67 protein-coding genes, 8 pseudogenes and 2 riboswitches are annotated in these 80,826 nt (G+C 66.4%); of the genes and pseudogenes, 47 read left to right on the top strand and 28 right to left on the bottom strand.

Annotated elements, in window-relative coordinates; all coding sequences use genetic code 11:
• Nucleotides 1–108: 108 nt before the first annotated feature.
• Nucleotides 109–1,011 carry a metal ABC transporter substrate-binding protein gene (locus QM789_RS08230; RefSeq protein ID WP_420351435.1) on the bottom strand — a complete coding sequence of 301 codons (903 nt, stop codon included), beginning with the start codon at nucleotides 1,009–1,011 and terminating at the stop codon, nucleotides 109–111.
• A gap of 196 nt (nucleotides 1,012–1,207) precedes the next feature.
• Here QM789_RS08230 and QM789_RS08235 point away from each other — a divergent pair, with 196 nt between their 5' ends.
• The 9 genes and pseudogenes from QM789_RS08235 (at nucleotide 1,208) to QM789_RS08275 (ending at nucleotide 6,482) form a co-directional block, all read left to right on the top strand.
• Nucleotides 1,208–1,657, top strand: coding sequence for a Fur family transcriptional regulator (locus QM789_RS08235; protein WP_420351436.1), 450 nt, complete (start codon nucleotides 1,208–1,210; stop codon nucleotides 1,655–1,657).
• Between the two features lie 30 nt (nucleotides 1,658–1,687).
• Nucleotides 1,688–2,155, top strand: a complete 468-nt coding sequence (locus QM789_RS08240; RefSeq protein WP_420351437.1) for a Fur family transcriptional regulator — start codon at nucleotides 1,688–1,690, stop codon at nucleotides 2,153–2,155.
• Nucleotides 2,152–2,862 carry a hypothetical protein gene (locus tag QM789_RS08245; RefSeq protein ID WP_420351438.1) on the top strand — a complete coding sequence of 237 codons (711 nt, stop codon included), beginning with the start codon at nucleotides 2,152–2,154 and terminating at the stop codon, nucleotides 2,860–2,862. The genes QM789_RS08240 and QM789_RS08245 overlap by 4 nt, the downstream gene beginning before the upstream one ends.
• A gap of 90 nt (nucleotides 2,863–2,952) precedes the next feature.
• Nucleotides 2,953–3,507 carry a hypothetical protein gene (locus QM789_RS08250; protein WP_420351439.1) on the top strand — a complete coding sequence of 185 codons (555 nt, stop codon included), beginning with the start codon at nucleotides 2,953–2,955 and terminating at the stop codon, nucleotides 3,505–3,507.
• An 11-nt stretch (nucleotides 3,508–3,518) separates the two neighbouring features.
• Nucleotides 3,519–3,983: a pyridoxamine 5'-phosphate oxidase family protein gene (locus QM789_RS08255; protein WP_420351440.1), complete on the top strand. Its 465-nt coding sequence runs from the start codon at nucleotides 3,519–3,521 to the stop codon at nucleotides 3,981–3,983.
• 64 nt (nucleotides 3,984–4,047) lie between these two features.
• The gene (locus tag QM789_RS08260) at nucleotides 4,048–4,281 is read left to right on the top strand and encodes a winged helix-turn-helix transcriptional regulator (RefSeq protein WP_420351441.1); all 234 of its coding nucleotides are present in this window, start codon (nucleotides 4,048–4,050) and stop codon (nucleotides 4,279–4,281) included.
• A 98-nt stretch (nucleotides 4,282–4,379) separates the two neighbouring features.
• Complete coding sequence (gene ahpC, locus QM789_RS08265) at nucleotides 4,380–4,943, top strand: alkyl hydroperoxide reductase subunit C (RefSeq protein ID WP_420351442.1); 564 nt, start codon at nucleotides 4,380–4,382, stop codon at nucleotides 4,941–4,943.
• 73 nt (nucleotides 4,944–5,016) lie between these two features.
• Nucleotides 5,017–5,187, top strand: a pseudogene (locus tag QM789_RS08270) (3-dehydroquinate synthase); the annotation flags it as partial.
• A 131-nt stretch (nucleotides 5,188–5,318) separates the two neighbouring features.
• Nucleotides 5,319–6,482 (top strand): annotated as a pseudogene (locus QM789_RS08275) (IS5 family transposase).
• A gap of 182 nt (nucleotides 6,483–6,664) precedes the next feature.
• Here the strand turns inward: QM789_RS08275 and QM789_RS08280 are convergent.
• The 9 genes and pseudogenes from QM789_RS08280 to QM789_RS08320 form a co-directional block, all read right to left on the bottom strand.
• Nucleotides 6,665–6,895 carry a hypothetical protein gene (locus QM789_RS08280; RefSeq protein ID WP_420351512.1) on the bottom strand — a complete coding sequence of 77 codons (231 nt, stop codon included), beginning with the start codon at nucleotides 6,893–6,895 and terminating at the stop codon, nucleotides 6,665–6,667.
• Between the two features lie 204 nt (nucleotides 6,896–7,099).
• Nucleotides 7,100–7,531: pseudogene (locus QM789_RS08285) on the bottom strand (hypothetical protein); the annotation flags it as partial.
• Between the two features lie 928 nt (nucleotides 7,532–8,459).
• A pseudogene (locus QM789_RS08290) lies at nucleotides 8,460–9,389 on the bottom strand (polysaccharide pyruvyl transferase family protein); the annotation flags it as partial.
• A 391-nt stretch (nucleotides 9,390–9,780) separates the two neighbouring features.
• Nucleotides 9,781–10,108, bottom strand: a pseudogene (locus tag QM789_RS08295) (integrase catalytic domain-containing protein); the annotation flags it as partial.
• Nucleotides 10,077–10,541, bottom strand: a pseudogene (locus QM789_RS08300) (integrase core domain-containing protein); the annotation flags it as partial. The pseudogenes QM789_RS08300 and QM789_RS08295, both read right to left, overlap by 32 nt.
• On the bottom strand, nucleotides 10,528–12,822 hold the full coding sequence (locus QM789_RS08305; RefSeq protein ID WP_420351443.1) for a putative bifunctional diguanylate cyclase/phosphodiesterase: 2,295 nt from the start codon (nucleotides 12,820–12,822) through the stop codon (nucleotides 10,528–10,530). The gene QM789_RS08305 and the pseudogene QM789_RS08300, both read right to left, overlap by 14 nt.
• 222 nt (nucleotides 12,823–13,044) lie before the next feature.
• Nucleotides 13,045–14,046, bottom strand: coding sequence for a hypothetical protein (locus QM789_RS08310; protein WP_420351444.1), 1,002 nt, complete (start codon nucleotides 14,044–14,046; stop codon nucleotides 13,045–13,047).
• 31 nt (nucleotides 14,047–14,077) lie between these two features.
• Entirely contained in the window at nucleotides 14,078–15,793 is a 1,716-nt protein-coding gene (locus tag QM789_RS08315) for a sulfite reductase subunit alpha (RefSeq protein ID WP_420351445.1), read from the bottom strand.
• A 3-nt stretch (nucleotides 15,794–15,796) separates the two neighbouring features.
• The gene (locus QM789_RS08320; protein WP_420351446.1) at nucleotides 15,797–21,238 is read right to left on the bottom strand and encodes a glutamate synthase-related protein; all 5,442 of its coding nucleotides are present in this window, start codon (nucleotides 21,236–21,238) and stop codon (nucleotides 15,797–15,799) included.
• A gap of 493 nt (nucleotides 21,239–21,731) precedes the next feature.
• Between QM789_RS08320 and QM789_RS08325 the strand changes: the two genes are divergently transcribed.
• Nucleotides 21,732–21,911: a hypothetical protein gene (locus tag QM789_RS08325; protein ID WP_420351447.1), complete on the top strand. Its 180-nt coding sequence runs from the start codon at nucleotides 21,732–21,734 to the stop codon at nucleotides 21,909–21,911.
• On the opposite strand, the gene QM789_RS08330 is transcribed toward QM789_RS08325, so the two are convergent.
• From QM789_RS08330 to QM789_RS08340, 3 genes are read right to left on the bottom strand one after another with little or no spacing between them, the layout of a single operon-like run.
• Complete coding sequence (locus QM789_RS08330; protein WP_420351448.1) at nucleotides 21,881–22,834, bottom strand: siderophore-interacting protein; 954 nt, start codon at nucleotides 22,832–22,834, stop codon at nucleotides 21,881–21,883. The two genes, QM789_RS08325 and QM789_RS08330, sit on opposite strands and share 31 nt — an antisense overlap.
• Nucleotides 22,831–23,931 carry an ABC transporter substrate-binding protein gene (locus tag QM789_RS08335; RefSeq protein ID WP_420351449.1) on the bottom strand — a complete coding sequence of 367 codons (1,101 nt, stop codon included), beginning with the start codon at nucleotides 23,929–23,931 and terminating at the stop codon, nucleotides 22,831–22,833. The genes QM789_RS08330 and QM789_RS08335 overlap by 4 nt, the downstream gene beginning before the upstream one ends.
• The gene (locus QM789_RS08340; RefSeq protein WP_420351450.1) at nucleotides 23,925–26,180 is read right to left on the bottom strand and encodes a TonB-dependent siderophore receptor; all 2,256 of its coding nucleotides are present in this window, start codon (nucleotides 26,178–26,180) and stop codon (nucleotides 23,925–23,927) included. The genes QM789_RS08335 and QM789_RS08340 overlap by 7 nt, the downstream gene beginning before the upstream one ends.
• 143 nt (nucleotides 26,181–26,323) lie before the next feature.
• Between QM789_RS08340 and QM789_RS08345 the strand changes: the two genes are divergently transcribed.
• A complete protein-coding gene (locus tag QM789_RS08345; RefSeq protein WP_420351503.1) occupies nucleotides 26,324–27,310 on the top strand; it encodes a helix-turn-helix transcriptional regulator in 987 nt (328 codons plus the stop codon).
• Nucleotides 27,311–27,399: 89 nt separating this feature from the next.
• Here the strand turns inward: QM789_RS08345 and purU are convergent, their stop codons facing one another.
• From purU to QM789_RS08375, 6 genes and pseudogenes are all read right to left on the bottom strand, one after another.
• Complete coding sequence (gene purU, locus QM789_RS08350) at nucleotides 27,400–28,284, bottom strand: formyltetrahydrofolate deformylase (RefSeq protein ID WP_420351009.1); 885 nt, start codon at nucleotides 28,282–28,284, stop codon at nucleotides 27,400–27,402.
• Nucleotides 28,285–28,362: 78 nt separating this feature from the next.
• Nucleotides 28,363–29,239 (bottom strand): annotated as a pseudogene (folD, locus tag QM789_RS08355) (bifunctional methylenetetrahydrofolate dehydrogenase/methenyltetrahydrofolate cyclohydrolase FolD).
• Nucleotides 29,236–29,778, bottom strand: coding sequence for a sarcosine oxidase subunit gamma (locus tag QM789_RS08360; RefSeq protein WP_420351451.1), 543 nt, complete (start codon nucleotides 29,776–29,778; stop codon nucleotides 29,236–29,238). Before QM789_RS08360 ends, folD begins: the two are co-directional and overlap by 4 nt.
• A complete protein-coding gene (locus QM789_RS08365; RefSeq protein WP_420351452.1) occupies nucleotides 29,771–32,683 on the bottom strand; it encodes a sarcosine oxidase subunit alpha family protein in 2,913 nt (970 codons plus the stop codon). The genes QM789_RS08360 and QM789_RS08365 overlap by 8 nt, the downstream gene beginning before the upstream one ends.
• The gene (locus tag QM789_RS08370) at nucleotides 32,680–32,934 is read right to left on the bottom strand and encodes a sarcosine oxidase subunit delta (RefSeq protein WP_420351453.1); all 255 of its coding nucleotides are present in this window, start codon (nucleotides 32,932–32,934) and stop codon (nucleotides 32,680–32,682) included. The genes QM789_RS08365 and QM789_RS08370 overlap by 4 nt, the downstream gene beginning before the upstream one ends.
• Before the next feature lie 8 nt (nucleotides 32,935–32,942).
• Nucleotides 32,943–34,193 (bottom strand): sarcosine oxidase subunit beta family protein, encoded by a 1,251-nt coding sequence (locus QM789_RS08375; protein ID WP_420351454.1) that lies wholly within the window; start codon nucleotides 34,191–34,193, stop codon nucleotides 32,943–32,945.
• 117 nt (nucleotides 34,194–34,310) lie between these two features.
• Between QM789_RS08375 and QM789_RS08380 the strand changes: the two genes are divergently transcribed.
• The 5 genes from QM789_RS08380 (at nucleotide 34,311) to QM789_RS08400 (ending at nucleotide 37,135) form a co-directional block, all read left to right on the top strand.
• A complete protein-coding gene (locus QM789_RS08380; protein WP_420351455.1) occupies nucleotides 34,311–35,258 on the top strand; it encodes a GlxA family transcriptional regulator in 948 nt (315 codons plus the stop codon).
• A 9-nt stretch (nucleotides 35,259–35,267) separates the two neighbouring features.
• Nucleotides 35,268–35,528, top strand: coding sequence for a WGR domain-containing protein (locus tag QM789_RS08385; RefSeq protein ID WP_420351456.1), 261 nt, complete (start codon nucleotides 35,268–35,270; stop codon nucleotides 35,526–35,528).
• Nucleotides 35,492–35,632: riboswitch (cobalamin riboswitch) on the top strand. It overlaps the preceding gene by 37 nt.
• Nucleotides 35,633–35,663: 31 nt before the next feature.
• Entirely contained in the window at nucleotides 35,664–35,870 is a 207-nt protein-coding gene (locus QM789_RS08390; RefSeq protein WP_420351457.1) for a CbtB domain-containing protein, read from the top strand.
• Nucleotides 35,871–35,879: 9 nt separating this feature from the next.
• Nucleotides 35,880–36,596 carry a CbtA family protein gene (locus tag QM789_RS08395; protein ID WP_420351458.1) on the top strand — a complete coding sequence of 239 codons (717 nt, stop codon included), beginning with the start codon at nucleotides 35,880–35,882 and terminating at the stop codon, nucleotides 36,594–36,596.
• Entirely contained in the window at nucleotides 36,593–37,135 is a 543-nt protein-coding gene (locus tag QM789_RS08400; RefSeq protein ID WP_420351459.1) for a hypothetical protein, read from the top strand. Before QM789_RS08395 ends, QM789_RS08400 begins: the two co-directional genes overlap by 4 nt.
• 68 nt (nucleotides 37,136–37,203) lie before the next feature.
• Here QM789_RS08400 and QM789_RS08405 read toward each other — a convergent pair whose 3' ends face one another.
• On the bottom strand, nucleotides 37,204–37,971 hold the full coding sequence (locus QM789_RS08405) for an IclR family transcriptional regulator (RefSeq protein ID WP_420351460.1): 768 nt from the start codon (nucleotides 37,969–37,971) through the stop codon (nucleotides 37,204–37,206).
• Between the two features lie 106 nt (nucleotides 37,972–38,077).
• Here QM789_RS08405 and QM789_RS08410 point away from each other — a divergent pair, with 106 nt between their 5' ends.
• The 17 genes from QM789_RS08410 to QM789_RS08490 all read left to right on the top strand — a co-directional run bounded on the left by QM789_RS08410 (nucleotide 38,078) and on the right by QM789_RS08490 (nucleotide 56,420).
• Entirely contained in the window at nucleotides 38,078–39,358 is a 1,281-nt protein-coding gene (locus QM789_RS08410; RefSeq protein ID WP_420351461.1) for an ArgE/DapE family deacylase, read from the top strand.
• Between the two features lie 300 nt (nucleotides 39,359–39,658).
• Entirely contained in the window at nucleotides 39,659–40,444 is a 786-nt protein-coding gene (locus QM789_RS08415) for an ABC transporter substrate-binding protein (protein ID WP_420351462.1), read from the top strand.
• A complete protein-coding gene (locus tag QM789_RS08420; protein ID WP_420351463.1) occupies nucleotides 40,395–41,249 on the top strand; it encodes an ABC transporter substrate-binding protein in 855 nt (284 codons plus the stop codon). Before QM789_RS08415 ends, QM789_RS08420 begins: the two co-directional genes overlap by 50 nt.
• Entirely contained in the window at nucleotides 41,249–42,190 is a 942-nt protein-coding gene (locus QM789_RS08425) for an ABC transporter permease (protein WP_420351464.1), read from the top strand. Before QM789_RS08420 ends, QM789_RS08425 begins: the two co-directional genes overlap by 1 nt.
• A 10-nt stretch (nucleotides 42,191–42,200) precedes the next feature.
• Nucleotides 42,201–43,067: an ABC transporter permease gene (locus QM789_RS08430; RefSeq protein WP_420351465.1), complete on the top strand. Its 867-nt coding sequence runs from the start codon at nucleotides 42,201–42,203 to the stop codon at nucleotides 43,065–43,067.
• Nucleotides 43,068–43,078: 11 nt separating this feature from the next.
• Nucleotides 43,079–44,701: a dipeptide ABC transporter ATP-binding protein gene (locus QM789_RS08435; protein ID WP_420351466.1), complete on the top strand. Its 1,623-nt coding sequence runs from the start codon at nucleotides 43,079–43,081 to the stop codon at nucleotides 44,699–44,701.
• A 1-nt stretch (nucleotide 44,702) separates the two neighbouring features.
• A complete protein-coding gene (locus tag QM789_RS08440) occupies nucleotides 44,703–46,178 on the top strand; it encodes a M81 family metallopeptidase (RefSeq protein ID WP_420351467.1) in 1,476 nt (491 codons plus the stop codon).
• Nucleotides 46,175–47,737: a gamma-glutamyltransferase gene (locus tag QM789_RS08445; RefSeq protein WP_420351468.1), complete on the top strand. Its 1,563-nt coding sequence runs from the start codon at nucleotides 46,175–46,177 to the stop codon at nucleotides 47,735–47,737. Before QM789_RS08440 ends, QM789_RS08445 begins: the two co-directional genes overlap by 4 nt.
• 1 nt (nucleotide 47,738) lies before the next feature.
• On the top strand, nucleotides 47,739–49,127 hold the full coding sequence (locus tag QM789_RS08450; RefSeq protein WP_420351469.1) for an amidase family protein: 1,389 nt from the start codon (nucleotides 47,739–47,741) through the stop codon (nucleotides 49,125–49,127).
• Complete coding sequence (locus QM789_RS08455) at nucleotides 49,127–49,804, top strand: GntR family transcriptional regulator (RefSeq protein ID WP_420351470.1); 678 nt, start codon at nucleotides 49,127–49,129, stop codon at nucleotides 49,802–49,804. Before QM789_RS08450 ends, QM789_RS08455 begins: the two co-directional genes overlap by 1 nt.
• 114 nt (nucleotides 49,805–49,918) lie before the next feature.
• Nucleotides 49,919–50,653, top strand: coding sequence for an amidohydrolase (locus QM789_RS08460; protein ID WP_420351471.1), 735 nt, complete (start codon nucleotides 49,919–49,921; stop codon nucleotides 50,651–50,653).
• A 34-nt stretch (nucleotides 50,654–50,687) separates the two neighbouring features.
• On the top strand, nucleotides 50,688–51,068 hold the full coding sequence (locus QM789_RS08465) for a M20/M25/M40 family metallo-hydrolase (protein ID WP_420351504.1): 381 nt from the start codon (nucleotides 50,688–50,690) through the stop codon (nucleotides 51,066–51,068).
• On the top strand, nucleotides 51,068–52,204 hold the full coding sequence (locus QM789_RS08470) for a M20/M25/M40 family metallo-hydrolase (RefSeq protein ID WP_420351472.1): 1,137 nt from the start codon (nucleotides 51,068–51,070) through the stop codon (nucleotides 52,202–52,204). The genes QM789_RS08465 and QM789_RS08470 overlap by 1 nt, the downstream gene beginning before the upstream one ends.
• A complete protein-coding gene (locus tag QM789_RS08475) occupies nucleotides 52,201–53,217 on the top strand; it encodes a phosphotransferase (protein WP_420351473.1) in 1,017 nt (338 codons plus the stop codon). The genes QM789_RS08470 and QM789_RS08475 overlap by 4 nt, the downstream gene beginning before the upstream one ends.
• 11 nt (nucleotides 53,218–53,228) lie before the next feature.
• On the top strand, nucleotides 53,229–54,557 hold the full coding sequence (locus QM789_RS08480) for an aspartate aminotransferase family protein (protein ID WP_420351474.1): 1,329 nt from the start codon (nucleotides 53,229–53,231) through the stop codon (nucleotides 54,555–54,557).
• A gap of 144 nt (nucleotides 54,558–54,701) precedes the next feature.
• Nucleotides 54,702–56,012 (top strand): D-amino acid dehydrogenase, encoded by a 1,311-nt coding sequence (locus tag QM789_RS08485; RefSeq protein ID WP_420351505.1) that lies wholly within the window; start codon nucleotides 54,702–54,704, stop codon nucleotides 56,010–56,012.
• A 69-nt stretch (nucleotides 56,013–56,081) separates the two neighbouring features.
• The gene (locus QM789_RS08490) at nucleotides 56,082–56,420 is read left to right on the top strand and encodes a hypothetical protein (RefSeq protein WP_420351475.1); all 339 of its coding nucleotides are present in this window, start codon (nucleotides 56,082–56,084) and stop codon (nucleotides 56,418–56,420) included.
• A gap of 170 nt (nucleotides 56,421–56,590) precedes the next feature.
• Here QM789_RS08490 and QM789_RS08495 read toward each other — a convergent pair whose 3' ends face one another.
• Nucleotides 56,591–56,926, bottom strand: a complete 336-nt coding sequence (locus QM789_RS08495; protein ID WP_420351476.1) for a hypothetical protein — start codon at nucleotides 56,924–56,926, stop codon at nucleotides 56,591–56,593.
• A gap of 412 nt (nucleotides 56,927–57,338) precedes the next feature.
• Here QM789_RS08495 and QM789_RS08500 point away from each other — a divergent pair.
• Nucleotides 57,339–58,031: pseudogene (locus QM789_RS08500) on the top strand (IS5 family transposase); the annotation flags it as partial.
• Between the two features lie 50 nt (nucleotides 58,032–58,081).
• On the opposite strand, the gene QM789_RS08505 reads toward QM789_RS08500, so the two are convergent.
• Nucleotides 58,082–62,350, bottom strand: a complete 4,269-nt coding sequence (locus QM789_RS08505) for a hypothetical protein (RefSeq protein WP_420351477.1) — start codon at nucleotides 62,348–62,350, stop codon at nucleotides 58,082–58,084.
• Nucleotides 62,351–62,695: 345 nt separating this feature from the next.
• Here QM789_RS08505 and QM789_RS08510 point away from each other — a divergent pair, with 345 nt between their 5' ends.
• On the top strand, nucleotides 62,696–63,226 hold the full coding sequence (locus QM789_RS08510) for a hypothetical protein (RefSeq protein ID WP_420351478.1): 531 nt from the start codon (nucleotides 62,696–62,698) through the stop codon (nucleotides 63,224–63,226).
• A 19-nt stretch (nucleotides 63,227–63,245) separates the two neighbouring features.
• Here QM789_RS08510 and QM789_RS08515 read toward each other — a convergent pair whose 3' ends face one another.
• From QM789_RS08515 to QM789_RS08530, 4 genes are all read right to left on the bottom strand, one after another.
• Entirely contained in the window at nucleotides 63,246–64,592 is a 1,347-nt protein-coding gene (locus QM789_RS08515; RefSeq protein WP_420351479.1) for an IS5 family transposase, read from the bottom strand.
• A 190-nt stretch (nucleotides 64,593–64,782) separates the two neighbouring features.
• On the bottom strand, nucleotides 64,783–66,138 hold the full coding sequence (locus QM789_RS08520) for a HipA domain-containing protein (protein WP_420351480.1): 1,356 nt from the start codon (nucleotides 66,136–66,138) through the stop codon (nucleotides 64,783–64,785).
• Complete coding sequence (locus QM789_RS08525; protein WP_420351481.1) at nucleotides 66,135–66,395, bottom strand: helix-turn-helix domain-containing protein; 261 nt, start codon at nucleotides 66,393–66,395, stop codon at nucleotides 66,135–66,137. Before QM789_RS08525 ends, QM789_RS08520 begins: the two co-directional genes overlap by 4 nt.
• A gap of 297 nt (nucleotides 66,396–66,692) precedes the next feature.
• On the bottom strand, nucleotides 66,693–68,855 hold the full coding sequence (locus tag QM789_RS08530) for a hypothetical protein (RefSeq protein WP_420351482.1): 2,163 nt from the start codon (nucleotides 68,853–68,855) through the stop codon (nucleotides 66,693–66,695).
• A gap of 552 nt (nucleotides 68,856–69,407) precedes the next feature.
• Nucleotides 69,408–69,508: riboswitch (TPP riboswitch) on the top strand.
• A gap of 52 nt (nucleotides 69,509–69,560) precedes the next feature.
• Here QM789_RS08530 and thiD point away from each other — a divergent pair.
• The 12 genes from thiD to QM789_RS08590 all read left to right on the top strand — a co-directional run bounded on the left by thiD (nucleotide 69,561) and on the right by QM789_RS08590 (nucleotide 79,864).
• Nucleotides 69,561–70,370 carry a bifunctional hydroxymethylpyrimidine kinase/phosphomethylpyrimidine kinase gene (gene thiD, locus QM789_RS08535; protein WP_420351483.1) on the top strand — a complete coding sequence of 270 codons (810 nt, stop codon included), beginning with the start codon at nucleotides 69,561–69,563 and terminating at the stop codon, nucleotides 70,368–70,370.
• A complete protein-coding gene (locus QM789_RS08540; protein WP_420351484.1) occupies nucleotides 70,367–71,308 on the top strand; it encodes an FAD-dependent oxidoreductase in 942 nt (313 codons plus the stop codon). The genes thiD and QM789_RS08540 overlap by 4 nt, the downstream gene beginning before the upstream one ends.
• On the top strand, nucleotides 71,305–71,499 hold the full coding sequence (thiS, locus tag QM789_RS08545) for a sulfur carrier protein ThiS (RefSeq protein WP_420351485.1): 195 nt from the start codon (nucleotides 71,305–71,307) through the stop codon (nucleotides 71,497–71,499). Before QM789_RS08540 ends, thiS begins: the two co-directional genes overlap by 4 nt.
• 1 nt (nucleotide 71,500) lies before the next feature.
• Nucleotides 71,501–72,268: a thiazole synthase gene (locus QM789_RS08550; protein WP_420351486.1), complete on the top strand. Its 768-nt coding sequence runs from the start codon at nucleotides 71,501–71,503 to the stop codon at nucleotides 72,266–72,268.
• Nucleotides 72,268–72,852: a thiamine phosphate synthase gene (locus QM789_RS08555; protein ID WP_420351487.1), complete on the top strand. Its 585-nt coding sequence runs from the start codon at nucleotides 72,268–72,270 to the stop codon at nucleotides 72,850–72,852. The genes QM789_RS08550 and QM789_RS08555 overlap by 1 nt, the downstream gene beginning before the upstream one ends.
• Nucleotides 72,831–73,796, top strand: a complete 966-nt coding sequence (locus tag QM789_RS08560; protein WP_420351488.1) for a HesA/MoeB/ThiF family protein — start codon at nucleotides 72,831–72,833, stop codon at nucleotides 73,794–73,796. Before QM789_RS08555 ends, QM789_RS08560 begins: the two co-directional genes overlap by 22 nt.
• Nucleotides 73,793–74,719, top strand: a complete 927-nt coding sequence (locus QM789_RS08565) for an ABC transporter substrate-binding protein (protein WP_420351489.1) — start codon at nucleotides 73,793–73,795, stop codon at nucleotides 74,717–74,719. Before QM789_RS08560 ends, QM789_RS08565 begins: the two co-directional genes overlap by 4 nt.
• Entirely contained in the window at nucleotides 74,716–75,363 is a 648-nt protein-coding gene (locus QM789_RS08570) for a TenA family protein (protein WP_420351490.1), read from the top strand. The genes QM789_RS08565 and QM789_RS08570 overlap by 4 nt, the downstream gene beginning before the upstream one ends.
• Nucleotides 75,364–75,516: 153 nt before the next feature.
• The gene (locus QM789_RS08575; protein ID WP_420351506.1) at nucleotides 75,517–76,218 is read left to right on the top strand and encodes an ABC transporter ATP-binding protein; all 702 of its coding nucleotides are present in this window, start codon (nucleotides 75,517–75,519) and stop codon (nucleotides 76,216–76,218) included.
• Nucleotides 76,219–76,366: 148 nt separating this feature from the next.
• Nucleotides 76,367–77,092, top strand: coding sequence for an ABC transporter permease (locus QM789_RS08580; protein ID WP_420351491.1), 726 nt, complete (start codon nucleotides 76,367–76,369; stop codon nucleotides 77,090–77,092).
• 190 nt (nucleotides 77,093–77,282) lie between these two features.
• Complete coding sequence (locus QM789_RS08585) at nucleotides 77,283–78,941, top strand: hypothetical protein (protein ID WP_420351492.1); 1,659 nt, start codon at nucleotides 77,283–77,285, stop codon at nucleotides 78,939–78,941.
• Nucleotides 78,942–79,006: 65 nt separating this feature from the next.
• Nucleotides 79,007–79,864 carry an urea carboxylase-associated family protein gene (locus QM789_RS08590; RefSeq protein ID WP_420351493.1) on the top strand — a complete coding sequence of 286 codons (858 nt, stop codon included), beginning with the start codon at nucleotides 79,007–79,009 and terminating at the stop codon, nucleotides 79,862–79,864.
• Here the strand turns inward: QM789_RS08590 and QM789_RS08595 are convergent.
• Both QM789_RS08595 and QM789_RS08600 read right to left on the bottom strand, forming a co-directional pair.
• Nucleotides 79,861–80,466, bottom strand: a complete 606-nt coding sequence (locus tag QM789_RS08595; RefSeq protein ID WP_420351494.1) for a DUF1190 domain-containing protein — start codon at nucleotides 80,464–80,466, stop codon at nucleotides 79,861–79,863. The two genes, QM789_RS08590 and QM789_RS08595, sit on opposite strands and share 4 nt — an antisense overlap.
• Nucleotides 80,467–80,469: 3 nt before the next feature.
• Nucleotides 80,470–80,826 (bottom strand): glutathionylspermidine synthase family protein (locus QM789_RS08600; protein WP_420351495.1); only part of this gene is annotated, 357 nt, incomplete at its 5' end.

Below are 80,826 nucleotides of genomic sequence, written 5' to 3' on the forward strand. Positions count from 1 at the left end.
TTTCTGCCGGATGGGTCGGTCGCCCTAGGGAGGTTCGAACGAAGTGCCAAAACACCAAACCTGCCGCGCAAAAACTCGCGCGGCAGGTCAGTATTTCAGCCGGAAATGTCAGTTGACCGCTTCGGTCACGCCTTTTGCCACGGTCTGCGTCGTGACCTTGAGCAGGTCGAGATAGGTCGGCGTCGGGCCGTCCGGCTCGGACAGGCTGTCGACATAAAGAACGCCGCCGTAATGCGCCCCGGTCTCACGCGCGACCTGCTCGGTCGGCGCGGTGTTCACCGTGCTTTCGCAGAAGACGACCGGAATATCGTTCGCCTTCACCCCGTCGATCACAGCGCGCACCTGCTGGGGCGTCCCCATCTGGTCGGCGTTCATCGGCCAGAGGTACAACTCCTTCATGCCGAGATCGCGGGCGAGATAGGGGAAGGCGCCTTCGCAGGTCACCAGCCAGCGCCTGTCCTCGGGGATCGCGCCGATCTCGGCCTTCAGCGGCTCGAGCATGGCACGGATCTCCTTCTTGTAGGCCATGGCGTTCTTCACATAGATCGCCGCATTCTCCGGGTCATGCTCCGAAAAGGCCGTGGTGATGTTGTCGATATAGATCAGCGCGTTGTCGAGACCCATCCAGGCGTGCGGGTTCGGTTTGCCGTCATATTCCCCGCCCGAGATCGAGATCGGGTCGATGCCGTCAGTTAGCGTCACCGAAGGCACATCGCCCAGATTGGTCAGGAACTGCTCGAACCAGAATTCTAAGTTCATGCCGTTCCACAGGATCAGATCGGCATCCTGAGCGCGGACAATATCCTGAGACGTGGGTTCGTAGCCGTGGATCTCGGCCCCGGGCTTGGTGATCGAAACCACCTCGGCCGCATCCCCCGCCACATTCTGCGTAATGTCGGCCAGAACGGTGAAGGTCGTGACCACCTTCATCTTGTCATCTGCAAAAGCCGTGCCCGCCATCAGGGCGGTTGCCGTTACAGCGCCGAGAAGACGCGCCAGCGTCGAAGACATGGGAAATCCTTTCCCTGTTTCCATGGACCGGATCACCGCTGCCGGTTTGCCGTCGAAATAGTTGCGAGTTAGTCGCAATATGAATAGCGAACCTCAAATAAGTTACAACTGCAAATCAGTCGCAATATTGACTTGACCTTTCCAACCCGCCCGATGCATCCTTCTTGCGAATCGCTCGCAATACAGGGTGCCACCGATGACGATGAGCCGGGACAACGGGCTTGCCCCCGACGAAGCACGCCGCATTCTGACGGAAGCCGGGCTGCGTGCGACGCGGCAGCGGCTGGCGATGATCGACATCCTGTTCGGCCAGCCTCCGGCGCATGTCTCGGCAGAGGGGCTGTATGACGAGGTGTGTCGGCGGGGTGCCCCGGGTTCCCTGAGCCAGGTCTATGGCAGCCTCAAGCATTTCTGCGCCTCGGGTCTCATGCGTAGGGTTCCGATCTACGGCAATACCGCCTGGTATGAGCTGCGCGGCGAGGATCATCATCATTTCTACGTCGAGGACGAAGACCGCCTGCTCGACATCCCGCCAGACCTGATCCGCTTGGGCGATTTGCCGCCCCCGCCGCCCGGCTATGTCCTTTCCGGCGTCGATATTCTCTGCCGCATCCGGCGGGATGACGCTCCCGATCAAAGATCCTGACCCCGAAACGCCAGCAACAAGTCAGCTCCCATGCAACAGGAAGCCATTCTCCAGACCGATCCATGTCGCCCGGCCACGGCAGGCGCAAAGCTGCTGGACGGCGCAGGGTTGCGCAGCACCCGCCCGCGCCGCGCCATCGCGGACATCCTGTTCGGCCGAAGCTACTACCATTTTACGGCCGACGAGATCTTTGCCGTGGCAGCGGAGACCGGCCAGCGCCTGTCGATGGCGACGATCTACAATACGCTGAACGAGTTCGCCGCGCATGGTCTGATCCGCCGTCTCGCCACGGCCGGCGGTCCGGCACAGTTCGACATCGGCACCGGCGACCATCACCATTTCCATGTCGAGGCCGACAACCGGGTGATCGACATCGAACCGGAAGAGATCGCCTTCGCGCGGCTGCCCGAGCCGCCCCAGGGCTACCGGATCGCCAATATCGACGTGATGATCCGCCTCGAACCCGTGGGACCGCAAAGCACAGGAGAAATCGCATGAACCGTCGGCAGCATCTGCGTCAGATCGCGCGTCAGTCGCTGACCGCCGGGTCTCCCGGCCAGCCGCCGCTGCGCCCTCTCGCCGCCCTCTGCGCAACCTTGCCCACATGGGCGGAAACAGCAGGATCCCGGCTCTGCCTTGATCTCGGCCAGGACTCGGGATTGCTGAGCGAGGACCGGAAATGGGGCTCTGCCATCGCAGCAGTCATTGCCACCGGAAACCCAGAACTGATCCAGGCCGTGCTGCGGGACGCGGAAGGACGGATCACCCACCAGACCCGGGACCTGGCGCGGCGCGTGACCGTGGCGACCCTGCTGGCGGGGCGGCCCGCTCTGAACCCCGCTGCGGGCAGAGACCGGCAATCTGATACCCTTTCCGGAAATTCGGCAGGAATCGTCGAACCCGCGACCATCCCGGCCCAGGATCATGATGGCACGACAGTCGCACTCTACGCGCTTGCGGCCGCTGCGGCCTGGGCCGGTCAGGTCGATCTTCAGCCCCGGATAGACGCCGCGCAGGGGGTCGGCGTTCCAAATGAGGCGATCAGCGCCGTTCTCGGGATCGCCCATGCGCTTGCCATCATCGCCACCCTCCTGAACGGCGGCCCAAGACGGAATGCCGCCCAGAGTCTAAGGAGAGCCTGCGTGCCAGTTGAGAAACCCGATCCACGACCAACCGACTCGGCCCGTTTCCCCAAGGGACCCTGAGACGAGACAGCCCTCTTCCGCCTGACGGGGATGCGTGCAGGTCACGCAACAGTCCCGTCATGTCCAATCGAACTTCACCGGAGACGCCCCATGAACGCCCGCACCATGCCCGAAAACCTCTCCATCGCATCCGCCACCCCGATCCTGCGAGACCATCGTTGGCTCGAACTGACCTCAGCGGCCAATCAGGCGTTCAGGGATGGCGCGGTGGAACCGGCCCGGAAACTCTACACGCGGGGCCTTGAGGAAGCCGAGCGGCTGTTCGCTACGATGAACCCCGACAATACGGCCGTTCCGCTGCCCGCGATCATGAACATCGCCTGCCACAATCTGGCGCAGCTTTCCGCTCAGGACGGCAACGAGGCTGAATGTCGCCGTCTGCTGATCCTCGCCTTCGACAGGCTGATCGGGGCCGCACGCCAGCCCGCGACGCCGCTGGACCTGCGGATCGCCTGTATTCAGCACCTGAAATACACCCTCTCCGAACTGGCCGAGCATCTTGCGGGGCAGGACGCCCCCGATCCACCGATCGGTCACTATGTCGTCTGCCTGCGCGAAGCGGCTGCTGCTGTCAGCCATGCCGTCGCTCATATGGAGCGCGCGGGCGATCTGCGGAGCTGCGGGCATTGCGGTCTCACGAACTGAACCAAACCGCCATGCTGCCCGGCGGAACACGCGGCGGCACCCTCTCCCGACAAGAAAGACGGACCATGAAGACCCTGACTCCCGCAATGAAAGACATGCTCGCCACGCAGACACCGATCCAGGCGACGGTGACCGAAGGCGCGATCCCCAATCTCGGCCCCAAGCGCAGCCTGCGCGTCTATGACGACAGCACGCTGATCTTCAACGAAAATACCGGCGGACAGACGCTGACCAACATGCAGAACGGCTCGAAGATCGCCGTCGCCGTGATCGACCGCGAAAAGCTCGACGGATACCGTTTCCTCGGCACGCCGGAGCTGTTCACCGAGGGCGCCCCCTTCGACAATGCGGTCGAGTTTGCGGGCAAAAACGGCATGAAGACGCCGAAGTTTGCGGTCCTCGTCCATATCGACGAGATCTGGTCGCTGCGCTCCGGTCCCGATGCCGGGAAGAAGATGGATCAGTTGAGCGCATAGAGGCGCCACAGGATCGGTCCCATCCCCAGCGGGACCGGCGAGCAGGTGTCGGGCGGGAACAAGAATGCACAATCAGACCCCGGAAAACCTTGGCCGACGAAATGCCGGGGCCACCGCCCGACGCCAGTTCGTTCTCGATCAACTGCGCCGCCCCCGGACCCAGAGCGAGTTGCAGGACCGGCTGGGCATGAGCCGCAGCGGCACACTCCACCTCCTGCGCCGCATGGCGCGGGACGGGCTGATCCGCCCGGCCGAGAAGATCGGCGTGACCCGCGTCTGGGAACGCGAACCTCCCTGAGGCGCCCCGTGCCTCGGGGGGAAACAGCTTCAGCCTGACCGATCCCTGCGAGGTCTGCCCTCGCGGCAGCCGGTCACCATCAGAACAAGAGAGACGATATGGCACTCATCAACACGAAAATCCGCGCGTTCAAGGCGTCGGCCTTCAAGGACGGCAAGTTCATCGAGATCACCGAGACGGACGTTCTCGGCAAATGGGCGGTGTTCTTCTTTTACCCGGCAGATTTCACCTTCGTCTGCCCGACCGAACTGGGCGACGTGGCCGACCACTATGACGAGTTGCAAAAGCTCGGTGTCGAGGTCTTCTCGGTCTCGACCGACACGCATTTCACCCACAAGGCATGGCACGATGCCTCCGAGACCATCGGCAAGATCCGCTACACGATGATCGGCGACCCCGTGGGCATCATCACCCGCAACTTCGACGCCATGCGCGAGGAACAGGGTCTGGCCGACCGCGCCACCTTCATCATCGACCCCGACGGCGTGATCCAGGCGCTGGAAATCACCGCCGAGGGCATCGGCCGTGATGCTGCGGACCTGATCCGCAAGATCAAGGCCGCGCAATATGTCCGTGCGCATCCCAGCGAGGTTTGCCCGGCGAAGTGGCAAGAGGGCGAACAGACTCTCGCACCCTCGCTCGATCTGGTCGGCAAGATCTGAGAACGCTTGTGGACCGGCGTCATGAAGCCGGTCCGCCACTCCCTCCATGAAATACGACATGCCGCCCGGCCCGATGAGCGCCTCCCCGATCTCTGGAACTATTCGTGTTCACCTTGCATCCCGCAGCTATGATGTTCGTATTGGCGGCGGGCTGATTGATCGAGCGGGGCACGAAATCGCACCGCTCCTCGCCCGGCCGCGCGTTGCCATCGTCACCGATAAAACCGTTGCCGCAATCGGCCTTTAGCGCCTGACCGCTGCGTTGCAGGATGAGGGGATCGCTTCTTCCGCCCTAGCAGGCTGCTGAAATAGTCGGGCCTCGACGCCGATTGCAGAACATGGTTCACCCGCTGGGGATCAACGGCGGAGCCAGGCATGCGCGGTACAGACGAGACGAGCGGATCGCTGTTCAGTTATGTTGATCTCGAAGAGCGGATCCCCGCCCGGCATCCGCTGCGCACGATCCGGCGGGTCGTCCATGACGCCTTGGCGAGCCTCGACGGCGAGTTCGATCGGCTCTATGCCGATTTCGGTCGCCCCTCCATCGCGCCGGAACGGCTGATCCGTGCGAGCCTGCTGCAAATCCTGTTCTCGGTCCGCTCTGAGCGGCACCTGATGGAGCAGCTGGACTACAACCTGCTGTTCCGCTGGTTTGTGGGGCTTGGCGTCGACGACCAGGTCCGGGTCCCGACCGTGTTCAGCAAGAACCGCGACCGCCTTCTCACCACGGACATGTCGCGCAAGGTGATGGCCGCCATTCTCGCGCATCGCGAGGTCGCTGAACTCCTGTCGGACGACCACTTCTCGGTCGACGGCATATTGGTGAAGGCCTGGGCTTCCATGAAGAGCATCCGGCCAAAAGTGGACGGCGATCCCGGCGATCCCGGCGATCCTCCGGTACAGGATGCCGCCCCGCAAGCCCCATCTCCGCAGCCCGATCCGGAAACCCGCCCGATGTCCCGCCCCGCCAGCCGCAGCCGGAATGCCGAAGTGGATTTCAGGGGCCAGAAGCGCACGAACGCGACGCATGCCTCCACGACAGATGCCGATGCGCGGCTTTACCGGAAATCCCCGGGTACCGGCGCGATGCCATGCTTCATCGGGCACGCGGTCATGGAGAACCGCAGCGGGCTGGCCGTCCAGGGCGACTTGACCCGCGCGGACGGTCGTGCCGAGCGCAAAGCGGCGCTCGACATGATGCACCGGCATTCGCCGGGATCGACCAGGCGGCTGACCCTGGGCGCCGACAAGGCCTACGACGCTGCCGGGTTCGTGGCTGATTGCAGGCGAGCCTGCATCACCCCGCATGTCGCGCAGAAGCCGCGGTTCTCGGCGATCGACGGACGGACAACGCGGCACAAGGGTTATGCCCTGTCTCAGAAGCACCGGAAGCGAGTCGAGGAGCTCTTCGGCTAGTCCAAGACCGTCGGCGGCGCGGCGCAGACCCTCTATCGCGGCGTGGAGCGCGTGCGGTCCCGCTTCCTCCTCACGCTGGCGGCGGCAAACCTTGCCCGGCTGCCGAGGCTGCTGGCGATTTGAGGCCAGGAAACACCGCGCCACCCATGCCGAGAGGCCAGGAAAGGCCGGAAAATCAAGCCGCCCGCCAAGCGCAGCGGAAACCGTTCCGCTCACCAGACTATTTCGGCGGCCTGCTAGGGGGTGCCGCTGGCCTTGCCGCCGTTCATTCGCTCTTATCCTTTTTCAGATGGCGACGCCTGGGGTCAGGCGCGCGCCTTGCCGTGCCGGACAAGAACCTCATCCACTCCGATCCGCTTGGATCGCGGCACCATGACGGCCGGATCGTAATGGCCCACGGCAACGAAGGAGATGAAGACCTCGGACTCGGGGATGCTCAGGATCCGGCGGGCCGCCTCTTCACGCTCATGGCTCATCGCGGTGTTCAGGCTGCAGGATCCAAGCCCGACCTCCTCAAGACCCAGAAGCAGCAGCATCATGAACAGGCCGCCGTCGATATAGGCCTGGTTGCGCTCGACCGCGGCCACGAAGGCCGAGAGGTCGCTGGTCACCAGCAGCAGTTTCGGCGGAAGCTTGTAGCCGCGAAAGCCCCCTTGCAGATCCAGCACCGCCCGGATCATGTCGGTATCCTCGAACTGGTGGATGCGCACCGGCTGTCGGTTGCAGACCGAGGGCGCCTGCATGGCGATGGTCACGGCGCGGCGGATATCCTCGTCCGCGACCGGATCGGCGGTGAATTCCCGCACGCTGCGCCGGGAAAACACCACCTCCCCGAAGGCGCGCGGGGGCAGGCCATCGACCTCGGCCTCGCGCTCTAGATTGGCCGGCAGCGCCCCGCCCAAGGCGCCGTCGGCCCGGGTGATCCGGGCCTGGACCGGGGCATCGAACAGCGTCCAGAAATGCGAGACATCCACACCCAAGGCCCGATGACGCTCGAAATAGACATGCATGACCGCGGCGGCGATGCGGAAGAAAGAATCCTCTGGGTCGCGCCCCTTGGCGATCCACTTGTTCATCTCGGCGGCCAGCAGGGGCATCGAAGCCTGGCCGAAGCCGGGGCGGAAGGCACTCGTGCGGCTCAACCCCTTTTCGAAGCCGTGGGCGTAATACATCAGCAGCGACCGGGCATTCTTGATGCTGCGCGAAACGCGGTGCTGGGCATAGGCATCGATGAAGCGGGTGTCGTCGCCCCGGCTCAGCTCTCTCGACGGCGGTGGCGGCGTCCTTCTTCAGTCGGGATGCCGGGACCGGGGCCGCATTCGGCACCACCGCCTCGGGTAGGATCGAACGCAGCGTGATCCACGAGATATCGGCCCCGCCGTCAGGGCCGCCGAAATGCAGCGCGCCGAACATCACCTGCGAGAAGCCGGCCTCGGTCACTGTAAAGCTGATCCGGTCGGTGCGGGGCTTGTCGCGCTTCCCGCCGGTCTCAATGCTGCCCACGACCTTGAACCGGCCGGTTTCGGGGTTGCGCAGATGCACATTGATCAGCCGGGAGATGCTGCGCGGCGTCCATTCCAGCACCAACTCATAGGCGGTGCCTTCGCGCAGGGCCGAGGGCAGGTCGGTCCAGACCAGATTGCCGCGCTGTCCGGCGAATTCAGGGCCAGCGACGCGCAGCCGGGTCACCCCCTGCCCCGTTTCGATCTTCCAAGCCTGATTATTGGCGGTGAAGGCGGGGGCATTGATCCGGAAGTGCTGCCTGCCGATCCTGAACTTCACCAGCCTCGCGGCCTTTTCGGCAGCCTTCGTGATCCGGCGCAGCTCGGGCCGTGCGGTCCAGTGCGGCTTGAGGGCCTTGGCCTCGCTGTTGGCGATGGTGTCGCGGACGGGCTTTTTCAGCGCGGCTTGCAGCCACGCCTTCGACTCGCGGACATGCTTGTCCAGCGCGGCGCGGATATCGGCATAATCCAGCGGCGCCAGGAAATCCGCATCCCGGGTCACGATTTCTTCGGGCTGCATCGTGAAACGGTCGCGATGCCCGATCAGCCGGAACATCGAATCGAAGCGCACCACGCCCCGGCGCCGGTTCCCGATCGAAGCGAAGGGCTTTTCGAATTTCAGCGCGAAGGCCGTACCGTGGAAGGAATCGGTCACCACATAGGAGCAGTTTTCGTAAAGCTTCAGGAAACCATAGGCGTCGATATCGTCCTCGACGGCCCCCTCGATATTCATCTTGGCCTTGTTTTCCTTGATCAGATGCGGCCAGGCATCCAGGATGATGCGGATCCGCAGCCCCAGTTTCGCAGCGACATGTTCGATCGCGGCCTTTTTCTCGGGGGTGGGGTCCAGGATATAGGCCAGCAGATAGGGGCCGGACACGTCGCGGGACGATTGCGCGGCCAGTTCCCGGTAATGCTGCACATCGGTCAGGAAGATCGGCTCGGCCACCTGGGTCGCGGGAACGTGATAGACATCCCGCGCGATCCTGACGCCGGAATCCTCACGCACCGAGATCGCGTTGAACCGCTTCATCAGCGCCGAGATCTTCGGAACCTCATCGACCGGCGACAGATCCTTGCCATGGCCGAAGGAGGCCGCATAGGAGATCTTGCGTTTGCCGTCATCGGCAAAGTCCAGATAGAACGCCTTTCCGAAATGCTGCGAGATGCCATAGTTCCAGACCTGATCCGAGCCGATCACGAATGTATCGGCAAGTTGGTTCAGTTCCCCGACCGTCTGCTGGCTGTAGATCCTGCTGAGGTTATAGTGCTTGCGGGCGAAGCGGATGGCATGCGTATTCTGGATTTCGGGATCATTGGCACTGGCGCCGATCTTCGAGACCATCAGCACCGTTTTTCCCAGGGATTCGATCGTCTTGTAAAGACTGTAATAGGTCAGGACCGACCCGTAATTGGCACCGATGCCGACACCGACGATGCCGACATCATAATGGTCTTTTGTCTGTGCAGCCATTCCCTGAATGTCCTTGCTTGCTTGATCGCCCTGGCCTAGCGCAGGCATCTGCATGGGGCCGGAATATTACACTGCGAGAGTGTCAAGGTTTCCGGATCCTGCCGGTCAGACGGGCTGCCCAACCGCACGGCCCTGTCCGCATGGCTCTTGCAAGGCAGGTGGCAACCTGTTCTCCAAACCATCATGACATGTCCTTGCAGCAAGGTCTCGACCCTTCATCAGCCCCGGGGTGGCAGGACAGCTCTCAGGCTCTCCGTTAAACGCAAGCGGGGAGGCAGACAAGCCAAAAGCCCGTGTTGAAGCCCGCAAAGGTCGAAGCCGAAACTGCCCAGGTGCCACAGCATCCCCCCTTTTGCCCCCCCCCCCCCCCCGCCTTCCGCAGGACCGAAAGGAGCCTGCCGCCCCTTTGAAACCCGGCCTCTGGCCCGTCTAAGGGCTTCGCGCTCGTGCTGGCCGAAGCCCGCGAAAAGCGAGGCGATCCCTTGGCGTAGGCCCAGAGATCGAGGTCGCGCGAGATGAATTCTCTGCCATTATCAACCCGGATCGTTTTCGGGTAGCCGACCTTGTGGCAGATCCGTTCCAACGTCCTCGCCGCGATACTGGAAGCGCACATCCGTCGCCGGACAATAGCGGGAATGGGTGTCGACAATAGTCAGGATCCGCAGCGTTTTGCCCAAGGCCAGTTGGTCATGGACAAAATCCATGGCCCAGACATCGTTCGGCCCGACGGCTTCCGCACGGTCATCCCACAGCTTGGCCTTCACCCGCCGTTTGAGCAATCGCCCGTCGCGCGGAGCTATCATCTCGCACAGCGGGGCGATTGCGGTGGTCAGGGTGCACGCATAGTGCCAAGGCCGAATGCGGGTGTTCGGTGTTGTAGTCGGTCACCCACGCCGCGATTATGACGCGAGCGTGAGCCAGATTGCGGAACATGGTCTCATTAAGCAACTCGTCCCGCCTTCGCCCGTTGAAACTTTCCACGACGCCATTCTGCATGGGTTTGCCTGGCGCGATGCAGTGCCACTCGATCCCGTGCTCGGCACACCACTTCTAAATGGCATTAGCTCTGTTCCGTTGCCGGATACGATCATACCGGGTCGACCGCGCCGTTCGATCGGCGGGTCAGTTCCCGTGCCACCCTTCGGCCTGAAATCGACGTGTCGGGGTTGCTGCCAAACGTCCCCGGGTCGCGTCATCGACGATGTTGGATCCGGGCCATTGTTTCGTTCAATCTGGCGACCGCCGCCGCATCGCGTTCGCTTGGGGCCGGGCGGCCGTAGAAATAGCCCTGCACCTCGACGCAGCCTTCTTCGAGGACGCGGGCGAGGTGGACCGCCGTCTCCACCCCTTCGGCCACGGTGGTCACGCCCAGACGTTTGCCTAGATCGGCAAGCGCCCGGACGACGGCCGCCGCTTCGGGGCGGTCCACCGCATCCTGGACGAAGGAGCCGTCGATCTTGATCTTGTCGAAGGGGAAAGCCCGCAGGTGGGTCAGCGAAGAATAACCGGTGCCGAAATCGTCGAGCGCCACCCGCACGCCCAGATCGCGGATCCGGTGCAGATCGCCGACGCCCCTGTGTTCATCGTTGAACATGGCGGTTTCCGTCACCTCGATCTCCAACCGGTTGGGCGGAAGGCCGGAACTGGCCAGTGCGGCCTGCACGGCGGGCACGATCATGCCCTTGCCAAGCTGCGCCGCCGAGACATTCACCGCGACCCGCGCGCCATCCCCCCATTCCATCGCATCCCGACAGGCCGTGTCCAGCACGAATTCCCCCAGCAGGTCGATCAGCCCGTTCTGCTCCGCGATCGGGATGAACTCCCCGGGCGAGATCCAGCCATGTTGCGGGTGATGCCAGCGCACAAGGGCCTCGCGCGCGGTGACCTGCTTTGTAAGGGCGTCGATGATCGGCTGATAGAAGACGAACAGGCCCTTCCGGGCCTGCAAGGCGGCAAGCAGCTTGGTCTGGAGCCGCGCGCGCTCCCGTGTCCGGTCCTCGATGTCGCTGGTAAACACCCGATGCACGCCTTTGCCGGTGTTCTTCGCGGCATAAAGGGCGATATCGGCGCGCGACAGCAGGGCATCGCCGGTATCGGCATGGTCGGGCGCGATGGCAATGCCGACGGAGGCGCCGATCTTCACCTGATGGCTCTGCCTTTCCTGTTCCAGTTCAAAAACGGTCGAAAGTGCGGCGATGATCCGGGCGGCGAGCCGTTCCAGCACCGCGGAACTGGTATCCGGAACGAGGACGGCGAATTCGTCGCCGCCCAGCCGACCGATGACCATGCCCTTGGCGTTGCAAACCTCGCGCAGCCGGTCGGCGACCTGCATCAGCAACCCGTCGCCGATGCGGTGGCCGTTGGTGTCGTTGACCAGCTTGAAGCCGTCGAGGTCGATGAACAGCAGCCCGATGGCGGCTTCGTTGCCGCGCAGGGCGGCGTCCAGCTTGTCGCGGAAGTTCGTGCGGTTGGCGAGGCCCGTCAGCGTATCGTAATGGGCAAGCTGGCGGATCCGCTTTTCCGCTTCGACCTCCTTGGTGACGATGGCCCAGGTCAGCATCGGGCCGATATAGCTGCCGTCATCATCCGTCACCGCCGTGACCTTGAGGTCCAGCACCTCGGGACCGAGCTGGATCCGGGCGCTGTGCGGCAGGTTCGCCGGATCGGCCAGCAGGCGGCGCTGATGTTCGGGGTGCCGGTGGAAGACGTCGATGCAGGTTCCCTCCAGTTGATCGCCCGAAATCGGCAGCAGATGCTCGATCGACCGGATCAGCTTGCGGGAGGTTTCATTGGCATAGTTGATGACGAGCGTGTCCGGCTCCACCGTCATCACCGCCACCGGCATGTCGTCGATCATCCGCAGCAGGCGGTTCTGCGCGATCTCCTTGCGCCGCGCCGCCATTTGCGCCGTTACCAGATAGGCGAGGTCGCGATAGCTGATGGTCAGGATCGCCAGCGTTCCGGCAGAGATGATCACGACATTGACCACCGTCGCGATAAAGGACGGTTGCCCATTGGCCGCGAAGATGAACAGGAAGATCCCGTTGATGATCCCGGCTGCGGCGATCGCGGCGGCCCGCAGGGGCATCAGCGAAAAGAGGCAGGAAATCACCGTGATCGTCGCATAGAAGGCCAGATACGCATCGGCATAAGCGTCCGCCCCATAGGGGTAGAGCAGGAACGACCAGCCCGCGCAGGCAATGGCAACGGCGAAAGCGAAGCGATGGGTCAGCCGCAACGCGCGCGCGGCGGCCTGCTCCGTCGGTTCGGCCTGGTGCGTCTGCGACCAGCAGAATACGCGCGTGGCACAGGCGGCGGTGAACGCCAGCGGCACGCCGATCGTCAGCCAATGCGGCGCGGTGGGCATATACGTCGCGGCGATCCCCCATGTGCTGAGGATGAAAACGAGATACAGCATGGGCATTTGCCGGGAGAACGCGCGATACCGCGCCTTCAGAAGTTCCGGATTGTCGGTCAATGCCGTCATGAACCGATTAACCTTATAAATATATTGATAAAATCATCTTGGATGGGTGGGGATCGCCTTGTGCCGCGACGTCACCTGTCTGCTCAGACAGTCACACTGTTTCGATTTTGGCAACAACGAATCCTCCGGACCTGTGTTTTTCATCCGGAGTGTGGGAAAGGCGTTGATCTTCCCCGATATTTCTTGTCGCTGGCCGCCCCCGGGGAGGGGAGGCTTTCCGGGCTACGGCAGGGGTGGAATGCGGGCCAGCAGCGCGTTCCAATCGTCCCGGGCGGCGGGCCGGGCGGGATCCGCGGACACCACCGCCACGCTCTGATTGCGCGCGTCATACAGTTCCAGCACCAGCCCCGCCGTGGTCCAGTGCGTGCGCCAGCAGCGCTCCACCCCGGCAAGGTCCAGCGCCATCAGGCCCTTGCGCGCATGCAGCAGCCGCATCGGGCCGGAAACCCGCAGATCCGTCACCGCGCCGCCCTGCGCCTGTACGCATCCCTTGCGCAGCACATGGCGCAGGAAGGGCAGGCGCAGATGCGCCAGCAGGTCCAGCAATCCCGGCAGGCAGGCGGGATCCAGCCGCTGCGCTCTGTCGGCGCCCAGATGCGGCAACAGCGCGGCCCGGCTATGGCCGCCATCCAGTGCCAGTTCGTCCAGATGCGTGTCCGGCGTCCGCCGGTCCCAGTCGCGCCGCGCGGCGAGGATCGCGCCGATCCGGTCGACCGGTTCCCGGTGCGGCGGGGCAGGCCGGAGGGGCAGCGGCGCGAAGGGCAGGCCCATCTGCGCGCCGATGGCGTCCAGCGCCAGCAGATCCGCCGGATCGGAAAGCTCGGCCCGGTGCAGCACCTCGCCGTCGGCATCGAAAAGATGCAGTGCGGCGGGCAGGCGCCGACCACGATCCGACGGGCTCAGCACCAGTTGCTCGTCCCGCCCGCTGGCCAGCGCCAGCCGCACCCGCCCCGCGGGCTGATCGCGCCGACAGCCCAGAAGCCGCGGCACGGCATAGCCGCCCCGCTGATGCAGCAGCGCATGTGTCCCGATGGTGGTGGCAGAGGCGCGTTCGAACAGCGGCAGGATCAGCGCCAGCAGTTCGGCCTCCCCCTCGATCCGCAGCAGCGGCAGGCCCAGCCCGGCCAGCGTCTCCAGCTGGCGCGGAAAACCCCGTGTCGCTGTGCGGGTGGAGGCGGCCTGCCGTGCGCAATAGGCCGGGCGGGTGTCGGAAGTTCCCTTCAAGACGCATCCCTGTCTTTCGGGGCCTTGCGTCCTAGTAGACGTCGCGCAGATACCGCTTGTCGCGCTTCAGGCCGTTGACATATTCGGTCGCGGCCTCGGGGCTCAGCCCCGCCTGGGTGGCGATGATCTCGTGCAGGGCCTCGTCCACGTCGCGCGCCATCCGGGTCGCATCGCCGCAGACATAGAAATACCCGCCCTCTTCCAGCCAAGCGAACAGCGCCTTGCCGTTTTCGCGCATCCGCGTCTGGACATAGACCTTTTCGGCCTGATCGCGGGAAAAGGCAAGGTCCAGTCGGCTCAGAACCCCGGCTTCGCTGAACTGCGCCAGTTCGTCTTCATAGATGAAATCGCTGGCGCGGCGTTGGTCTCCGAAGAACAGCCAGTTCCGCCCGGTGGCACCGCGGGCCTGCCGCTCCTGAAGGAAGGCGCGGAAGGGGGCGATGCCGGTGCCGGGGCCGACCATGATCATCGGCAGGCTGTCGTCGGCGGGAACGCGGAACGCCTTGTTCGGCTGAACGAAGATGCCCGCGCCGCCCTCCGCCCGATCGGCGAGGAAGGTCGAGCAGACCCCGCCATGCCTGCGCCCTCCGGCCTCCCACCGCACCGAGCCCACGGTCAGATGCACCGAAGCGGGGTCGGGGCGCGGGCTGGAGGAAATCGAATAGGCCCGGTGTTGCAGCGGCTTCAGCAGCCCGAGCAGCGTGCCCGCATCCATCCCCCCCACCGGCAGCATCGCCAGCAGGTCGAGCAGGTCGCGCCCCCAGAGCCAGGCGTCCAGCGCCTCGCGGTCGCCCCCGGCCAGCACATGGGACAGGTCGTCGTCACCCGCCCGCGCGCCGATCTCCGCGATCAGCTCGCGCGAGGGGGTGACGATTTCGAACGCATCGGTGAGCAGCGCGCCCAGAGGCCGGTCCCGCCCGGCGACCAGCGTCTCCGGCCCGGCCCCCACCTGCGCGAGGATGGCGCCGACCAGCGCCGGATCGTTCACCGGCATCACCCCGAGCGCATCGCCCGCCTCATAGCTCAGCCCGGATTCGGCGAGGTCGAATTCGTAATGCCGGATTTCCTTGGCCGAACCGGCCCCGGAGAGCAGCCGGTTTGCCCGCAGCCGCGCGGGATAGGGGTTCTTGCGGCCATATCCGGCCTTGGCGGGTTCGACAGGCGCCGGAACCGTCCCGCTCCCCCCGGCCAGCGGCAGGGTCGCGCCGATCCATTCGGCGGCGGCGGCCTCATAATCCACATCGCAGTCGATGCGCGGGGCCAGCCGATGCGCGCCAAGCTGCCCCAGACGGGTATCGAGCAGCTTCCCCGCCTGACAGAACCCGTCATAACCGCTGTCGCCCAGGGCCAGCACGGCATAGCTCAGCCGCTCCAGCCGGGGCGCGGTATTGGCCGACAGCGCATGCCAGAAAAGCTGTGCGGAATCGGGCATCTCGCCCTCGCCATAGGTCGAGCAGACGAAGATCGCCCGGTGCATATCGGCCAGCGCCTCGGGCGTCACCGCGTCCATCGGCTGCACCCGCGCCTCCATCCCGAGGGCGCGGGCGGCCTTGGCGGCATCCTCGGCCAGCATCTCGGAATTGCCGGTCTGGGTGCCGTAAAGCACATGCAGCACCGGCGCCGTGGGCGCGGCGGCCGTGGGCGCCGCCATCGCCTGCCGCGAATGCAGCCCGGCGAGAAAACCCGCAAGCCAGGCGCGCTGATCGCCGCTGAAGGGGGCGTCCTCGGGGATATAGGGGATGCGCATGGCTCAGGCTCCGGTCAGGCTGTCGGCAAGGGAGGCGCGGGCGAACAGCGCCTCGAAGGAGGGGATTTCGCCCAGAACCGCCCGGTTCCGGCGGTCCTGATCCAGGATCCAGCCATAGGTGCCGGGGCTGTCCATCGACAGGATGTTGCGCAGCGACAGCGCGCGTTTGTAATCGCCCAGCCGTTTCGCGGCGACGAGCGCGGCAAGCTCCGGGTCCGAATACCCGGCCACCGCCTCCCGCCCCTGTTTCAGCAGCCGCGCCATCAGGCTGAAATCCTCGGTCAGGATCAGGTTGCGGGCGGCCTTGCGCGCCTGAGGCGTGTCGCTCGCGCCGGTGCGCTGGCGCGCGAGGGCCTGCGCCGCCTCCAGCACCGTCCACTGGTTCAGCAGCGCGAACATCTCCTCGGTGTCCGTCTGGCCGTAATCCGGCACCCGGCCGCCCAGAACGGGGGCCCCGCTGCGCCATGCCGTCTTCAGCTTGCGGATCTGATGGGCGACGAGACCCTGTGCCAGTTCCTCGACCAGATCCTTGCGCGGCCGGGCCTTCAGGATTTCCCCCGCATCCTGATATTGCAGCAGCGCGCGGGGCAGAACCCAGGCGAAATGCGCCTCCTCCTGCGCCCAGTGCGCCAGCAGCCATTCCGCCTTGGCCGAACCCGTCGCGTTCTGATGCCATTCCAGCAACTGCCGCACCGCCTGCGCATGGATCCGCCCGGCCTCAGACCCGTCCAGCCGCCCCACGATCACCGAGTCATGGCTCGCCTTGGCGGCAAGTTCGCCATAGGGATCATACTGATAGGCGAAGCCGCCCGACATGCCGTTGGCAAAGCCCTTGCCGAAGGCGCCGAGGTTCAGCACCGCGCCATTGGTCATGTATTCGACGCAGAAATCGCCCACACCCTCGACCACCGCGCTCGCGCCCGAATTGCGCACCGCGAAACGGTCCCCGGCCTGACCTTCGACGAAGAGCCGCCCGCCCGTCGCGCCGAACAGGGCGAAGTTCCCGATCAGCACGTTGCCGCCCGCCGTATCCGATCCGCCGCCGGGGCTGCGCACCACGATCTCGCCGCCGCATTGGCTCTTGCCAACGCCATCGTTGCAGGTGCCGGTGTGGGTCATCACCATGCCGTCGTTGCAAAAGGCGCCGTAGCTTTGCCCGGCCGACCCCTGGGTGACGATCCGCACCGTGCCGGGCCGCAGGAAGCGCCGGCCCCGGTCATCGACAAGGCTCGCCGCCGGGGCGAAACCCTCGTGGTTCAGCATCCGCTCGATATCCACGGCCAGTTGCCCGCCCACCGTCTTGTTGCGGTTGTTCAGGTGCAGGTTCCCGCCCAGATCGACCCGCATCGCGCCGGAGGCCAGCGCCGGGCGCAGCAGATCGACAAAGGCATCGTCCAGCGCGAAATCACGCGGCATATAGACCGGATCGGTGACATGGACCTCCGGCACTTCGGCCAGCATGGCGCGCAGGTCAAGCTGGCCGACGCTGGCCGGATGGTCCAGCAGGTGCAGCATCTCCGCCCGCCCCCGCGCCTCGCGCAGGCTGCGCAGGCCGAGCCCCGCGAGGATCTCCCGCACCTCATGCGCGATGTTCAGCAGATATTGCGCCAGCGCGCGCGGGTCGCCGTCGAACACCTCCGGGTTGGTGGTCAGCCCGGCGGGGCATTTCACGTTGCAGTTCTTCGCCATCACGCATTTCAGCATCATCAGCGCCGTGGTGCCGAATTCAAAACTGTCGCCGCCCAGAAGCGCGGATTTCACCACGTCCGAACCGGTCTGATGCGCGCCGGAGCAGCGCAGGATCACCTTCTCCCGCAGGCCGTTCATCGCCAGCGCCTGATGCACCTCGGCGATGCCGATCTCCGCCGCCCGCCCGGTATATTTCAGCGAGGTGACCGAGGCCGCCCCTGTGCCGCCGGTATTGCCCGCGACGTTGATCACATCCGCCCCGGCCTTGGCGACGCCCACCGCAATCGTGCCGATGCCTTCCGAGGACACCAGCTTCACCACCACCCGCACCCGCGCGGCCTTCGCGTCATGGATCAGTTGCGCCAGATCCTCGATCGAATAGGTGTCGTGATGCGGCGGCGGGGAAACCAGTTCCACCCCCGGCGTGCCGCCCCGCGCCGCCGCGATCTCGACCGTGACCTTGGGCGCGGGAAGCTGGCCACCCTCGCCGGGCTTCGCGCCCTGACCGATCTTGATCTCGATCTCCTCAAGCTGCGGATCGGCCAGATAGCCCGCCCAGACGCCGAAGCGGCCGGAGGCGAACTGCTTGATGCGGCTGCCCCGGATGGTGCCGTAGCGGCTGATATGCTCGCCGCCCTCGCCGCAGTTCGACATGCCGCCGACCATGTTGGTGCCATGCGCCACCGCCTCATGCGCATTGGCGACCAGCGCGCCGTGCGACATCGCGCCCGAGGCCAGCATCGGCGTGATCTCATGCGCGGGCGCGACCTGATCCAGCGCGATGCCCTCGGGTGCCGCGCGCAGGCGGGAAAGCCAGTCCCGCGCCTGCCCCACCGCCTCGATCATCAGCGCGCCGCCTTCCAGCCAGTGGCCCGTGACCTCCGCCCCGAACCGCTCGACGAGGCTTTGCGAAAGCGCGTCCAGCCGCTTGAAATCCGAGGCCAGCGGCCCGGTCAGCCGCAGCCGGAAGCGTTCGCCCAGATCCTCGCAAGCGACCCCGCGCACGAGGAAGCTGTTGTTGCCCTTCCGGTTGAACCGCTTCATCTCGCGCCGGAAATCCTCCGGGCTGGTGGCGCGGGTCACGTCGGCGGGCAGCGCCAGCACGTCACGCAGCGCGGCGGGGCGGCGGGCGCGTTCCTCCGCCATCATCCGCGAAAAGGCGCGGTAGCCGGGCGTGATGCGGAACCGGTCAATGGCCTCCGGCGTCAGCCTGTCAAAGCTGGTATGGGCATAGCCCTCGTCCGAAATGCCGAAGGCATCCTCCAGCCGGTTCAGCGTCAGAAGCCGCAGCGGGTCCGCATCCTCGCCCTTCCCGGAGAAGCCGATCGCCTCCTCCGTCATGTCCACGAAGCCGCGCACGGCGGTGGTGCCGTAGCTGTGGCCCGCCCCCTCCGCGCGTTCCTTGAACAGGCCGAGCAGCGGGATGTCCGCCTCCTCCTTCACCTCCAGCGCGCGCCGGTGCCAGTCCGCCACCGCCTGCGCCACCACCTCGAAGGTCACGCCGCCCACCGGGGTTTTCACGTTCGGGAAGTAGCGGCGGAACACCGGGTCATTGGTGTCGAGGAAGTTCGGCTCGAAGAACTCGCCGCCGGAGTAGCTTTCAACCGTGCAGAGGCCGACCTTGCCCATGGTCTTCATCAGCGCCTTTTCGGCGGCCTTGGCGAATTTGCGGAACGCCTTGTCGGCGTCGGCCCCGTATTTTTCCTCCGCCCGGAACTGCACGCCCAGCGGATAGACCGCCGCCGCGCCAAAGCCCAAGGCACAGGCGATGTGGTGCGAGGACGAGATCTGCCCCGATTCCACGATCAGAGAGACGCGCAGCCGCAGCCCCTCCTCGATCAGCTTCTGGTTCGCGGCCGAAACCATCAGCGTCATCGGGATCGCCGCCCGCGCCGCGCTGACATGGCGGTCCGACAGCACGGCGATGCCGCCCCGCGTGCCGGCGAAGGCCGCGATCTCCGCCGCGATCCGGTCGATGGCCCCGGTCAGTGCCGCGCGGTTCGCCGCTGGATCGTCGAAGACCGGCTCGTAAAGCGTCTCGAACCGGGCGACGGGGGTTTCCTGCTGCTCCCGGATCTTCAGCATGTCGAGATGGGTCAGGATCGGGCTTTCCACCACGATCTGCCGGGCGGCGGGCGCACCGATGTTCGGCTTCGCGCCGAGCGCCACGCGCAGGGTCATGCCATCGGCCTCACGGATCGAATCCAGTGGCGGGTTCGTCACCTGCGCGAAGCGCTGGCTGAAATATTTGGCCACGCCGCCTTCGGCGTCCGACAGCGCGTTGATCGCATTGCCGTAGCCCATGGCGGAGACCTTCTCCGCCCCCGTCGCCAGCATCGGATCCATCAGGAAGCGAAAGCTCTCCTGATTGTGGCTATAGGCGACGTAACGGGCATGGCGGTTCAGGTCGCCCGAATAGCGCAGCGGCGAGCCCTGCCGCTCCGCCGGGATCTCCGGCAGATCGGTAATCCGCACCCGCGCCTCCGCCAGCAGCGCCGGATAATCCCGCCGCGCGGCCAGCATCTCCAGCGCCTCATCGGTGCCGAAGGCACGCCGCGCGGCGTGGTCGTAATACAGCATCCCGCCCGCCTCGATCCGCCCGCGATGCAGCACCGTTTCCGGCGGAAAGGCGATCTGCCCGGCCTCCGACATCACCGCCAGATACTCCGCCGTTTCCACTGTGCGCAGCGGGCGCAGGCCCAGCCGGTCCAGCCGCGCGCCGATGATCTGGCCATCGCCAAAGATCAGCGCGGCGGGGCCGTCGTTCTTCTCCTCATAGAGGCTGAAATATTCCAGCATCGCCCGGACCTGCGGCGACAGCCGGTCGTCATTCTCCCATGCGGGCGGCATCATCGACACCACGGCGGTGACCAGATCCAGCCCGTCCTCCACCACCCGCGCCTGGAGCGTCTGGTCCAGCCGGCAACTGTCGGACTGCCCGCGCGGGCGGGTGATGGCCTTGTTGCGTGCCCGCGCGATGGCCGCCTCGGACAGGCGGTTCTTCTTGTCCGTGTTCAGCTCGCCGTTATGCGCCATGAAGCGGAACGGCTGTGCCATCGACGGATGCGGATCGGTATTGGTGGAAAACCGGGTGTGGAAATACATGGTGTGGACGCCATGCGCGGGGTCCATCAGGTCGCGGAAATAGGGCACGATCTCATCCGAGTTCAGCCGCCCCTTCAGCACCTGCATCCGCGCCGAAAGCGACAGCGGATAAAGCCCCGTCAGCGCCGGATCGGTATAGGCCAGCGCCTCGATCGCCATCAGCGCGCGGTGGATCCGCAGATCCAGCGCGGCGCCGCGCAGCCCCTCGGGCGCGGCGAAGACCCATTGCCGGATCGGTTTCTGCGCGCGCACCGCCGCCGGGCGCAGCACCGAATTGTCCACCGGCACATCGCGGCACAGCAGCACCGCCAGCCCCTGCGCCGCCAGCGCCTGTTCCACGATCTCCCCCGCGCGGGCTTCCTGCGCCGGATCGTCGGGCAGGAAGAAATTGCCGACGCCAAAGCCCCTCGTCTGCAACGCGCGCCCCGTCAGCGCGGAGAAAAAGCCCAGCGACAGGTCGATGGAGACGCCCGCGCCATCGCCCACCCCCTCCGCCGACATGCCGCCGCGATGCGGCACCGCGCAGAGCGCCTCGTGCCCCAGCGTCAGGATCTCATGCACCTGCCGCCCGTCCTTTCGGGTCAGCAGGCCGACGCCGCAACTGCTCCTGTCCTCGGCCGGGTCGTAGAGCGCGCCGGTGTTGCGATCCATCCTTGGTCTCCTTCGTGCATGGCGCGGCGGGAACGGCGCCCCTGGCGGGATAGTGGCGGATTTTCGGAAATGCTGGATCGCTGGAACGTCGCGCTGTTCCTGGCTGTCGATTCCACCGGGCCGGACCTGTGCCCGCCGATGGTATGGAATGTTTACTGACCTTGTTTTTGCCGCGCAAGACTGTAACTGCGTTCCCGTCGCGAAATTAACGATGTTTTGAGTCCGGATCGGACTAATATGATTGCAACATGTTGAAATTGCATATCTGGAAAATCTGCGGGAAGGTGGATTTTTCGGTGTTGATAGGCGCAGACCCTGCGCAGATGCGCCTTCAGGCGAGCGGCAACCCGCCCGGAAGGTCGATGTGGAGCCATCCGGCGAAACATATCGCCCCGTTTCCCGCAAGCGGATGCGCGTCTGACCGGCGCAGGCGCCGGGCGCAAAAGCGAAGAGGGTCAGGATCTCCTGCCCCGCGCTGCCCTCATGGGTACAGATGTTTGCCGTGAACACCGGCGGTCCGGGGGCCTGCCGCGAATTCGTGGATCACGGCGTCCCGCTGAACGTGACGGAACTGCCGAGGGGCGCACCCTTCACCATCCATGACCTGCGCCGCAAGCAGCCCGCCGCAGGCAACAGCCGGGGTCAGCTCTGCGGCACGCCGCAGCGCCAGTAGCTGACGATCAGATGTTCGTCGGGGGCGAGGCCCCGGCCCCGCAGATCGGCCCGAATCGCGCGGAAGGGCGCGTATTCGCATCCGGCCCAGACGTAGCGCCGCCCCGTGGCCGGGATCTCCACCGCGCGCACCGCGTCCGGCAGGCCGCCGCGCAGCCAGCGGATCGCCACCCCCGGCGGAGCGCAAAGCGCCACCGGTTCCGCCGCGAGCAGCGCCACCCCGCGCGCCACCCCGGGCAGCGCCTCCAGCATCCGCGCGATGGCGGGCAGCGCGGTGTCATCCCCGGCGAAGAGATACCAGTCGGCCCGCGCCAGCCCGCCACCGCCGGGGCCGATCACATCGACCGCATCGCCGATCCGCGCGCGGCGCGCGAACTCCGCCCCCGGCCCGGCGTCCCGATGCAGCACGAAGTCGATCGCCAGCCTGCCCGCCGCGACATCGACCGCCCGCACGGTATATTTACGCAGCACCGTTTCGCCCGGACGCGCCGGATCCGGCAGCAGCATCTTCAGGTGCAGCGCATCCAGCCGCGCGAACCGCGCCGCATCCCCCGTGGAAAAGGTCAGCCGCCGCAGCGTCGGGCTCACCTCCTGCGCCGCTGCGAGCCGCAGGGTCCGCAGCCCCGGCATCTGTTCGCCTTGCGACCAGTGGACCGGCACCCCGCTGACCTGTAGCACGCTGGCGCTCACCGCCTGCCGCAGGGCGTCGAAGGCGCGGGTGTCGTGGGCGGTGATGCACAGCCGCAGCCCGGCGCGCAGGCGCGACAGCCGCACCTCCGCCCCCGGGAAATGCGGGAAGGTCAGGCGGGTCTCGCCACCCGCATCCGCGCGCCCGATGCCATGGGCGACGAGGTGATCGCACAGCGCCTCGATCCGCGGGTCAGAGGGATCGAGGCCGATTGCCGCTTCGATGGTCAGGGTCATGGCGCCCCCATGGGGCAATCGGTCCAGAACGTGCCTTCGAGCGGCAGGGCCGAGAACCGGGTGCTGAACTCCCGTAAGGTGGCCTCGGGCGCGAGATCGGCGAAAGCTTCGGGGTGGACGGTCTTCGCCAGCACCTCCAGCAGGACGATATGCGCGGGGCTGTCGTTGAACATGTGCCAGACGGCGCGGGCGCGGCCGTCCTCGACCGCGCGCAGCCCGGCGATGACGGGTTCGCGCCGGATCAGGGCACAGAACCCGTCGCGGGCCTGCTCCCGGCTGACGCCCAGCCCGAGCGGCACGCCGCCGGTTTGCGCCACATGCGCGCCGCCGGTGGCGATATAGACGTCCGGGTCGCTCGCCATCATCCCCTCCGCCGAAATCCGCCGCGTGGCGGGGGTCAGCAGGCCCGCATGGGTCGTGCCACCCGCGGCGGCGGCCATGTCGGCGAACACGCCCTTTGCCACTATGGCGCAGCAGGGGATGCCCCCGGCGTGGACCTGAATCATCACCTCGGGGCGGGACAGGCCCGCGATACCCTCGGCGATCCGGGCGCGATGGGCGGCGTAGAAGGCGATGACCTCCTCGGCGCGCGCCTCCGCCCCCGTCGCACGGCCAAGGAGGCGCAGGCTGGGTTCGGTATTCTCCAGCGGGCTCGCGAAGAAGTCGATGACGATGACCGGGATCCCCGCCGCCTCAAGCTGCGAGATGATCCGCGAACTGCCGGTCCAGGACGACAGCCCCGCAGTGTAGAAGCTCAGGATCACCAGATCCGGTTCGAGCGCGATCGCGGTTTCAACCGAAAAGCTCGCATCTGCATCCGCCCCCACCAGCGGCAGATCCCGCAGCCGGGGGAAGCGCGCGGCCCAGGCGTCCCATGTGCCCGGATCGCGGGTCATGTCGGCCTTGATCCCCACCAGCAAGGACACCGGATCGTCATGCAGCAGCCCAAGCGCCGGCAGATGCCCGCCCTGCCCCAGCACGATCCGCCGCGCCGGAGCCGGAAGCGTGACCTCCCGCCCGGCAATATCGGTGAGCGTGACCGGCTGCGCCCCGGCGGGCATCGCAAGGGCCAGCAGAAGCAGGAAGGCCCTTACCATCGGTAGTTCAGCGCGGCGGTGATCCGGCGGCCCTCGCCCTGGAAGCAATAGCCGGTCAGCCCCGCCACGGTCGATGTGCCCACCGCCGCGCAGGAGGCGACATATTCCTTGTCGAACAGGTTGCTGATGCCCAGATTCAGCTTCAACCCGCTCAGCCGCGCGTCCTGTGCTCCGAAATCATAGCCAAGCGACAGATCGACCAGCGTGAAGTCCGGCACCCTGTGCTGATTGGCGCTGTCGCCCCAGCTGGAGCCGACATAGCGCAGCCCGGCGCCCATCGACAGGCCGGTCGCAAAGGTCCTGTGCCCCCACAGCCCGAACTGGTGCATCGGCACCCCGGCGGGCGTCTTGCCCACGGCCAGCACGGCGGCGGGGCTGGATTTGATCGTTTCGATGTCGGTATAGGCATAGGAGGCGATCAGGTCGAAATCCTCCGTCACCTCGGCCTTGGCTTCGAGTTCCAGCCCGCGCGAACGGACCTCCCCGGCCTGCGTCTGGCAGTTCATCGGCGTCGAGCAGAGCGGATTCGCAACCCCCGAAGCCACCGCCACATTCCGCTGCCGGATGTCGAACAGCGCCGCCGAGATCATGCCGCGGAAGGATTGCGGTTCGTAGCGCAGGCCCAGTTCCCATTGCTGCCCGGTGGTCGGATTGAAACCGACCGGCTTGCCGGAGCCGTCCACCCCGGTGATGGAACTGGCCTGCGGCTCGAACGAGGTCGCATAGCTGAGATAGGGCAGCACCCCGTTGCCCATGTCATAGACCGCACCGATCCGGCCCGTGGTCTTGCTGTGCCGGACCTCTCCGCGCCGACCCAGCCCGCTGGCCAGATCGGTGGTGTCGATGGTCGATCTGTAATGGTCGTGCCGCAGCCCGGCCACCACGCGCCACGGGCCGAAGGCCATCTGGTCCTGAAGATAAAGGCCGGTCTGGCGCCGGTCCTCGTCCACCCGCCGGACATAGGGCAGGTCGAGCTTCACGCCATAGACCGGGTTCAGATAGTCGATCGGCGGCGCCAGCGTTTCGGCCGAATTGTGGCGGGTAAAGTCCAGAAGCTGATAGTCCAGCCCCGCCAGCATCCTGTGCTCCACCGCGCCCGTCTCAAAGCCGAATTCCAGGCGGGTATCGGTGGTTAGCGCCCGACTTTCATCCAACACATGAAGCGCGGTGCGGCGCAGCATGCTGCCATCCGGCGTGACCCAGGCCATCGGTGCCTGCGGCAGCGGCGTCATCCCGTGCTGTTCGCTGTCCACATCCATCCATCGCAGGCTGTGGGTCAGCTTCACATCCGGCGAAAAGGCGTGGCTGATTTCATAGCCGAGCCATGTCTGCGTCCGGTCGAATCCGGCAAAATCGGGGTCTTCGACGTTGAAATCATAGGGAATCTTCTTCCCCGCCGGATGTTTGACCAGCGTCCCCACCGAGGGCAGATAAACCGCATAGAAACTTGCGGGATCATGGATCACCCCGGCCTGAAGCGTGACCTCGGTGCTGTCCGTGGGCCGCCAGGTAAAGGACGGCGCCAGCATATAGCGTTCGCTTTTCGTATGCCTGACGTTGCCGTCCATGCTGCTCGCCAGTCCGACGACGCGGTAAAGATAACGGCTGTCTCCCGCCACCGGGCCGGTGACGTCGAAGGCCAGCGCCGCGCCCTTCGGATCGGCCAGCCGGAATTCCACCTCGCGCGCCGCTTCGTCGCGCGGGCGTTTCGTCACCTGATTGACGATGCCGCCCGGCATGCCGCCGCCATACAGAACCGAGGCCGGGCCGCGCAGAACCTCGATCCGCTCGATGTTCCAGGCATCCATCACCGGCGCGTTGTAGCCGCCCCGCAGCATCCGCGTGCCGTCGAGATAGTCGAACCAGCTCTGCCCGCCCTGCGTCCCGAACCCCCGGATCCCGCCAAGGTCATAGCGCGTCGCGGGCCGGGCCGAGGTCAGCACCCCCGGCGTATAGCGCAGCGCCTCGGTCACGGTGGTGGCGCCCCGCTCGGCCATTTCCTTGCGCCCGACGACAGAGACGGATTGCGGCGTCTCGGCCAGCGGCGTCGCGGATTTCGCCGCCGTGCCGGTCATCTTCGCCACCACGCCGGGCACCGGGCCGGAGCCGTTCGCGTCCTCCTGCGCGCCCCAGATCACGATGGGCGCCAGAACGACGGGCTCCTCCGCCCGCACTGGCACCGCGAACGCCGTGCCCAGCAAAAGCGCGCCAATGCCCCGCCGGGCGCCGTGAGAAGTGAAGACAGCCATGATCCGCCCCAAGTTGCCAAAAACAGTCGGGTATTCTATGCTGATGGGTAGATGCAGGCAGGGCCACAGGCAACACACCCACCTTTGCACACGAACGGATTATCTTTGCGGTCGATGCGATTCCGGGGGCGGATATGGGCGTGATGGAATGGAGCGCGGCGCATGGGGCGGCGGTATCCCCCGCCGACTGGACCGGGCAGCAGGTGCGGATCCGGCTGCGCGATCTGGCCCGCGCGCCCGAACTCGCCGCGATCGGCATCCATTCGGCCCCGCGCGGGATGCAGGCCGATGACGTGCTGATCGAGGGGCGGTTCCTGAACCTGCACCTGCGCCCCGGGCTGCATCTGCATGTGTCGGATATGGAGGAACGCCACGCGATGCCCACCCGCACCGTGCAGGCGCCGGGGCTTTACTGCATCTTCCTGCTGCGCGGCATGCTCGACCTGCATTTCGGCGCGCGGGCGTTTCGGGTCGGGCGCGGGCCGGCGGGGCAGATCCGCGGCTTTTCCGTCATCCACACCCGGCCCGCGGAATTCGAGCGCATCCCGCCCGGGCCGCAGCGGGTGCAGAAGGTGGTGATCTCGGCCACGCCGGAGTGGCTGGCGAGCCACGCGCGCGATCTGGGCGAGGGGGTGTGCAACTGGCAGGTGTCCGAGACCCTTGCCGGGCTGCTCGGCCAGGTGATCCGGCCCCGCCCGGTGACGCCGGGCCTGAACCGGCTGTATTTCGAGAGCCGGACGATCGACATCATCGCGCAATCGCTCGCCACGATGTGGGATGGCGATCGGCCCGGGGTGTCCGCGCGGGGGCGGCAGAGCCTCGATCGCGCGCGGGCGTTCATCCGCACCGCCGGGCCGGAGCCGCTGAGCGTCGCCCGCATCGCCCGCGCCGCCGGAGCCAGCGCCACGGTCCTGCAACGGCTGTTCCGTCTGGAGGAAGGCGTGGGCATCGCCGAATATGTCCGCAACCACCGGCTGGACCACGCCCGCGCCGCGCTCGCCCGGGGCGAGGACATCAGCAGCGTGGCCCATGCGGCGGGCTACGCCACGCCCGGGAATTTCGCCACGGCCTTCCGGCGCCGGTTCGGCGTTTCACCGCGCAACATCAGACACCGCGATGGCGCCTTTTAGGCCCGGACCCCGGGCGGATGTTGGGGTCCGCGCGCTACGCTGTGGGGCCCGCATGGCGTTGGGGGCGCCCTGCGCTGTGTTAGGGGGGGTCACCCCATTCTTTCTGACGCGTATGATCCTGGGGATGCTGGGAAGACGACGGTTTTGTTTCCGTTGAGGAAGACGCGTCTGTGGATGTGGGCGTGGATGGCGCGGGCGAGGACCTGGGCTTCGACGTCTCGTCCGAGGGAGACGTAGTCTTCGGGGGATTGGGCGTGGGTGACGCGGATGGTGTCCTGTTCGATGATCGGGCCTTCGTCGAGGTCGGCGGTGACGTAATGCGAGGTTGCGCCGATCAGTTTCACGCCGCGCTCATAGGCCTGTTTGTAGGGGTTCGCGCCTTTGAACGAGGGCAGGAAGGAGTGGTGGATGTTGATGATCCGGCCCGACATTTCGCGGCACATCTCGTCCGACAGAACCTGCATGTAGCGCGCGAGCACGATCAGTTCGGCGCCGGTTTCGTGGACGATGCGCATCTGTTCGGCCTCGGCGGCGGCCTTGTTTTCCTTCGTCACCCGGATGCAGTGGAAGGGGATGTCGTGGTTTACCACCACTTTCTGGTAGTCCATGTGGTTCGAGATCACCGCCACGATGTCGATCGGCAGGGCGCCGATGCGCCAGCGGTAGAGCAGGTCGTTGAGGCAGTGGCCGAAGCGGGAGACCATGATGACGACCTTCATCTTTTCCGCTTCGCCGTGGAATTGCGCTGTCATGTCAAAGGTTTCCGCGGTGGCGGCGAAGTCCTGCCGCAACTGTGCGAGGCCGAGGCCCTGTTCCGAGGCGAAGCTGACGCGCATGAAGAAGCGGCCGGTGAGGGTGTCGTCGAACTGCGAGCTGTCGGTGATGTTGCAGCCCTTGTCGGCGAGGTAGGTGGAGATCGCCGCGACGATGCCGCGCTTTGTCGGGCAGGTCACGGTCAGGCAATAGTCGGTCATCAGGGGCTCCTGTCGATGGGGGGTGGGCGCCGCGATGCCCCGTCGAGGGGCATGCGCGGCGCGAGGGGCCGGGGCCCCTCAGGCCGTCAGGCCCTCGGGTTCGGGCAGGTGGTGGGCGCGGCAGCAGGCGGTGAGGGTATTGGCCAGCAGGCAGGCGATGGTCATCGGGCCGACGCCGCCGGGGACGGGGGTGATGGCGCCGGCGATTTGGGCGGCGCCGGCGAAGTCCACATCGCCGACGAGGCGGGATTTGCCGTCCCGGATGATGCGGTTGATGCCGACGTCGATCACCGTGGCGCCCGGTTTGATCCAGTCCGCCTTGACCATTTCCGGCCGGCCGACGGCGGCGACGAGGATATCGGCGCGGCGGCAGACGTCGGGCAGGTTGCGGGTGCGGCTGTGGGCGATGGTCACCGTGCAGCTTCTCGGCCAGCAGCAGCTGCGCCATCGGTTTGCCGACGATGTTGGAGCGCCCGATCACCACCGCGTCGAGGCCCGCGAGCGAGCCGAGCCGGTCGCGCAGCAGCATCAGGCAGCCGAGGGGCGTGCAGGGCACCATCGCCTTTTGCCCGGTGCCGAGCCGCCCGACGTTGAGGATATGGAAGCCGTCGACGTCCTTGGAGGGGTCGATGGCGTTGATCACCAGGTCGGCGTTGAGATGCGCGGGCAGCGGCAGTTGCACCAGGATGCCGTGCACCGCCGGGTCGGCGTTCAGCCGGTGGATCAGCCCGAGCAGGGCGGATTCGGACGTGTCCGCGGGCAGCCGGTGCTCAAAGCTGTTCATCCCGGCTTCGCGCGTCTGGATCCCCTTGTTGCGGACGTAAACCGCCGAAGCCGGATCGTCCCCAACCAGCACCACCGCCAAACCGGGGACCACGCCCAGACCCGAAACATACCCCGCAACCCGGGCCCGAAGTGTCGCAGCGAAGCCCTTCCCGTCAATCATAACGCTCATGTCAGTTCCCCCTGCCGCTCCATCGCGGTTTCCAGCGCATGCCAGAGCGAGCCCGCCGCCGAACGCATGCCCAGCACCGCCAGCCGCTCCTCTGCGCGACGGATAACGAAAACCGACATATGTTCCAAGGCCGTGCGGGTGGCGCAACCGGGGCCGAAGGCGGCGGTGTCGATGTTGACGAGCTTTGCCATCAGCGCGGGGATGCCCGGTCCTTCGATCTCGAAACAGACCCAACCGTCGGTCTGCTCGGTCACCGAACAGCCGGGTGCGTGCTGGGCGAGGTCGCGGGCGAAATCCGTCTCGGCGCGGTCCGTGGCCTCGATGAACCATTGGCCGGGGCCGGTCCAGAAGGCGGCGAGGCCCTGCCCCGCGCAGCACAGGCCGGGGCCGGGCAGGCGCAGGCCGAAGGGCACGGGTTCCGCCGCGCCGCGCCGCAGCGCAAGCGACGCCAGCGCCAGCCCGGCGTTTTCGGTCAGGCTCAGCGCACCGTGGCGCGCCACACGCCCGCCAAGCGCGCAAAGGGGAGAGAGATCAGTCACGGAGGCGGCCTCCTTCAGGGTCGACGAAATGGGGCGAAACGACGCGCAGCGCGATCTGCTGGCCCTGCAACGGGTTGGCGGCGGTGATCACCTCGCCCATCCGCGCGGCGCCATCGGCGAGGAAACCGAGCCCGATCGCACAGCCCAGATGCGGGCTGTGGCAGGCCGAGGTGATCCAGCCCTGATCGCTCCAGGTGTCCTGCTTCGCGCCCTGCGCGAAGAGATGCGCGCCCGCCACCACCGGATCCTTGGCGTCCACCGGTTGCAGCCCGACCAGAACGCGGGTTTCCGCGGTGAGCGCCTCGCGCCGGCTCATCACCGCGCCGATCGAGTCCTTCTTCGTGCTGACGAACTTGCCAAGGCCCAGCATCTGCGCCGTGGTCTGGCCGTTCAGCTCATTGCCCGCCGGATGGCCCTTTTCGATCCGCAGCACGCCAAGCGCCTCGGTCCCGTAGGGCGTCGCGCCCAGTTCCACCAGCCGCGCGAAGAGCGCATTGCCGTAGCGCGCCGGGACCGCGATTTCATAGGCCAGTTCGCCCGAGAAGCTGATCCGGAACAGCCGCGCGCGCAGCCCCTTGCAGATCGTCAGTTCCGCGCAGGCCATGAACGGGAAGGCGGCATTCGACAGGTCGAACCCGTCCACCACCTGTTCCAGCAGATGCCGCGCCTGCGGCCCCGCGACGGAAAACTGCGCCCAGGCATCGGTGGTGGAAATCAGCTGCACATCCAGATCCGGCCACAGGCATTGGCGGCAGAATTCCATGTGCCGGTAGATCGTGCCCGCATTGGCCGTGGTCGTGGTCACGACATAATGGGTTTCGCCCAGCCGCGCGCAGGTGCCATCGTCCCAGGCAAAGCCATCCTCGCGCAGCATCAGGCCATAGCGCACCATGCCGACCTTCAGCGTGCCCATCATGTTGGCATAGACCCGGTTCAGGAATTCGCCCGCATCGGCGCCCTGCACATCGACCTTGCCCAGCGTGGTGACATCGCAGATGCCGACGCTCTGACGGGTGGCCAGAACCTCGCGGTCGACCGACTGACGCCATTCGGTTTCGCCCGCCTGCGGGAAATACTGCGCCCGCATCCACTGGCCGACCTCGACGAAGACGGCGCCCCGCGCCTGCGCCCATTCATGCGAGGGCGTCAGCCGCCGGGGCCGGAAGTTCGGCCCGCTGTCGCCGCCGCCAAGCGCCGCGATCGGCACGCCGGTATAGGGCGGGCGGAAGATCGTGGTGCCGGTTTCGGGGATCGTCCTGCCGGTCAGTTCGGCCATCACGGCCAGCGCGGTGACATTCGCGGTCTTGCCCTGATCCGTCGCCATGCCAAGGGTGGTCCAGCGTTTCAGATGCTCGACCGGACGCATGTTTTCCTGATGCGCCAGACGGATGTCCTTGACCGTCACGTCATTCTGGAAATCGACCCAGGCGCGATGGGTGCCGGGCACATGCCACAGCGGATGCAGGTTCTGAGCCGCATCCTCCGCCCGGGGCATCGGCGCCGGTTGCGCCGCGATGCCGAGGTCCGCGAGCGCCGCCGCCGCCACCCGCGCGCCAGAGGCCAGCGCCGCCGCGGTCGACCCCTCGCCCGCCGCGCCACCCGCCGCCGTCAGGCCGGGCGGCCCCCCGGCGGGGACGAAGGCCTGCAACGTCTCGTCCCACACCGGCCGCGCCCGGTGATGCGAGGCCAGATGCACATTCGGGTTCCAGCCGCCCGACACGCCAAGCGCGCCGACCTCAAGCCAGGTCGTATGGCCGTTGCGCGTCACCGCGATCCGGCTCAGCCCCAGCCGCCCCTTGGCATCGGTGACCATGGCGCCGGGGAACAGCGGATAGTTGCCCTGCGCCTTCGCCCCTTCGCGGCTGTCGATCACCGTGACCTCGACCCCCTTCGCCAGAAGGTCGAGCGCGGTGCGGTGGCCGTCGTCATTGTTGGTGAACACCGCCACCCGCGCCGCCGGACAGGCCGCCCAGCGGTTGGCATAGGCCCTGAGCGCGCCCGCCAGCATGATCCCCGGCCGGTCGTTGTTGGCAAAGGGGATGTGCCGCTCCGTCGCGCCCGCCGCCAGAACGATCCGCTTCGCGGTGATCCGCCACAGCGTCTGACGCACCGATTTCGGGGTCAGAAGATGGTCCCCCACCCGCTCCAGCGCGCCATAGACCCCGTGGTCAAACGCGCCCCAGACCGTGGTCCGGGTCATGATCCGCACATTCGGCAGCGCGGACAGTTCCGCCTGCGCCGCCGCGACCCAATCGACCGCCGGAGCATCGTCGAGCGTGTGGGTCTCCGCCAGCAACCGCCCGCCAAGGCGGAAATCCTCATCCGCGAGGATCACCCGCGCCCCCGCGCGCCCCGCCGTCAGCGCCGCCGCAAGCCCCGCCGCACCGCCGCCGATCACCAGCAGGTCGCAATGCAGGAAGCCCTTGTCATAGATGTCCGGATCCGCCAGCCCGCTCAGGCTGCCCAGCCCCGCCGCCGCGCGGATCGCCGGTTCATAGAGCTTTTCCCAGAACGCCTTCGGCCACATGAAGGTCTTGTAATAGAACCCCGCCGCGAAGAACGGCGACAGCAGGTCGTTCACCGCCATCACGTCGAAGGACAGCGGCCCCTTGTGGTTCTGGCTTTTCGCGACCAGCCCGTCATAAAGCTCGGCCACCGTGGCGCGGGTATTCGGCTCCTGCCGGTTGCCGGAGCGCAGTTCGACCAGCGCGTTGGGTTCCTCGGACCCGGCCGAAAACACGCCGCGCGGGCGGTGGTATTTGAACGACCGCCCCACCAGCCGCACGCCGTTCGCCATGAGCCCCGAGGCCAGCGTATCGCCCGCGTGGCCGGTATAGCCCTTGCCGTCGAACGAGAAACTCAGGGTCTTCGTGCGGTCCACCAGACCGCCGGACAGCCGGGTCATCGCGCCGCCTCCTTCGCCAGTTCCGCGCCGAGGATTTCATGCGTGGTGGTGTCGCGCGTCACGATCAGCCACGAGCGGTCGCCATATTCGTGGAACCACAGCTCCCGATGCACACCCGCCGGGTTGTTCCGCAGATAGACATATTCATAGAACGCCGCCGGGTCCGTTGGCCGGTTCAGCAAAGACGCATCGCCCAGATAGGTGAATTCCTGTGCGTCGCGCAGGCCCAGAAGAGGATGGGGGATCAGCATGACAGACCTCAGTGCAGGTTCGGGGTGGCGCCGACACCCTTTTCGTCGATGACATGGCCGGTGCGGAACCGGTCGAGCCGCATCAGCCGCGCGGTTTCATGCGGCGTGTCGGTGGCCAGCAGATGGGCGAAGGCATAGCCGCTGGCCGGGGTGGCCTTGAACCCGCCATAGCACCAGCCCGCGTTCAGATAGAGCCCCTCGATCGGCGTCTTGTCGATGATCGGCGTGCCATCCATCGACATGTCCATGATGCCGCCCCAGGTCCGCAACAGCCGCGCCCGCCCGATCATCGGCATCAGCGCCATGCCGCCCTCGGCCACATCCTCGATCACCGGCAGGTTGCCGCGTTGGGCGTAGCTGTTATACCCGTCGATGTCGCCGCCGAAGACCAGCCCGCCCTTGTCCGACTGGCTGACGTAGAAATGCCCGGCGCCAAAGGTGATGACGCCCGGGATGATCGGCTTCAGCCCCTCGGACACGAAGGCCTGCAACACATGGCTTTCGATCGGCAGGCGCAGCCCCGCCATGCCCATCACCTTGCCCGACATGCCCGCAACGGCCACGCCCACCTTCTTCGCGCCGATATAGCCGCGCGAGGTTTCCACCCCCAGCACCCGGCCGTTTTCGATGCGGAAGCCCGTGACCTCGCAGTTCTGGATCAGGTCGACGCCCTTCTGGTCCGCGCCGCGGGCATAGCCCCAGGCCACGCCGTCATGCCGCGCCGTGCCCGCCCGGGCCTGCATGAGGCCACCCTTGATCGGAAAGCGCGCATTGTCGAAGTTCAGGAACGGGCACATCTCGCGCACCTCGTCGCGCGACAGCAGCCGCGCGTCCGCCCCCGCCAGCAGCATCGCATTGCCCCGGCGCCGATAGGCATCGCGCTGCCCGTCGGTATGGATCAGGTTGAGGATGCCGCGCTGGCTGACCATGGCGTTGAAGTTGAACGCCTGCTCCATCCCCTCCCACAGCTTCATCGAGAATTCGTAGAACGGTTCGTTCCCCGGCAGCAGGTAGTTCGAGCGGATGATCGTGGTGTTGCGCCCGATGTTGCCCTGCCCGAGCCAGCCCCGTTCCAGCACCGCGATCCGCGCCTGTTTGAACGTGTTCGACAGGTAATAGGCCGTAGACAGCCCATGCCCGCCGCCGCCGATGATGATATAGTCATAGTCGGGCTTCGGTTCGGGGTTGCGCCACAGCGGCCCCCAGCCCTTGTGCCCGGTCAGGGCCTCGGCGATGACGCGCAGTCCAGAGAAGCGCACGGGTTGCATCCTTCCTCAGATCCAGTGCCCCACCTTAGCGCTGCGCCGCGCGGGGTTTTTGTCCGGCACAGACGTATTCTTGCCCTTTTGCGCCATCGTGATATTTATTTTCCTGTCATGAAACACGCTCGCGAAATCGCCTTCGTCCTGACGCCCGGTTATGCGCTGATGTCGCTGGCCTCGGCGGTCGAGCCGCTGCGCGCGGCGAATCTGCTGGCGGGGCGGGCGCTGTATCACACGCGGTTCCTTTCGGTGCCGGGCGGGTTCGAGGCATCGACGGCGGGCGGCGGGTTCGCCTGCGAGCGGCTGGCGGAGGCCGGTGCGCCGGACCTGGCCTTTGTCGTCGCAGGCGGGAACCCGATGCTGTATGAGGACGCGGCGCTGCTGCGCGGCCTGCGCGCGCTGGATCAGCGGCGGGTGCCGCTTGGCGGGATTTCGGGCGGGGCGGCGATCCTTGCGCGGCACGGGCTGATGGAGGGGCGGCGCTTCACGCTGCACTGGCAGCATGCCGATGCGCTGGCGGAGCAGGATCCCCATCTGCTGATCGAACGCGCGCTCTATGTCATCGACCGGGATCGGTTCACCTGCGCGGGCGGGGTCGCGGCCTTTGACATGATGTGTGCGATCATCGCCGCCGAACATGGCGCGGATTTCGCCCGTACGGTGAGCGACTGGTTCATCCACCCTCGCCTGCGCGAGGCCAGCGAACAGCAAAGCCGCCATGGCGCGCTGCGCCATCCGGTGCTTGAGGCGGTGGTGCGGTTGATGGGCTCGCATCTCGCCGATCCGCTCTCGCCCGAGCAGTTGGCGGCGCTCTCGGGCACCAGCGCACGGCAGTTGCAGCGGCTGTTCCGCGATCATCTGAACCGGCCGATGATGCAGTTCTACCGCGACCTGCGGCTCGACAAGGCCGATGAACTGCTGGTGCAATCAAGCCTGCCGGTGCTGGACATCGCGCTTGCCACCGGGTTTTCGGGTGCCGCGCATTTCACCCGCTGCTTTACCGCGAAATTCGGCGCCCCGCCCGCGCGGCGGCGGCGTGACGCGCGGCGCGTTTCGGGGTAGCATGTCGCCATGAACACGCCCCCTCCCCCCGCCGTGGTCCTGACCCGCCGTGACGCGCAGCGGAACATGGCGCGGTTCTACGCGGTGGAGGTGCAGGAGGATCTGTTCGGCGGCGGCGTTCTGGTGCGCCGCTGGGGCCGGATCGGCACGCAGGGGCGCGAGTGCCGCCAGTGGTTCGCCCTGCGCGGCGCGGCCGAGGCGGAATGCGCCCTGTGGCTGCATCGCAAGGCCCGGCGCGGCTACATTGACTCGGGTCCGCCCGAGGCATAGGATTAACCAACGGAATGTCGGAGAAGCCGGTGAAATTCCGGCGCGGTCGCGCCACTGTAACCGAAATCCTCGGGAGTCAGACCTCCGGCACCGTCCATGAAACCTCAGTGGGACGCGGAATCCCGGGAGAGTATTATGTCCGACATCACCTTTGCGCCTGCGCGCCCGGTTCCCCTGCCGGTGCAGGACGTTCTGCCCTGGGCGGTTTTCGCCGGGCTGATCCTGGTCCTCGCGGTCTATTTCGTCGGCGCCGAAGAGGGCGCGACCTCGCTGATCCGGGGCGAATATGTGCATGAATATGTGCATGACGCGCGCCATCTCCTCGGCTTTCCCTGCCACTGAGGACGCATCATGACCGGATCCCTTTTGCTGCGCGGCATGATTGCCGGGCTGATCGCTGCCATCATCGCCTTTGGCTTCGCCTCCGTCTTCGGCGAACCCGAGGTGGACTATGCCATTGCCCTCGAAGGACAGAAGGCCGCTGCGGCGGGTGAGCCCGAGGAACCCGAACTCGTCTCCCGCGCGGTGCAGTCGACGACGGGCCTTGCCACCGGCCTGCTGGTCTACGGCGCGGCGGCGGGCGGCCTCTTCGCGCTGATCTTCGCCTTTGCCTATGGCCGGATCGGCGCGCTGAGTGCGCGGGCGACTTCGCTCCTGCTTGCCGTGGCGGCCTTTGTCGCCGTGGTGGTGGTGCCGCAGGTGAAATACCCCGCCAATCCGCCCGCCGTCGGCAGCCCCGAAACCATCGGTGCGCGAACCGGGCTGTTCTTCGTCATGGTGGCGGTTTCGATCCTGGCGATCGTGCTCGCGGTGATGCTGGCGCGGCGGCTCTGGGCGCAACTGGGCGGCTGGAACGCGGGCATTGTGGCCGGGGCGGTCTGGCTGATCGCGGTCGCGCTGATCCAGATCGCGATGCCCACGGTGAACGAAATCCCGCCCGATTTCGCGGCGGATGTGCTGTGGCGGTTCCGGGCGACGACGATCGGCATCCATGCGATCCTGTGGACCGTGATCGGGCTGCTCTTCGGCGCGCTGGCGGCGCCCCGGCTCGATTATCGCCGCGCGTGAGGTGGCTGGTTCTGGCGCTGCTCCTCGCGACCAGCGCCGAGGCCCACCGCGCCCGGCCGCTCGCGCCCGATGACGGTGTTCGCATCGCCAGCCTGACGCATGGCCAGATGGCGGTGATCGCGCGGTATCGGGGGGAGATCCTCGCGCTCGCCGATCGCCGCTATCCGCCCGATGACACGCTGCGCCGGCTGGTGAACTACGCCCGGTTGCAGCGGGCCTATTGCCTGTGGGGGCTGATGCCGGGCACGATTTCGGATGAAAACAGCCCCTTCAACAGTTGCGCGCACGCCTATCTCGCGGCGACGCGGGCGGTGCTGCTGCGGCTGGATCCGACACCGCAGGCCACCGCGCTGCGGCAGCGGATCGACGATGAGATGCTGCTGAACGGCGCGTCCCTCGTGCTCTGTGCCTATAGCGCGGAGGAGTTCAGTACGGCGGTGATGGTGCGCCCCGACTGGCGCTGGCACTGGCCGAGCGTGGCGGTTTTCGCGATGCTGGCGCTGTTCGCGGGCGGGGTGATGCGGGCGCTGCGGACCTGATCTTTTCGGTCTTTTGGGCGGCGTGATCGGCGCCATGGCCCGCAGAAATTGCACTTTTCCAACATCTGCTATCCCAGCCGCACGCCAACCTCCGCCGCGACCCGGCGCAGCACCGCGAGCGGGCGTTGCGTATCATCGCGCAGCACATGCGTTGGTGCGGTGACCGAAATCGCCCCCGCGAAGGCCCCCTGCCGGTCGAACACCGGCACGCCCAGACCAGCGAGCCCGACGACCAGATCATCCGCCACGAAGGCATGGCCCTCGGCGCGGATCTGCTCCGCCACGCGCCGTAGCGCCACGGGGTCGGTTTCGGATTGCTGCGTCACCCGGGGCTGTTCACGCGCGAGCCATTCCGCCTGCGCTTCCACCGACAGATGCGCGAGGATCACCCGTGGCCCCGCCGCCACGTTCAAGGGCAGCACCGTCCCCGGCGAAGACCAATGCGCCGCCGCGAACAGCCCCCGCTGCGCCCGCGCGCGCTCGACACAAACGGCCCCCATCGGATCGGGCAGCCAGGCGAAGGAGGTCATCCCCAGGGCCTGCGTCAGTTCATGCAGCCAGGACGCCGATGCCTCGCGCAGCGCACGCGGCGCCGCCACCGCCGGCTGCATCCGCAGCACCGCCGGGCCGAGGCCGTAGCCCTCCCCCACCCGCACGATCAGCCCCGGCCCGCACAGCGCGAGCAACAACCGCCGGACGGTGTTCTTGTCGAGCCCCGCCTCCCGCGTCACCTCGCTCAGCGTCAGCACCGGGCGGGTCGCACTGAAGCTGCCCAGAATTGCGGCAATCCGCTCCACAGCGCGCATCTGCGGGGCCTGCCCCTCGGGTTCCGTCATGAAATGCCCCAAAACCGTATCAATGGATGATACTTTAAACCCAACCGTTGACACGTCCATATCGAATTGCGTGATCTGTCAAAAACAAGATCCAACGGGGAAACATATGGCACGCGACGCGGCGCTGCGCGCGGCGATCCTGCAATCCGTCGAGGACGGGTTTGCCGAGCAGGTCGCCTATACGCAAAAACTGGTCTCCTTCGCCTCGCAGCGGGGCGAGGAATTCGCGGTTCAGGATTTCATCTTCAACGACCTGAAGGCGCGCGGCATGGCGATGGACCGCTTCGCGATGGATGAAGCGGCGCTCACCGCGCACGAAGGCGGTGCGCCGTTTTCCGCCACGCATTCGCGCGCGCCGATCGTGGTGGGCATCCACCATCCGCGGCAGGAAACCGGGCGTTCGCTGATCTTGCAGCATCATCTGGACGTGGTGCCGGTCGGCCCGCGCGACATGTGGGAGCATGACCCCTACGGTGGCGAGATCGTCGGCGACTGGATGTATGGCCGGGGCGCGGGCGACATGAAGGCGGGCGCGGCGGCCAATGTCTACGCGCTTGCGGCGCTGAAACGGATCGGGCTGCAACCGGCGGGGACGGTCTATCTGCAATCGGTGGTCGAGGAGGAATTGACCGGCAACGGCGCGCTGCAAACCTTTCTGCGCGGCTATACGGCGCAGGCCGCGCTGATCCCGGAGCCCGAGGATGAAAAGCTGGTGCGGTCCTGTGTCGGCGTGCTGTGGTTCAGCGTCGAGGTGCGCGGCATTCCCGTCCATGTCCGCGAGATGGGCGCGGGCGCGAATGCGATCGACGCGGCCTGGCGGCTGATCGGCGCGCTGCGCGAGGTCGAGGCCCGCTGGAACGCCGAAGCGCCGCAGCATCCCGAATGCGCGGGAGTCGAGAAGCCGATCAACATGAACATCGGCCTGATCGAGGGCGGCGACTGGGGATCCTCCGTCCCCGCATGGTGCCGGTTCCAGGTCCGGGTGTCGATCTATCCCGGCCAGAAGGCGAAGGAGAAGTTCCAGGAGCTGGTGGATCACGCCATGGCCTTTGCGCGCACCGACGGGTTTCTTGCGCAGAATCCGCCGGTGCTGATGCAGAACGGCTTCAACGCGGAGGGCTATATCCTTGCGCCGTCCGAGGCCGAGGACGTGCTGGCCGGGGCGCATGAGGCGGCCTTTGCCGCGCCGCTCGAATCGTTCTGCACGGCGGCCTATCTCGATGCCCGGGTCTATGCGCTTTACAACCGGATCCCGACGCTCTGCTATGGCCCGAAATCGAAGGGCATCCACGGTTTCGACGAGGCCGTCAGCCTGAGTTCGGTGAAGCGCGTGACCCAGACGATGGCGCTGTTCATCGCGGAGTGGTGCGGTACCGAACCGATCTGAGCACCCGCGCCGCACTGAGGGCGAACCCCCGGGGCCGTGGCCTCCGGTGCCGCCGTGTTGCGCCAATTACATACGTCTTTTCAACGGGTTGCGAAAGTTGCACAAGAATCGGACAATTGCCGTTAACCTTCTGAAATCGGCCCGGAATACGGGCTCCTTCGCGCACCGGAACCCGGCGGCGGAGAAAATTCCGGCCCCGGATCGGCATTGAATATTGCGCGGCTGGAAAAACTGAACGACGCTCGACCCAGATTGACGACAATCGTCACCCGTCCATCCACCCATTCCAGGAGACACCGAATGCTCGACCACTGCCTCCGTCCCGGTATCGTCCGGACCGCGCTTCTGTCCCTCTGCCTTGGCACGGCCGCGTTTTCGGTGCAGGCCGAAACCACGGTCACGGCGGTGATGCACGCGCCGCTGCGTGCGGTCGATCCGGTGATCTCGACCGCCTATATCCTGCGCAACTACGGCTATATGGTCTATGACACGCTGCTCGCACGCGACAGCGCGGGCAAGCCGCAGCCGCAGATGGCAAGCTGGACCGTTTCCGACGACGGCAAGAGCTATACGCTGACCCTGCGCGACGGGCTGAAATGGCATGACGGCAGCGATGTCACCGCCGAGGATTGCGTGGCTTCGCTCAAACGCTGGAGCCAGGTAGACAAGACCGGGCAGGTGATGGCCTCGCTGCTCGACAGCTACGAGGTCAAGGACGCGAAGACCTTCGTGATGACCTTCAAGGAGCCGACGGGGATTGCGCTGGTCGCGCTGTCGAAACCCTCGGGCCTTGCGCCGTTCATGATGCAGAAGACGGTGGCGGAAACCCCGGTCAGCCAGCCGATCACCACCACCATCGGTTCCGGCCCGTTCAAATTCGTCGATGCGGACTACAAACCCGGCGTCAGCGCGAGTTTCGTCAAGAACACCGATTACGTCCCGCGCAGCGAACCCGCCGATGGCCTTGCGGGCGGCAAGGTGGTGAAGGTCGACAAGGTGGTCTGGACCACGATGCCGGATTCGATGACGGCGGTGAATGCGATGCTTCTCGGGCGAGGTCGATTTCTACGAACAGGTTCCGCATGACATGCTGCCGCTGCTCGACGGCAATCCGGATTTCACCGTGGACATCTACAAGAAGCAGGGCAACCAGAACCTGATGCGGATGAATTTCGTCCAGCCGCCCTTCGACAATCCGAAGATCCGGGAGGCCGCGCTTCTGGCCGTTGGGCAGCAGGCGATGCTGGATGCGCAGGTCGGCGCCGGGTCGCAATATGCGCGGACCTGTGCTGCGGTCTTTGGCTGCGACAGCCCCTATGCCACCGACTACCGCGCCGATGACATCATCGCGCCGCATCCGGACAAGGCGAAGGATCTGCTGAAGGAGGCGGGCTATGACGGCACGCCGGTGCTGCTCATGCACGCGACGGATCTGAACAGCCTCGTGCCGCAGGGGCCGGTGATCGCACAGCAGTTGCGCGATGGCGGCTTTACCGTCGACATGGTGTCGATGGACTGGGCGAGCGTGGTGGCGCGGCGGGCATCGAAGGCGCCGATCGCGGAGGGCGGCTGGAACATCTTCTCCACCACCAACGTGCTGCCCGATGTGGGCGACCCGATCGGCTTCATCGGCGTGGCGGCGGGCGGGCCTTCGGCCTGGTTCGGCTGGCCCGACGTGCCGGAAATCGAAGCCCTGCGCCAGAAGCTGGCCAGCACCGCAGACGCGGCCGAACAGGCGACGATCGGGCAGGAGATCGACAAGCTGGTGATCGACAACGAAGTCATGATCCCGATGGGCGAGTTCTACAACATCACGGTGAAATCGGCGAAACTGACCGGACAGCTCGACGCCGAGGCGCCGGTGTTCTGGAACATGGAAAAGGCCGACTGATGCTCGGCTTCGTCGTCAAGCGGGTGCTTTCGGCGGTGCCGGTGCTGTTCATGGTGGCGATCATCGTCTTCCTTGTGCTGCGCCTGTCGCCCGGCGATCCGGCGGTGATGATCGCCGGGCCCACCGCCACCTCGGAACAGCTCGACGCGCTGCGCGAGAGCATGGGGCTGAACCGGCCGCTGCTGGAACAGTTGTTCATCTGGATGAACGCCATCGCGCATGGCGATTTCGGGGTGTCGCTGGTGTCGGGCAAGCCGGTGACGGAACTGGTCCTCGACCGGTTCGGGCCGACGCTGGCGCTCAGCCTGTGCACCATCGTGCTGGCGGTGGTGGTGGCGATCCCGCTTGGGGTCGTCGCGGCGTGGCAGCAGGGCAAATGGCTCGACCGGCTGGTGATGGCGGGTTCGGTGATGGGCTTTTCGGTGCCGGTGTTCATCATCGGCTATGTGCTGATCCTGATCTTCGCGCGCGGCCTCGGCTGGTTCCCGGTGCAGGGGTACAAGCCGATTTCGGCGGGGTTCGGCGAATTCGCGATCCGGCTGGTGCTGCCTTCGGTCGCGCTCAGCTTTCCCTATATCGCGCTGATCGCCCGGATCGTGCGCACCAATGTGATCGAGGTGATGAACGAGGATTATATCCGCACCGCCCGCGCCAAGGGCATGACGGAACGTTCCGTCCTGATGGACCATGCGCTCGGCAATGCGGCGGTGCCGATCGTCACCATCATCGGCGTGTCGATCGCGATGCTGATCGGCGGCGTGGTGGTGACGGAATCGGTGTTCAACATCCCGGGCCTTGGGCGGCTGGTGCTGGAGGCGGTTCTGGCGCGCGACTACACCGTGATCCAGACGGTGATCCTGCTGTTCTCGACGATCTACGTCTTCATCAACCTCGCGGTCGACCTGCTTTATGGCCTGTTCGACCCGCGCATCCGGTATTGAGGGGGGAGCGATGACCCTGAGCCTGCCCGAAATGGAAGGCACCCGCCGCCGCATCCTGCGCGATGTGCTCTCTAGCTGGCCCGCGCGGATCGCTGCCGTGGTGCTGGTTCTGATCGTGCTGATGGCGGTGCTGGCGCATTGGCTCGGCACGGTGGATCCGGTGAAGCTCGACCCCTCGTTGCGGCTGAAGGGGTCGAGCGCGGCGCATTGGCTCGGCACCGACAGCTATGGCCGCGATGTCTGGTCCCGCATCGCCTATGGCGCGCGGATCTCGCTTGCCGTGGGGGCGGGAACGGTGGTGGTGGCGGTGCTGTTCGGCGTGTTCTTCGGCGTCATCACCGGCTATTTCCGCTGGGCCGACCTGATCGTGATGCGGTTCATGGATGGGCTGATGGCGATCCCCGGCATTCTTCTGGCGATCGCGCTGGTGGCGATTTCGGGGGCGACGCTGACCACCGTGCTGATCGCGATCGCGGTGCCGGAAATCCCGCGCGTGGCGCGGATGGTGCGTTCGGTCATCATGGGCGTGAAGAACGAACCCTATGTCGAGGCGGCCTCGGTCCTTGGCACCGGGGTCTGGCCGATGGTCTGGCGCCACATGCTGCCCAATACTGTTGCGCCGCTTCTGGTGCAGGGGACGTATATCTTCGCCTCGGCGATCATGACGGAATCCATCCTGAGCTTCCTTGGCGCCGGGATTCCGCCCGAAACGCCAAGCTGGGGCAACATGATGGCAGATGGCCGGACGTTCTTCCTGCTGAAGCCGGAACTGATCCTCTATCCCGGGCTGATGGTCTCGCTCACGGTGCTGAGCGTGAACATGCTGGGCGACGTGCTGCGCGACCGGCTGGACCCGCGCATGGCGAAACGGCTGTGAAGGAGCAAGCGATGACTCCCGTGGTTCTGTCGGTCGAGGATGTGACCATCGACACACGCCCGAATGGGGCAAAGCCCATCGTGCGCAACATTTCCTTCGACGTGCGCGAGGGGGAAACCGTCTGCGTCGTCGGTGAATCCGGGTCCGGGAAATCGGTGACCTCGATGGCGGTGATGGGGCTTCTGCCCAAGGATTCGCTTCAGGTCACCGGCGGGCGGATCCTGCTCGATGGCGAGGATGTGCTGACCGTAACGCCTGCCCGGATGCGGGCGCTGCGCGCGTCCAAGGTGGCGATGGTGTTTCAGGAGCCGATGACCGCGCTCAACCCGGTGAAGACCGTGGGCGACCAGATCGACGAGGTGCTGCGCCTGCATACCCGGCTTTCCGCCGCCGAGCGCCGCAAGAAGGTGCTCGACATGATGGAGCGCGTGCATCTGCCCGATGTCGAGCGGATCTACAAAAGCCATCCGCATCAGCTTTCGGGCGGGCAGCGGCAGCGGATCGTCATCGCGATGGCGCTGATCCTGCGGCCTCGGTTGCTGCTCGCGGATGAACCGACCACCGCGCTCGACGTCACCACGCAAAAACAGATCCTGCATCTGATCAAGGAGTTGCAGGAGCAGGAGAAAACCGCCGTCGTCTTCGTCACCCATGATTTCGGCGTGGTGTCCGAAATCGCCGACCGGATCGTGGTGATGAACCGGGGCGATCTGGTCGAGACCGGCACGCGGGACGAAATCCTCACCGCGCCGAAGCAGGAGTACACCCGGATGCTGGTGTCCTCGGTGCCCAGCCTGATCCCGCGCTGCGATCCGGTGCCGCACAACCCGAAGGTGCTGGAGGTGATCGGCCTTGCCAAGCGCTACGGCAGCAAGGGGCTGATGCACGACCATTCCTTCATGGCGGCGCAGGGGATTTCCTTCACCGTGCGGAAGGGCGAGATCACCGGCATCATCGGCGAATCCGGGTCCGGCAAATCCACCGTGGCGCGCTGTGTCATGCGGCTGACCGATCCGTCGGAGGGGGCCGTGGTGCTGAACGGGCAGGACATCGTGCCGCTCGCCAATCTGCGCCCGGTGCGCAAGCATGTGCAGTATATCTTTCAGGATCCCTACCGCTCGCTGAACCCGCGCCGGACCATCGGCCAGTCGCTGATGGAGGGGCTGGTGAATTACGGCGTGCCGGAGGCCGAGGCCCGGCGCAAGGCGGGCGAGACGCTGGAGATGGTGAACATGCCCGCTTCGGTGATGAGCCGCTATCCGCATCAGTTTTCGGGCGGGCAGCGCCAGCGCATCGCCATTGCCCGCGCGGTGGTGATGGAGCCCGATCTGCTGATCGCGGACGAAGCCGTTTCCGCGCTGGATGTGACGGTTCAGGCGCAGGTGCTGAAGCTGCTCGAAGACATCCGCACCAACACCGGGATTTCGATCCTGTTCATCACCCATGACCTGCGCGTCGCGGCGCAGATCTGCAACACGATCGTGGTGATGCAGCGGGGCCGGATCGTCGAACAGGGCCCCGCGCGCGATGTTCTGGCCTGGCCGGTGCATGGCTATACCAAGGCCCTGATCGACGCGGCCCCCGCGCCGGATTGGGATTTCCAGAACTTCCGCCCTGCCGAAAAGGCCGTCTGACATGCGCATCATCTTCGCCGGGTTTCAGCATGAAACCAACACCTTCGCCCCCGATCTGGCGGATGACGCGGCCTTTGCCCATGGCGGCGGTTTTCCGGGGTTGTGCCGCGGTGCCGATGTGGTCCGCGCGCTGGTGCCCACGGCGAACATCCCCGGCGCCGGGTTCCTTGCCGCCGCGCGGGAGGCGGGGGCCGAGGTGGTGCCGCTCCTGTGGTGCGCGGCCTGCCCCTCGGGCTTTGTCGCGCGCGAGACCTATGAGAAGATCGCCGGGGAAATCGTCGAGGGGATCCGCGCCAACCTGCCCGCCGATGCGATCTATCTGGACCTGCACGGCGCGATGGTGGCCGAACATGTCCCCGATGGCGAGGGCGAGTTGCTGGCCCGGATCCGCGCGGTGACGGATATTCCAGTGATCGTCAGCCTCGACCTCCATGCCAATGTCACGGCGCGGATGGTGGATCTGGCCGATGCGCTGGTGGCCTTCCGGACCTATCCGCATGTGGACATGGCGCTGACCGGGCGGCGGGCGTTCGATCTGCTCGAACGCCGCCTGACCGGGCCGTTTTGCAAGGCGATGCGCCGCATCCCCTTCCTGATCCCGATCTGCTGGCAGGCGACGGAAGAGGAACCGGCCCGGCATCTGTATCAGCGGCTTGAGGAGATCGGGGCCGTCAGCCTGTCCTGGGCGATGGGCTTCCCCGCCGCCGATTTCCCCGAATGCGGCCCCGTCGTCTGGGCCTATGGCGCGACGCAGGCCGAGGCCGATGCGGCGGCGGATGCGCTCACCGCCGACATTCTCGCCGCCGAAAGCGCGTTCTCCGGCCCGCTTTACGATCCGCAGGCGGCGGTGGCCAAGGCATTGGCGCTGAATGCCGAAGGCATCCGCCCGGTGGTGATCGCCGATGCGCAGGACAATCCCGGCGCGGGCGGCAGTTCGGACACCACGGGCCTGTTGCGCGCGCTGGTGGCGGCGGGCGTGCCGAACGGGGCGGTGGGGGTGATCCACGACCCTGCCGCCGTGATCGCGGCGCAGCAGGCGGGGGTGGGCGCGCAGGTCACGCTGGCCCTGGGCGGCAGCACGGGGGATGGGCCGTTTCCCGCCACCTTCACCGTCGCCGCGCTGTCGGACGGGCATCTGCGCACCTTCGGCCCCTATTACGGCGAACGGGACATGGACCTCGGCCCCTCGGCCTGTCTGGCGGTTGGGGGCGTGCGGGTGCTGGTCGCCTCGCAAAAGGCGCAACTGGCGGATCGGGAGATGTTCCGCTACCTCGGCGTCGAACCCACGGAAGCCGATATTCTCGTGGTGAAAAGCGCGATCCATTTCCGCGCCGATTTCCGCCCGATCGCGGGTGAAATCCTCACCGCCGTCGCCCCGGGCGCGATGATGATGCGCGCGACGGATTGGCATTGGCGCCACCTGCCGGGCGACATCCGCCTGATGCCGATGGGCCCCACCTGTGCGGAGGCACAATGACCGACATCCGTTCCCCCAACCTGTCGCGCGGGCTGCGCCTGACGAAACCCGCCGTGCGCGGACCCGGCGGCATCGTCACCGCGCATAACCGCCACGCCGCCCATATCGGGGCGGAGGTCCTGCGTGCGGGCGGTACGGCGGTGGATGCGGCGATTGCGGCGTCCTTTGCCATCGGCGTGCTGGAACCGTGGATGAGCGGGGTCGGCGGGGTCGGCGCGATGCTGGTGCGGCCTGCGGGCGGGCCGGTGACGGCGATCGACGCCGGGGCGCGCTCGCCCGCCGGGCTGAACCCCGCGGATTTCCCGCTGGTCGGCGGCAAGGATGGCGATCTGTTCGGCTGGCCCAATGTGCTTGAGGACCGCAATGTCATCGGCGCGCGGTCGGTCTGCATCCCCGGCCTGCTGCGCGGGCTTGAGGCGGCGCATGCGCGGTTCGGCCGGATGCCCTGGGCCGATCTGGTTACGCCTGCGGTGCGGCTGGCGGCGGAAGGGCCGGTGGTCGATGCGGTGACGACGCTGTGGATTGCGCAGGACATGGGGCGGATCCGGCGCAACCCCGCCTGCGCCGCCTGGTTCCTGCCCGGTGGCCTTCCGCCCGTGGCGCCCGCCGCCGTGAGCGGGCAGGTCGCGCGGCTGCCGAACCCCGCGCTGTCGCAGACACTGGCGCGGATCGCGGCGGAGGGTCCGGCGGCGCTTTACACCGGGGATATTGCCCGGGCGCTGGCCGAGGATGTTCAGGCGCTGGATGGCTGGCTGTCCGTGGACGATCTGGCCGGGTTCGCGGCGGTGACAGTGGAGGCCGCGCAGCAGCCTTTCCGTGACCGCACCGTGCATTTCGTCCCCAGGCTGAACGGCGGCCCCACCGTGGCGATGGCACTGCGGCTGTTGCAGGGCGACGACATCGTGGCGAGCGCCGAGGCGATGGCCCGCGCATGGGACCACCGGTTCACCGAGATGGGCGACGGCGCGCAGCCCAGTTGCACCACCCATCTGTCGGTGGTGGACCGCGAGGGCATGACCGTCACCCTGACGCAGACGCTGTTGTCGCTGTTCGGTTCGGGCGTGGTGTCGCCGCAGACCGGGATTTTGCTGAACAACGGGGTGAACTGGTTCGATCCGCGCCCGGGGCGGGTGAATGCGCTTGGGCCCGCGAAGAAGGCACTGGCCAATTACGCACCGATGATGATGACCGGACCGGGCGAGGATGTCACCGCGCTTGGCGGTTCGGGCGGGCGCAAGATCCTGCCCGCCGTGTATCAGGCGCTGATCCACCTGACGCAGGGGATGGACCTCGAACAGGCGATTGCCGCGCCGCGCTATGACCTGTCGGCGCCGCCCACGATGGTGGTGGACGCGCGGCTGGGGCGGGACGCGATCGACCGGCTGGGGGCGAAATTCCCCATCGTGATCAGCGAACGGATGGAGCATCCGAACAATTTCACCACCCTCGGCGCCGTGCGGCGCAGGGCAGGCATCAATGAGGGGATGGCCGAACCCTGGCACCCGTGGTCCGACGCGGTGCAGGAGGGCGACGCGCTGTTCCCCGGAGAGGAAGGTTAAGATGACCGAGCTTTGGGCCCTGCCCGCCACCCGCATCGCCGCCATGGTCCGCGCGGGCACCGTATCGGCGACCGAAGTCGCCAAGGCCGGGCTGGCGCGGCTTGATGCCGTGAACCCGAAGATCAACGCCGTGGTCGAATGCCGGCCCGAGGAAACGCTGGCCGCCGCCGCCGCCGTGGACAAGGCGCTGGCCGAGGGGCGCGACCCGGGGCCTTTGGCGGGCGTGCCGGTGACGATCAAGGTCAACGTGGACCAGAAGGGCTACGCCACCACCAACGGCCTGAAATCGCAAAAGGATCTGATCGCGCAGAGCAACAACCCGGTGGTGGAGAGCCTGCTGTCCGCGGGCGCCGTGAGCCTTGGGCGGACCAATACCCCCGCCTTCAGCTACCGGTGGTTTTGCAACAACCTGCTGCATGGCGCGACGCGGAACCCGCGGCGGCGCGACCTGACGCCCGGGGGATCGTCCGGCGGCGCGGGGGCGGCGACGGCGGCGGGGATCGGTGCGATCGGCCATGGCACGGATATTGCCGGGTCGATCCGCTATCCGGCCTATGCCTGCGGCATCCACGGGCTGCGGCCGACGCTCGGGCGGGTGGCGGCCTATAATGCCAGCGGCAAGGACCGCACCATCGGCGGGCAGGTCATGGCGGTGTCGGGGCCGCTTGCGCGGACGGTGGATGACCTGCGGCTGGCGCTGACGGCGATGGCCCGGCCCGATCCGCGCGATTCCTGGTGGATGCCGGTGCCGCTGAGCGGGCCCGCGCTGCCGCGCCGGGCGGCGGTGTGCGTGGCGCCCGATGGGATGGAGCCCGCGCCCGAACTCGCCGATGCCCTGCGCGCGGCGTCGGAGCGGCTGCGCGATGCGGGCTGGCAGGTGGACGAACTGGACGCCCTGCCCCCGATCCGCGAGGCGGTGGGCGTGCAGCTCACCCTGTGGTTCGGCGACGATTACGCCGGTCAGGTCGCGGCGGCGGAGCGCGAGGGCGACCCGGGCGCCATCGCCGCGCTGGCCGGGCAGCGGGAGTTCGCTCTGTCGCTCGGGATGCCGGAGTTCTCGGCCGCGCTGTCGCGCCGGTTGGGGATCGCACGGGAATGGGGGCTGTTCATGGAACGCTATCCGGTCGTGCTGCTGCCGCCCGGGACCGAACTGCCCTTTGCCGATGACCTCGACCTGCGGGAATACGCCCGGGTCTGGGCGGCGCAGGCGTCGATGATCGGGCTGCCGGTCACCGGCCTGCCCAGCCTGATCCTGAACACCGGCCTGACGCCCGAGGGTGTTCCGGTCGCGGTGCAGATCGTCGCCGGGCGGTTCCGCGAGGACATCGCCCTCGCCGCCGCCGAGGCGATCGAGGCGCGCCAGCCCCCCACCCCCATCGCCGAACCCTGATGTTGCTCGACAAGCTCCGCCCCGTAGCCCGGCAATCGACCGAGACCCTCGTCACCGATGCGCTGCGGGACTACATCCTGTCGGGAGAGGTCGCGCCGGGCGGGCGGCTGACGGAAATCGCGCTTTCTGAACAACTGGGCGTGGCGCGGGCGACGCTGCGCACCGCGCTGCACCGGCTGGCGGCGGAGGGGATCATCCTGCAAATCCCCTATACCGGCTGGCAGGTGGCCAGCCTGACGCCGCAGGACGTGTGGGAGATCTGGACCCTGCGCGGCAGCCTGGAAAGCCTTGCCTCCCGGCTGGCGGCGGCGCGGGAGGAGCCGGAGGTGCGGATCGCGCTCGACCGCGCCTGTCAGGATCTTCTGGACGCCTGCGCTTCGGGCGGGGTTCAGGCGATGAGCGATGCGGATTTCGCCCTGCACCGGGCGATCGTCGAGGCTGCGGGGCATGGGCGGCTGGCGGCGCAATACCGCATCGTCGAACAACAGGTGCGGCTGTTCATCGCCACCTCGAACCGGCATGTCGCCACCGGCCCGGAGGACATCCTTGCCCAGCACGAACCGCTGATCGCCGCGCTGCGCGCCCGCGATCCGGAGGCCGCCGCCCGCGCCGCCTGGCAACATGACGAAACCGAGGGCCACCGGCTGACCGAATGGCTGGCCCATCGCGAGGCGTGACCCGCCGGGTTGCCCGGCAAATCTCTGGCATTGCCTATTGACGACAATCGGCAATGTGGTTTTCACTGTCGGAACCGTCCCGACGTTCAGCCCGACGTTCAGAAGGAGACGCCCTTGCCCCCGATCGACCGCATTACGGCCTTCGCCAATGATCTTACGGCGATCCGCCATGATTTTCACGAACACCCCGAACTGGGTTTTCAGGAGCATCGCACCTCGGCCCGCGTCGCGGAGCTGCTGGAGGGCTGGGGCATCGCGGTGACGCGGGGCCTTGGCGGTACCGGGGTGGTGGGCGTGCTGGAGGGGGCCCGCCCCGGCCGCACCATCGGGCTGCGCGCCGATATGGATGCCCTGCCAATGGAGGAAATGACGAACCTGCCCTATGCGTCGAAAACGCCGGGGGTGTTCCACGGCTGCGGCCATGACGGGCACACGACGATGCTGCTTGGCGCGGCGCGCTACCTGGCCGAAACGCGGGATTTCGCGGGCCGCGCGGTGTTCATCTTTCAACCGGCGGAAGAGGGGCTGGGCGGCGCGCGCGCGATGATCCGCGACGGGCTGTTCGCGCAATTCCCCTGCGATGAGATCTACGGCATGCACAACTGGCCGGGGCAGGATTTCGGCACCATCGGCGTCAAGCCCGGCCCGGCGATGGCGGGGGCGGATTTCTTCGACATCGAGATCAAGGGCCGGGGCAGCCACGGCGCCAACCCACAGTTCAGCCGCGACCCGGTGCTCATCGGCGCGACGCTGGTGCAGGCGTTGCAGGGGATCGTCGCGCGCAACGTGCCCCCGACCGAGGCCGCCGTGCTTCTCGGTCACGAAATTCAACGCGGGCTCGGCCTATAACGTCATCCCGGATGTCGCGCGGCTGTCGGGCACGATCCGCTATTTCGACACCGCGACCGGGGAGCTGATCGCAGACCGGATGCGGCAGATCTGCGCCGGGATCGCCACCGCGCAGGAATGCGAGATCGAGATCCGGATCTGGAACGTCTTCGACGTCCTGCTGAACGATCCGGAGCGCGCGGCGGACATGCTGTCCTGCGCCGCCGAAATCGGCGGTGCTGTCGAGAAAACAACCCTACAGATGGGATCGGAGGATTTCGCGGACATGCTCAGGATCGTTCCCGGTGCCTATTGCACCCTCGGCCACCCCGGCGTGGCACAGCTTCACAACCCCGGGTTCATCTTCGACGATGCGATCCTGCCGGTCGGCGCCAGCCTTTATGCCCGGCTGGTCGAAGTGCGGGGGGCGGCGTGATGACCCTGCCCGATCTGCCCTTCGACACCGATGCGATGATCGCCGGGCTGCGGCCCTGGGTCGAATGCGAAAGCCCGACCTATGACGCGGCGGCGGTTGCGCGGATGATGGACCTCGTGGCCTTCGACTGTGCCGCGATGGGGGCCAGCGTGGAAATCATCCCCGGGCGGATGGGCTGCGGCCCCTCGGTCCGGGCGCGGATGCCGCATCCCGATCAGGGCAGGCCCGGCATTCTGGTTTCGGGCCATTTCGACACGGTGCATCCCGTTGGAACGCTGGCGAAGAACCCGTTCCGGATCGAGGGCGACAAGGTTTTCGGCCCCGGGATTCAGGACATGAAATCCGGCAATTACATCGCGCTGGAGGCGATGCGTCAGATCACCCGCGCCGGGCTGAAGACGCCGCTGCCGGTGACCTTCCTGTTCACCCCGGACGAGGAAATCGGCTTCCCCGCCACCCGCGCCCTGATCGAGGCGGAGGCGCTGGCCAACCGCTATTTCCTTTGTCCCGAACCCGCCGGCCCCGACAATGGCGTGACGACCGGGCGCTATGCCATCGCGCGGTTCGAGATCACCTGTGCGGGCGTGCCGAGCCACGCGGGCGCGCATCTGGAGCAGGGCACCTCGGCGGTGCGCGAACTGGCCCACCGGATCATCGAGATCGAGGGGATGACGACCTCGGACTGCACCTTTTCGGTCAATGACGTGACCTCGGGGCAATGGGTGAACTGCGTGCCGAGTTTCGCCCGCGCGCAGGTGCTGTCGATGGCGAAGGAGCAGGCGGATCTGGATCAGGGCGTCGCGCGGATGCTGGCGCTGGCGGGCACGCGAAACGGCGTGACCTTCACCGTGACGCAGACGGTCACCCGCCCGGTCTGGGAAAACGGCCTGCCGGAGACGATGGCGCTTTATGAAACCGCGCGGGCACTGGCGGCGGAAATGGGGATGGCGCTGCCCTATGCCTCGCAGGGCGGCGGGTCGGATGCCAATTTCTCGGGCGCGCTGCGGGTGGCGTCGCTGTGTTCGCTCGGTGTGGTGGGGGACGGGCTGCATACGCTGGGCGAGCATATTCAGGCGTCCAGCCTCGCGCCCCGGGCACGGCTGATCGCCGGGCTTTACTGCACGCTTGGCGCGTGACGGTGGACCTCGGCGCGCTGTCCACGCCGTTCGACCGGATCGGCACCGGCGAGGCCGCGGCGATCGCGCGGGCGTGCTATGGCCTTGACGGGCGGCTGCACCGGCTGGACACCGAGAAGGACGACACCTTCCGGCTGGATACGCCCGAGGGCCGGTTCATCCTGAAGATCGCCAATCCCGGTGAGGGGGTCGGCGAACTGGATCTTCAGGTCTCGGCGCTCCGGCACCTACAGGCGCGGGCGCCGGACCTGCCGGTACCGCGCGTTTTGCCCGATCTGGCGGGCGATTACCTGCCCGTCGTCGCCGGGAACCGGCGCGCGCGGCTGATGACCTTTCTGCCCGGCGCGGTGATGGATACCGTCACCCCCCTGCCGGAGGAGCGGCGCCAGATCGGCCGGCTTCTGGCGCGGCTGCGCCATGCGCTGGCCGATTTCCGGCATCCGGAGGCGTGCCGGACGCTGGTCTGGGATGTGCGCCACCTGCCCTCCCTCGTGCCGCTGCTCAACTATGTCCCGCCCCGGCACAAGACCGCGCTGGCCGAGGGGATATTGCGCTTTGCCGAACTGATGCCCCGGATCGACGCCCTGCCCCGGCAGATCCTGCACAATGACTTCAGCCGCTCGAACCTGCTGGTGGCCCGGCCCGGCGGGGTGACGGGGATCATCGACTTCGGCGATGTGGTGGAAACCGCGATCGCGGTGGATGTCTCGACCGCGCTGCTCAACCAGCTTCCCCGCGATGCGGCGGCGCGGCCGGTAAACGACCTGTTCGCCGAAGCGCGCGACGTTCTGACCGGGTATCAGGAGATCGCCCGGCTGTCGCGCGAGGAATTGTCCCTGATCCCGCATCTGGTCATGGGGCGGATCGTCACCCGCGCGCTGCTGTCGCTGTGGCGCGCGGCCAGCTTCCCCGATAACGCGGCCTATATCTTGCGCAATACCGAACAGGGCTGGGCACAGCTCGACTGGTTCCTTGCGCGCGATCCGGCCGCAGTTTCCGAACTTCTCCTCTGAAAGGGCCCGACATGTCCACTCCCCGCGGCAAGATGGTGAATGCCTTCAACCCCGACAGCCTTTCCTCCCTGCCCCCCGCGACGCGCGATGCCATCGCCCGCCGGGCGCGGCTGCTCGGCCCGGCCTACCGGCTGTTCTATCAGGATCCGGTGCAGGTCAGCCGGGGCCAGGGCACGAAGCTCTATGACCGCGACGGCAACGATTATCTGGACGCCTACAACAATGTCGTGCCGCTCGGCCATTGCCACCCGCGCGTGGTCGAGGCGGTGACCCGGCAGATGCAGACGCTGTGCACCCATACCCGCTACATTCAGGACGGGATTTTGGACTACGCCGAAAGCCTGCTGCCCAGTTTCGGCGGGCGGATCGCGGCGGCGGGGCATATGATGTTCACCTGCACCGGGTCGGAGGCGAACGACCTCGCGATGCGGATCGCGAAACATGTCACCGGGCGGCACGGCATCATCTGCACTGCCGAGGCGTATCACGGCAATTCGGACCTGACGGCCAGTTTCTCGCCCTCGCTCGGCGATCAATCCCCGCTCGGCACCTGGGTCCGCCGGGTTCCCGCGCCCGACAGCTACCACGGCGATCCGGCGACCCTCGGCCAACGGATGGCCGAAGCGGTGACGGAACGGGCCTGGGAATTGCGACGCCACGGCGACGGGCTGGCGGCCTTCATCGCGGATTCGCTGTTCTCCTCGGACGGGATCTTTGCCACGCCGGAGGTGCTGAAGCCGGTGGCGGAGGCCGTGCGCGCGGCGGGCGGCCTGTTCGTCGCCGATGAGGTGCAATCGGGCTTCGCGCGGTCGGGCGAGCGGTTCTGGGGATTTCAGCGCCACGGCATCGACCCCGACATCGTGACGATGGGCAAGCCGATGGGCAATGGCTATCCGGTCGCGGGCATCGCCATCATCCCGGAGGTGATCGCCGAATTCGGCCGTGACACCCGCTATTTCAACACCTTTGGCGGCAATGGCGTGGCGATGGCGGCGGCGCAGGCCACGCTCGACACGATCCGCGACGAGGGGGTGCAGGACAACGTGACCCGCATCGGCGCCCTGCTGACCGAGGGCCTGCGCAGCCTCGCCGCCCGGTTCGAGGCGATCGGCGACGTGCGCGGCGCGGGGCTGTATCTCGGCGTCGAGATGATCCGCGACGGTGCCCCGGATGCGGCGGCGGCGGGCCGGATCGTCAACGATCTGCGCGCGCGCCGGGTGCTGATCTCGGCCACCGGGCCGAACGCCAATGTGCTGAAGATCCGCCCGCCGCTGGTGTTTTCCGAAGCCGATGCGGACCGGCTGCTGAGCGAAACCGAGGCGGTGCTGCGCGCGCTATAGGGGATTCTCCGGCCCTTTGCGGATGCAGCGCAATCTTTCACCGGCATTACGCCATATGCCGGTGAATTCTCCCGCCGCAGGCCGGTTCGGCGGGCATCTTCGCCAGAACCTCCCGCCCCGTTCCTGTATCCTGTCCGGCAAAGGATCCGGCAGGGGAGTTCGGGCATGAAAGTTGTCGTTCTGGGCGCGGGCGTGGTGGGTGTGACCTCCGCCTGGTATCTGGCTGAGCAGGGGCATGAGGTCACGGTGATCGACCGCGAACCGGGCCCGGCGCTCGAAACCTCCTTCGGCAATGCGGGGGAGATCAGCCCCGGCTATTCCGCGCCCTGGGCCGCACCGGGGATTCCAGTCAAGGCGATGAAATGGATGTTCATGCGTCATGCGCCGCTGGTCATCAACCTGCGGCCCGATGCGCATAAGCTCGGCTGGCTCGGGCAGATGCTGATGAACTGCACCGCCGCCGCCTATGCGGTGAACAAGAGCCGGATGGTGCGGGTGGCGGAATATTCGCGCGACTGCCTGAAGGCGCTGCGGGAGGAAACCGGCATCCATTACGACGAACGCACCCTTGGCACGTTGCAGGTGTTCCGCGACCCGCATCAGGTCGAGTCGGCGGCAAAGGACATCGCCGTGCTCAAGGCCGATGGCGTGCCCTTCGAGGTGATGGACGCCGATGCCTGTGTCGCCGTTGAGCCGGGGCTGAAACAGTTCAAATCGCAGATCGCGGGCGGGCTGCGCCTGCCGGGCGACGAGACCGGCGATTGCTTCAAATTCACCAATGCGCTCAGTGACATGGCCGCGGCGAAGGGGGTTTCCTTCCGCTGGAACACCACGATCGAGGCGCTGGAATGCGACGGCGACCGGATCACCTCGGTGCGGACCAGCTCCGGCCCGGTGACGGCGGATGCCTTCGTGCTGTGCCTGGGCAGCTACTCGCCGTTCCTCGTGCGGCCGCTGGGGCTGAAACTGCCGATCTACCCGCTGAAGGGCTATTCGCTGACCGTGCCGATCCGCGACTATGACCGCGCGCCGGTGTCGACCGTGATGGATGAAACCTATAAGGTCGCGATCACCCGGCTGGGCGATCGGATCCGCGTCGGCGGTCTGGCGGAAATCAACGGTTTCGACATGAGCCTGGATGCGCGCCGCCGCGCCACGCTGGACAAATCGCTGACCGATCTGTTCGCGGGCGCCTGCGACCCGGCCGAGGCGCTGTTCTGGTGCGGCCTGCGCCCGATGACGCCCGATGGCACGCCGATCATTGGCGCCACGCGGCTGCCGAACCTGTTCCTGAACACCGGGCACGGCACGCTGGGCTGGACCATGTCGGCGGGGTCGGGGCGGCTGATCGCGGATATCGTCTCCGGGCGGCGGACCGAGATCGAGGCCGCCGACCTGGCCTATGCGCGCTACGAGGGCCGCATCGCCGCGCCGCAACCGGCGCTGGCCGCCTGAGCCGCGTTAAGGGTTTCGCCACGAATGCCGGTCAAGCTCACGGGGATGCGGAGTCGTCGGAGACCGGATGTGAAGAAACCCCACCTGCTTCTGTGGCTTGTGCTGCTGGCCGCCTGTGGCGGCCCGCCGCGCAGCGATGCCCCCGCCGGGAGCGAGGAGTGGTTCGCCACCACCTCGCCCAGGGATCAGGCCAGCTATTTCGCCGCCGCCTGCCGGGTCTACGGCCTGAAACCCGGCAGCCCGGAGTTCACCCACTGCATCCGCGAAGAGATGGACCGTCGCCACGCGCAGAACACCACCACCCGCGAACAGGTGCGCGAGGAGCGGCGCGCCGAGCAGTTCAAGCACCGCACCACCGAAACCCACTGCACCCGCTTCATGGACACGATGAGCTGCGAATCCTATTAGCAACGGGATCTTTCCGGTTGTCTGGCGCGCCGCTTCCTGCCGGTTCCCGCTGATTGCATTCGCGATGCTGATCAGTATGTTGAACATCATTCGGCAAAATCCCATCATGGTTGATGATGTCTACGATTTCCGAAATTTCATGTAAGGGTGAAGCCTTGCCCATGAAGCGTTTACCGAGAGCGCCAGAGAAATTCGACGCGCTGGAGCTTTTCAGTGCAATGTCCCGGCAGCAGGGCTACAGGATAGGTATTGACGATGACCTCGAGGATTTCCAGAAACGCATCGGCACCGCGCTGAAAGCAACCCTTCAGAACCCGAACGTCCTGCATGGAAAACGGGTGGAGGCGATGTTCGCCCATGTTCTCGGCGCTATTGGTGGATGTAAATACGTCAAGCAGGAGGATGGCGGGGCCGTCTTTGCCAGCACCGATGACTTTGAGATTCCTGACTACCGCGTGGTCACCAAAGAGGGACAGCTGCTCCTCATCGAGGTGAAGAATTTTCACATGAAGGATCTCCGGTCGCGCTTCTATCTCAAACGCGCATACCTCGCGAAATTGATCGCGTATGCGGAGATGAACCATGCGCGCCTTAAATTGGAGATCTACTTCTCCCACATCAACAAATGGATACTGCTTTCACCCGAAGCCTTCCTGGTCGATGACAGGCGGGTATACATCGATCTTCCTCACGGCTTGGCCAGAAACGAGTTCTCCCAGTTTGGTGATCGCATGATCGCCACCCTACCGCCGCTGAGCATAGAATTCACGGGCGACGCGCATGATGAGCGAGCCATTGTCCAGCCGGACGGTACGGCTGTCTTCACGATCCGCCAAGTTCAGTTTAAGGAAGGTCTGAAAACCTGCTCATTTCGGCGTGATCTGATAGAATTTCCGGGATGTGACAAGGAGCCCGGCGATGCCGAAACAGCCTGCCCTTCCCGGCTTGCGCGATGCGATGAAGAAGAAGGTGACGCGGCGGGAACTGTTCCTGGCGGAGATGGACGCGGTCGTGCCCTGGGGGCGGCTGATCGGGTTGATCGAGCCGCACTATCCGAAAGCCGGACCGCAGGGCGGGCGCCCGCCGATGCCGCTGGAGACGATGCTGCGGGTGTATTTCCTTCAGAACTGGTATGCGCTGAGCGACCCGATGGCCGAAGAGACGCTGTATGACAGCGAGGCGATGCGCCGCTTCGCCGGGATCGAGCTGGGGGATGACCGCATCCCGGACGAGACCACGATCCTCAACTTTCGCCACTTTCTGGAGCGGCACGGGCTGACGGAGGCGATCTTCGCCGACGTGAACGCGCATTTGGCCGACAAGGGCATCACGCTGCGCTCGGGCACGTTGGTCGATGCGACGATCATCGACGCGCCATCCTCCACCAAGAACAAGGCCAGGGCGCGCGACCCCGAGATGTCGTCCACCAAGAAGGGCAACGATTGGTATTTCGGCATGAAAGCCCACATCGGCGTGGATGTGGACAGCGGCGTGACCCACAGCCTTGAGACCTCGACGGCCAGGTTGCACGACAGTCAGGTCTGGGACGAGTTGCTGCACGGCGAGGAAACCTCGGTCTGGGCGGACAAGGGCTATGTCAGCGCCGAGCGCGAGGCGGCCTTCAAGGGTCCAAAACGGGCGACCCCCAGCGTTTGTGGGCGCTAATCTGAATGGCTATGGTCCTCCACCCAGAACGAGACGGGAGCACTTAACTGCGACGGTAGGAGAATGCCGTTCCACCGTCGCCGGTGAAACCTAGCCCCGCTTCCCTCACGCGGATATGTGCTGCGCTCGCCGATCCCGATCCACATTGGGTCGAGTCCCTCGCTCGCGAGAAGGGTGTCGATCTCTTCGCGGCGAACGGCGCAGAGGATGCTGTCTCCGCCACACCCACAGACGATCACAGCTCGGCCATCGCTATTCTCGAATACGCCTGGTCGAGAGGGGTTTGGATTGAGCTGCAGCGCCCTGACGAGCCAAGCGGACGGGACCTGAAACTCGAGGCCAGTGGGCATGCTTCTGTCGAGGTGGCTCTCCCAGTGGTATCCTACAGTGAACTGCCGGAACGCATCGGGACCATCGGAACGGCCCCGTTCCGGCCCCTGCCGCCCATCGTCCCATGTACCCCGCCGATCAAGCTCGTAGATGTAGCCACGATCCGTTCTGTTCTCAGGCAGCCAATCGTGGAAGTCGATTTTCCGTCGCTTCCATGCTGTTGTCGCCGCGGCGGCCTGTCCCGTAGGCAGGCCGATCATCATCTGGAACCAAAATTCCTCTTGCCGGGTCTGGATGCCGAGCTTAGCCCACTGCCCTTCAGGCCAAGAGGTGCGTGCAGAGTCATAGCGGTAAAGGATGCACCAATCGTCGGAACCTACGCCTGTCAGAGACCCTTGATGCATGCGAGTAATCGGAAAAACATCGTCGAATGCCCAGTCGGCCCAAGCGTCTTCGGGCACCACATGCACCTCTAGAGGCGCCACGGAAATCTCGGCCGCCGGAGGCAAGCTTCGCTCATCCAGCGGCGGCATCGAGACCTCAATGTCCCGAACGTAGGGTACGTCGTTCGGCGTGTCGTAGCGGTGGAAGGTCGGGCTTCGGTACTCATCGATGATCCAGAAGTTGTCTGCTAGGCGCGCAAGCAACTCGTGCAGGGCAATCCACTGATACTTCTTGCCAATCCGCTCGATGCGTCCGCCGCGGTGACGATCCTCGGAGATCGTGGCGTCCTTGGGGAAGAGATCCGAAGTCCAGCCTAGCGAGCGAGCGCGGTCGGCGACCCAAAGGCATGCCCGTTCGGTATTCTGAAGCGATCGGCGCTTTAGATCATAGCGCTCCGACCAGCCTGCTTCGGCTGGCACCAAGGGCGGAGCAGCTTCTAGCGGAATGGTTGAGAACTCCTCCACCCGTCCCTTGATCACATAGCGCCCAAAGTCCCCGCCCCATCCGGCACAGGACGACAGGATTGCTTTGGCCCCGACCGTCTCAACCCGCGCCTCGACTTCCTCCTTACTCGCAGGCCAACTTGGCGCTTCGGCCCCGTACGGTGGGCGACAGCGCTCAATCTCGATCTTGCTGTGAAGGTCCGTCCGGTCGTGAGCGAGTTCGACGATCAGGCGGGCATAATCGCGCGTTAGCATATGAACTGGCGGCGAATCCTTGAAGAACGCATCGTAGATCGCCTCGCCTGCGGTAGTGAGACGTTCCGAAGTTGGGTCGCGCAGACACGCACCGGCGCTGGCTGCGGCGACGCGCTCTAGGACATAAGGATCGTCCGTCCCCGCGAAACGCCGGATGAAAGCAGGCAGCAGGGCAGGACGACTTAGAAGAATGTGGGTCGCGCCCTTGGTCGCCATGTCCCGCAACACCCGGTCGGTCGCGGTGAAAAACCAGCCGAGCAGGATGAGTGCCCGTGCAAGCACGTCGTCGCTCGCACGCTCGACCGCCGGCCCGTTGCACCAGTGCGCGAGCCGGTGCGCCTCACTATGCTCGACGCCGTATCGACCGAGTTGGGCGAGAGGCAGGGTCCAAAACGCGTCGCGCTCGGGCATTGGGCGGTCGCGCAGATTCCGATCAAGAAACTCTACGTTCCAAACATGATCGCGGAGGCTGAGACGCAGAAGCACCTGGAGGTGCCTAGCCGGCATGTAATCCTCATCCTGGACCACCCAGCGGTTGAAGAGATCGAGCGTACGGTCGGTGAAGGCCTCAGAGGAACGCCAATAGATGGTCTCGATGAACTCATCTACACGAAGACCTTCGATCTTCTTTGGTAGCGTGTCGACCAACTCGCCGCCGTTCCGCTCGGCATGTGCGATCCAGAGCGCTTGGAACACGCCGGACCACTCCCAGGACAACCATGCGTGATCCCTATGCCGTTCGATCAGGAAGGCCAGCGCGCCTCCCTCCTCAAACGCGGACGCAGAAGGGGTCACCTGGTCAAGAAGCGCCTCCGCAACGAGGTGGTCCCCGAAGCGCTGGAAAGCGAACCGGACGACATCCTCCAGCACGTCGAGCGGATCCGTCTCATCGACCTGCGCCGGCGGATCGAGGCGCAGGATGCCGCGGCGGTGCAGCACGTCGAACCAAGACATGCCCATAGGAGCTTGGTGAGAGGCGAATGCTGCATCGGCGAGGCGCCGAGCCTCACTTAGGAGTAGGTGATCCTGGCGCGTTTTCGCCATTTCCTTGGCGATGGAAGTGACCGCGCGGGCAGTCGGGCGAACCAACACATGAGAGCCATCTTGCTCCGTCCCCAGATGACGGCCCGCGACGTCGAGGTAGAAGCGCAGTACTTCTTTTGTGCCGTGTAGGCCAGTCGGATACTCGCTCCGACCCGCCTCCTGCAGCGCATTCGCGGTGGTTCGCAGGAAAAGGGGGTTGACGAACTCGGGGGGCAGCCATGGGGTCGCTGGTCGGAGTATGCCCCGGCCGTCAAGGTAAACCTGCGCGGCGCGCTCTTGCTCCTCCTCGGTTGCGAACCCCTCGATGAAGAGGTGGGCCGCACGTTCCCTTGCCCCATCCGTGATTAGGTACGGCTCATACTCCGTCCGGCACGAGACCGCGAAGGCGAGCCAGGGACGCCGCGTGACGTCGAGCGCCAGTGCGCCGAGTTCGTCTCGCCAGCGGCGCCCGCCCCCTTCATTGATCGCGTCGATCGCGACGAGGCCTCGCGCGCCCACGGCCTCTGCCGCGGCGTTCATCGCATCAAGGAACGCGTCCCATGTCGCATCGAGGCCAAGCGCATTGGGGATCTGTCCCACAAGGGAACCATCCGAGAACCACGTTCCCAGCAACATGATCGCCGGCGCACCACCCTTGGTCAGTCGGTCCACCTCCGCGGCCAGGATGTGCGACTTTCCCGTCCCCGCCCGTCCCGTCACAAGGACGAAGCGCGCCGCGTCCGCACGGACGGCGCTCGAAGAGAGGAGCGCCTCGACCTCTTGAGCCTCATCTAGGACAGATCGGAGGCCGCCATATGCCTTGTCATATCTGTGGCGAGTTGCGTCCATACTCGGATCCCGCCCGTTACCCACCTTGGGGTAATGCGCAGTGATGGCGTCGAGGGCCACGCGACCGGCCGTCTGCAGCGCGTCCAAGCATTCTCGAAGCGGCCCCAAGGCCATCGGCATGGTCGGAACTTTCGGAATAACAATGATCGGGTCAAAGGTCTGGATCGCATTGATCGCTCCGCGCACTGGATCAATGGCGCTGAGAACCTCGCGAGGCGCCTCATGGGGCGTTTCCAGCTCGTTCGTATGAAGCGCTTTAAGCGCTGCGCGAAGACGCCTGTCAAGGCGCTCATCGCGGAGGAGGCCTCCGAATGTCTGCTCGGCTGCCACCTCGACGTGGTCGTCGGGCTGGTAGCGCTCGTCGAGAGCGGCCGCGGTCCGCCCGAATGCGTCGAAGAACCACTGCTTGGTCAATTCCAGCTCGCCGAGCCAGTATGACCGCAACCCTCGCGCGCAGGGCTGCGTCAGCCGATCCTCGATCTCAGACAAGTCCCAAAGCTCGAACGCCACCGACATATCGTGTGCCGACGCGTCGGCCTCCCACTTCGCCTTGTGATGTTTCCAGTGGGCACGACCTGACTTGCCGCGCCGTCCAGGGACCTCGTCCGTGAGATCGCAGGCAAGCGCGACCACGTAGCATGTGAGCCTTGGATGGGAGGTGAGGGCGGCGGATACGGAGGCATTGATCTTGCTCCAGTCGACTTCTCCCGAACTACGGTAGAATTTGGCCTGGTAGCCAACTTCATCCCCGGCCGGGGTCGTCCAATAGGCCTCGAGCCCGCCATCTCCGCCAGACCCCGCGATCCAGCTGAACGTCGCCCTTTCGTCAGGCGGGAAGCGTCGCGCGAGGCCACAGATCAAGCCTTCGAACGGCGTCCGAAGCGCGGCCGGGTCAGGCCGAAGGTTCGAAATATCAAGCATGGTTACTGTGGGATGCTTCCAGAAACGTTCTACCTGCAGTTAAATGCCTTTTTTACGATCTCCAAGCCTATCATGCTCCTAAATCTGCCGGGGACAGGAAGTCGCCGCCGCAAAACTTGCGGTCTCGACCGGAGGTTGGTCACCAGGCCCCGAACCAAGGGGTCGATGTCAGCCGCTTGCGACTGGCCTCGTCAGCGCAAGGGATGGAAGCCGGATGGCCAAGACCGCGCGCGGGCCCGGTTCACGACAGCCCGACCCGAAGGGTGCGCCTTAAGGGCTTACAAGAGTGCATCGAAATAGGATAAACTGCTGCGGATAAACTAAAGAAGAATAAAAGAGGAACTTATGGCTGACGAGAAGGATATTTTCAAAATTATCTCCGACTTTATGAAGGGGAAGTCGGGTCCGCCGGGTATAAATATGGCGAAACTATCAATTGACGGGAAGCTGAACCTGGAAGACCTGGAGCTTCCACCAATGAGCTCGACTTTTTCCGAATTCCTGAAGGAATATCCCGCTGTCCGGAAAGGAATGAAAAATTTTTCGTTGGAACACTGCCTCGTGTTCCTCGGCGCTATGCTCACTCTACCAGAATTTCAATCCAATACCTATCGTTTTGAAGTTCTCGTACATATGGCCTTCCTCTGCGCCCAGGGAAAGTCACGGCCAACGCCCGCGAACGCTTCAGCATGGTTCAATCAGTTTGATGATGGAACGTGTGGTAGGCAAGAAGACCCCGCCGAGGACGTATTCGTATCGAGCGTTTCCTATAAGTCTGTAAACTACCGAATCTTTGAAGGTTCAGCCGAAGGAAACAGCTTCCATACCCAGCGTTTTCTTGAAGTTTTGGAAATTATGCCCGAGAAGGGTATTTAGTCCGGTCTGAACAACGTTTTCATGCCGCGTTTGGCATCCGAATTTGCCGATCATTTTCGGCGATGATGCTCAGGATGAGACGGATGACGATGTCCCAAAGAGCCCTGATATGGGCGAGGATCTTGCAGATGTTGTGCCCGCAGGCGCAGAGCACGGCAAAGAGCGCATCGCCGGTCCTGCCCATCAGGGGGCATCTGGCCAATCTGCCGTCTGATTTCATGTGGCCGATCTCGGGCTCGATGGCACTTCGCCGTTTGAGGAGCTTCGCCAGCACCGGGGTGATGCCGCGCCGTTGGCCGCTGATCAGGACGCAGGTGGTCTCGACGCCATGCCCGCGATAACCGCGGTCGACCACGGCGAGGGTGGGCCTCGTGTCGGTCAGGATTTCGACCTGTTCGAGGGCCGGTGCCAGGATGTGACCATCATAGGGATTGCCGGGAAAGCTGCGGGCGCCGACTATGAGGCTGCCGTCGAGGGTGGTGGCGAGGCTGACCTTGGCGCCGAACTCGTATCGCACCCGCGCCTTGCCCTTGGAGATGCAGTCGACCTCGGGCTCATGCAGGGAATAGAGCTTGTCGCGGCTCTTCGGCCCCTGTTCCAGCAGGCGCCCGACCAGCCAGAGCGCGTCCAGAACCTTCTCCCGCAGGGGGCCTTGCGGGATGTCCTGCAGGTGACGGCGAAGATCGCGACGCACCCGGCCGACATAGCCCCTGAGTTGACGCAGCGGCTTGCGCATTCGCTTGAACTGGCGGGCATGGGCGTAACGCCCGACCTGGATGGCCAGCCGCGGTGCAAGACGGGCATAGCTCTGGCGCAGATCGATCCCGGCCTTCTTCGCCAGGCCGACCAGCAGGACCCGGGCGCGCTCGTAAAGCCGGGCATCGGTCGGATGGGCGATGTTCTTTTCCATCACGGTCGTATCGACCGCCACCCGCTTCAGGGCCTTGTCCGTGATGGTCCCGGAATTGCGGCCTGCTTCGATCGTCTTGGTCAGCAGCCATTCCACTCCTTCTTCACCGATCCTCTTGCGCCAGCGCACCAGCGATGAGGGATCGATCGGCAAGCGGTGCTGAAAGAAGGTCTCGCCGGTGAAATACTGGTAGTAAGGGTTCTCCACCCAACGGGCGACAACCGCCTCGTCCGACAGCCTGAAGGCGTGTTGCAGATACATCAGCCCGGCGATCAGGCGCGGCGAAGTCGCCGGACGGCCTGTCTTCGAGGGGAAGAACCCGGCCCATTCCCGCTCGAAGAACTCCCAGTCGATCAGCGCCGCGAGCTTCACCAGTTCATGGCGAGGATCGATCATCTCCACCAGTCTGGGGCGTAGAAGATCATTCTGTTCGGGGACGCGGGAATGGGGCTTCATAGGTAACCGGAAATTGCAGGGTTTCTGGGTGCAGATTACGAAACCTTGCAATCTGATGCCAACAAAACAGCAAGATCACTACGCAAAATCAATGTGTTCCACGTCGTTCAGAGCCGACTATCGAGCGTGCTTGGACAGTTACCATGAGAAGGTCCGCCTCCACGCCGACGCGCGGGGGCTGGGGCATCCGCTAGCTGAATGCGCCCCATCCACCCGCTGTCTCGGACGGGTTATCCCTGACGACACGGTCGTAGTAATCGCGTTCTTCAAGGCCGAAGTCGACATCAAGCGCTTCCTCGATCACGCGTGCCTGGGCATGGAGACCGTCAGCGAGGTCCTTGGGGGCACGGCGGGCTGCGAGATCGGCGATCCTCTTCGCGAACTGCTGGATCTGCTTCATCGTCCGCCCGACGGGCGGCTTGCCGAAACCGAGATCGGACAGCAACCCGCGCAGGGCGTCGACATCGAAGTCCTCGGCGAAGCGCGCGTCACCATGCCTGAATGCGAACTTATGTGTCACGCGCCTGTCCATGAACACCGGCACCACATCGTAAAGCGGTGCCAGCAGGACCGTCCGTCCACGATAGAGAAGCGACGTGTTCTTGCCATGGTTGTCCGTGTTGCCCACGAGCAGGTTGAAGATCGTCTGCGCCAGAAAGTCCCTTCTCACGAGGGCGGGCACCGTCGTCTGTGCCGCGATGACATCCACAGCGGCGGCCGAGAAGCGGCGATGCGGATCCACGGCGTCGCGCTCGTATTTGAGGCTTGGCGGCAGACCGAGCGCCTGGCAGAAGTCCTCGGCGTGACGGCGGTGAATTGCCCCTGCCCCGTCCGCGATCTCGATATCGCGGTCGAAGCGCGTCGACAGGAGCGCGTTGATGTGCATCCCCTCGACGTCGAAGACAAGATCTTGAGTCTCGGCGGCAGCGATCCCGATCTCGGCGGCGATCTGGAGCAGCGCCGTCTCCTGGCGCGTGATGTCGGGATCGAAGTTCGGAGACACTTTCAGAATATGGGTTGTTGGCGCGCGGGAGCCGTCCTTCGGCAGCCAAACCGCACCTTCGAGCATGAGGCAGGCGATCTTGCCCTGGACGCCCGCGACGGGTGACGGGTTGCGTTCGCCCTCTGGCATACGACGGTGCTGATGCAGAGACAGGACGATCTGATTGAGCCGGGTGTCCGAAAGCCGCTCGTAATCCTCGGGAAACCTTCCCGGCATCTTGCCGGGCCCCGTGCCCTCGGGAGTGACTGAGATCGCGCCCGGACAGTCTGCCCCGAGATGCCACAAGAGCGCACCGACGTCGCCACGGTCGAGACCGAAGCCGTCGAGGACCCGTTCGAACTGCGGCCCCTCGAACAGGAGGTTCGCGAAATAGCCCCTGCAATCGGCATCGCCATATGACTCAGGGGTGATCGGCAACGACATCGAGATACGATGCTCAGGAACGATGTCGTCGGCATAGACGAACGACAGGCTCTTGTCCTCGGAGCGGGCAAGCAGGCCCACGGGTACGTCCCGCCCTTCCATCCAGACATCCATTCTCATGGACGCACCTCGGCGAAAATGTCGATGCCGAGAATGCCGCACAGCTTGAGATAGGTATCGAGATGCGAGCGACGGCTCCCGCGCTCGATCTTCGAGAGATTTCCGGGATCGATGCCCGCCATCGATGCCAGTTCGAGCTGCGCGATGCCGAGCCGCTCCCGATGCAAACGGATCATCTCGCCAAGGTCGGATGCATCGAGGAGCTGCCGACGGCGTGGTATGTCCGGCTCGTCATCATGACTGGACTTGTGGGCCATGGCGCGTCTTCCATCACAGATTGGCTTTAACGCCAAGAGTACAGCATACGACGAGTCGGAAGCAAGGGAATTGGCGCCAACGCCAAGACAGCATGCCACAGCGGCGGACTCGGCAGTGAATTGGCGAGAGCGCCAAGAAGAGAGGTGAGGCACGCGCTGCTGATCACCCAAATTCAAGGCTGGAAGCACCACACCGTCGAAGCCCGGTAAGTGGAAGAGCGCCGAAACCGGGCGCCGCAGCCCCCCTTCGCGTCTGGGCCGGGGCGAGCAGCCTCCCCCAGCCCCACAACTTCTTGTCTACGCGGCTTCCCATACCTGGTTGAGGATTCTCGCTGCAATCTCGGCCTTGTCCTGCGGCAGGAAGCGCCCGTAGTGCTGGGCGACCATCTCTGCCGTGTCCTGGATCGCATAGCTCGCCTGCTCGTAGGAGCCGGTCTGCTTCAGGATATGCGTCGCCAGCACGTCGCGAACATTGTGCGGGCCGTGCGGGAGGAGGCCCTTGATCGCCCCCTTCCCCGTCCAAGGGTTGTAGATGCCGTAGCGCTGGATCGCGGTGCGCCAGGCCTCGTAGAAGGTGTTCTGGCCGTAGGCCGCGTTGGTGCTGGTCATCTTCGCCGTCTTGACGAAGAAGGTGCCGGGATCGGCGGCCGCGCTGATGAGCCGCACCCTGTGCCGGTCGATCCAAGCCTCGATCATCTCGTAGAGCCTGCCGAGATCGGGCAAGATGAGGCGGAACGGCTTGGCACCGAAGAACGAGGAGTTGGCGTTCTTGAACGCCACCGATGGGATCAGTATTTCCCAGCCCTGATCCCGTGTGCTCCAGCGCAACTCGCCCCGCTTCATGTCCTCCAGCCGGCGCTCGGCAGTCGGGAGCGCACTTCGCTTGCAAAACAGGAGCTCGCGCAGGTTCTTCTGGCGCAGCCCCGTGTGCAGACCGATCCGCAACAGCAGGAACGCCCTAACCGCTTCCGCCGCCGAACGCGGGTGATGCCGTTCATCCGGCATACGGCGCAGGATTTCCTCGGTGATCTTGCGATATTCGCCGACCGGGCTGGTGGCTTCCAGCACCGGCAGGATCGGCTCGAACGGATCGCGATGGATGCGCGCCACACGGTCGATCTCCTTGATGCGGCGCCGGGCGTGCTTGTACATCCGGTCGCACGCCGTACCCCAGTCGGCACGCGCTTCGGTGATGTCCTGCTCCGAGATCAGGCCGTCGATTTCCTTCAGGCTGCCTGCCATGCGCGGCGTCTGGCGCAGCCACCCGGTCTCCTCCCGGCAGAATGCCGCGGCGATCGACAGCAGGTCGATCTCCCATTTGGTGTAGAAGCCGCGGCGACGCTCGCGCCATTGCAAATACCAGTCCCAGATTTGAGGAAACACCATCATGGCGAAGGTCAGAAGCTTGGGATCGGCACCGAAGCCCTGAACCTCACTCTCCGGCGGGGCAGCAAAAGCTCCGAACCAAAGCCCGAAGTGCTCGACCTTCTGGGAAGCGGTTTCTTCGCCCCAGACCCCGTTCCGCTGCAAACCGAATGCGGCAAAGGTCGAAGTCTTGAAGCGCAGGATTTCCGCCATCTCGTCGTTCAACCGCTTCGGCGCATTGATGATGCCGGATTCACCCTCGGCCGTGGCAATCGAGGACTTGCGGCGTGGCCCGGAGGCGCAAGCGAAGCGGACGGCATAGCGCTGGCGCATCATCATCGTCTGATACCGGCGGTAGTCGGTCGAGCCGCTGATGATCACATTGCGAACCCAGTCAAGGATCTCGGCCTGTTCGCTGCGCGGCCGCCGATTGAAGTCTTCCGGCAGGTGCCAGGCCAGGCGACGCCGCTCGGCAGGGGTTGCATCATCGAGATTGAAGTCACCCGGCGCCCGATCGGTGCTGCCCATCTTTTTGGCGAAGTATCCGTCCGGCAGTCGGTAGCGCCGTTCGATCCGCTTCAGGATATCCAGGCTGATCGCCGTGCGCGGCGCCTTCGCTCCCCTGCCCCAACTGATCAAAGTGCTGCGATTGACGCCGTCCTCAGGACGGACCACCGCGTTGTAGAGGTGATATATCGTCTCGCCATGACGGGCGGCATGCAGCCGGAGCGCAACCCCGAAGCTGCCGGGTTCCTCCCAGGTTGTCTCCAATGGATCTGGAAACTCGACCACAGGTTTAGGCCGCCGTCCGGGCCGTTTGCCGTTGCGCGCGGAGGATGATGCCGGCGTGGCTTTCGCTACCTTGCGGTTGGTTCGCGCGCGTTCTGGTGCTGACGCTGATTTCGGCCTGGATTTCGCCTGAGGGCGCAGGCGGTACTCTGCGACAGCCCTGGCGACAGCATCGAAGATGGGCTGGAGACTGGCGCGGACGTGAGCCAGACGCGTGGGATCCATCCCGAGTTGGTCCGCCAGTGCCTTGAGATCCAGACCGCTACCCCGATAGGGTGGGTACTCGTTTCGCTCGAGCAGGCCCAAGAGGCATTCTCGCACGGTGCTCACCTCCTCCGGTTCGAGGACAGGCGTGAGCCTCAAGTCGCAATAGCTTGCGATCCTGTGCGGGGTCAGGGACGAAGGTGTTGATTTCATTGTTTGTCTTCCGATAGTCGCGGGGCGGCTGAGCTAGCGGAAGTATCGGCGCAACCGAAGAGCGTCGCTGCGCCTTCTGGTTGCGGGTTCGTGAGAGCAATCAGGCTCTAGCGTAGGGCTGCGTCGTAGCAGATCGTAGTTTGTCGCAGAATATCGTGCAAAATCGTAGGAATGGTTGCGGGGGCAGGATTTGAACCTGCGGCCTTCAGGTTATCGAGCAAGATAAATCATCATGGAATGACTGGGCGCTGTTTCCAGTTTCTTTTTGAAGCGATTTGGGACCGCTTCCAGCATCGTTGTTGACCACGGGCGCGGTTGATCGAGATGTATGCGAAACATATGGCTAAGCCCGGCACCTGCTGCGATCCAACAGCTCTCGCACAGGCCCTGGCGTCCCCGCGTGACGGCCCTTGCCAAGGCGTCCTCCCCGCTCTATCGTTCAGCCATCCGTTGGGGTGCCCCGTCCGGGGCTGAGAGGCTTGCGCTAACCCATCGAACCTGATCCGGGCAATACCGGCGTAGGGAACGGAGATCGCACCGGGGCATGGCCCCATGGTGCCCGTGCCCCGCCTGTCGCCCGTTACGGAGGATGACATGGCAGGGGTGGCAAAGCTGCTCATCATCGCGGGATCCGACAGCGGCGGCGGCGCCGGGATTCAGGCGGATCTGAAGGCCGCCTCGGCGCTTGGGGTCTATGCGGCAACGGCGATCACCGCGATCACGGCGCAAAATACGCTCGGCGTGCAGGCGGCGCAGGCGCTGGCGCCGGATCTGGTCGTGGCGCAGATCCGTTCGGTGCTCGACGATATCGGCGCGGATGCGGTGAAGATCGGGATGCTGGGCAATGCCGATGTCGTTGCGGCGGTGGCCGGGGCGCTGGAGGGATATGCGGGGCCGGTCGTTCTGGACCCGGTGATGGTGGCGAAATCCGGCGATGCCCTGTTGACGGAGGCGGCGGTCGCGGCGCTGCGCCGCCACCTGCTGCCGCGCGCTACGCTGCTCACGCCGAACCTGCCGGAAGCGGCGCGGTTGCTGGAAACGTCGGCGGGGATGGCCGCCCCGAATGCCTCCCCCGAAACGATGGGGCGCGGGTTGCTGGCGCTTGGGGCCGGGGCGGTGCTGGTCAAGGGCGGCCATGCCGAGGGGCCGGTCTGCCGCGATCTGCTGGTCACACCTGCGGGCACGCGGATCTATGAGGCCGACCGGATCGACACCCGCAACACCCATGGCACCGGCTGTTCGCTGTCTTCGGCGATTGCCGCCGGGCTCGCGCAGGGGCTGGCGTTAGCCGAGGCCGTGGCCCGCGCGCATGCCTGGCTGCACGGCGCGATCCTGGCCGCCGATGCGTTGCGGATCGGCCAGGGCCACGGCCCGGTTCACCATTTTCACGAGGTCTGGGCATGATCACCATTCTGGGCAGCGGCGTCGCCGGGCTGACGACGGCGACCGAACTCATGCGGCGCGGCCATGCCGTCCGCGTCATCGACCCGGCGGGGGCGCCCGGGCCGCATGGCTGTTCGTGGTGGGCGGGGGGTATGCTCGCGCCGTTCTGCGAGGGGGAGATTTCCGCACCCGAAATCGTCGCCCGGGGGCAGATTGCCGCTGATTGGTGGCAGGCGGCGGGGGCGGAGGTGCATCGCACCGGCACGCTGGTGGTGACGCTCGCGCGGGACCGGGGCGAACTCGACCGTTTCGCCCGCCGCACCGAGGAGCATGTCACGCTCGACCGCGACGGCATCGCCGGGCTGGAGCCGCTGCTGGCCGAGCGCTATGACCGCGCGCTGTTTTTCCCCGGCGAGGCCCATGTCACCCCGCGCCGCGCGCTCGCCACGCTGCGCGACAGGCTGATTGCGCAGGGGGTGACGTTCACGCAGGAGGGCACGCCCGAGGGCACGGTCGTGGATTGCCGGGGCCTTGCGGCGCGCGACCGGCTGCCCGGCCTGCGCGGGGTGCGCGGCGAAATGGCGGTGCTGCGCGCGCCCGATGTCACGCTTTCGCGCCCGATCCGGCTGCTGCATCCGCGCTTTCCCCTTTATATCGTGCCGCGCGGCGATGGGGTGTTCATGCTGGGCGCGACGCAGATCGAGGCGGGCGGGCGCGGCCCGGCGCGGCTGCGCTCGGTGGTGGAGCTGCTGAACGCCGCCTATGCGCTGCACCCGGCCTTTGCCGAGGCGGAGGTGCTGGAACTTGGCGCCGATGCCCGCCCGGCCTTTGCCGACAATATCCCCCGCGCCTTTCGCCAGGATGGGCGGATCCATGTCAACGGCCTGTTCCGCCACGGCTTTCTGATGTCACCGGCGCTCGCGCTCGCGGCGGCCGACCTGATCGAGGAGAACGCATGAACATCACCGTGAATGGCACGCCGCACCAGATCGCGGCGGCGACGCTCGCCGAGGCGCTTGTCGAACTGGGCTATGGTGGCGCGCGCGTCGCCACGGCGCTGAACGGCGCCTTTGTCCCCGCAGCCGCGCGCGGCGCGGCGCTCACCGAGGGCGACCGGCTGGAAATCCTCGCGCCACGGCAGGGAGGCTGAGATGCCCGTCTTTTACGGAACCGAAATCGCCTCGCGGCTGCTGCTCGGCACCGCACAATACCCCTCGCCACTGGACTTGAGCGAGGCGTTCCGCCGATCCGGCGCGGGCATCGCCACGGTGTCCCTGCGGCGCGAGGCGGCGGCGGGCGAGGGTCAGGCGTTCTGGGATCTGATCCGGGGGCTGAACGTGCCGGTACTGCCGAACACGGCGGGCTGTTATTCGGTGCGCGAGGCGGTGACCACCGCGCAGATGGCGCGCGAATTGTTTGAAACCGACTGGATCAAGCTGGAGGTCATCGGCAACCCCGACACGTTGCAACCCGACCCGTTCGGGCTGCTTGAGGCCGCGCGGATCCTCTGCGCCGAGGGGTTCCGGGTGTTCCCCTATACCACCGAGGATGGCGTTCTGGCGGGGCGGCTTCTGGATGCCGGATGCGAGGTGCTGATGCCCTGGGGCGCGCCGATCGGAACCGGGCGGGGGCTGAACAACACTTACGGCCTGCGGACCCTGCGCGCCCAATTCCCCGATGTGCCGATGGTGATCGACGCGGGGCTCGGCCTGCCCAGCCATGCGGCGCAGGCGATGGAGATGGGCTTCGACGCCGTTCTGCTCAACACCGCGGTGGCGAAAGCGGGCGACCCGGCGGCGATGGCCGAGGGCTTCGCGCTCGCGCTGCGCGCCGGGCGGCTGGCCTATGAGGCGGACCCGATGGAGCCGCGCGACATGGCCGCGCCCTCGACGCCGCTGATCGGGATGGCGGTGCTGTGATGGATCGTTTCTATCCGATTTTCGACGATGCCGCATGGCTGCCCCAGGCGCTGCCGCTTGGGGTGCGGCTGGTGCAGTTGCGGCTGAAGGACCGCGACGATCTGCACGACCAGATCACCCTTGCGCGCGACCTGTGCCGGGCCGCCGGGGCGACGCTCGTGGTGAACGACCACTGGCGCGAGGCGATCGCGCTTGGCTGCGACTGGGTGCATCTGGGGCAGGAGGATCTGGACACCGCCGACCTGCCCGCGCTGCGCCGCGCCGGGCTGCGGGTCGGGATCTCGACCCATGACGAGGCGGAGTTGGAGCGGGCGCTGTCGCTGAACGCCGATTACATCGCCCTTGGTCCGGTCTGGCCGACGATCCTGAAGAAGATGAAATGGCATGAACAGGGGCTGGACCGGGTGCGGCAATGGAAGGCCCGGATCGGCGATATTCCCCTCATCGCCATTGGCGGGCTGCGGCCCGAACGTGCCGCCCCGGCCTTTGCGGCGGGGGCCGATGTGGTCTCCGTCGTCACCGACATCACCCTGAACCCGGATCCGGAGGCGCGGATCCGCGAATGGATCGGGGTCACGCGATGAACCGCTACGCCCGGCAGGAGGCCGTTCTGGGCGCCGATGCACAGGCCCGGTTGCGCGCGGCGCGGGTGCTGGTCGTGGGGGCCGGGGGGCTTGGCGCGCCGGTGCTGCCCTATCTGGCGGGGGCGGGCGTCGGCCTGATCCGGCTGGCCGATCCGGACCGGGTGGAGGCGACGAACCTGCATCGGCAGACCCTGTTCCGCATGGATGACATCGGCACGCCGAAGGCGCTCGCGGCCGCCGCCGCGCTGCGCGCGCTCAACCCCGACTGCCGGGTTGAACCGATGGAAACCATGCTGGACCCGGCCAATGCCGCCACGCTGGCGCAGGGGGTGGATCTGGTGCTGGACTGCGCGGACAGTTTCGCCGTGGCCTATATCCTGTCCGATCTGTGCCGGGACATGGGCCTGCCGCTGATCCATGCCGCCGTGACCGGGACCGAGGGCTATGCGGGCGGGTTCTGCGGTGGTGCGCCCTCGCTGCGCGCGGTGTTTCCGGACCTGCCGCAGCAGATGGGGTCGTGCGCGCGCGATGGGGTGCTTGGCCCCGTCGTCGGCGTGCTGGGCGCGGTGCAGGCGCAGATGGCGGTGGCGCAGCTTGCGGGCCTGCCCTCGCCGCTTGGCCGGTTGATCAGCTATGACGGCGCGGCGCATCGCTTCGGCGGGTTTGCGTTCACGGGCGCGCCCGAACCCACCCGTGCGCCGCGCTTCGTCGCGCCCTCGCAGCTCACCCCGCAGGATCTGATCATCGACCTGCGCGGCGCCGATGAGGCCCCGCTGTTCCCCCGCGCGCGCCGCTGCGCGGACGTTACGACCCTGCACCCCGCCGCGGGCCAGCGCGTCGCACTGTGCTGCCGCTCCGGCATGCGCGCCTTTACCGCCGCCGAAACCCTCGCCGCCACCTGGCCCGGCGAAATCGCCCTCGTCGCATTGGGAGACCCGACATGAAACGCCTCACCCTCGCGCTTTGCCTCATGGCGGCGCCCGCCTTCGCGGCGGACAAGATGACCGTCGTGCTCGACTGGTTCGTCAACCCCGACCATGGGCCGATCATCATCGCCCAGCAAAAGGGTTTCTTTGCCGATCAGGGGCTTGAGGTCGAGGTCATCGCCCCCGCCGATCCGGCGGATCCGCCAAAGCTCGCCGCCGCGGGCAAGGCCGATCTGGCGGTTTCCTATCAGCCGCAACTGCACCTTCAGGTCGCCGAGGGGATGCCGCTGAAGCGCGTCGGAACGCTGGTCGCGACGCCGCTGAACTGTCTGCTGGTGCGGGCGGACGGGCCGGCCACGATTGCCGAGCTGAAGGGCCGCAAGATCGGTTTCTCCATCGCCGGTGTCGAAGAGGCGATGCTGGCCGCGATGCTGAAACCCGCCGGGCTGACCCTTCAGGATGTCGAACTGGTCAATGTCAACTGGTCGCTGTCGCCTTCGCTGATGTCGGGGCAGGTCGATGCGGTGATCGGCGCCTTCCGCAATTTCGAGCTGAACCAGATGGCGATCGAGGGCCATCCGGGCCGCTGTTTCTACCCCGAGGAAGAGGGCGTGCCGCCCTATGACGAGCTGATCTATGTCGCCGGGCCGCAGGCCGACCGGGCGCGGATCGCGCGCTTCCTCGCCGCCACCGAACGCGCGGCGGAATATATCGTCAACCATCCGGAGGATAGCTGGCAGACCTTCGCGGGCTCCGCCCCGGAGTTGAACGACGATCTGAACGCCCGCGCGTGGAAGGACACCCTGCCCCGTTTCGCCCTGCGCCCCGCCGCGCTGGACATTGGCCGCTATGCCCGGTTCGAGCGGTTCCTGAACGAGGCCGGGCTGATTCAGGGCACCCGCCCCGTCGCCGATCTGGCCGAAGATACCGGAGCCGAATGATGTATGGCGCCACCTTCCCGCTGTTGCGCGCCGCCGCGCCCGACTGGCACGCCTTCACCCATCATCCCTTCGTCGAGGGGCTGAAGGACGGCAGCCTGCCCCGCGCGGCCTTCCTGCACTACCTGCAACAGGATTACGTCTTCCTGATCCACTTTTCCCGAGCCTGGGCGCTCGCCGTGACCAAGGCCGAAACGGTGGCCGAGATGCGCGCCTGTGCCGCCACCGTCCACGCCCTGCTGGTCGAGGAGATGCGCCTGCACGAAGGCATCTGCGCCGAAGCCGGGATCGACCTGACCGGCGTCGAGGAGCGGATCGAGAACCTCGCCTATACCCGCTACGTTCTGGATTCGGGCGATCTGCTCGACCTGCTGGCCGGGCTGATGCCCTGTGTTCTGGGCTATGGCGAGATCGGCGCGCGGATGCTGCGCGAAGCGGGCGAGACCCCCTATCGCGACTGGATCGAGACCTATGGCGGGGCGGAGTTCCAACAGACCTGCGCCGAGGCCGGGGCGCTGCTGGACGCTGCCACCGCCCGCCGGATCGGCCCGCCCGGCACCGGGCCGCGCTGGCCCGCGCTGTGCCACCGCTTCGCCACCGCGACGCGGCTGGAGGTCGGCTTCTGGGACATGGGCCTGCGCCCATGATGCCCCTGACGCGGGCAGGCGACCATGGTGGCCGCAAGGCATCGCTGCGGCAGCGCGGCCGGGATCCGGCGCCATGATGCCCGGCAGTCCGGTCCCCCGGCGGCGGGCGGGCCTTTGGCGGCGGACCGTCCGAACAGCGGGCGGGTGGCGGGCATGACGCCGCCCGGTCTGGTGTTCGATGGCGATGTGCCCGGGCGGTTGGCACCGCTGCGGCTAACGGTGCCGGGCGGGCGCTGGACCTGTCTGCTCGGCGCTTCGGGGATCGGGAAATCGACGCTGCTCCACAGTTTCGCCGGGACGGTCGTGCCCAACGGGATCTGCACGGCGACGGATGGCGGGGCGCTTGCGGGGCGGGTCGCGCTGATGGCGCAGTCGGATCTGCTGCTGCCCTGGCTGAGCGCCGCCGACAACGTGGCCTTCGGCGCCCGGCTGCGGGGCGACCGGGCCGACCGGGCGCGGGTGGCGGCGCTGCTCGATGCCGTGGGGCTGGCCGATCACGCCGGGCGCAAACCCGGTACGCTGTCGGGTGGCCAGCGGCAGCGGGTGGCGCTGGCCCGGACGCTTTACGAAGACCGCCCCGTCGTCCTGATGGACGAGCCGTTTTCCGCGCTGGATGTGGCGACGCGGGTGCGGATGCAGGATCTGGCGGTGCGGCTGCTGTCGGGCCGGACGGTGCTGCATGTCACCCACGACCCCGCCGAGGCCGCCCGGCTGGGCGAGGCGATCGTGGTCCTGCTGCCCACCGGCCCGATGCCGCACACCCCGCCCCCCGGCCCGATCCCGCGCGCCCCCGACAGCACCGAAACGCTGGCCGCAACCGGCGCCCTGACCCGCGCGATGCTGGAGGCCGCATGATGACACAGACCCCGGCCCACAATGCCGCGGGGCGCATCATCTCTGCGCCGTCGCAAGACGCCCCGCGCAATACGGGGCACCGCGCGATGTCTGCGCCAGACGCCCCGCGTACCGGGCGCCTGCCCGCGCCTTCGCAAGGCCCCGCAGTATGAAGCTGCTCCCGATCCTTGCGCTGTTCGCGCTGTGGCAAGGCGTGGTCTGGCTGTTCGCCCCGCCGCATTTCATCCTGCCGGGGCCGGGGCGGGTACTGGGCGTGCTTTGGGCGGAACGTGGGCTGCTCGCCAGCCATGCGCTGGTGACGCTGGGCGAAGTGATGGCGGGGCTGGCGATCGGCGGGCTCTTGGGGGCGGTGTCGGCCATTGGCCTCGCGCTGTCGCCCCGGTTGTGCCGCTTTGCCCAGCCGGTGCTGATCGCAAGCCAGGCGGTGCCGGTCTTTGCGCTGGCGCCGATCTTCACGCTCTGGTTCGGCTATGGAACGGCGTCCAAGGTGGCGATGGCGGTGCTGATCATCTATTTCCCGGTCACCTCGGCCTATTTTGACGCGCTGATGGGGGTGCCGGCAGAGTGGCTCGCGCAGGCGCGGGTGATGGGCGCACGGCCCGGCGCGGTGCTGTGGCGGCTGCGCGTGCCCGCCGCGCTGCCCGGGCTGCTGACGGGGCTGCGGATCGCGGCGGTCTATGCGCCCATCGGCGCGGTGATCGGCGAATGGGTGGGGGCGTCGCGGGGGCTCGGGTATCTGATGCTGCTGGCGAACGGGCGGGCGAAGATCGACCTGATGTTCGCCACCGTTCTGGTGATCGCGGGGCTGACGCTGGCGCTGCACTGGATCGTGAACCGGGCAACGCAGGCGGTGCTGTCACGCCGCGCCGCGTAGCATTGCCGCCGCCGCCGCCCCGCGCTACTGTCCGCCCGCCAGACAAGGAAAGCGCCCGAAATGAACCTGTTGCAAGCCCTGATGTGGCCCGAGCCCGGACTCTGCACGGAACGGGACGTCTATGCCCGCCTGACCGGTCAGGTCGGCATGTCCCATGCCAACCGGCAGATCGCCTTTTCCGCTGGCGGGCATGCGGCGTTCAACACCTATTACAACCTGTTCCCGATCGGAAAATGGCGCCGTCACAGCGCGGTGGAACAGCTTCTCGCTCCGGCTGGAGGGCGCGGGCCGGTTCGAGGTGGTGGTGTTCGAGGCGATCGAGGATCACTCCTGGGAGCGGCTGGTGAACGAGATCGTCGATCTGCCCTGCACGATCGACCTCACGCCCGCGGACGGGTTCAACGAAAACGGGGTGCTGTTCTTCGAGTTGCGCGCCCTGACCGAAGGCACCCTGACCGATGCGCAATGGCTGACGCCGCAACCGCCGCTGCGCACGCCGGAATTGCAGGTCTCCGTCACCACCTTCCGGCGCGAAAAGGCGGTGGCGCAGACCGCCGCCCGGTTCGAGGCCTTTGCCGCGCAATCCCCCATCGGCGCGCATCTGCGCATGGTCATCGTCGATAATGGCCAGAGCGTGACGCTGCCGCCGATGGCGCATGTCGCGCTGGTGCCGAACGAAAACCTCGGCGGGTCCGGCGGTTTCGCGCGCGGGCTGATCGAGGCGCAGAACCGGGGCGCGAGCCATTGCCTGTTCATGGATGACGATGCCTCCGTCCACATGGGCGCTCTGGAACGGACCTGGACCTTCCTCGCCTATGCCGAGCGGCCCGATGTGGCGATCGCGGGGGCCGTCGCCAATGCACAGCACCGCTGGCAGTTGTGGGAGAACGGCGCCCTCTTCGACCGGCTGTGCCGGCCGCAGCATATGGGGCTGGACCTGCGCAATTTCGGCGAAGTTCTCGAACTCGAATTCGACACGATCCCGCGCCAGCCGGGGAATTTCTACGGCGGCTGGTGGTATTTCGCCTTCCCCGTCGATCAGGTGAAACACCTGCCTTTCCCGTTCTTCGTGCGCGGCGATGACGTCAGCTTCAGCCTGGTGCATGATTTCGACATCGTGACCCTGCCCGGGGTGATTTCCTATCAGGACGAGGATTTTTCCGTCAAGGAAACGCCGCTGACGGTTTACCTCGACCTGCGCAGCCATCTGGCGCATCACCTCGCGTTGCCGTCGATGGAGATCGGCCGGACCGGGCTGATCCGGATCATCGCGCGGTTCTGGATGCGCAGCCTGCTGGCGTGCCATTACGAAACGCTCGACGCCATCGCGCTGGCCTGCGAAGACGTTCTGGCGGGGCCGGAGTTCTTCCGCAACAATGCCGACATGGCGATGCGGCGCCAGCAGATCGGCGCGCTGACGCAGGTGGAACGCTGGGCCGCCGCCGCGCCGGGCGCACGGCCGCGCAAATCCGACCGGCACCGGTTCAGCCCGGCGAACCCGCTGTCGCGGATCGTGATGAAGGCCACGCTGAACGGCCATCTGCTGCCCGGATTTTCCCGGCTGGGCGATGACATCACCCTGCCCGCAAGCCTGCGCGGCGCGCGCCGCCCGATCTGGGGCGCGCGGTCGATCACCTATGTCTCGGGCGATGGCGCCAAAAGCTACACGGTGCGGCATGACAAGCGCAAAGCCTGGGCCGTCAGCCGTCGGATCTTCGGCCTGATGCGGCAGATCTGGCGCGGCTACGACCCGCTTCGGGACAATTGGCGGGCGGGCTATGTCGCGCTGACCGAACGGCCCTATTGGGAGGACCGGATGGGCCTGAAGGCCGAAGAGCCCGCCGCCTGACATACGGCGGGCTGGTCAATGCGGGAAAGGCGCGGCACAGTGGGCGGAGCAACAAAGGACCGCCCATGAAGCCCGCTCCGCTGACCCCCGCGCCCGCCGATGCCGGCCAACGCCGCGCGGTGCCGCCCGTCATCTGCTACCCGACCGATACGCTGCCGCGCCCCGACCTCGTGGCCTATCGCGCGCTGCGGGGCGGGCTGACCGTCACCGAACGGATCACCGTTCCCGCGCGCGACGCCGCCTGCTGGACGGTGCCCGCCGGGCATTTCTTCCGCATCCGCTGCGAGGACGGCCCGCAGGTCGGCGACCTGAACCTGTTCCACGCGGCCAACCTGAACGAGCGGTTCTATTCCGGCAAGACGCGGGCGCTGAACGGCACGCATCTGGGCGTGGGGGATCAGATGTTTTCCGCCTTCCCCTACCTGCGGCCGATGGCGACGATCACGCATGACACGCTCGACTGGTATGGGTTCGATGCCTTCGGCGGCGCGGTGCATGACGTGATCGGCACGCGCTGCGACCCCTATACCCATGCGTTGCTCAGCGGCGGGCAGTATCACCACTGCTGCCATTCCAACCTGACCCGGGCGCTGGCGCGGCACACCGGCCTGCCGCCCGAGGATGCCGCGCGCCATGTGCATGACGTGCTGAACGTCTTCATGTGCACCGGTTTCACCCGCGACACCGGACAGTATTTCATGAAGGCCAGCCCCGTCCGCCCGGGCGATTACCTGGAATTCTTTGCCGAAATCGACCTGCTCGGCTGCCTGTCGGCCTGTCCGGGCGGGGATTGCTCGGCGGAACATTCATCGGATGCCGCCACCTGCCATCCGCTGGTGGTGGAGGTGCTGCGCCCCGAGCGCGCGCCCGAAGGCTGGACCCCGCCCGCCCTCAGCCGCTACGATGGATCGCACGGGCTTTAGCCGCCCGACCCCACCGCCGACGACCCGAAGCCGCCCGTCGATTTCACCGGCGACTTGCTGTTCCAGCCGGTGGTGGGCTTGGACGACATCGGCGCCTTGTCAAAGGTCGTCGCGGGTTTGTTGAAGGTGCTGGTGGGCACCGTGGACGCGCCGCGGTTGTTGCTGAACGCCTGCCCGCCCGGCGTGGCGAAGCCGCCGTTCTTCTGCGGATACAGCGGCTGCGACATCAGCCCCCCGCCCGACATCATCTTACCCAGCAGGAACCCGGTCAGCAGCGGCATGAAGATGCTGCCCATGCCGCCGCCGCCCTCGCTCACCTGCGCCTGACAGTTGCCGACGCCGTGCTGTTCCTCGCACGAGGCCATCGCGTCATAGCGCGGGGCGGATTCCATATTGGTCTGCATCGCCTGCGCATAGGCGGTGGTGCATTCGTCCTCGGTCACCGTGGCGCCGGGCCTCGCCGATTCCGCCAGACAGGATTTCAGGTCGGGGAAGGCCGTGGCCTGCTCCGTCTGTGCCTCGGTCTTGCACGCCGCCAGCGCGAAGGCCGAGGCCCCGATCAGCCCGATGGTCAGCGGGCGCATGGTTCTGGATCGTTTCATGGGTCAGCCTTCGATGAAATGCGGGACGAACTGGCTCAGGTTCTGGGTAATCAGACCGGCATCCTCGCGCAAGCCCATCCCGGTGCAGCGCTCGCCCACCACCCAGGCGCCGATCACCGGGCGCTTGCCGTCGAACACCGGCAGCGGATGATAGGCCTGCCGGATCTTCGGCCCGGCGTCATAGCTGCGGTCCTCGGAGGCCGCGATCTCCTGCCCGAAGGTGTCGACGATCCGCACCGAGGCCCCCTCGCGCGAGAACAGCGGCTTCGTCACCACACCCTCGGGGAAATCGGCGGGCTCGTCCTCGAACACCGCGGGCAACAGGTTCGGATGCCCGGGGTTGAAGCGCCACAGCATCGG

It is taken from the genome of Paenirhodobacter sp. (genome assembly GCF_047600745.1).
GTDB lineage: Bacteria > Pseudomonadota > Alphaproteobacteria > Rhodobacterales > Rhodobacteraceae > Rhodobacter.

Bases quoted from the DNA above. Each gene is read 5' to 3' on its own strand.
- QM789_RS08280 (WP_420351512.1), bottom strand. From the start codon at position 6,895: ATGCTGCTGCTTCTGGGTCTTGAGGAGGTCGGGCTTGGATCCTGCAGC.
- QM789_RS08390 (WP_420351457.1), top strand. From the start codon at position 35,664: ATGTCCGACATCACCTTTGCGCCTGCGCGCCCGGTTCCCCTGCCGGTG.
- QM789_RS08415 (WP_420351462.1), top strand. From the start codon at position 39,659: ATGCTCGACCACTGCCTCCGTCCCGGTATCGTCCGGACCGCGCTTCTG.
- QM789_RS08555 (WP_420351487.1), top strand. From the start codon at position 72,268: ATGGATCGTTTCTATCCGATTTTCGACGATGCCGCATGGCTGCCCCAG.
- QM789_RS08430 (WP_420351465.1), top strand. From the start codon at position 42,201: ATGACCCTGAGCCTGCCCGAAATGGAAGGCACCCGCCGCCGCATCCTG.
- QM789_RS08480 (WP_420351474.1), top strand. From the start codon at position 53,229: ATGTCCACTCCCCGCGGCAAGATGGTGAATGCCTTCAACCCCGACAGC.
- QM789_RS08255 (WP_420351440.1), top strand. From the start codon at position 3,519: ATGCTGCCCGGCGGAACACGCGGCGGCACCCTCTCCCGACAAGAAAGA.
- ahpC (WP_420351442.1), top strand. From the start codon at position 4,380: ATGGCACTCATCAACACGAAAATCCGCGCGTTCAAGGCGTCGGCCTTC.
- QM789_RS08245 (WP_420351438.1), top strand. From the start codon at position 2,152: ATGAACCGTCGGCAGCATCTGCGTCAGATCGCGCGTCAGTCGCTGACC.
- QM789_RS08370 (WP_420351453.1), bottom strand. From the start codon at position 32,934: ATGCTGATCCCCCATCCTCTTCTGGGCCTGCGCGACGCACAGGAATTC.
- QM789_RS08455 (WP_420351470.1), top strand. From the start codon at position 49,127: ATGTTGCTCGACAAGCTCCGCCCCGTAGCCCGGCAATCGACCGAGACC.
- QM789_RS08235 (WP_420351436.1), top strand. From the start codon at position 1,208: ATGACGATGAGCCGGGACAACGGGCTTGCCCCCGACGAAGCACGCCGC.
- QM789_RS08240 (WP_420351437.1), top strand. From the start codon at position 1,688: ATGCAACAGGAAGCCATTCTCCAGACCGATCCATGTCGCCCGGCCACG.
- QM789_RS08540 (WP_420351484.1), top strand. From the start codon at position 70,367: ATGATCACCATTCTGGGCAGCGGCGTCGCCGGGCTGACGACGGCGACC.
- thiD (WP_420351483.1), top strand. From the start codon at position 69,561: ATGGCAGGGGTGGCAAAGCTGCTCATCATCGCGGGATCCGACAGCGGC.
- QM789_RS08230 (WP_420351435.1), bottom strand. From the start codon at position 1,011: ATGTCTTCGACGCTGGCGCGTCTTCTCGGCGCTGTAACGGCAACCGCC.
- QM789_RS08565 (WP_420351489.1), top strand. From the start codon at position 73,793: ATGAAACGCCTCACCCTCGCGCTTTGCCTCATGGCGGCGCCCGCCTTC.
- purU (WP_420351009.1), bottom strand. From the start codon at position 28,284: ATGACCGACTATTGCCTGACCGTGACCTGCCCGACAAAGCGCGGCATC.
- QM789_RS08440 (WP_420351467.1), top strand. From the start codon at position 44,703: ATGCGCATCATCTTCGCCGGGTTTCAGCATGAAACCAACACCTTCGCC.
- QM789_RS08470 (WP_420351472.1), top strand. From the start codon at position 51,068: ATGACCCTGCCCGATCTGCCCTTCGACACCGATGCGATGATCGCCGGG.
- QM789_RS08590 (WP_420351493.1), top strand. From the start codon at position 79,007: ATGAAGCCCGCTCCGCTGACCCCCGCGCCCGCCGATGCCGGCCAACGC.
- QM789_RS08580 (WP_420351491.1), top strand. From the start codon at position 76,367: ATGAAGCTGCTCCCGATCCTTGCGCTGTTCGCGCTGTGGCAAGGCGTG.
- QM789_RS08575 (WP_420351506.1), top strand. From the start codon at position 75,517: ATGACGCCGCCCGGTCTGGTGTTCGATGGCGATGTGCCCGGGCGGTTG.
- QM789_RS08585 (WP_420351492.1), top strand. From the start codon at position 77,283: ATGCGGCGTTCAACACCTATTACAACCTGTTCCCGATCGGAAAATGGC.
- QM789_RS08365 (WP_420351452.1), bottom strand. From the start codon at position 32,683: ATGACCCGGCTGTCCGGCGGTCTGGTGGACCGCACGAAGACCCTGAGT.
- QM789_RS08320 (WP_420351446.1), bottom strand. From the start codon at position 21,238: ATGGATCGCAACACCGGCGCGCTCTACGACCCGGCCGAGGACAGGAGC.
- QM789_RS08595 (WP_420351494.1), bottom strand. From the start codon at position 80,466: ATGAAACGATCCAGAACCATGCGCCCGCTGACCATCGGGCTGATCGGG.
- QM789_RS08450 (WP_420351469.1), top strand. From the start codon at position 47,739: ATGACCGAGCTTTGGGCCCTGCCCGCCACCCGCATCGCCGCCATGGTC.
- QM789_RS08525 (WP_420351481.1), bottom strand. From the start codon at position 66,395: ATGGCCCACAAGTCCAGTCATGATGACGAGCCGGACATACCACGCCGT.
- QM789_RS08315 (WP_420351445.1), bottom strand. From the start codon at position 15,793: ATGCGCATCCCCTATATCCCCGAGGACGCCCCCTTCAGCGGCGATCAG.
- QM789_RS08250 (WP_420351439.1), top strand. From the start codon at position 2,953: ATGAACGCCCGCACCATGCCCGAAAACCTCTCCATCGCATCCGCCACC.
- QM789_RS08405 (WP_420351460.1), bottom strand. From the start codon at position 37,971: ATGACGGAACCCGAGGGGCAGGCCCCGCAGATGCGCGCTGTGGAGCGG.
- QM789_RS08425 (WP_420351464.1), top strand. From the start codon at position 41,249: ATGCTCGGCTTCGTCGTCAAGCGGGTGCTTTCGGCGGTGCCGGTGCTG.
- QM789_RS08515 (WP_420351479.1), bottom strand. From the start codon at position 64,592: ATGAAGCCCCATTCCCGCGTCCCCGAACAGAATGATCTTCTACGCCCC.
- QM789_RS08260 (WP_420351441.1), top strand. From the start codon at position 4,048: ATGCACAATCAGACCCCGGAAAACCTTGGCCGACGAAATGCCGGGGCC.
- QM789_RS08410 (WP_420351461.1), top strand. From the start codon at position 38,078: ATGGCACGCGACGCGGCGCTGCGCGCGGCGATCCTGCAATCCGTCGAG.
- QM789_RS08550 (WP_420351486.1), top strand. From the start codon at position 71,501: ATGCCCGTCTTTTACGGAACCGAAATCGCCTCGCGGCTGCTGCTCGGC.
- QM789_RS08570 (WP_420351490.1), top strand. From the start codon at position 74,716: ATGATGTATGGCGCCACCTTCCCGCTGTTGCGCGCCGCCGCGCCCGAC.
- QM789_RS08510 (WP_420351478.1), top strand. From the start codon at position 62,696: ATGGCTGACGAGAAGGATATTTTCAAAATTATCTCCGACTTTATGAAG.
- QM789_RS08435 (WP_420351466.1), top strand. From the start codon at position 43,079: ATGACTCCCGTGGTTCTGTCGGTCGAGGATGTGACCATCGACACACGC.
- QM789_RS08330 (WP_420351448.1), bottom strand. From the start codon at position 22,834: ATGACCCTGACCATCGAAGCGGCAATCGGCCTCGATCCCTCTGACCCG.
- QM789_RS08340 (WP_420351450.1), bottom strand. From the start codon at position 26,180: ATGGCTGTCTTCACTTCTCACGGCGCCCGGCGGGGCATTGGCGCGCTT.
- QM789_RS08380 (WP_420351455.1), top strand. From the start codon at position 34,311: ATGAAACACGCTCGCGAAATCGCCTTCGTCCTGACGCCCGGTTATGCG.
- QM789_RS08420 (WP_420351463.1), top strand. From the start codon at position 40,395: ATGCGATGCTTCTCGGGCGAGGTCGATTTCTACGAACAGGTTCCGCAT.
- QM789_RS08560 (WP_420351488.1), top strand. From the start codon at position 72,831: ATGGATCGGGGTCACGCGATGAACCGCTACGCCCGGCAGGAGGCCGTT.
- QM789_RS08395 (WP_420351458.1), top strand. From the start codon at position 35,880: ATGACCGGATCCCTTTTGCTGCGCGGCATGATTGCCGGGCTGATCGCT.
- thiS (WP_420351485.1), top strand. From the start codon at position 71,305: ATGAACATCACCGTGAATGGCACGCCGCACCAGATCGCGGCGGCGACG.
- QM789_RS08345 (WP_420351503.1), top strand. From the start codon at position 26,324: ATGGAATGGAGCGCGGCGCATGGGGCGGCGGTATCCCCCGCCGACTGG.
- QM789_RS08445 (WP_420351468.1), top strand. From the start codon at position 46,175: ATGACCGACATCCGTTCCCCCAACCTGTCGCGCGGGCTGCGCCTGACG.
- QM789_RS08520 (WP_420351480.1), bottom strand. From the start codon at position 66,138: ATGAGAATGGATGTCTGGATGGAAGGGCGGGACGTACCCGTGGGCCTG.
- QM789_RS08335 (WP_420351449.1), bottom strand. From the start codon at position 23,931: ATGGTAAGGGCCTTCCTGCTTCTGCTGGCCCTTGCGATGCCCGCCGGG.
- QM789_RS08305 (WP_420351443.1), bottom strand. From the start codon at position 12,822: ATGACGGCATTGACCGACAATCCGGAACTTCTGAAGGCGCGGTATCGC.
- QM789_RS08325 (WP_420351447.1), top strand. From the start codon at position 21,732: ATGTTTGCCGTGAACACCGGCGGTCCGGGGGCCTGCCGCGAATTCGTG.
- QM789_RS08505 (WP_420351477.1), bottom strand. From the start codon at position 62,350: ATGCTTGATATTTCGAACCTTCGGCCTGACCCGGCCGCGCTTCGGACG.
- QM789_RS08385 (WP_420351456.1), top strand. From the start codon at position 35,268: ATGAACACGCCCCCTCCCCCCGCCGTGGTCCTGACCCGCCGTGACGCG.